We start from the raw sequence: 115343 nt of genomic DNA, 5'->3' as shown, positions 1-115343 counted from the left end.
ATTTTTGCTAACAATAAATAAAGTTATAACTCTAAGAATCCAATTTTTTTATAAAGGTTAATAGCACCAGAATTTTTAGCATGCACATATAAAACCAAATCTTCATATCCTAAAGCTAATAAAACATTTATGCTCTTTTTCAAAAGATTCCTTGCCATACCTAGTTTCAAATATTTCTTAACTGTAAATAATTCTGAAACAAATGGTCTATCTTTATATAAACTCACAAGAATTACAGCAGCAATTTCCCCATTTTGTTTAATTTGGAATGATGCATCTTGAATAAATGCTCCAAAAGTACTTTCAACAACACTATGAATCTCCTTGTTTAACTCTTCTAAAGTTTCACCATTGAAGTCCGCTGTATCTTTAAATGCTTCTAACATCGAAACTGATAATCCATGTATATCATCAGAACTTATCTTATCAAATGTATAAATTCCTTCTAATTCTTGTGGCATAAGTTTGTAAATCATACCCACTCTTTTACTCATATATGCTATTCTCCTATTCTTTTCTTGTTTTAACATGTATTCAAATGATATTAATATCTTCATAATCTTCTACCCTAATGTTTTAATAATTTCCTCGATTGATATAGGCATATAATTATTAGCATCAACTCCTACATCGTATGCCTTTACTTCATTTTTTAGCATTTCAAGATTATATATAATATCTGAATGTATATGTCCATGCAAATGAATAGAACCATGCCCTTTTTTGTTCCATTCCAGTATAGGATAATGAAACAGTACAAATTTATAATTTCTATATTCAATTTCGTGATAATCTTTAATCCATTGAAATAAGTCTTTATTAAAAGCATTGTCCTCAATAAAATTATCATGATTCCCTTTTATTAAATATTTAGTACCACATAATAATTGTAAATAATGATTGGCAATTATGCCGCCTTTCATAGTAAAATCCCCTAATATATAAACTTCATCATTAGGTGTTATAATACTATTCCAATTTTTTATCAGCCTTCCATTCATTTGATCCACTGTATGAAATGGCCTATTTGTGTGCTTGATGATTTTTTCATGATTAAAATGTAAATCTGATGTAAAATAAATCATGTTTCTCTCCTGCTCCGCTAATATACTATTTTAATTTATTACACTAACAATAAGAACATTTTTAATAAGGTTCTCTCATCAGATACATGTAATTTGCTCCATTAAAGCATTATTGCAGCCATTTTACATATATACTTAACTCTTCTTTTGTATTCAGCCTTTTGAAAATTTCGAGCATTCCATCCTCTTGATAGTATTCTCTTACTTCAAAATTAATTAATATATGCTCCTGATATACTGATTTAAAAAATTCCTCTGCTCTTAATTGTTCTATCGATTTTATCAAGGTGTCAAAAAAGTCCTCTCTGAATTGTAAAAATTCATCGGTGTAATTACAGTCTTTATTTGAAATAACATTTTCATTTTCTATAATATACTCCAAAACAATTTTGTTGCATTCTGGAAAGTCATTTTCTGAAATAGAATGATCATTCCATTCATCTGAGCAATACTTGTAATATAGCTCCTCTGAATCTGCAGTAGTATAGCAATAACCTTCAGCTTCAAACTCATCCGTTGTATTTCCGTTAAAAGAAATACAATAAGACTTTGGATGATTTGTGGCTATATAATCTGGAACGATTATTGTGAATATATATGGTTTTTTATCCTTATACTTATCAATAAATTGTGTGAATACAGATTTTATCTCCTTTATAAAAGCCTCTTTAAATTTGTCAAAAGGAAAAGATTTCATCGCTAATTCCTCCTAATATAATATAAATAACTGTTATTACGCATTTTTCAGATTGGTGCAACACCTTTTACAAAGCTCAATAATCCTTTCATAATACTTATTTATATCTGTTTTCTTTTTTAGTTTATTTGATAACTTATCAGTTCCTCCCCATATAAAGAAAACAACATGTTCAATTTCATAAGGTTTTAAAACTTTAAGTTCTTCTATTAAAATTTCTAAGGTTTCACAAGTTTCAATAGTTTCTAATTTTTTAAAAGGCTTTTCATCATAACATGCAAGTAAACATTTTATAAGTACAGGAATAGTTTCAGCATTAACTCCATGCTTTTCTATAAACGCTTCTGCAAAATGACTTTGAACTGACTGATGCTCATTATCAACCTTGTCCATATAATCTATTATCAAGTTATAATACTTTTTGCTTAATAAACCCAAGCCAAATGCTCCATAAGTTCCAGGTCTGCAGCATTTTTCTGCCTCAACATCTGAATACCATTCATAGTCCTTAATTATTGCACACCTAACATATTTCTCTATTTTAGGATAAAGTTCTGGATAAGCTAAGGCGTTAGCAAAAAATATTTGAGTTTTTGATTTACCAATTTTCTTTATTGGAAGTAAATTTTTATTTTGGGATTTTAAAATTATTTTATAACTTGCTGGGAAATCTTTTTGCAACAAATTGATTATTAAATCTAATGATTTTGAATAACTTGACTCTATTTCATTTTTTATTGTAATCCTTATTTCTGCAAAAGCATCATTAGCCGTGAATTTCAAATCATCATCTTCATACATAATATCTTCCTTGGTAAATTTCCCTGTTCCAATTTTTATAATATTAACTGCATTCTTATTGCCTAGTTCTTTTGCTTTTTGTAAAAATTTCAAAGCAGTATCTCTGCAATATGCAGGTTCATATTTTAATATTAAAATTGCTGCATAAATTAACAATTCACTCTTTTCAAAACCATATATTCTTTCTTCTCTAAAAAAATTATTCTTTATCCATTGTTCAAGAGAATAAATTATATGTTGCCTGCTACTCTCCAAGCTATTTGTATTTTTAGCATTTAGCTCAAATATTTTATTAAATATTTTAATGACATACTCTGCTTCTATTTTATTAAATAGCTTAGCATCCAACATGTATCTACATAGAAAAAATATATCACTTTCTTTAGTTGGATAAACGCCATTTACTATATTATTTTCAATATATTTTTCAATTTTATTTGCTAAAGTTTCCTTTTTTTCATTATTAATATACTCTAAAACTGTCAATTCTGTTTTTCCTTCTTGTATTCGAAAAGTTCCTTTTATTATATATTTATAATCAAACCTCTTATCAGCTTTTAAGGTTTCCATTTTATTTTTCAATTTTTCTTGTAAAACTGGTATTACTTTATTTATTAGCTGGTCTTTTGTAATTAATTTTATTGCGTCATTTCCTAAGTACTTTACATCTGCACTAGAATAACTTAATTCATCTAAAAATATTTCAATTCTTCCCATGTTATAATCAAATTCAACTGAATCATAAATACCAACTCTTAAATCACTTTTCTTAAAAGCTCTTTCTATATCCATAGGTGCTATAGTCTTTCCTAAGCCTTCAAACAGTAACTCAAAAGCTTTTAAAATATCAGCACTTATGATTTGTCCTATATCCATTGTACTTCCCCCAATATAACAAATTAAATGTTTTCCTTTAAAACTTTATAGATATTCAACTAAAGAATTACTCAACTTGAATATAAAGATAAATATGTGTTATCAAAATTCTTATTTTTCAAATCTTCCTTCCTAATGAAGAAATGTATTACTCCTGAATCCCACCATGAAAAACCAATTTTATCATTAGAATCTATTTCAAGTAGCATTACCATATCATGTATTTCTTGCTCAGCCTTTTCTTTATTACCACCTAAGGCTTTAATTAAGATTTCTTTTTCACTTTCTCTATAATTATATTGGTGCTTAGCTATTATTTTTAATGCAGCTTCAAGCTCAGCATCATCATGCTGTCTTTCTGGATATCCATAAACTTTTCCAACACAATTATCACCAGTATTTTCAAATCTTATATCCTCTTCTAATGAAAAAAATGCATCCGAATCTTCTAGAATATCATAATCTACATATGCATAATTAGGTATTTCAATTGAATTTCTGCCATTTACTTTATATGGAGTAAATGTTTGCTCATGTTCTTCTTCTAACACTGTTGGCTTTTCTGGTTTCATAAGATTAAGTTTCTCATTTTCCTCAATATAAATAACTTTATGCTCAATATCATATGCTGGTTCATCTATCCCCATGAAGAAATAAATCATTCCCTTTCTAGGTAAAAGAGCATTTTCATCACAAAAACTAATTTCTTTTAGATTTAATTGCGCTATAAAAGTTAAAAGCTTTCCTTCTGCATTTTTAGGCCACTGAAAGTTCTCTGGAACATCTGGATAACCACCTACCCTTGATACTCCTTTAAACTTGTAATTATCTTTTTCAGTGAGATTTAAATAAATAATATTTTTAATGTTTTCACATATGTAATCTTTAACTTCTTCCAATTCATATTTCTTTATTAGTTCTTCTAATTCTTTCAAAACTCTTTCTCCTCACATATAAAACTATATCTATATAAAAATACGTGTCTTTTTAATATAAATACTGCATTAACTAAATCCACATATACATATTTCATAACTTTTACAAGTATCCAAGTCTATTTAATTAAGCTATTTTCTAACATCTACTATTTCTTGCAACTTAGTAGAATCTTTTCTTCCAGAAATAAATTTTAAATTTGAAAAATCAAGCATATTATCAACTCCTAGATTTTAATCATATCAGCTCACTCTTCATTACAATATCTATAATTATACTAATATGTATCTGTTGATACAAAATCCCAATCATCATTATCTGTTCCATTTCCAATAAGCCAATATAATCCGCGATGACGCTCAAATACGATACCTGACTCTAATGTGCTGGTGTATTTTTTCATCATAGCTTTCCTCGGGTTATATGACATAAGAACATTATATTATGCCATTCTATGGGTAAAAAAATATCTTCAAGAATATTAGAATCTTTTCGAAAATCACCTCTAACATCTGAAGATATATAACAATTAAATCAGTAACTGGTATGTTTTACTCAAAGGTCACGTCTTCTACCCTAAGCTTTTCTTTCAGTTTAGGATAAATCTTATAGTAAAGATTATTACGCAATATAGAATGATAAATAGCAAAGATTATGGTAACAGCAATTAAAACAGCAGGTACTATATATAGTGCAGGATTATTTAGAAAGAACCCGAACACGTCAAACTTTTTATCAATCCACTTCGCATATACGTAAACCATCAAAATTATAAGAAGAACAGGAAATGCAAAAACTCCTGACATAATATTTACAATATTCATTTTTTTATGAATAGATTGAAAGTGCTCCTCACCTATATAACGTTCTAATAAAAAGCATTGTTTTTCAAAGGAATCACTTTTTTGAACTTGAAGATTGTTCTTAGTAATATGTCTATGTAAAATATCTAATTCATTACTAAATTCCAAAGCTTCATGCAAAATTTTCCCAAAGCCCACGAATATACCTCCTAGAAATATAATTTACAGTTTTATATTAATTTGTTAATATTAATTATATTATGAAATTCTATGTTTGACAATATTCTAAATATTCATCAAGAATTTTAGGATATTCCTTTCGCAGTTCTTCTATCTGCTTTTTAGAATACAATTCTCTATCTTCTTTATGTGAAATTAATTGAGCATCTAGTTGATCTGTATGTTTTAATGCCTCAAGTTCTTTTTCATATCTCAAAATATCACCCTTCTCTTAGATTTAATTTCTCCAAATGCAAAGTTCCTCAAGGTTCTTTAATTCCTCTACACCATCAATACTTTCTAACGAAACAGTACCTAATTCTAGAATTCTAAGCTTATTTAAATATTTCAAAAAATCAATTTTATGAATCTCAATACAGCAATCCATAAATCTCAAGCCTTCTAATTTTGTAAAATACTTAAAATCATCAGTATTTAATAAGCTCTCATTTTCAGCATCTTCTTCATACTCTTCTTTTATATAACTGCCTTCATAAGGTTCGAACCTTACTATAGATTCTTCAAATTTACTGCTTTCCATTGATATCTTTTCAATTTCTTCATTAAAAATATCTGCTTCTTTTTCAACTATTTCCTCCTTTAGTTCTAAAGAATAGCTGTCGCTCCACTTATTTATTTGAATAAACTCATCTATGGAATTAAATTTCCTTACATTATATATGCAGCAAAATTCATATTCATCACCACGATCACTTGGTATAAATATTTTAGGTGGTGCCTGAAGACTTAATTGAAGCTCATAATCATTGCTAGTCCCAATTCTAATATATTTTATTTTCTTTAGATCTTCTTCTTTTAATATGTTGTCATCCTTATTTAAAAATTTACACACGCATTCTTGTAACCATTTTGATTTCAACTTTATTTCCATTTGTCCCTCCTATTTTTTATAAATAACAATAAGCAAATAGCGTGTAGGTATCTATGTTATTCACTTACAAAATTATCCCCATCCATCTTTATTTTCTTCGTACTCTAATCTCATAGCTTCTAAAAATTCTATAATATCCTTATATATTGCTCCATCTATATCTGCTCCATTCTCATGATCCAAGTATGAAAATGATAAGTTTTCATTATCAGGAGTAAACAAACACAACCAATAAGAAAAATATTCATCTGTTTTAACATTTCTTTTTTAATTCCTCATAGAAAAATTCTGTCGTAGGAATTTTTATTTCACGGCTTGCTGCTAGTTGAAGTAATTTTCCAGAGAATACTTCTAATTCACTTTGTCTGCCTGCTTCCATATCTCTCTGTAAAGAACTTGTTGCTTGGTCAGACTGTTTGTACATTATACGATTAAAATGGATTTCTTCTAAATTATCATCAATGTTAATTTTTAACTCTCGAGCTACCTTACAAGCTTCATTAAGGAGTAATTTCACTTGCATGATTGCAGTTTCATTTTTTCTAAGCTCTCCAATTGTTGCATTATAATAAGCTGTTATAACATTAAACGCACAGTTTAATATGTACTTTTCCCATATAGCAGCTATTATATCCTTTTCTATTATGCAGGTAATCTCTTCACTTTGTAAAAGTTTTTGAACTTCTAATAGGATACTATCTTCAAGGTTCTTCTTTACTTCACAACCTATATGAATATTACAATATGAACTGGTATGATGTATTATAAAATCTTTATCCGATCCTGATATAATATAAACTAAACCATCAATAATAGTGCCTTTCCCTATTAATCTACGGGCTTCCTCTGAAATTCCAACACCATTAAGCAAAGGAATGATTACAGTATTCTCATTAATCATTGGCAATATTTCAGCACATACCTGTTCCAATGAGAAATTTTTCACACAAAGAAAAATATAGTCCATAGCCCCCATTTCTTCAGCATTATCACTTGCCATTTTAGGATGTATCACTGTCTCTCCATGAGCATTACTACATAATTTTAGTCCATTTTGTTTTATTGATTCTAGACGTTTACCTCTTGCAAAGAAGTATACATTGTCAAAATGCTTTGCAAGTATGCAGCCAACATATCCTCCAACTCCGCCCATTCCAACAACGCAAACCTTTTTATTATCCATATTTAATTCCCCCTCTTTTACGCTTATATGCTATTTTTTATTACAAAATATTTATGCTTACTTTCAATTTAAAATGTAATTACTCCTGCTATAGTTGCAATTAAATCTGATACAAGCTCCACAAAATTTTTAATTATTCTTTCTAGAAAGTTCTGTTTTTGGAACTTGTTTAAAAACTTGATTAAGTGATGATATTAAAGAATTGTCCATATATTTATAGCCTGAATTTACTTCATTCATATCAAAAACTGTTTTCAATTCATCAGCTAGTCCTTCATCCAATTTAGTTTTAATCTCATTTAAATCATCAACAACTATTATATTTCTTCCCCTAGCTAAGGCCAAAACCCCTGTAACTATATCCATGTCAGCTGCTTCATCTAGGATTACAAAATCAAAAATGCAATTATCATAAATTGAATTTATAAAGAAATCCCTTGCTGAAGTTAATATAGGATAATTAACTTTTTTCTTTATTGGTTCATTTTCCTCTTCCTGAGAAGTATTAATTCCTTCTATAAACTTAAAATTTTCATACAAACCACACTTTAATACTTCCATTGATTTCTCTTGGATTTTTTCTATTTCACTACCAATTTTATTTTTATCCAAATCATTTTTTAGTGCTTTTATTTCTTCATTTATTTCATCAACTTTCCTGTCATTATAAACTTCTTCCATGGCTTTTTCTAGCAATTCAGGATCAATATCATAAAAACTAAAATCCCAAATACTATACTTGAAGATAAACATTATTTTTGTAAAAAAACCTATATGTCCTTGTTTTTTGATGATTGAAATATATTCTTCCTTAAAGGCTAAAAGCTTTTCTTGGTTAAATTTCAATATAGCAGGATGTATATTAACTTCTTTTGATTGAAGTTCTTTTTCAACTTTAGCATTTTCAGCTAATAAATAAGTTTGCTCTTTTTCTAAACTTTCGATTTTAGCTATATTTTCTAATTTTTCAACCAGCTCATTTTGAATATTTAGACACTCTTCTTTTTTATCAGCTATATTTTGATTGCCAAACATACTGCCAGAATTTCTAAGCCATTGTTCGCAAACATTAATAAAATTATTACCTTCTTCTTTTAAATGATTTACAGTGAAATCAATATCTGATTTTTTTAATATTTCTAAATATTTTAAGGTAGAAAAATTATCCTTAGTTACTATTATTACATTTTTCCCCTCTAAAACAACAGTTGCAGTAATATTTAAAATAGCCTCAGTTCTCTCCTCTATTGATGCACTTTCTATAATACTTATTTTATTAGTGACAGCTTTTTCTACTGCTTCTTGTTGTCTTAAATTAAACCCATATGGATATATTGCAAAATCAAAATCCTCTATGGTCTCAATTTCCTTAGGATTTAAATAATCTACAAGGGCACTATTTGGATTTATCATAGATATTCTTTCAAAAGCTTCACTTACCCCATTATTATAAACATTATATAAATCAAGCTTCTTTGCAACTTCTCTGAAATACATAAAATTATTTTCAACAACAGCTTCATCAAATCCATTATCACTAATATTTAATTGTTCTCTCTCAAATAGCTTATTTTCTCCATTTTTAAAAATAATTTTTACTATGTTAAATTCCTCAAATATTATAGCCATTAAAATATTTGTAATTTTAACTTCATTTTCATAAATCACAACATTCTTAAGTTCAATAAGTTTACCTTCAGTACTAAGCTTAATCTGGTCCTTATTATAAGTATTACTTTCGCCATTTTTAAATCTCACTTCAAGTTTGTCTTCTTCACTTTGATAGCAGTCCACTATCTCTTCCGTTTTATCTTCATCATTAATCAAAATTATACTATTCTCAATATTCAAAATAATTGCTCCTTATGTTATATTCAATATGCCTTAATTATTTTAATATCCCATAAATCATATTTTATTACCCTTTTATTTAAATATAGCATTAAGCTTTCTCAATAAATTTATTATTTATCACTTCATCTAATTCTGGAATTGATGTTGATGCTCCTAAGCGTGTGACTGATATAGCTGCTGCTTTGGATGCTAGTTCCAATGCTTCTTCTACCCCATATTCCTTTGCAATACTTCCAATAAAATAACCTAGAAATGTATCACCAGCTGCAGTAGTATCTGTAACCTCAACACTATAGCTATTATGTTTCAATTGTATATCCTTAAAGCGGTAAAAAGCACCTTTTTCGCCTAAAGTTAAAATAATTTTTGCATTTGGAAATTTATTAGCCACTGCCTTAATTAATTCTTCTCCATCTTCTTCCGACTCAATTATCTCTCTTGCTTCAACTTCATTTAAAATAAAATATTCTACATTATTTAAAGGATATTTTAAAACCTCGGAATTCATTGGTGATGGATTAAATACAATTTTCAAACCTCTTACATAAGCTTCTTCCATAATTTCTTTAATACAGGAAATCTCATTTTGTAATATAATAAAATCCCCATTTTCAAAATTAGATAAAACCTCTTTAATATACTCTACTGATATTTGTTGATTAGCCCCTCCAAATAATAATATACTATTTTGTCCAGTAATATCTTTTTGAATAATTGCATGTCCTGAATTCCCTTTAACCCTTTTAATATATTTGGTATTTACACCAGCTGACTCTAAAGCATTAATAAGCATAGCTGAATCTGATTCTCCAACAGCTCCAGCATGATACACTTGTGCTTTACTTCGGCTTAATGCAATTGACTGATTTAAGCCCTTGCCGCCACAAAATATATCTAAGCTATGTGAGGCTTGTGTTTCTCCTGGTTTCATAAAGTGTTCAACACTGTAAACATAATCTATATTCAAGGATCCAAAACTAAGAACTTTCATCAATTCATACCTTCCCTCTAATACTCTTATAGTTTCATCTGTTAGATTTCTAAGTCTATGTTCTTCTATAGTTTGCCAATTTTAATGTATATTATATCATAAATTTGTATAAAATAATTAAAACTGAGAGTTTCAATAATATTAAAATTTCATCCTAGAAATTTCTTCAATTATAAACTCTTTAAATTTTTCTGCCGATGAAGACATATTCCCATTTTTTCTCCATCCCATATGAATAGTTCTATAACAATGGTTTTCCTTTATTTTTAATATGGCTACTCCATCAGCTTTTAAATTAGGCGTATTGGGAACAACAGAAATACCTAAACCTGCACTTACAAAGCCTGTCCCTATCAGACTATTTTGACTTGGTTTCATTATCACCTTTGGTATGAAACCACAATTTTCAAATAAGGAACAAATTTTACTTTTTGTTCTTTCTGAATAAAACACAAAATTTTCATCCTTCAAATCTTCTAACGATATTTCAGTATTTTTTGCAAGATGATGATTTTTAGGGACTATTAAAACAAGTTCCTCTCTTTTTATAGGAATTGATTCCACTTCTTTGTTATTTGTTATATTAGCCTCAATTTCATCATAAAAACCTAAGTCGAAATTTCCATTTTCTAAACCTTTTAAAATATTCACAGTTGATTCCATGCAATATTCAAATTTTATATTTGGAGATTCATTTAAAAATTCACTTATTATTGTTGGAATAAAATGTGTTCCAATTGTATACAGTGATGCAATTGAAATTGTCCCTGTAGTTGGATTTACCATATCTTTTAATTCTTGAATTCCTTCATTAATTTCACTAATAGCAGTTTCGGCATGTTTAAGAAACATACTACCATAACGAGTTAATCTTATATTGCGTCCATTTTTTTCAAATAGAGATACTTCCAATTCTTCTTCCAATTTAGAAATTGCCTTACTTAACGCTGGTTGCGTTACAGAAAGTAAATTTGCTGCCTCAGTAAAATTTTCTGTTTCAGCTATTTTTTTAAAATATTCTAGCTGCTGCCAGTTCATTAAATTCCCCCTTAGTACTTCTTATATATATTACAGTTATCAATTTTCAATACTCCACGGTCAATGAAGGTTGCTTTCCTCTAGAAATGCTTATGTTATAACATTTTTTGCAATATATATTATTTTAATATTAACTACCATATTTAAAACACATAACTATAAGTTATAGATTCCATGAAAAAATTTAATTGGACTCAATTAAATTTTATTGCTATTATAATAATAATTTATGAATTGTATATAATAATTCATAATGAAATTATAAAAATAATTTATATATTTGTCAAAAAAATATACTTTTAATTTTTTCAAACTGAAAGGAGAAAATTTATGAACGAAGTAATTCAAAATATTTTATCAAGAAGAAGTGTAAGAACTTTTAAGGAAGACCAAATTTCTGATGAGGATTTAAACTTAATCCTTGAAGCTGCAAAGTTTGCTCCAAGTGGAATGGGAAAGCAAGAATGGCATTTCACAGCAATTCAAAATAAAGAAAAGATTGAGCAGTTAGTTAGTGCTGCAAAAGAGGTTATGCAAAATTCTCCAATTGAGCAATTTAAAAAGATGGGAAGCAACCCTAACTTCAATCCCTTCTATAACGCGCCTACTATAATAATAACAGCTTATGAAAAGAACGCACCAACAAAAGTATCAGATTGTGCAGTTGCTCTTGAAAATATATTCTTAGCTGCTAATTCACTTAATATCGGTTCATGTTGGATTCATATATTAGCACTAGCTGGTGATGATCCTAAGGTTAGAAGTATCCTTACAGAATTAGGTATTCCAGCTAATTATGAAGTATCAGGTACAGCTGCTTTAGGTTTCAATAGCAAAGAGGCATCAAATGCAGCTCCTAGAAAAGAAGGAACTGTTAACATAGTAAAATAAAATTATAAAGCGTAAACGAGCAAAGTGCCTGCAGCACGCTAATTGGCTTTGCCAATTAATGAAAAAAAGCCAGCCAAAGCATATATTAATCTGCTTTTGTCTGGCTCTTATAACTTTTACTATTTTCTTTATTAAGTCTGCTGATATCCTGTTGCTGCAATCTTACATTCATTACATACAAATCCATAATAAATACCTTCACCATAGTCTTCAAAATCTTCCATAGATACTTGTCCAACAAATTTCATTTCTTCCTTACATTTCGGACACTTAGGATATTCTGCATCTTGTATCCAAGCTGGCATCCCTCCTATTTTAGTAAAACTTACCTCAAGAAACTGATTAGCAGCATAATTATCAGCCTTTACATTAAGATCTATATAAACCTTTTTATCATAATTACCTTCTTCAAATTCCTCATCATCATGAGTATTCAAATAAGCTGGTTCAACATTATACTTGCTCCAAGTTGCATTTCCTTTTGTATCTATATCTGTATAAACAAAACCATAACAGGTACAATTATTACAAGTAGATATATTTATATTTTCTCCATCTAAGTCTAAGAATTTCATATTCTCATTCTGCAAATCAATCGTAAAAAGACTTTTTAATTTTCTTCCACACCATTCACATTTTCCATCTTGAGTTTCAAAAAATTTTACAGGATTATCCTTTTCTGAAAATCCTTTTTTGATTCCATAAGACTTTTCATAATATAAATTTTTTCGTTTTCCTTGTTCATCAAGCTTCCATCCCCCCTCTAAAGCATATTCATAAGCTTTGATATATAAATCTTTACTAAAATCTGGCTCATTTTTCTTCCATTCATTAAAAGCTTCAACTACTCTATCATTTCCAATCATAGCTAAAGCTAGTAATATATGATTAATACTAAGTCTGTCATCTTTAGATTTTAATTTTTCCATTAACAACTCTGCTATATGATCTGATGCATTATAAAATAAAGATGATTCAAATATTTTAAACTCATCAATTAGTACTTCTAAAATTTCATCTATATTAACCCTATTAATGCATACTAAATGTAATAATATTTGTTCCCATTCATCATTATCATTTTTAAATAACTCTATGGCATATTTCTTTAATCTATGTACATCCTTCGGCAAAAGTGATGCATACACTTCTTCTTTTGTCATTGGATAACTAATGTAATTTATTAATGGATCGTATTTCTTATTCATATGCATTATTTTTATTATTTCTACCAAATCAGTTATCCCTTCATAAAGGTTAACGTCTTTTTTATTTTTTCTTATATATTCTTCTCTTTCTTTTGCTTTTATTGAGTTATAACATGGATAGCAATATCCTTCTGTCTTTACAGCTGTTGCTTCCAAAATTGTTTTGTCACAATCTCTATTTTTACATGGTATTCTCTTTATTTCATTATCCATTTTTATTTTCAACTCTTTCTATAGCTTCTTTAGTAAACTTATCATCTTCTTTTATAGTTATGAATTTATTCCAATTATAACATAATTATGCTTGCTTATATATAATCCTAATCCCAATTTTCCCTATGATTTAGCATTATATACTACTAAAAAGGCATTAAATTGTACTATTATGGAAAATTATCGATATTAATGTTAAAATATTATAGATTAGTATTTAAAATTATAGGGAAAATGTGGAGGGTAAATATGAAAAAATTAAAATTAACAAAATTATTAGCGGGGACTTTACTAATAACATCTTTCTTAGCATTAAGTCCAATAGCTGCAAATGCTGAATGGAAAAATAATAGTAAAGGCTGGTTCTACACTGAGGGAAATTCAGTAGCTACAGGTTGGAGACTCATTAAAGGTAACTTATATTTTTTTGAATCAAATGGATATATGATGAGCAACGATCGTACTAGATTTTTTGATTCAGAATATGGATTAAATAGCGATGGGCAATTTACAAATGTCACAATAAGCGGGAACTGGGCTTTTTGTAAACAAACTGGTAAAATAGTTACATATTTAGGGTCTGAAACCAATATAAATATTCCTGATAAAATTGATAATATACCAGTAACAGGTATAGGTGCTTATGCATTTAGATCTCCTAAAATAACAAATGTGACAATTCCAAATACAGTAACTATTATAAGTTATAGCGCATTTAGTGGTTGTACAAACCTAACAGATATAAAAATACCAAATAGTGTAAAATCCATTTATGATCATGCATTTACTGATTGTTGGAAGTTGAAAAGTATAACAATCCCAGGCAGTGTAGTAACATTAGGTAATAATATATTCAATAGATGTTATAGCTTAACAGATGTAACAATTGAAAATGGTGTACGCTCTTTAGGAAATGGTACATTTACATCTTGTGTTAAATTAACAAACATAACACTACCAGATACTATAAACTTTATAGGCGAAAGTACCTTTGAAGGCTGCATGAGTTTAAAAAGTATAGTTATTCCTAGCGGTGTAACAAATATATATAAGGACACCTTTAATTATTGCTATAGTTTGACAGACATAACTATTCCTAATGGGGTAACAAGTATAGGAATGGGTGCATTCAATCATTGCAAAAATCTAAATACCATAACAATTCCAAATAGTGTTCAAAATATAAAAACACAAGAAAATGGACCTAATTATCAAGTAATTAAAGTCACACCATTTGAAGGCAGCAATAAAGTTAAAATCTATGTAAAGAGTGAGGCTACAAAACAACTTCTAGTTAATTCTGGAGTGAGCGCAGACAAAATCACTGTAACTGCCTAATATATATAATAACATAAGCACATAATATATTTTCACATAAATTAAGAGCCCATTTAGGCTCTTAATTTATGCTTTTAATTTTTGGCTAAATTATACTCTTAGATAATGTCATTTTATATTATTGGTGAATAACTTTCTTCCTATCTCATTCCAATACTTTTAGAATTTCTCTCTCTGTTAAAGGTCTATGACTACCTTTTTCTAGAGTCTCATCTAAGGTTAATCCGCCAATAGAAATCCTTTTTAAATATACAACATAACAACCTACAGCCTTCAACATACGTTTAACTTGATGCTTTCGCCCTTCTGAAATAGTAAGATATCCAGATACAACTGGCTGCTCAGGATGCATTGAAGCTATACTAGTAATATTATCAATTGTAATTTTATGTTTAAGTTCCTTGTACATGCCAAACTTGTCCACTTCTATTTTTGCAGGTTTAGTCATTATTTCTTTATCCTGTCCAATACATATTCCCTGTTCTAATTGATTCTTATCAGCTTCATCTAAGGAACCTAACGCCCAAAAGAAATAAGTTTTTTCAACATGTTTTTTAGGATGCATTATTTTATGTTCAAATTCACCATCATTGGTAAGCAATAATAAGCCTTCTGTATCCTTGTCCAACCTTCCAACATGAAATACACCCTTCATACTGGTATTATCAAAATAATCAAATACTGTTTTATTAACTGCATCAGTTTTCGCAGTAATACACCCAGCAGGTTTATGAAACATATAATACACTTTCCCTGTATACACAACTATTTCGTTGAGATACTCAACAATATCAGAATTCTCATCAATTTCTATTGCAGGTTCAATTATTGCCTCTCCATTTACCTTTACGCTACCTTCTTTAATATAGTCTCTAACTTTTTTCCTGCTTCCAATTGCTGATTCCGCTAAAAATTTATCTAATCTCATTTATCAATGTACCTTTTCCTTTGTAAAAAATTATTTGTTTATCATAATCATCACTATATAAGCTCACCTAGCATCTCATTAATTATATTAAACAACATTATTTAACTATATTAATCGGATTTCCAGTAGTAAATCCTTCAATGTTATCAGCTAATAAATTTAAAAGTCTTTGTCTAGATTCAAGACAACGCCAGCCTATATGTGGAGTAAGAATAACATTCTTCATATTAAATAATGGATTATTTAATTCTGGAGGTTCTTGTTCCTGTACATCAAGTGCTGCTCCAGCAAATTTTTTATTTTTAAGAGCTTCAATTAAATCAAGTTCATTTATAATTGCACCTCTTGAAGTATTTATAATACAAGCTTCTGGTTTCATAAGTTCTAAGGTTGACTTATTAATTAAATGCTTTGTAGCATTAGTTAATGGACAATGTAAAGTCACAAAATCACTATTTTTAAGAAGCTCTTCAAGGTTAACAAATTTAATAGTTGAATCCCCTAAGTCCTTTGGGGTTCTACTATATACAAGTATATTCATTCCTAAAGCTTTAGCTACTTTCATAACCTGCTTACCAATAGCTCCTGCACCAACAACTCCAAGAGTTTTATTTTGAATTTCAAAATGAGGCACTTGAAGATACTTAGTAAAATTGTCATAATTTTTATTTTCAATCATCCTTTGCTGTGCTGCTAATGACGAAGTTAAGTTCAAGATAAATGTAATAACTAATTGAGCTACAGCTTCACTACTATAGCCTGGCACATTGCACACAGCTATATTTTTTTCTTTTGCAGCTTCAATATCAATGTTGTTATAACCAGTACCAGCTTCACAAATTAATTTAACACAAGGAGGAAATTTCTCTATTAAATCTCTTCCTATTGTCATTTCCTTTGTAATTACTATTTCCTGATCCTTGATTCGTTCTAAAATCTCTTCATTACTACTATCTTCATATTTAGTAACTTTGCCTAAGTTATCTAATAATGAAAAATCCAACTTGTTATCAAAATCTATTTTACTTGAATTTAAAAATATAATATTACTCATTGTTCTCCTCCTTGTGCTAGGTAGTCCCCTAGAATAATTTATTTTAATATTAATAAACTTTGAGTTTTTTCCTCAAAAATATCTTGCCAATAATCACATAAACAATTATTTTAAATACATCTTTAATTTTTCTTCCCATAGTTATTTTCCCTTATATGTATTTTAGTGCATTTGTTGCTGAATCAAAATATTTTGTAGCTGCCAAAAGTTTTATTGATCTTTTCATTTGTACTTCCTACCACAATAATATATTATTTCAACATTTTCTATTATACCATATGTAAATGACTGCTGCATTCCAATCAGCTCTTTAGAAACCTTTTTCTACCACAAGTGATATCAAATTAACTTTTGTATTATTTATTTTCTTAGTTTATAAACTTGCGAATTTATGATACAATCAGATGTAAAATTGTAATAAAGAAAAATGTAAGTAATTATATTTTTTTAGCTAAGACATACTAAAATAGATTAACGTAATAATGCATTTATAAAAATGCTTTAAATTGGAGGAATATATGAATAATAAAAATGATAAAAATATAGAAATGATGAAAAAATTAATAGAAGAAAAGAAACAAAAAGGAAATAACACTAAAAATAATGAAAGACCGAAAAAAGTTATAGGCAGAATGTTATTGCATAGTGGAAGAACAACTCAATAAAAAACTCTACTTGTAAGTAAAGAGCTTATTTTATAGGCTCTTTTCAAACGATAAAGCGAGGTAATAATATGATAAAAATTAATAACTTGTCCTACTCCTTCCCTCAAAAAGAACTATATAATGATATTTCTTTTACCTTGGAAGAAGATCAACATTGTGCTTTTATAGGTTCAAGTGGTAGTGGAAAAAGTACACTTATAGATATAATTATGAAGCCTGAAGACTATATGTTTGATGGTACTATTGAAATAACACCCAATTGTAAGATTGGATATGTAAGTCAATTTTCTAAAGTTGACAATGCAAAGGAAACTACAGTTTTAGAATATCTATCTGAAGATTACACTAAGCTTCAAGATGAAATAACTTCTATTTGTGCTGAAATGGAAACTGCAGCTGATATGGACGCTTTACTTGAAAAATATCAAGAAGCTTTAGATACACTAGATGCAACCTTTGGGGATGATTTTGAAAGTGAACTTAATAAAAAATTAAATTTAGCAGATTTAAACAATCTTAAAGATACTATTGTTTCTGAACTTAGTGGTGGAGAGTTTAAGCTTATTCAAGTAATAAAAGAAATGATTAATAAACCAAACGTAATGATAATGGATGAACCTGATGTATTTTTAGATTTTGCAAATCTTAATGCTCTTAGAAATTTAATTAATTCTTACAAAGGGATAATGCTCGTTATCACTCATAACAGATATTTATTAAATCATTGTTTTAATAAAATTATACATCTAGAAAATCATGAACTCCAAGAGTTTGATGGCAGCTATATAGATTATAACTTCTCATTACTTCAAAGTAAAATTGAACTACAAGAACTGTCTATCGCTGATGATGAAGAAATTGAGAGAAATGAACGTATAATCAAAAGACTAAGAGATAGAGCTGAAGTCACAGGTGAAACTGCTGCTGGAAAATATCTAAAAGCTAGAATGAAATTTCAAGAAAGATTAGAAGCCCGTAGAATAAAAATGCCTTTTGTTGAAATTAAGCAGCCATATATTCGCTTAACTACTAATAATCCTGTGGAAGAGAAAATAGCCTTAAAAGTTACTGATTATAGTGTTAGCTTTGATGATATACTTTTAGAAAATGTTAACTTTGAAATTAAATCTAATGATAAAGTAGCTATTATAGGATTAAACGGTACCGGAAAAACAACATTGCTTAAAGACATCGTCAAAAATAATCATCCTTCTATAGAAATAGCTCCCGACATAGAAGTAGCGTATTTATCTCAACTTCAAAGTGAAATATTAAATGAATCTAATACAATACTTGAAGAATTCATGGATGCGGGCTTTAAAACTTATGAAGATGTAGAAGACTATGTTTCAAACTATGATTTTGAAGGTGAAATCCTTAACCAAAAGATTAAATCTTTATCTGGTGGCGAAAAGAATATACTTCAATTAGCTAAAATTTCTGCTACTGGAGCAAATATGCTACTTTTAGATGAACCAACAAGTCATTTAGACATTTATTCACAAATGGCTCTTGAAACAGCAATAGAAAAATACAATGGTGCCATTTTAATGATATCCCATGATTACTATTCTGTAGCAAACTGCGTAGATTATGTTTTGCTTATTGAAGACAAAACCATTAGAAAAATGAAAATCAAAAAATTTAAGCAGATGATTTATAATAAATACTTTGATAAAGATTATTTAGAACTTGAACAAAAGAAAAAGACCTTAGAAATGAACATATCTATAGCCCTTAGAAACACGGATTTTGAACGAGCAAAAGCTTTATCTGAAGAGCTTGAAGCTCTTATTAAGTTATTTTAGATTTATAATAAATAAGAGTAGTTTTGATAACTTTACTTAAGTTATCAAAACCACTCTTCTGCTTAATTCATTTGTTTTTAATCTTAAGAATTTACTATAATCTTACTAACATTTACACCAGATTTAATTAAAAGTTGCTTCACTGCTTCACTCTTTACATTAAATATAGTGTTTTTACACCCGCTAAATGCACCAATATCTATTCTAGTTACGCTATTAGGAATAGTTATGTTGTTTAAGCTAATACAATTTTGAAATACACTATGTTCTATACTTGTAACACTATCTGGAATCTTTATGCTGCTTAAGTTTGTACATCCATAAAACATACCAACTCCCAGGTTTGTAATTCCATCAGGAATAATTAAGCTGCTTAAATTCTTACATCCATCAAAAGCACCAGCTCCTATAATTGTTACACTACTAGGTATTTCTATACTTTTTAAATTTACATTTCCATAGAAGGCATTCCTTCCAATTTCAGTAACAACATTAGAAATTGCATACTTTTCATCAACTTTCCCGCTAGGATAATTTAATAATTTGCTTCCATCTTTGCTATATAATATTCCATCAATACTCTTAAAATTTGTATTGTTGTTATCCACAGATATACTTATTAAGCTACTACAACCTGATAATGCTTGTTCATCTATACTTTTCACACTATCAGGAATATTAATACTTTTTAAGCTAATAGATCCGTAAAATGCTGATCTATCTATGGTTTTTACACTATTAGGAATGCTTACATTTACTATATTTTTATTTTTAAAGAATGCCTGATTACCTATTCTAGTTACTACAACATTATCAATTTTATCTGGAATTACTACATTGCTATCTGTACCTAAATAGGCTACTATTGTGCCTGTTTTTTTGTAAAAAGCCCATGCACCTTCAATTGTAATATTTTGAAATTGACCACTGCTATTAATGGTATAGTCTCTTTGAAAATCATTTGGCCTATTATCTAACATAAAACCTCTTGAATCAAAATAATATAAATTTCCATTAATTACTCTCCAGCCTGTGGCCCATGAACTTCCTTCTGAATACCACCACCAGCCATTCTTATCCTGCTTCCATTCTGCACTTGCACCTATTGGTTTTAGTAATAATACTGAAGCAACTACTAATGCACAAGCTATTACTTTTGTTAATTTTGACTTCTTCATATTTTCTCCCCCTAATTTTTCCTAAAGTGATTTTAAAATACTAATTTATTATATTTTAACATAATTATCGATAGTACTCTATAAAAGCTTTAATTTATCATTTATTCTATTAATAGGTTCATTAAAGTTCCTATCAATTAGGGGGAATGTAGCCTCATCACTTTCTAGAATATATTACCAATCCCTGCCAGAGTCTCCGGCCATTGAATTAACAGTACCTTGTGGGTATAAAACTGAATAATGATCTAGTTTAGGATCTTCCTTACTATCTGCTCCAACCTTAAATACAAATAAAATTTTATAGTCTGCTCCAGCCACATAACCTAGAATTTTTTCATTATTGACTGTAACATTATGATTAGGACTTCCAAAATATTTTTCAACATTTGAAAGAGAAATATTGTTTAAACTGCTGTCAAAAGATCTTACTTCAAAAATTCTTCCTCCCTTGTTGGAGCCAAAAACCACTTTATATTTTGAATAAGTAGAATAGTATCCTTTAGCATCAGTTACCCATTCTGCATTATCTGCTTTTCCCAATTTCTTCTCGACATCTGATATGTTAAAAGACTTATCTGCGAAATCTGAATTAATAATTTTACCTTCTTCTGCTAAAGTTTTAATATTCTTTAATATTGAATCTTGATTGTTTTCTGTTTTGCTACTATCTTCATTCTTATTTTCTAATAATTTATTTTCTTCAGTTTTAGACTGATCAGTTGTATTTGAAGTTTCATTATTAGTTTGTGTAGTATCCTTTGTGTCATTTACAGATTTATTTGAATTTGAACATCCACTTATAATAACTGAGCATAAAGCCATTATAATAAGTAAACTTAACTTTTTATTAAATTTTTTCATTCTCTCCACCTCCAAATTTATTTGAAATAAAGTTCTTTTTAAAACCTCTTGTGTATGTAATTTATAGCCTTTTTATAACTCATTTTCTTTCTTCTATTATATCATAATTCGACTTTTAGTGCTCATATTCCTTATTATGATTATTCCATTAGTAAATGAAATATACGTATGTAAGTTCTTATTTTTAAATTTTCTTAGCTTTTCCATGCAATATATGTCCTATATTAAAAATGTCTCTTTCTCTATATTTATGTCGATAAATTTATAATACTTTTAACCTAAATTTGACTTACTTCGGTATACTCTTTTGCTATAATATATACAAACCGAAACTTCCTATTATAGGGATAAAATTCAATATATTTACAAGCTAACAAGGAGAGATATAATGGGCGCACAGGAGAATGCTGAATTAATAAACAATAGAAAATTCTTCAGAGTATATACTAAAGAACCTATTTGTACAGAGATGTCAATTGTAAATTATAATGGGCAACCAATAAAATCCAACTGTTCTAATGTTTGTATTAAAGATCTAAGCATTGGTGGCTTAAGCTTTTCATCCAAACTAAGATTTCCAACGGGTAAACATATCATTTATCAATTTAAACTTCAAATACTAAACAAGCCTTATTCCATTAAAGGTAATATAGTTTGGCATAAAGTAGAGAAAAATGGAGACATTAATTATGGGGTAAGTTCTCTAATTGATGAAATAATGTATGAAGATTATTTTGCAGCGCTCAATAATCTTGCACTAGTTATAAGACGTAATCAATCAAACCACGGCTGTAGCTTCTGTAACATAAAAAAATGTCCTAATAACTTATAATAAACTAACTATATCCAAATATAAAAAGGCTCGTTATTTATCATATAGCGAGCCTTTTCATGGATAAAATCTTACACCTGAATATTTAAAATGTAACATCCAATATAATATTTTTTTGATACAAATGTTCTTTGTTTTATTTATTGAAAATAAATACTTTGCTCCAATTTTTATCTATAAAAGTTAATTAATTGATTTTATAATTTTCCATTATACTAAGTTTACTTTTTCTCCATCACTTAATAAATTTTGGCCTTCAGTAATGACAGGTAAGCCGTCTTGTACTTTTCCCTTTACTTCTGTAAATTTCTCATTTGAAATACCAGTTTCAACAGCTATCTTTTTAACTTCGTCATTATCAACTGTATAAAGATAATTTACACCATTCTCCATTTTAATTGTTTCATTCGGAACCATCAAAATGTTATCTTTCTGTTCAGCTGGCAAAGAAATTTTAGCAAACATTCCTGCCTTTATATCAGCATTTGAATTATCAACTTTAACCCTCACTACATAGAAATTGTTTTTGGAGCTTGTATTTGGGCTGATACTTTCTATCACTCCAACTATTTTTGCATCTGGTAATGCATTTATAGTAACTGGTACAGATAATCCCTCTTTAATTTTTGTAAGCATCTTATCAGGAACATTTACTTCTGCCTCTAAGCCACTATAATCTATAACTGTAACAGAACCTGATTGTCCACCAGCAATTTGCCCCACTTCTACAGCTTTTTCTGACACAACTCCATCTATTGGCGAAGTAATTGTTGCATTATTTATTTGATTTTGCACTGCACTCACTCCTGCTTGTGCTTGTTCTAATGCTGCAGCGGCTGCCTTTGTAGCTTGAGGGCCAGACTTGCTCTTTAATAATTCTAAACTATCCTTAGCATTTTTCAAATCTATAGTTATAGCATCATATTGAGCTTTTGCATCATCATACTCCTTTTTAGAAACTGCATTTGCAGAATATAAAGTTTGAGTTTTATCATAGCTGTCTTTTACTGTATTATATTGAATTTGTAGCTTTTCAACAAGCTGTTCTGCTTGTAATAATTGCTGAGTAAATCCTGAATCACTGGTTCTTTCTAAGTTAGCACTAGCTGCGCTCACTCCTGCCTGTGCCTGTTCAAGTTGTGCTGCATAATCTGTAGTGTCCAAGGTAAATAAGGTTTGACTAACACTTACTTTATCTCCAACCTTCACATTTACAGTAGCAACTCTTCCTCCTGCCTTTGGTAAAACCACTACTTCCTTTGCAGGTTTTAAGTTACCTGCATATTCAACCCTTGTGGAAATTGTTCCAGTTGTTATTTTTTCAGTTTTAACATTTTTAACCTCTTGTGCTACATCTACAGGTTTACTTTTAGGAAAGCTAAAAATAATTGCAACCACAACAACTGCTAAAATTATCCCTACTATTAGTTTTTTCTTTTTCATTAATTCCTTAAACTTCATAGGTGCTACCCCCTTCTAAGCTATGGCTTTTCTTCTTTTTAAAAGATACTTTATTTTTCAAATCAGCCATTAATGTATAAATAATTGGTAATACAATTGGTGAAAGGATTGTTGATGCAAGCATCCCCCCAATTATTACTATAGCCATACTCTTCTTCATTTCTGTTCCTTCACCCATAGATAAAGCAACTGGTAACATAGAAACAATCATAGTTGCACTTGTCATGATTATTGGCCTTAATCTAGTAACACCCGATTCTATAAGTGCATCTCTTAAATTCATTCCTCTCTTCATTAGAGTATTTGTATAATCTATAAGCAAGGTACCATTTTTAGAAGCAAGTCCTTCTAACATGATTAATCCAATCATAGACATTAAATTCAAAGTTTGTCCAGTTAAAGCTAGTAACCCAAATGCTCCAATAATTGCACAAGGGAGAGCCATCATCCTTATAAATGGAGTTAAGAAGGATTCATAAAGCACTACTAAAATCATATAAACAAGGGCTAAAGATGCACATAAAGCAAGTCCAAGTGAAGAAAAACTATCAGCCATTTGTTTTTGATTTCCGCCAAAACTTATACTGTATCCATCAGGTATTGAAAGAGCTTTTAATTTAGAATTAATATCATCAGTAACTTCTCCAAGAACTCTTCCTTGAATATTAGCCTCTACTGAAACCATATCCTGCTTATCTTCTCTAGAAATAGAAGGTGCACCATCTATTTTTTGAATAGAAGCAACTTGACTAAGTGGAATTTCTTCTCCAGCTGAATTTGTAATCATCAAAGATTTAAGATCTTCAGCACTATTTATTTGTCCATTTTCAAACTTTAAAGTTATATCATTTTCCTCATTGTTTGATCTATACACTCCTACATTAGTTCCTGCTAACGCCATTCTAACAACACTTCCGATATTTGAAGTAGATATTTTGTATTGAGTAGCAGCAAGATTATCTATATTTACCCTAAGTTCACTGCTTCTTGAGCTTGTAGAATTACTAATATCAGTAATTCCTGGAACTGTATTTAATAACTTTTCAACTTCCTTTGATAAATCTCTTATAGTTGCTGAATCATTACCTTTTATTTTAATTGATACAGGTTTACTACTACCACCTGAGGAAGATGATTCTGCTACATTAAGATCTACCCCAGACATTTTTTTACCAAAAGCACGAATTTCACTTGCAAGTTCACTTTGGCTTTTTTTACGTTCACCCTTAGGAACCAAGTTAACGAAAATCTGAGCAATAGATTTATCTGCAGTTGATTCTCCATCATGCCCAATCAAAGAAAAATAATCTTTAACTTCTTTTGTCCCTTGTAAATATTTTTCTACCTCAGAAACCTTAGCATCCGTTTGTTTTAAAGTAGATCCTGGAGCTAGCTTCAAACTAATTGTAAAAGAACTCTGATCTGCTACAGGTATAAACTCTGACTTTATCATTCCCATTGGAATAAGCATCACACTAAGCACAACGCCTGCTATAACAAAAGCTAAAACTTTTTTCCTGTTATCTAAAGACCATATTAGTGTTTTTCTATAAACTTCTACTAGTTTGTCAAAAGCCCCTTTTTTATCAGAACTTTTCCTACTAAATTTAGAATTTATTCTGCTTAAAAAGGTTTCTTTTGGTGCTATCTTCTCATCATTGTTTTGATTTTTTAATAATCTTGAAGAAAGCATTGGCGTAATTGTAAAAGATACAATTAAAGAAAACATTGTAGCTGCAACGATAGTTAATCCAAATTCCCTAAACATTTGTCCAACTAAACCTGATACAAGTGAAACAGGAGCAAATACAACAACATCGCACAAAGTTATAGCTATTGCTGCCATTCCTACTTCTTTACGCCCATCAATAGCTGCTTGTATTGGATTTTTTCCCATGTCCATATGCCGCTGTATATTTTCTATAACAACTATAGAATCATCCACCAGAGTACCTACAACAAGAGATAAGCCCATTAAGGACAGCATATTCAAGGTAAAATGCATCTGATACATCATAAAGAAGGTTGCAACCAAAGAAGTTGGAATAGCAATTAAAACCACTAAAGAAGAACGGAAACTACGGAAAAATAAATAAAGTACAATTGCTGTAGTTATAATTCCCTCTATTAGATTATGTTTTATTTGAGTAAGTGAAGAATTAATAAAAGTAGTAGTATCCATTAAAATATTTACTTCTGTTCCCTTTGGAAGCGACTTTCTTATATCCTCCAATTCCTTTTTCACAGAATCAGCCACTTCTACTACATTCGAATCACTTTGTTTTCCAAGTATCATTGCTATGGTCTTATTGCCGCCATACCTTGTCAATACAGTAGCATCTGGGACTTCTAAATCAATTTTTGCTATATCCCCAAGACGAATGTTTGCTCCATTACCAGCAGGTACTAAAAGATTTTTTACAGCATCAATAGAATTAAATTGACCAATAATTCTAACAGCTTGATCTAAATTTTCTTGTTTAATATCTCCAGCTGGTACATTAACATTTGATGCCTGCAAAGCTCCCATTAAGGCATCAACGTTTACTCCATAATACTCCATAGTAGCTTTATCTATTTTTATCATAAGCTGCTTTTTATCTGCACCCATCAAAGAAATATTCCCTACTCCAGGGATTTTCTCTAATTTTTGTTTTAAAATATCGGATTGATTATATAGTTCTTCATAACTGGAGTTACCATTTATTGAAACTATCATAATAGGTATTGCACTCATATCCATTTTAAACAAAGTAGGTTTATCTGCTGCTTTTGGAAGTCGTGCAGAAACAACCTCAACTGCCTTTTGCACATCTAAATAAGCAGTATTTATGTTAGCACTCATTTTAAAGGTTATTGTAACAGTTCCATAACCTTCTCCTGAAGTTGAATTCAAAACATCTACACCACTTATCCCAGAAACTGCATCTTCAATTGGTTTTACAATATCTTTCTTAACATCTTCTGCACTGGCTCCATTATAAGTTGTCATTATTGATATAACAGGAATATTCATAGATGGCATTAAATCTGCCCCCATGCTTTTATACCCCATAATTCCTAGTCCAATAAATAGAATTACCGCCATCCACATGGCTGCTGGTCTTTTTACTGATATTTCAGTTATCCTCATTACTATCCCCCTTGTCTCATGTTCATAAGTTTTCACTCATTTTATCACTTATTCTCAGTATATCATGATATGGGAATATAAGAATAATTTTTCAATATTTTAAGATAAAATTAAGTTCCGAAAAAAAGCAGCCTATCATTTTAGAGATAGACTGCTTTTGTGTTTTATTTATTGTAGCATTTTACTTTATCTTCATCATTAAATAAACTTATTTTATGATAAATAACTTCTTTCATAGCTTCTATACATGGTGGATAAATAGCATTAGGTTCACGAGCTCCTAAATCTTCTGTCAATATTTCACGGCATTTCTTATAAAATGCATCCTTAATGTCACTAGAAATATTTATTTTAGATATTCCTAATTTTACAGATTCAGCAATTTCATCATCTGAATTAGCCGATCCTCCGTGTAATACTAATGGAATTTGTACTGTTTCTCTTATAATCTTTAATAAATCTAATTTTAATTTTGGTTTCATATCTTTTGGATAGATCCCATGTGATGTTCCAATAGCAATTGCTAATGTATCTACACCTGTTCTGTCAACGAACTCTTTTGCCTTTTCTGGATCTGTATAAATTATTTCATTTGCTCCATATTCTCCTCCGTTACCTGTTGTACCTATAGTTCCAAGCTCTGCTTCAACTGAAACATTAAGTGGATGTGCTGCTTCAACTACTTTCTTTGTAATTGCTATGTTTTCTTCAAAGGACATATGTGAAGCATCAATCATTACTGATGTAAAGCCACATCTTATTGCTCTTAGAATTTGTTCAAAAGTTCCACCGTGATCTAGATGAATAACCACTGGCACCTCTGATTTGAAAGCTTCTTCTTTTACAGTTGCTATAAAACTATCTTCTAAAAATGACAATTCATCTGGATGTATAGCAATAATTACTGGAGCCTGCTTTTCTTTTGCTGCTTCCATGACGCCTCTTAAAATCATATTACTGCTTGTATTAAAGGCTGGTACCGCAAATTTATTTTCCTGTGCTATAGATAATAACTCTTTCATATTCATTAACATAATCATCTTCTCCTTTTTTATCTTATATTTGTCTTTTATCTTAAATACTTATTATATAAGTTCTAATTATTAACATTCATAATTTAGTTAGCTATTTCATTTTCATTTCTAAATGCAGTAGTTCAATTTTTTATTCTTTTGGAAATTATAATAAAATCAAATCTGTAGATAACTTTTGGAAGTAACCGCAAAACACAGTCTGCGAATCAGATTTTTTATGAGCAAAATTTATTAGAACCTATATATTTAAATATTTTTAACATTAATTTCTGTTATTTGATCCTGAAAGCTTAATGTAGTTTCTTACAATATCAATACTGTCCTGTTCAACTTGATGCATTAAAACGTAATAATTAATATCTGGTTTTTCTTTTAATATTACTGTAATAGCTTGAACATTGGCATTCATAAAATCACAGCCAACATTTATTTTATTAATCCCATACTTAACTGCCTTCAAAATATTATCTCTTCCAGACCCTGAACCACCATGAAGTACTAATGGCATTTTAGTTAATTCTTTAATATTCTTTAATCTTTCAAAATCAAATTCTGGAACCATTCCATCCGGATAATTTCCATGTGATGTACCAATTGATATTGCTAGTGCATCTATCCCTGTTTCTTTTGCAAACTTTAATGCTTCGTCTGGATTCGTATACATATGATCATTTGTAAAGGCACCACCTTCTGTTCCTCCTAAACATCCAATTTCACCTTCAACACTAACCCCCTTTGGATGTGCATAATTTACCACTTCTCTTGTCATATCAATGTTTCCTTGCAATCCAAAACGTGATGCATCAACCATTACAGAAGAAAAACCGTCATCTATTGCTTTTTTTATAAACAAGACTTCTTGTCCATGATCAAAATTAAGTGCTACTTTTGCGGATGTCCTGCTAGCTAATGTCTTTACAATTGGAGTTATTAGCTCACTGTCACAATGATCAATTAAATGTTCTTGAACTAAATTAATTATTATAGGAGCATTTTCTAGTTCTGCTGCTTTAATTACACTTCTTGCAGTTTCTAAATTGAAGCAATTAATGGCCATAACTGCATAATTTTCTTCATTTGCTTTCTTTAACATCTCTGTCATTGAAACATACATAAAATCTTCTCCTATCTATTTAAATATTTATTTTATTTGTAAATTTGATAGATCCACTTCTTCTTCTACCTCTTCTTCTTCAATAACTTGTTCTTTTGCATCTTTTTTTAGAATTACAAGTAAAATTGCTGTAATAACAGAGCCAACACCTAAAGCAATTAAAAAGCCAATAGGATTTTGCATAGCAGGTACAATAAACATTCCTCCTGAAGGAACTGGTGAGCCGACATCTAATAACATAATCAACATACCTCCAATGGCTGCACCGAATGAACAAGAGAATATTACACGAAGTGGATCAACAGCTGCAATTGGAATAACACCTTCAGTAATCATACATATTCCCATTGGGAAAGCAATTTTTATATTGTCAGATTCACTCTTAGAATATCTAGCCCTTCTTATTACCCAAGATAATGCAACACCAAAAGGAGGAATCATAGATGCACAAATCTTAATAGCTTCTGGTCCATAAACACCTTGTAATAACAATCCATCAGCAAATAGAGAAGCAACTTTATTAACAGGGCCACCAAAATCAAATGCTGCCATAGCACCCATGATTAGTCCAAATATTGCTTTTGAGCCACCTTGCATATTATTAAGCATAGATGTAAGTGAAGCCGAAACTGATGCTATTGGTCTTCCAACAACGAAGAACATAACTAATCCAATGACAACTGAAGATATTAATGGAATTATCATCATTGGCAACAAGCCTTGAGCCCATTTAGGCACTTTAATATTATTCTTTAAAAAAACTACGAAATAACCTGAAAGATATCCTCCAAGCATTCCTCCAAGGAAGCCCGCTCCCATTGCATTTGCTACCATACCCATTAATAAACCAGGTGCAATACCAGGTCTATCTGCAATAGAATATGCTATAGCAGCACCCATTACTGCTGGCAATAACTGCATTCCAAATACGCCTAAGGTAACCGATGCTTGCCAAATACTGTAGGAAGCTTTGTAATCAGAAATTAAGGATGGATTTCCTCCTGCCAAATTACCAATAGCAATTAGTAACCCAGCAGCCACAACTAGTGGAAGCATGTATGATATTCCTGTCATTGCGTGCTTTTTTAATTCTAATTTTTTTAACATAATAAGTTCCCCCTTGTATATTTAATTTTTTTATAAACCTAGTTCTTGTTGAATCTTATTAATAAGAGCTTTTGGAGATTTAATTACAATATCTGTTGAAACATCAATAACCTTTTTGCCTTTAAATCTTTCTCTGCCACCAACCTTAATATCTGCTGCAATAATTACCACATCTGCTTCGCTAATTTCTTTAGGACTAAGCTCATCCTCTGTTCCAATTGTTCCTTGAGTTTCAATGTGAATTTCATGGTTTAAGGCTTTTGCTGCACGTACTAATTTTTCTTTTGCTATATAAGTATGTGCAATTCCAGATGTACAAGCTGCTATTCCTACAATTTTCATATGTGTCAATCCTTTCTTTTTAATATTTATATAATTATAGAGAGTCAATGAACCCTTTAATAAATGATTAACCTATTGAATTTCGTCTGAACTTGTAAATATTTCATATACTTCTTCTGAGGTTTTAGCGCCTAATAAAGCTTCACATACTTCGTCATCTCCTAATCTTGCTGCTACTTTTGAAAGCAATCGAACATGAACACTGTTTTTATCTGATTCTGTTACAGCAAAAAGAATTATAAAGTTCACTGGTTTACCATCCAAGGTCTCCCACTTAATGTCACTTCTGGTTTTTCCAAAAGCTATTGATGTTTTATTAACAAACTTAGATTTTCCATGAGGTATTGCAATACCATTACCTATGCCTGTTGATCCTAAGGTTTCCCTGTAATATACATCCTCTAAAAATTCTTCTTTGTTTGAAAGTGTACCTGAATCATATAATAGTTCTGTAAGTTCCTTTAAGGCTTCATCTTTTGTAGTCGCTTTCATATCTAGTTTTATTGTTTCTTTTTGTATTACTTTTGCTAAATCTACTTCCATTTTCATACCACCTTCACTATTTAGTTTAAAGTATTGCTTTACATCCTTTTCCTTCTTACATTTCATCAAATAATTAGCATAATCTTCTTTGATATTAAAGTTGAATGCTTCTTTTAAAATAAGCGTCATTATTTCAACATTTTCCATTGCAATATAAAAAGTTAATTGCTTCTCGTTATTTTCTATATCATTTATAGAAAGCCCAAGTATGAATTCATCCTTGCAAAATCCAAGTTGTATCTTTAAATTTCTGTTAATATCTATTGGATTGAATATAATGTTCCTCTTGATGTTTCTATTGATTTGCTTCTTAACTTCATTCTCTTCTTTGTTAAAATATATTAATTCTTCTTGTAGATAGTCTCCAATGAACTTAGTTGAACTTGTTAATCTTAAATGCTTGCTTTTATTATTAAGCAAGAAATCAGATATATTCTTAATATCATGCTCATTCAAAAAAGTTGATACCAATAAATAGCTATTCTTTTCTAACTCCAAAGGAACTGTCGATATTATAAAATCTATCTCCTCAAGATTTATATTCATCATTCTGCTAGCTGAAGCGCTTTCTATAATTTCAAATTCCGGAAAATATCTTTTAAGTCTTGTCATTAAAAGTTTGGAAGTTCCATACCCACTATGACAAACAACTAATACACGTTTTCTTGTAGCATAATTCTCCTCTAATCCCAGCTGATAATATAAAGTTAAATACCCAACTTCATCAATAGGAATATGCTTTAGTTTCATATCGAAGGATACCATCAACGTAGCTGCTTTACACACATTTAACAGAATCGGATACTGATCCTTTATATCATTAATAAGAGGATTTGATATGTGAATATCATGTTTCATACGATTTAACATAGGACGTATATGGAGTAATAATTTATCCATTATATTTTGGTATTTTGAAATATTTACTTGCAAGATCTCTTCCATACATTGTGTAATTCTATTTCTATAGTTTATTGCTAAGCAATCTAATTCACTTAATACTTTATCCTCTTTTTCTGACATATCCTTGATTAGTCCAAAAGAAACAAAATATTGATATAAGTAATAAACTTCACTTTCATCCAGTGTCATTCCAAAATCTCTATTAATTTTATTAATACATAAAGCCGCTTCCTCATAATCTTTTTCTGGCTTAAATTTTCTAATATCACTCTTCTTATATATTTTTCTTCCTTGTGAACCCCTTACCATTGAAATTAAAATATGAGTAAGTAAATTAATATAATATGGATCATTTATTCTACAGTTATATTTTTTTTCTAGATCTAGAAGAAGCCTATTTACATATATTATCTTCTCTTTTTCAAATAACTCTGATAAAGCATTTAAGGTAATTGCATCTAAACGTATTGCTAATTCTTCAATCGTATTTTTATTTTTTCCATCTTTTGAATATTCAAATAGCAAAGATGCAATAGCTCTACGAATATCAACCTCTGATCCATTTATTTGTGTTCCCTCAACTGTCTTTTCTAATTTTAAATTAAATAAAGAAAACCACTCTTCTATATATTTAAAATCATTAACTATACTTGTCTTACTAACGTAATACTTATCAGAAAGCTTTTGAATCGAAGTATTATTATGTGGGCCAGTCAGCATATTTTTAATAATTTCAATTCTTCGATAATTAATCGAAATTTTATTATTTTTACTTTCTTGCGATTGAAGAACTCTATGTAGAATTAATTTGGCATTCATAGCATCCTTTATCATTATTCCAATACTATGTTTCTTATCTAATTCAACATTATGTTCGTTTAAATATTCTTCAATTATAATTAGATCTTTCTTTAGAGTTTTATCAGACACATTCAAGAATTCTGTATAATATTTAATTGGCTTATATTGTTTCTCTTCTAATAACAAATTTATAAATTCAATTTGTCTTACATTTAGGTTATACATCATTTCCCTCCTTTAATTTTTCTTTCTGTGCCCTTCTATATGTATACGATATCATACATTTCAGGGTTGTAAAATAACAAATAAGTTCCTCTTAAAATGGAATTTATGTATCAGTAATCTTACTACACAATGCAAATACTCCTTAAATTAATATTTTTATCAATTCCATAGAACATAATCTGCATTTTTTGTCAATTGCAGTCCATTTTTGTATAAAGTTTTGTGAATTTTGTACGAATAATATAGAATGACATAAAATTAACAATATTTACGACAACTTTCACCATCACTTTCAAATTTAATATATTTTACGAGAGGGGATTTTATTTATGAAAATCAATAATATTCGAAACAAACTTGGAATTAGTTTAGTAGGAATCTGTATGCTTCCTCTAATTATATTAGGCTTAGTTTCATACTTTCAATCAAAAGCAATACTTAATCAAAAGCTCTCTACTACAAGTCAGCAAACACTTATAGAAGTGAATACTGGAATGGATAACTATTTTAGCAGTTTTGGTAATATGGTTTCCATGTTATCACAAAATTATGATGTAATTAATAGTGACAATGATATAAATGTCACATTTATACCAGGCGTATTAAAAAGTGTAAAGGATGTTAATCCTGATATTTTCAGTGCATACCTTGGAACTAAAGATGGTAAATTTAATATTTATCCTAATAGCAAAATGCCAGACGATTTTAATCCTACAGCAAGACCTTGGTATAAACAAGCTATGGAACATAAAGGACAAGTTATTGTGACTTTACCTTTTAAGGATTCGCAAACTGGAAAATCAGTTGTATCTATAGCTAAGACAGTTGAAAGAAATGGAGAAGTAATCGGTGTTTGTGCCATGAATCTTTCATTAGAAACTCTATCAGGTAAAATTACTGAGAAGAAAGTTGGTAACTCTGGATATGTCTTTATTTCTGATTCAGATGGCAATGTAATAGCACATCCTAACAAAGATATTATCAATACTAATGAAGCTTCTAAATTAGCTGTTTGGAATGAAATAAAAACCTCTGACAGCGGTTTTACAACCTACACATATAATGGTCAAAAGAAGTTTGGTGCATTCGATACAAATTCTATGACTGGCTGGAAAGTTGTTGCAATTCTTAATGAAAGTGAATTATCTACTGATACAAAAGCTATATTAATTACTACAATAACTTCTATATTTATTATGTTGATTATATCAATATTAGTCTCCTTATTCTTGAGTAAAGGAATTGCTACTAATATAAAAAATCTAAAAAAGGTTTTTGAAAAGGCTGAAAATGGTGACTTAACTGTATCCATAGAGCCAGTTACAAAAGATGAGTTTTTAGACTTAGCAACTTCTTTTAATTCGATGATGCATAATATTTCAAACCTAATACAAAACGCGGCAAGTTCTTCAAATGAAGTATTAGAAACTTCAACAAATCTTGCTAGTATGTCAGAAGAAGTAACTGCTTCTATATCAGATGTAGCTAAAGCAATTGAAGATGTTGCACATGGTGCAACACAGCAAGCTCAAAATGCTCAAAATGGTGTTACTGAAATGAATGAGCTTTCTAAAAAGTTAGATAAAATCAGTGAAAATTCCACTCAGATAGATATGTTATCCAATAATACCAAAACACTAGGTACAAAAGGATTATCTATAATAAATACTTTGATTGATAAAACAAATAAAACAAAGACCTCTACTTCAGAAGTTAATAGAATTATTCAAGACATGAACGAAAGTACTATAAAAATTTCTTCAATTTCAGAAGCTATTGCAGAAATAACAGAACAAACCAGTCTATTATCACTAAACGCAAGTATAGAATCAGCGCGTGCAGGTGAAGCTGGTAAAGGCTTTGCTGTTGTAGCAGCCGAAATTGGAAAGCTTGCTGAAGAATCTAAAAATTCAACTGAAGAAATAAAATCAATCATCGAAAATATTCAAAAAAAATCAACTATTGCTGTCCAAGCTATTAAAGCTACTGAAGATATAGTAATAGAGCAGGATTTAGAAGTAACTAATACACAAAAAATATTTGATGATATTCTTAATTCAATAAATACAATGATCAATAAGATTGATGAAATAAAATTCTCTATAAAGGATGTGGGTGAAAAGAAAGAAAACACCATGATTGAAATAGAAAATATATCTTCAATTTCTGAAGAAACTGCTTCATCATCAGAAGAAGTAACCGCTTCAACTGAAGAAATAGCTTCTGCTATGGATAGATTCACCAAGTATGCTGAAACTCTTAAATCTTTAGCTGAAAAGTTAGATAATGAATTAGATAACTTTAAAGTTAGATAATGATAATGAATTAGATAATTCTAAAGTTAGCTAATATAAATAAAAGGCATCTTATGCCAAATATACACAAAAGGGTTAATGCAATCTGCTTAACCCTTTTTATCTTTTGAGTAAATCCCCCTTATATCCTAAAGGTTAAATCATGTAAATAATTTTCATAACAAACTTATCCCCATGCATTAATTTTTCTAATTGCATAACTAATGGAAATGTTTGACCTGCATAGCCCTAGCTACGCTCATACCTCCAGCACCTATAGCTATCATTCCCAAGGCACTAGATGCAGGTGTATGTACTACGTTATCTAGTTTTAAATAGAAAAACTTTTTAATATTAAGAAAAGGAAAAAAATCTTAATAAATAACAATTATTGTTTACAAACAATTTTAATTGTAGTAAAATAAATTTAAAGCACATTGTATCAATATTATTGCTTATTTTTTTAAGCATATTAATTGTGCTAAATTAAATTTAAGACAATTATACTGTCTATAAGTTAATTTTATATTTAACAACAATATTAATCTATATAAGTTCCAATTATCAATGTTAAATTAAGATATATAACATTAATCCGAACTTACATATTCATAATTAAAAATTATTTCGAAAAGGGAGAGATTAAAATGGAATTAAAAAACTTAATTGAATCTAAAAATTTAAATACAAAAATTACTTTAAGAAATCCTATTGTTATGGCGCCAATGACTACTTTTTCAGCAAATGAAGACGGAACAGTTTCTGATGCTGAATTAAGTTACTATAAAAAAAGAGCTAAAGAAGTTGGTATGGTAATCACAGCAACAACATATGTAGCCCCTTCTGGCAAAGGCTTTCAAGGAGAATTTGCTGCCTATAACAAGAGTTTTTTACCTAGTTTAAAGAAATTAGCAGAAACTATTAAAGGCGAAGGTGCATTAGCAATCTTACAGATTTTTCATGCTGGTAGAATGGCACTTCCTGATGAAATACCTGGTGGTCAACCTATTAGTGCAAGTGCTGTAGCTGCCGAAAGACCTGGTGCAGTTGTACCAAAGGAAATGACAGAAGCAGAAATTCAAGAACTAATAAAAGCTTTTGGTGAAACAGCAAAACTCGCAATAGAAGCAGGCTTTGATGGTGTAGAAATTCATGGTGCTAACACATACTTATTACAACAATTTATTTCACCTCACTCAAACCGAAGAGAAGATTTTTGGGGTGGCAGCAGAGATAAAAGAAGGAATTTTCCATTAGCTGTCATAGCAGAAGTGAAAAAAGCAGTAAAAGAAAAAGGTGCTGAAAACTTCATAGTAGGCTACCGTTTTTCACCAGAAGAAATTGAAAACCCTGGTATTACATTAGAAGATACTCTTTCTTTTGTAGATATATTGGCTGACCAAGGATTAAGTTATTTACATGCTTCATTAATGAATTTTTGGCAAAGTTCAATACGTGATGCAAAGGAAACTTCTCCTGTTATTAATAAACTAATAGATCAAATTCATGGTAGAGTTCCATTTATAGGGGTTGGAGCAATTAATACACCTGAGGATGCCCTTAAAGCATTAGAAAGTGGTGTTGATTTAGTTGCCCTCGGCAGAGAAATAATTATCGAACCTGATTGGACTAGTAAAATTCAACTTGGTAAAGCTTCAGAAATTCGAACTAAATTAAATAAAAATGATAGAGAAGTTTTATCTGTACCAGTTCCTCTTTGGAATGCAATTGTAAATACACCTGGTTGGTTTCCAATTGAAGAATAATAGTTATATATATTAATTAGTGAAAACTCCATAACACTCCTTATAAAAAAAGGATTGTTATAGAGTTTTCTTTTATTTTCTGCTTTTCTAACTAATAAATATTTTTAATTTTTTACTTCTGAATCAATGAATATCTTTTAATTTTTACATTTAGAAATATATATCTACCTCTTCTAAACTTTCAACATCTAAAATATTCTCAATAATTAAATTTAATTTCTCAATATTTAAATTGTCAATTTTCTTACTATGATCAATACATAAATATCCAAATTTTTTATAAAGTGCTTTTTAGCGGTTTCAAGTGGACCTCTACAAAAACCTTGTTAATCAAATTACTTAAAATAAAGTATTATATTTTGAAATACTGACCTACCTTGATTTATATTCTTATATGAATGAGGACAATTTGCCATAAATCTTATTGAATTACCCTTTTGCAATTTAAATATTTTGTTATTTATATCTATTTCAATTTCCCCTTCTGTTACAATAATATATTCTTCAACCCCCTCATTATGAGGTGTAGATATATGATTACAAGCTGGTTCTAATTCAATTGTAAATATTTCAAAACCCTTGTTTGCATCAAAAGGAAAGATTGGATAAAGCTTCATTCTGTCATTATCTTCAATTATTGGGCTAATATCCTTTTGATTTATTACCTTTAAATCCTCTTGATTTTCATCAATAAATAAGGAAAAAGATATTTTTAATCCTGTTGCAATTTTCCATAAGGTAGAAACTGTTGGATTAGACTTCCCTCTTTCTATTTGACCTAACATTGCCTTGCTAACTCCTGTTAGCTTAGCCACTTCTTCTAAACTTAAATTTCTTTTATTTCGAATATCTTTTAATTTATTACCAATAATTAAATTCAAATCTTTCATTACTCGACTCCTTGTATACATAATGCCTTTGTATGCTATAACGTAAATTATATTATATATTGCACAATATATAATATAACTGTATAATATAACTGTATAATATAACGTATATATACATTATAACATCTTTAATATATTTAGTTTATAATTTTATATTTAATATTTATAAAAATGAGTTTTAAAATGGCAAAAGCATTTATATTAGGAGTCACTGCATCATTCTTTTTTGCATTTACTTTTATATTTAATATTCATAAAAAGGAGTTTTAAAATGGCGAAAGCATTTATATTAGGAGTCACTGCATCATTCTTTTTTGCATTTACTTTTATCCTTAATCAACAAATGAACATTTCTAGTGGTAGTTGGCTTTGGAGTTCCACTCTAAGATATATTTTTATGCTTCCAATTCTGTTTATTATAGTTATTATAAAAAATGAATTATTTGAGGTATTAAAAGATATAGCAAAAAAGCCTATTCAATGGCTTACTTGGAGCACAATAGGCTTTGGTTTATTTTATGCACCTTTGTGTTTTGCATCAGCATATGGTGCTTCATGGTTAGTTGCTGGAACTTGGCAATTGACAATAGTTGCTGGAGGACTTATGTCTCCATTATTTTTTACGAGTATTGAAACTAATAATGGGACATGCAAAATAAGAAACAAGCTTCCTAAAAAATCTATCCTCATGTCTTCCATAATTTTATTAGGAATATTCTTAATGCAGTTTGAAGAAGCAAAGAATACAACTTTTCTTAAAACTCTTTTAGGAATTATTCCTGTTATTGCAGCTGCATTTGCATATCCACTAGGTAATCGTAAAATGATGGAGGTTTGTAATAATAAATTTAGTACCTTTCAAAGGGTATTTGGCATGACACTATGTAGTATGCCCTTTTGGATAATACTAGCTAGCTATGCTTCCATATCTGCTGGTTTACCAAATAAAGGACAAATCCTCCAATCCTTAATAGTTGCTATTTTTTCAGGAATTATAGCTACCATATTATTTTTTAAAGCTACTGATATGGTAAGCAATGATACACATAAATTAGCTGTCATAGAATCAACACAATCTGGTGAGGTAATTTTCACCTTACTTGGAGGTGTATTTATATTTCATGATAAAATTCCAACTTTTATTGGTTTAATAGGAGCATTACTAGTTGTTGTCGGAATGATTTTAAATAGTCTTAACAAATCATAAAAAGTCTTTGCATTGTTTCCAGGATTTTGTATCAAAATTCACTTTTCTAAAAGACTAATCAGTTATCTATGGCCTAATGATTTGAAAATTTAATAGTAAAAAGGTAAATTTTTTTTACCTAACTTTGCTATCAGCTTTTTCAAAAAATTTTTAAAAGTTTTCCATAAATTCGAATGTTCCGATTATTAAATATCCTCAAATAACTCCATAATGTTAAATACTATAAAATAACAAGAAAGAAGAACTTTATATTTTATTTCATATGTAAGAATGTTTAAAATAAATGTTGCTAATTAGAAATTGGAGACTCAAAGTAATACACTATTGCTTTGAGTCTTAAGCCTACCTATATCTAATATTTTAATGAATTTGTTTTCAAAAGATAATTTTTTGAATATTTCCATACAATTTATTTCTTTTTTTGTAATATATAATATAAAAAGTGCAAGATATTTTTCTAAATATTTTGAAGCAACACCATGATATTTTTTCAGCCATTTTTCTAAAATAATTTGGAATGACCAGATTATTTTATCATTCTTGACTTCTTTTATATGCTTTTTATTATGTGCTTTTGCTACTAAAGAAATATATCGATCACCATATGGCACTATATAAGCTTTCTCATCAATTAAATAATAAATTTTTTTATTAAAGCTAGGCAAATGCCAATGACATCTTGAAATTGGTTTAATTATAATAGAATCCTCACAGTCTTTTGCAGCTACAACCCAAATATTGTGACGCACTGTGATAGTAATATTTTTACTTCCTTTAAAATTCTCAGGTATTAATTTTTTAGCAATATGTACATCTCCACTCAGCTTTTCTGGAACACTATCATAATTAAGTCCATGCAACACTTTATGTCTCCAATAAAAAGCTGTTACTAAGCTTAGTCCCAATTTTTCTGCACAAAATCTTAAGGATTTTCTTTCAAGCACATATTCAGTAAACTTGACCCATTGAGTAGGTTTCTTTTTTGAATAACTCCATAAAGAACTGGTTGCCTTAGAGAACGTTTTGCCGCATTCTTTACACTTATATCTTTGAAACCCTTTAAACAATCCATATTTTATGTAGTGTTTTGACTCACAATTAGGACATTTTTCAATAATTCTATTTAAATACATATCTTTTTTTATCAAAGTAGTAATATGAGAATTCAATAAATTAAAATTAGTATCAGTCTTTATCAAGAGAATCACCTCAATTTATCGTTAAAATATAAATTAAATATTCAAATCCTCTTAATAATTGCCTAAATATTAAGTTTCTAAACATTACCAACATTTATTTTAAACATACATATATGTAACATTTCATTTCATATGCATTATGTATTTTAGCAAATTACATATTTGCTAAATAACTAATTTCCTAGTTTTAAAATCTTTAAATTTAGATGAATAATTCATAAAACAAACAGTAAACAGGTGAAGTTTTAACCGAGAATTGCCATCGACTTCTAAAAAAATTTGAAAATATATTCACAGATTTTAATATATTTTTCTCTTTCTAAATACAGTCTCTCAGCTTCCTTTAATGTAATTTGTTTAAATTTAATTTTATCATTAGGTTTAAGTTGAACTATTTTTTGAATATCTACAGATGCTACATGTGCTAGTTTAGGATATCCTCCTGTAGTTTGTCTATCTGCTAATAAAATAATAGGGTCACCATCTGGTGGAATTTGAATTGTACCAACAGAAACTTCTTCTGATATCATTTCCAAACTTTCTTTAAGCTCTATTTTTTCTCCAAATAACCGATATCCCATTCTATCTGATTTATTATCTACATTAAACTCTGAATTAAAAAATTTATTTACACTTTCCTCAGAAATATTGTTAAATTGCCTGTCTTTAAAAACTCTAACAAATGTGCTATTAGAATTTTCTGCAATAGAATCCCCTATATACCAGCTTGGAGCTGTAAATTCACCTTTTGAGGTTATTTGCTGTAGTTTTTCTATTATTTTCTTAGCTTCCACACTTTTAACTCCAAGATTTAAAATATCTCCCTTTTTTAAAGTTCTTCCATTAAAGCCTCCAAATTGTGCTCTTAAATATGTACTTTTACTTTCCATAACTTCTGGAACCTCAAAGCCACCTGCTATTGCTAAATAAGAACGACAACCCGCTATACAAGCTCCAAAATTTAATACACAAGCTTCCTTTAAATAAATAGGTCTTCCCATTGGAATTTTCTTTCCATTAATAGTTGGTGAAATATTTCCACCTGTTATAGAAAATAAAGTTCCCTTTTCTAGCTCTAAGGAAGGACCAATCATCGTAATTTCTAAAACACCTTCCTTTTCAGTATTTCCAACTACAATGTTTGCAAGGCGCATGGAATAAGTATCCATGGCACCACTGACTATAACTCCGTATTTTTGATACCCGTGTCTTCCTAAATCTTGAATAGTTGACTGTAGCCCTGGATTTAAAACAGATATTCTCACTATTCTTCCTCCTTTAACTGAACATATTCTTCATAAGAAATAGGATAAAATTTAACTATATCTCCTGACTTTAAGAGACTTTTAGACTTTCTCTTTAAATCAAACAGTTTTAAGGGTGTCTTTCCTATAAGCTGCCAGCCTCCAGGTGTTTCTATGGGATATACCCCTGTCTGCATTCCTGCGATCCCTACTGAACCAGCTGGTATTGCTGTTCTTGGAGTTTCCCGTCTTGGAGCTGCAATCTTTTCAGACATTCCTCCTAAATACGGAAATCCTGGAGCAAAGCCAAGCATATAAACTAGATATTTCCCTTCAGAATGAATCTTTATAACCTCATCTACAGAAATATTATTTATTTTTGCAACTTCCCCAATATCTTGTCCAAATTCACCACCATAGCATACTGGAATTTCAACTATATTTTCTTCATATACTGATGAAAAATCAAGCTTAGCTATTATATCATCTAAAATACCTTTTACTACTTCATAAGGAGCTTCACTGTTCATATCCAAAGGATTATAAATAACAGAAACACTTGCAAAAGCTGGCACATATTCTATCATTCCGTGAAAAGGATTCTCATCAAGATAAGCACAAAAGGTTCTCACTTTTTTATTTATAGTTTCACTTATTTCCCTTCCAAACTCAACTAAAGCTGCTGTTTCACTTATTTGAGAAATTTCAGTTTTGAATTTGCCTGTTTCCATATAAATATTTCTCCTCTTCTGACTTTTTTTCTTGATTTAATATTAATATTTTAAACTAATAGCTTTTATTTCCTAACTCATTGATTTCCCACTATGACTATTTACTAATTTGTATAAAATAATATCTCCACTTTACAACTTTACTTTTCATAATGTATCCAATAAAACTTTATACAATGGAACAATTTCTATATTTTCTGCTTCAAGGCTAAGCCTAATTTTTTTTACAAATTCCAAAGCCTTAGCTCCATCTCCATGGACACATATAGAATTAACTTTGATAGATATATCTTTACCTGTGATAGCAGTAACATTGTTTTCTTTTATCATCTTAATAACCCTTTTAATAACCACGGCTTCATCTGTGATCATAGCGCCTTCTTTAGCCCTTGCAACCAAAGAGCCATCTTCTTCATAAGCACGATCAGCAAAGGCTTCTCTTGCTACTTTTAATCCAATATTTTCTGCTGCCTTTATCATTTCACTTCCAGCTAAAGCAAGTAAAATCAATTCAGAATTCACTTCATATATCCCTTGACAAATAGCTTCAGCAAGTTTTAAATCTTTGCCAGCCATATTATATAAAGCACCATGAGGTTTTACATGTTGCATTTTAATTCCTTGCGCTCTACAAAAAGCATCTAAAGCGCCAATTTGATATTGCACCATAGCTTTAGCTTCTTTTGGAGAAACATTCATATTTCTTCTTCCAAAGCCCACTAAGTCCGGAAAACCAGGATGTGCTCCAACACTAACACCAGCTGCCTTAGCAAGTTTCACAGTATGGTCCATCACAAGTGGATCAGCTGCATGAAAGCCACAAGCTATATTAGCAGAAGATACATATGAAATTATTTCTTCATCCAAACCAAGTTTATAGGCTCCAAAACTTTCTCCTAAATCACAATTTAAATCTACTTTATACATACTCCACCCCGTTTGATCAGTTTACAGTTAACTGAGCTTAATGTCTATATTTTTCGTATCTGTTATAAGCATATGCCCAGGAGAATGTGTAATCACTATTTTGGGTTTAACATTCATAACTACAGCTTGTGGCGTTACACCGCAAGGCCAAAATACTGGAACTTCTCCTTCTTTTATTTTAACACTATCTCCAAAATCAGGCCTACTAATTTCTGAAATTCCAATAGCAGAAGGATCTCCAATATGAATTGGTGTTCCATGAACCTTTGGCATTGCTCCGGTTACCATTACAGACTTTACAATTTGATCATATGGAATAGGCCTCATGCTCACCACCATTTTTCCATTAAAAATACCTGCTGGTTCACAGTCTATATTAGTAATAAACATAGGGACATTACAATTTTCCTCTATGTGACGTATAGGTACTCCCGCCTCTAAAAGCTCAGATTCAAAGGAAAAACTACACCCTATTAAAAAGCTTACAAAATCATCTCTCCATAAATGCTCAATGCTAGTATATTCACCAGTTAATACTCCTTCTTCATAAACTCTATATTTAGGAATATCTTTAGCAATATCTGCACCTTCTGCTATATATCTTAAACTCCTGCTGCCCACATCACTCACTTCTAATATAGGACAAGATTTAGGATTTCTTTGACTAAATAATAGAAAATCATAGGCTAACTCCTTTGGCAAGATAACCAAATTAGCTTGTGCATATCCAGCACACATGCCTGAAGTTGGTCCTGTAATTTTACCTTCACGTATTAAAGTTCTAACCTCACTTGGTTTCATTTTAGAATAATCCACCACTTACCACTCCTTTATTTCAGTTATGAGTTATGAGTGCTGCGTTATGAGTTTTAGGATGAAATAGCGATGCTATTTCTACACATCTAAACAGAGTGGTTATGCCACAATACGCACCTATAAAAAGAGTTGCTATGCCACAATACTGATCTTATATAAAAAGAGTATCAATACAACAATACGGAACTTTCTCTAAAAGCCTGTAGCTTTTCTTCCTTAACTCTTAATTCATACCTCTTAACTAATAACTGATATAATTTCACACTACCTTTTCATAAAAGCCTAATTCAATAACTTTATCAAACCAAGTTGCGCAGGTATCTTCTAATTTAATAGCATAAGATACACATTCTCTCATCAAATTAACTATTGAAAGATTCATTGATAAACCAAAGCCGTCTATTGCAGGAACAAGCCATCCATACATATCTATCATTCCACTTCTTGAAGCTACCACCATTGCTTCTTCTTGTAACTCTTTTGTGTGTAATATTTCTAAATCCTTCTTTAAATATGCAATTGCAGCAATTAATCCATAACAGCCCCAGTCAGAAACTGTTGCAGTAATAATATTATCGGCCTTTGTAGCTACAGCAATTCCACCATTGCAGCCACAATTACATTTCCCTTCAGCTGCATATGGAACATATTCTTGTAAATGTTCGCTAATAGTCCCCATACCAATTTCATTTCCAAGATCTCCTATTGCTATATTAAGAACACCCTTATCTTGTAATTTAGTAAATAAGATATCCTGTTTTGCCTCTAATTCTGTTACAGCTAGTCCTACCGCATTATGATAAACTCCAATTGAATTAGCACCTGGGCACTCAATACTGATAACAGCACTTGGTAATCCCTTATCAATAATTTCATCAGCTTGCTTCTCCGCTTCATTTATATCCTTTGTAAATGGAATCGCTGCAATGGATATAGGATATTCCTTTAATTCTTGTATAGTATCATATAAATGAACTCCTATTACCTGGGCTAAATTTTTTACAGCCTCCATATTATCTTCTGGACATATTATTACCGGTTTTACATTAAAAGCTTTTATAAGTGCTCTGGCTAATATCATCGAACTAACAATCCCATCCATTTCAGCCTTCTTAAAAGGAAGCAGCACAAAACCCGTCATTATATAAACTAAGTCTCCAGCTTTCAATGTGTTTACTAATTTTTTTGCTGCATTAGTAGTTAAAGGCTCTTTTGTATACTTTCTTGCTGCAGAATATAAAATACGACACACACCGTAGCCTCTAGGATCTAAATTCATTAAATTATCTAAGTTCTCACCTAAATTAAATATTGTTAATTCTTGTTGATTCATATTTTACCTCCTAATCTACATTTGTTTCTTCTAAGAACTCATTTAACAAAGCAGCTTGTAATTTCTTTACAAGCTCTGGTGCTTTTCCGCCAACAGGTTTTCCATCTATTTCACTAGTTGCCATGCAAAATTGTCCCGAACTAGTAACTATAATTTCATCTGCCTCCATTAATTCTTTCAAGGTAAAGGCTGTTTCATCTACAGGAATATTAAAGGCTTTGCACATTTTAATAAGATGAGCTCTTGCAATGCCAGGTAAAATCAAATTATCTGTTGGTGCAGTTTTTAATATACCATCCTTAATAATTGATACATTGCTATGAGCACATTCAGTTACTCTATCACCTCTATGGAATACAGCTTCTTGACAGCCTGCTTCTTCAGTTTTTTGAGCTGCAATTACACTTGGTAATAAATTCAAGGTTTTTATATTACAGTGCAAAAATCTAGTGTCTTCTAAAGTAATTAACTTTAGTTTTTTTGACATATCCTTAATATTTAGAGGCTTTAACATAATCCATAGATTTGCAGGAACTTCATCTCCAGGGAAAGCATGATTACGCATACCAGTACCTCTTGTAATTTGCCAATATACAAATTGTTCTCCTGAATCAACCTTCAATACCATTTCTTTAAGAATTTCTTTTACTTGCTCTTTTGAATAAGGAATTTTTATTCCTAATAAACCTGCACTGTTATAAAATCTTTCAATATGCTCATCCAATGCAAATATTTTATGATTTCTGCTATAAGTAGCATCATAAACTCCATCTCCAAAATAACAAACACGATCAAGCATTGGTACTGTCATTTCTTCTAATAATCCAAACTTTCCATTGTAATAACCTAAATTCTCCATTTAATTTCCCTCCTAAAAATATCCAAATTTAATTTTCATACTAAAATATCTAAAATAAAAAACCAGACATATTTTAGACCTTTGAATTTGACTTCTTCGTCTAAAGTATATCTGGTGCTTCTCTGGAACTAATACTATATTCATATAGTATATCCAACCGAAATATTTATCAATATTTTTTTAAATTCAAGTAAATTTTATTGTTATTTGTTATTTCACCATAATTTTTTCTTATATTTTAACAATTTCAATAAAAAACATGAAATTTTTAATATTCTCAGTTAATCCTCCACCTACTGCACTAAAAATTGCCTCCACTTACGAAATTAACTTTTAATATTCTCAGTTAATCCTCCACTTCTGGTATTACACAAAAGGTATTTTTTATATTTTTTAAAACAAAATGAGTTTTCGTTGCTGATACTCCTTCTATACTTTTTATTGAACGATGGATTTTCTCAAGATGGTCAGATGATTGACAAATTATTTTAATCATAAAATCATAATCTCCAGTTAAATAATAGCAGGAAACAATATTATCATTACCTTTAATAGCCAAAGTAAAAGTGTCGTAGAACTTTGGATGCTCAAGACTAACTTCCATCAAAGCAGTCACATCATTATCTAATTTTTTTTGATCTACTATTATTGTATAATTCTGAATCACTTCATTTTTTTCCATCTTATGTATGCGTTCAAGAACTGCTGAAACTGATAAGTGAATTTGACTGCTTATAGTAGCGGCTTTAATTCTTGCATTTGCTTTTAAACATTTTAATATTTTATAATCCATTTTATCCATATAAAATTTTTATTCCCCTAAATAAGCTTTTCTAACAGAGTCATCATGTAACAGATCCTGTGCTAAACCTTCTAATACAACACTACCTGTTTCTAAAACATAACCTCGATCTGCTATTTGAAGGGCAGCATTTGCATTTTGCTCTACTAAAAGAATTGTTGTTCCAGCTTTACGAATATTTTTTATAATTTCAAAGATTTCTTCAACTACTATTGGAGCAAGCCCCATGGATGGTTCATCAAGTAATAACAATCTAGGTTTCGCCATTAAAGCTCTACCAATTGCAAGCATTTGCTGCTCACCACCTGACATAGTTCCTGCAAGCTGCTTTCTTCTTTCCTTTACTCTTGGAAACAAGTTAAAAACCTCTTCCATTGATGCTTTAATCTCAGCTTTACTCTTTCTTAAATAAGCACCTAATAAAAGATTTTCTTCTATTGTCTGATCACCAAAGACTCTTCTTCCTTCTGGAACTTGGCTAAGGCCATAACCTACTATCTTATGTGCTCCTATATTGCTAATCACCTTGCCTTCATAAGTTATTTCTCCAGACTTAACTGGATTCAAACCACTAATTGCCCTAAGAGTACTAGTTTTTCCAGCTCCATTTGCTCCAATTAATGTCACAATTTCTCCACTCTTTACTTCTAAACTCAAATCATGAATTGCATGAATTGCCCCATATGATATATTAATATTTTCTACCTTTAACATATTATTGTGCCGCCCCCTTTCCTAAATACGCTTCAATTACTTGAGGATTTTTTTGAATTTCCTTTGGAATTCCTTTAGCAATAATTTCACCAAAGGAAAGTACATAAATATATTCACATACATTCATTACAAGTTTCATATCATGTTCAATAAGTAAAATAGATATTTTAAATTGATTTTTTATCCAACGAATAAGTTCAGTAAGTTCTACTGTTTCCTGAGGATTCATACCAGCAGCTGGTTCATCTAAAAGTAAAAGTTTAGGTTTAGCTGCTAAGGCTCTCGCTATTTCTAATCTTCTTTGCTTTCCATAAGGAAGGTTACTTGCAAGCTCCTCTGCCTTATCATCTAACTTAAAAATCTTCAATATTTCTAAAGCTTCCTGCTTCATTTTTTCTTCTTCCAAAATATGAGCTGGAGTCTTAATTATAGATGTAAACAAGCTAGACTTTGCTTGATAGTTGAAGCTTATCATAACATTTTCAAGTACAGTTAAGTCTTTAAAAAGTCTAATATTTTGAAAGGTTCTAGAAATATGTTTTGAGGTAATATTATAAGGTTTAGTTCCATCAATACGTTCACCATTTAATTCTATTTTTCCTTCTGTTGGTTTATAAACACCAGTAAGCATATTAAAAAGAGTTGTTTTACCTGCACCATTTGGTCCTATAAGACCAATTAATTGATGTTCACCAATTTCCATATTTACATCAGAAACAGCAGTAAGACCACCAAATCTTATTGTTAAATTTTCTACTGAAAGCAAAGACATACTACTCACCAGCCTTTTCGTTTTGATCAATATTCTTTACAGGTGTTTTTCCAAATTTCTTAAAGAATTTTACTAGGTTAGCTACCGAAATCTCTCTTGTTCCAAGGATACCTTGTGGGCGGAAGATCATCATAAGCACAAGCATAATAGCATAAATTAAAATACGATAGGTCTTAAATACTTCACTAAGTCCTCTTAAACATTCAGGTAAATAAATAAGAATTGAAGTACCAATTACAGTTCCTGATAAACTTCCCATTCCACCAAGTACTACATAAGTTATTAATTCAATTGATTTTGCAAAAGCAAAGCTTGCTGGATCAATAAAAGAATTAAAATGGGCATATAAGCCACCAGCAAGACCAGCCATACTACTACCAATTATAAATGCAGTCATCTTATATTTAGTAGAATTTATCCCCATGGCCTCTGCTGCTATTTCATCTTCTCTAATAGCCATAATTGCTCTACCTTTTGAAGAATGAATTAAATTTTTTAATATTGCATAACAAAGGGCTACCCCTATAAATACAATTAAAAATGAAGTGTTTGATGGTATCCCTGAAATACCTCTAGCACCACCAACATAATCTACATTTTGAATTACAACCTTTACTATTTCTCCAAAACCCAAAGTACAAATAGCCAAATAATCCCCTTTAAGTCTTAATATTGGGTATCCAATTAAAGCTGCTAAAATTCCAGCTAATATAATTCCTACAAGTAAAGCAATTGGAAAAGGCATATTAAAATTTTTAGTCATTATTGCTGACCCATATGCTCCTATTGACATAAAAGCAGCATGTCCCATAGTAAATTGACCAGTAAAGCCCAAGATAAGATTAAGGCCCAAGGCAGCAATTAAAAATATTCCAATTTGCTTCATAATTCTAAGAATATAATCACCAATTATCCCTTGATTTACTAAAAACATTAGAAAAAAATATATCAAAGCAAGAACTGCTGTTGTAATTAAGTATCTGGTATATATAGGCTTAACTAAGCTTGAACTTAGACTATTTCCCTTTTTACTCATCTTATTTACCATTCTTATCACCTACACCTTCACATTGTTTTTCTTACCAAATAAACCAGTTGGTTTTACAATAAGAATTATAATTAAAATAGAAAAAGCTATTGCATCTGATAAACCAGAACTAATATATACCTTTGATAAGGTTTCAATAAGCCCCATTGCAATTCCACCAAACATTGCCCCTGGTATAATTCCAATTCCACCAAGAACGGCAGCTACAAAGGATTTAAGTCCTGGCATAACTCCCATAGCAGGTTCAAGTCTAGGATATAGCATACCAACAAGTACCCCAGCTGTTGCGGCTAAAGCTGAACCTAATGCAAAGGTTAAAGAAATTACTTTATTAATATTTATTCCCATTAAGGCCGCTGCATCTCTATCATAAGAAGTTGCTCTCATAGCTCTACCTGTTCTGGTTCTGTTTACTAAGTACTGTAATCCAATACATAATATAATAGTGATGGCAAGCGCAATTATTTGAAGATTGCTTATTGTTACTGTTCCAATTTTATAAGAAATTAGAGGAATTACTTCTGGAAAATTTCTTGTATTTGGACCTGCTATAAAATCAGCTTTTACAAAGTTTTGTAATATAAGTTCCATTCCCATTGTAGTTATTAATAAGGTTACATTCGGTGAATTTCTAAGTGGTTTATAAGCGATTCTTTCAATTAACATACCCAAGATTGCGCAAGAAACCATAGAAAAAATCAAACATGGAATAAATCCGAAGCCTAATACTGTTGCTGCAAAGTACCCTAAGAAAGCACCAACCATATAAATATCACAATGAGCAAAATTAATTAATTTAATAATTCCATATACCATGGTATAACCAATAGCTATTAATGCATAAACACTACCAAGACATATACCATTTACAATTTGTTGCAATAAAGTACCCATCTACATCTCTCCTTTAAAAACGACTATATCTTTAGGCCTACTTAAATTACAGCTTACCTAAGTTGATATAGCCGCTAAACAATAAAATTTAATTTTCTTTAGAATTATTTAACCTCAGTTTCAAATTCAAATTGTCCCTTTACAACTTTATTAATAACTACACTCTTAATTGGGTTATGTTTGTCATCAAATTTATAATGTGTAGTTCCACAATCTGCATCTAACTTTGCCATTGCATCTTTAATCGCATTTTCATCTGTGCTTCCCGCTTGTTTTATTGCCTCTGCTACAATGTAAACTGAGTCATAGCTAAGTACAGAGAATGCACTAGGATCACCACTATATTCCTTTTTATAATTATCAACGAACTTTTTAATTGCTGCATTATCTGATTTTAATGATAAGTGATCTGTGAAGTAAGAACCTTCAATAGCATCTCCTCCAACTTTTACAAGACCTGGATCACTCCATGAATCACTACCTAAGAATGGTGCCTTAATACCAATTTCTCTTGCTTGTTTTGCAATTAATCCAACAGTTGAGTAGTTATCTGGAAGATAAAGTACATCTACATTTAATTCTTTAATTTCAGTTAAAAATGCTTTGAAATCACTTTCTCCTGCATTGTAAGTTTTTTCATATGCTACAGTACCACCTGCCGCTTCAAAGTTCTTCTTGAATTCTTTTGAAATACCTACACAATAATCATTACCTACATCATAAAGCATTGCTACTTTTTTAGCTTTTAGGTTTTCTGCTGCGAATTTTGCACCAACTTTACCTTGTAATGGATCTATAAAGCATGCTCTGAATACATAATCTCCACCTTCAGTAGTAACCTTTTCATTTGTTGACCCTGGAGTAATCATAACGGTTTTCATATCTTTTGCAACTGCTGCCATTGGAATTGAACATTTACTTGCATATGTTCCGACTACTGCTGAAACCTTATCTTGTGTAATTAACTTTGTAATAGCATTTGGAGCTGTTGCTGCTTGATTTTGATCATCTTCTGAAACAAGCTCTAATTTTTTACCAAGAACACCACCAGCATCGTTTATTTCTTTTATTGCAAGTTTTGCTCCGTTTTCCATTGCTGAACCTAAAGCTGGAACATCACCTGTTAATGGAAATACTCCTCCGATCTTAATCGTATCTCCACTAGCTGAACTTCCCCCGTTTGAACTTACTTTAGCTGTTTCGCTACACCCCATAACCATTGTTGCTGTCATTGCTATTACTGTTACTACCCCAAATATTCTTTTAAGAAACATCTTTTTTATCATAAAAATCTCCTCCAACTTATAATTTTTAATAATAATCCTTTTTATACAAAAAAGGTGTCTATAAAATCTTCCTTGATTTTATAGACACCTTCGTCATATAATTAATATTTTTATCCCAGCTTATTGTTCACATCATATTATGCATAATAATATTTACTATTATTTCTTTAATATATTCCTAGATAATTTTTTAACGTTAAAATTATTGTAAAAAAAATGACTGGTGTAATTAACACCAGCCATTGTGTATAAATATATTATACGGTAAGAGACAAAATTGTCAATAACAATTTTGAGAAAAATTGTAATCACAGAAATATTTCCTGTTTTTCTTTAATATTCAATAATTTTTTCTGTTTCTATAGTTATCATTATATATTCATTACTAAATTTTACATTCTTATGGGTAAAATATATATGTTTCAATTATCAATTGTCATTAATCCTGAAAACCATTTAGGCTTTCGTGATGTGAGCTATAAAATCTTAATTAGAACTTATAGAAATGTTGCAAAGAGAATTTTTCAAAACTTAATTATATCCTCTCTTACTTCATCCCATTTCAAAGCATCACGAATGCCATCTTCAACAGAATAACTAGTTTCCCAAGCAATAAGCTCTTTAGCCCTAGAAACATTTGCACAAGCCCCTAGTACATCCCCTAATCTAGGTTTAGCATTTTCTTTATTAACTGGTCTTCCAATTACCTTTTCAAATGCAGTAACCAGTTCTTTAACAGTTACTCCAGTACCAGTTCCAAGGTTTATTACTAGATAAGGCTCTTTTTGATTTCCTAATAAATTAAAGGCTTTATCAAAATTTTCAATAGCTTTAACATGAGCAATAGCAAGATCCCACACATGAATATAGTCTCTTATTGCAGAACCATCTCTTGTTGGCCAATCTGTCCCAGTTATTTTAAAAACCTTTCCTTCCTCAGAAGCTGCATTAAGTAATGTACCCAGTACATGGCTTGGAGACTTTACGTAAGCGCCAGATCTAAACTTTGGATCAGCACCTATTAAATTAAAATATCTTAAAGATATTCCCCTCATACCATACGCTACACAAAAATCTTCCAAAACCATTTCCATCATATATTTTGTACGAGCATATGGACTTCTAGGTCTAACAGGTGAAGTTTCTGATACCATAAAATCTTCAACATCATCATATACTGAAGCAGAAGAACTAAATACTATATTCTTACATCCCAAAGCATTTAAATTTTTAAACAGTTCTATGGATTTTACAACATTATTATGATAATATTCATAAGGCTTTTCAACAGATTCTGGCACTATAATCAGTGCAGCCAAATGAATAGTAAACTTAATCTCTGGATTTTCTTTAAATATTTTTTCTAATAAAGCCTTATCAGAAATATCTCCTTTATAGAATATTTTATTTTTAGTAAATTCCTCTCTACCTTGGATAAGAGAGTCTAAAATTATCGGTGTATGTCCATTGTCCTCTAGTGCAGAGCAGACAGTACTGCCTATATAACCTGCACCACCTGTAACTAAAACCTTCATTAATAATCATCCTTTCTAATATATCTAGTGTGCAAGCAAGTACACTAAATTCTTAATATTTAATAATATTTTTAATTTTACTCATACTGGCTTATTTTTTCGAACATGCTTTAAACAAACCTGTTTCCTTTGTAATAAAAACACTTCCAGTTACTTTCATCTTATTCTCAACTAATTTTTTAAATTTTTTTAAATTTTCATTAATTAAAATTTCCTTTGAATTTCCTGTGGTTGAATATAGATAACTAATAAGAGGTTCAACCTCAGTGACTATAAGTGAATCTTCATACATTAATAACTCAATGCAATCAAAACTATTAGAAATTTGTTTTCCTCCATTTTCAAGCCCAAAATCCTCAGAAAAATCTGATTGAGATATAACTAGATTTTCTTTAAACTCTTTAAGTAATTCCCTTAATTCAATAAGATGATTTTTCCCAATAGTAGATAAATACACGTATCCTTTAGGTTTTAAGACTCGTTTAATTTCTGAAAGGGCCTTTTGTTTATCTGATATATGATAGAAAATATGATCTGCAATAACAACATCAAAGCTATTGTCCTCATAAGGTATATTTTGAGCATCAGCTTGTTTAAATTCAAATTTTTTTGAGTGCTCTCCTAAATTTTGCTTTGCATCTTTAAGCATTCCTTCAGATATATCTGTTAAAGTTATTTTACAATTCTTTGGAATTCTATCCTCATTTCTAAGCCATAAACTTGCATTTCCACAGCCAAGCTCTAAAACTGTCATATCCTCACTTAGTCCTAATTGATCAAAAAACCATCTATGCCAACCATATTTATTTGTACTATATAAATCATGAAGATTTATTCGCGCAGATAAATTAGCTGAATTCTTATATTGATTTAACCATACCTTTTCTGTATTAATTATTTTTATTATATTAGTGAATTTAGTCCAATCAAGACTACTCTCACTATCAATCATAAGCTCTGCTTCACTTATAGCCTTTTTCACTAGAACAAGATGATTAATCTTTTCATCAATTATATCCATTTGTAGATTTAAGGATTCTCTTACATCATTCTTAAGCTGATCTGATTTTATAAGTTCCTTAATTTCTTCTAAGGAAAAACCTATGAACTTTAGAGTTAATATCTTTTGAAGTTTCTGAAAATCTTCATCACTATAAAGTCTATAACCTGCTTCATTATAACTACTTGGGCATAAAAGGCCTTCCTTATGATAATGATGAATAGTCTTTAAGGTTATTCCAGCTTTCTTTGCAAATATTCCAGCAGTATAAAATACTTTATCCTTTTCCACGATTTCCCCTCCTCTCAATTACATTATACGGGTTATCCTAAGGTAAAGGTCAATGGGTATTTTTAATTATTTTTCAGGAAATAATTAAAAGATGGAATTTTCAAAATATTCGGAGTATGATATAATACTATTAGGTCGTTTGACCTGATGTAATCTAAAATGAATAAAGGTGGTATGCTTTATGGAAATATATAGAGATCATGAAATAGTCGTAATGCAAAATAACGAAAGTCAATATCCATTTAAGGCAATTGCAAAAATAGGTGATAGTGAAATAAAGCATAAGGGACAAAGCGCGTCCGAGGCGATTAATTTAGTTAAGCAAAGTATTAATAAGTTGAAATCAAAAAATATACTTTAGCTGCAACATATGAAATTCCAATAAATAAAAATTGGTATATTTTAAATATCCTGTATTAAACTACATGAAAACATCTTAAGTTACTTTATTTAATGTAACAAAAAGAGTAGTTTTGATAATTTTACTTATATTATCAAAACTACTCTTAAATTTATTACTCATATTTTCTCTATGCTTTTAAATTCGCATATACGGCTAATCTTTCTTTACTTTAAGTGCTTATTTTAAATTATTATGGAATAGAATTTACGGTTTTATTAATGATGTCACATTTCCTGAGAAATATACGCATAAAACATGAAGTGCTCTAGTACAAGCAGTGTATAGCAAAAGCCTCTCCTCCTCACTACTATAATTTTCCTCTCCAGCATTATATATAAGCACTACATCAAATTCTAATCCTTTAGCAAGGTATGCAGGTATTATCAAGGTATCACTCATATATTCATCGTCATCCTTCATTATTGCTCTAACGTTAACCTTATCTTTTAAGAAATTATATAAATCATTTGCTTCCTTTGCAGTTTTTGTTATAATTCCAATGGATTTGTAATTTTTCTCATTATATATTTTTATATCCTTAAGAAGTTTTTCTTTTATGGCATCTTCATTTGAAAATCCAAGGAGCAAAGGCTCTTTTCCACTTCTTTCTACACATTCAGCCCCAATATCCTTATTAAGCAGCCTTCTTGAAAACTTAGTAATTTCCATTGTGGATCTATAGCTTTTGGTTAAATTTATTATGCAAGTACTATCTTCTGTAAATATATGAGAAATATTTTTATAATCTCCTACATTCATAAATGGATTTATGGATTGATTTAAATCTCCCAATATAGTTAAATTTGCTTGGTTAAAAAGCTGATAAAAAATTTCATATTGTAGTGGTGAATAATCCTGCGCCTCATCAATAATAACGTATTTAATTTCTGAGGTTTTAGGAAGTTCTCCCAGTGCACCCTTTAGATATAAAATAGAAATTTGATCCTCATAATTAAGTCTTCTAACTTTTAGGCTTTCTAAGGTATAGCTTTTTATTTCACCAATTTTCTTTTCATCATACTCGATATTAAAATCTCTTAAGAAAAGCTCTAGATTTTCAAATAACCTTTTATAAATGTCAAATAAATCGAATTCTGTCATTCTATTGATTTCGTAATAAAGCTCCTTCAGTTCATTCTTTACAATAGCTGTACTATTTTCCTTAATTTCAGTTTTATCTAAAGAAGAGTCAGAATTAATAAGTTCATTTGCTACTTCTACTATACGCTGTTCTTCATAAGGCTTTAATAGAAACAACACTCTCTCTTTTATCTTTTGAAGCCTCCTTTTCAGTGGAAGCTGTACATAATCTTTAAAAAACAGCTCTTCTAAATCCTGTGAGGAAATTATTAGATTTCCTCTAAATGTAATATCTATAAAATTTCTATTCGCCTTTTCAAGGAAGGTTACATATTGCTTTAATACATCAATAAACTCAATTGAAGCTTTAAATTTTATATTGTTCTTTCTTATTTTATAGGCTTCCTCCGACTTTGATGCTAAAATATATTCCATCATTTCGCTATAATTTTCTTTATTAAATTCATTTCCTAAAGCTTTGTGCATATATTCCTTAAACGTAGTTTGAAGCATATTATCTTCTCCAAGTTCAGGCAGTACATTAGAAATATACTCATTGAAAATATCATTTGGAGAAAAAATCACTATATTTTGAGGAGTTATTTTCTCTCGATGCTTATACAAAAGATAGGCAATTCTATGCATAGCAACAGAGGTTTTCCCACTTCCTGCAGGCCCCTGAACAATTAGATTTTTATACTCCTCATTACGAATAACTTTATTCTGCTCTCTCTGAATAGTAGTTACAATTGCCTTCATCTTGCTATCAGTGCTTTTACTTAGGATGTCCTGTAATACTTCATCATCTATCTTAAGATTACTGTCAAACATATACTCAATTTTACCATTATTAATTTTATATTGTCTTTTCAGTGTAAGTTTTCCTTCTATGTATCCTTCAGGACATTTGAACTGTGCTTCTCCAATTTCATAATCATAAAACATGCTGGAAATAGGTGCTCTCCAATCATATACTAAGAAGTCAAAATTATCATTAATAAGATTGGATATTCCTATATAGCACTTTTCAGCCTTCTCCTCTCCTTTTTCAACGAAATCCATTCTTGCAAAATAAGGCGACAAAAGTAGCCTTTCATACTTTTTCTCAAGCTTTCTGGTAAACTCATGGTTTCTCTTTTGTATTTTCATGGCATTAATAGACTGCATAAAGTCTACAATCTGTTCTAATCCATTTGCTATAGAAACAGAACCTACCTCCTCCCATAACTCTCTTTGCAGTTCAATTGCATCACTTTTAAATTTTTCTCTAAAATTACGTTTTTCATCAAATTGCTTTTGAGCTTCTTTAAGCACCTCCTGCAGCCATTCATGTTCAAGTTTCACTTCAAAGTCATTATTACTCATAATGTTTCACTCCTTAAAAAATAATTCAGGGAAATTATTTTCAAACACTATTGACATTGCTTTTTCGAAAGTGTATAATATAATTAGGAAAATAGATAATACATTTCATTTAAAGCGATATCAATTTATTGTATCGTTTTTATTTTGTTATGTCAATAGAAAAGATACTTGTCATTTGGCAAGTATCTTTTTTGATGTCCTTCAATATTCACAAAATACGAAGTTATAAATTTTATTTTCCCTAGGATATCTTTAAAGCCATAAATGTTGTTGTTGCTATTTGAAGATGACAAATATTATCTGTACTCTATTTTACCATCAGGATATTGCGCAAATCTTCCTTTTTCTCTTGGATGAACAAAATCATCACGTTCCCATGGCCATCCTCCAAAGCCAGTACTTCTATAATCAGCAAAAGCATCCCTAATTTCTTTATCAGAGTTCATTACAAAAGGACCATAACTTACAACAGGTTCGCCAATTGGTTCTCCCTCTAAAAGTAGCAGACAGCTTTCCTTTGAACCATTTTTTATTTCTATAATTTCATCTCCTGCAAGTTTTACACTATGATAATTCTCAATGCTTGTTCCTTCAATATTTATTCTCTCTCCTTCATAGAAGTAAACAGTTCTATTCAAAGTCGAAGATACTTTAGGGAGTTCTATACTAGCCTCAGGCTCCATACGAATAAGGCAGATTCTTACATGATTCTTCTCTTCACTTGCCCATGAATTAGGCGAAGAATCTAAGCTCTTAATACCATTATAAGAGCCAAAAATCAGTCTTATTGTACTTGTTCTGCCGCTATCATCTTGAGCTTGTATTACTGGAATGTCTTCTGCCCAAAGCATTTTATAATGTGGTTCTACGAATTTATCTTTTTTAGGTAGATTCATCCAAATTTGAAACAATTCCAACGGATTATCTTTTTCTGTATTAACTAAAGGAAACATTTCTGTATGATTGCAACCTTTCCCTGCAGTAAGCCACTGTACATCACCAGCTCCATATCTGCCTGTAGCACCTGCTGAATCTGCATGATCAACATACCCATCCAACACTATAGTAACTGTTTCAAAACCTCTATGTGGATGCTGTGGAAACCCTGGAATAACGTCTCCATGATACATATTCCAACCATCTATTCCCTGAAAGTCACTTCCAATATTTCTGCCTTTTAGGGAAGCATTTGGTCCCATCTCATTATTCCCTTTTGGGTAAGCATCCTTATGGTGTGCCAAAAATAGAAAAGGATCACTTGTCCCCCATTGAGAACTTAATTTATTTATTTTCAATATGTTATTATTCATAATTTTTACCTCCTCTAATAAGTATTACTTATACTTAACCTATTAAATATATCAAAATCATTCACTAAAATAGTTATTAATTGATAATAATTATCTTATAATTTGATTGTAGCATAACTTTTATTACTTGTATATTCTTTTAGAGTAATCTAGAATTCATAACAAATTACTATCTCAATTTATGATGTAGTTAAGTTTAAAATTTCATAAGAGGCAATATAAATGATAGCAAAATTTATTTTAGCGTAACATAATTTTTAAATAAAATGAATTAGAAATAGGCAGTCTATTTTTTAGCAATAGACTGCCTATTAATTCAAAAATCTATTTGTTATTGCTCACTTCCTTACCAACATATGTATCATAAGGAAATGGAATTATAATCTGTCCGTCAACAATTTGATAATCTGTATTTTCTATAGGATTTAATTTATTTACAAGATTAACTCCAACAGTATATAGCAATTTACTTTGAACCTTTGGATCTTGAATAACAGTACCTGTCATAATCCCCTTGTCAATTAGATCTTTTGCTTCTGGCAATCCATCAATACCTACAACTGCTATATTTTTAAGTTTATCACCTTTATTATATCCATAATTTTGTAAGGCTTCAATGGCACCTATGGCCATGGCATCATTATTTGAAATTATTGCCTCTATATTTCCACCATATCTTAGAAATAAGTTATTAATAGAAGTTTTAGCCAGTTCTTTATTCCAATCTTCATTTCCTTTAGCAAGCTCTTGTGTCTTTATTCCTGCATCATTAATTGTTGAAATAGCATATTTAGATCTATCAACTACCTGAGGATCATTAATAGGTCCTTCCAGTAAGATATATTCTAGTACGTCATTGTTATTCTTGTCTAAAGCTTCTTTATTCTTCTTCCATAAATCAACAATAATATTTCCTTGAGCAATCCCTGCCTTCTTAGAATCTGGTGTTACAAATGCAACTTTATCATAGATTTTAGAAGATTTCAATGCTATTTCTGTTGGAATATTCATTAGTATTAATGCTTTACCTCTCTGTCTAACTCTATCAATAACATTGTTTACAGAACCTTCCGTTCTATCTGGTAAATATAGTATATATAAATCATAGTTACTTCTCAATGCATTATCTAACATTTCATTATTTATAGCTATATTATTCTGAGGATTTAGAAAAGTAAATTTCACATTATTCTCCTTTACGCTCTCTATCTCCTTAAAACTTTCTATAACTTTCATAGTGTACGGATCTTCAGTTTCGAAGAATATTACTGCAATATTAATTACTGCACGGTTATTATTATTTAAGCTAGAAGTTGGTTTAACTTGAATTGTACTTCCTAAAGTAAACATAGTTAATGAAACCAAAAATAATATTATTATTTTTCTCAATATATTCATAGCAACACCTACCATCATATATAATTTTTAAATTATATGTCGAGAATATAGAATAACTTGTGTAAATTAAATATTTGATAGGTTATATAACTGAAAATTTCTTTTCTAGTTATATTTTTATACTTCTTTTCAAATACTAAAATTATGTAATGTTATATTTTTAGTCTGTGCAAAAAAAGATAATATATACTTGATTTTATAAAATAGACAAACTATACTGCTAACATTTCATTGATTTCATCTTTAAACATTATTTCAAATCCATCATCTTCATGTTTTAGTTCTTATCATATTTTTCATCTAATAAAGGATTTAATATTTGCAATTCTAAAACAAAATTTATGAAAGCCTCTGTAGAAAAGTATTTCACGTTACTAATCTTTAATTCTATATGCCCTTCTGGATCTAAACTTTCTAAAAATGGTTCAATATTATATTTATCTAATAGATTAATTATTGTTTTCTCTGTTTTATCATTTCTAAAAATATTTAGTCCAAAAGAAAATTCTAATCCGCCAAATGGATACGTATAACATTTCGTAGCTATTTTTTGAATAGCCATTAATTCCTCTTTTGTATAATTTCTATGTAAACTATTTATAACTATGTTGGACTTATCTTCTTTTCCTTTAAATTCAACCCCATTTATATTTACTTCCAAATCATATTTTGACTCACCTGATGTTGTATATGGAATAGCTTTTATACTATTTTCTGGAAGAAATTTATATAATTTCTTCAAAGAATTTCCACACATAGTTAATTTTTTAATTACCGAATTATTATCCACCTTAAGTTCCCCTTCCACTATATTATTCATTGGTTTTTTGATTACGATTACAGTTTATATTTATTATATCATTACTTGAATTATTTTTGAAATTAAGATATAATCTTCACTTCCCTGTACTTCAAAGGTATAAGTATTATCTCTTACATTACAAGAATCAAGTATATTTCCATCATTATAATAGTCATAACCTCTTTTTAAAATTGTTTTATCTATATATTCCTCAAAATTATTAATATTCATAATTGCTCCTTTAACAATTTGCTTTTATGCAAAAAATCATACTATTTTTTTATATGTGAAAAAGCCACCCATTTAGGACAGCTTTCATAAATTCTAACATTATAACTTTCAAATCTTAATTTTTAATATTTCTTCCTTACTAAGCTTTGAATATTTAATTATTTTTTCTATTGGTTCATTATCTTTTAGCATCTCTAATGCGATCTCTAATGCCTTCTTTTTTTCTCCTTCTTCAATTTTCTCTCTATCTCTTTCCAATAAAGTCATGAACTCTACCTCCATTAAAACATCATTTTTAACCTCTTGTACTCTTTTATGTACATTTTTAACAAAACTTCCTTTTACACTCTTTACTCTATCATCTGTTGAATCCTCTACATATTCAAGAAATTCCAGTAACTCATCACTTAAATCTTTCATAATTCCCTTTGTATTTAATATTATTTTTTGCGCTTCATCATTTAATATCATACTATTATCTTCTAAACATACATTTTGAAACGTATATTTATGCCTTCCTTTATTAAACAAATCAAAAGTACAAATAAATATTATATAACTTTTAGCAAGCTTTCTGTAATCTTCCCCTCTGCTTATTAGATCCAAATCAATACTTCCTTGATAGTACCTTAACCTTTTAGGTAAATTCTTATGTTTTCCTCTTTGCATCTCTACGTTGTAAATTGTATTATTTTCATCTTTTACATAGACATCAAGCCTAATACCTTTACTTTCAAGCAATAAATCTATAGTCTTTTGTTCTTGGATCATTTCTACTTTTTCTATTTCAACTTCTAAAATCTTTTCTAATAATTCCTTGCAAATTCCTTTATCACTCATAACCTTTGCAAATAGAAAATCATCTTCAAGGTTTAAATCTTTTAAAGTTTTATTCATAGAAGATTTTATTATTTCGCTAGAACTTATTATCTCACTATCAGCTGTCACTCTTCTCACTACTTTCTTTTAATTTTAAGCTATTTCAAGATATCTTTCAATATAGAATAAATCAACTTTGAGTACTCATTTGCCTATACTATAATTATTTCCAATCCTGCAAATTATATGCGCACATAAGTTCTTATTCCAAGCAAAAAATAACCGAGTACATCATAACTTACTAGGAATATACTCGGTAAATTTATTTCTATTTTCTAAGAAGTTCTTTTATACTTTTTATAGGCTTCTTTATAAAAGCCTATTTAGAAACCTTTATTACAGTTTCATCAACAATACTCATTATACCTTCATCATTAATAACAATTCTGATGTCTAGCCATTGTAACACTCAATCTTTTTCAAAACTTGAGCTAACAATGGCACGACCCTAGATAAGTTCAACTAACCTTCAGTGGAAGATAAACTTCCCCTGAATCTTTATTTCCCCTGAGGGATCTTCTGAAACACGTAGTGTTGAAGTTGCTAATAATTCCTTGTAAATTTATTATGTAATCATTATTATTATAAACTTTATTCTAGGATCATTTCTTTGTACAATTCTTCTCTTTCATCAATATCAAGCCAACCTTCATCTTCTGAATAATCAAATATTTTTTCCAGAAGTATATTGTAGTCTTTAGCAAAAACTGCTGGATTTCTTTTATACTTATTAACAATTTTATTTGTGAAATTATTGTTTCTAATTTTTTCTTCATGTATCAGTGCTTTTAAATATGCACTTCCTATGAGCTCTCTAATCAAGTTATATCTATAACTTCTTGAAATGCAGATATAAAGTCTGCATATTATTGGCCTATCCTCATAGATAGTGCATAGATTGGTTTCTGTTATAAAATTACAGTCCATTTTCTTATTTAATACATACTGATCAAAATCTCTATAATAATTTTTCTTTTTAACCAACTTTTCCTGAATAAAATCTAAAACTGCCTCATCGTTCCAACTGCTCAATCTATTCACACAGATATTATCCATTTCTACTGACCAAGATCTTTTGCAGCAACTCTCCTCACATTCATTACAATTAAGAGGATTATTATTTAAAAATATATCAACTGCATCTAACACATCTTTAACTGTTGTATTTTTATTAATTTTGTCATAATTCACTTTACCTTCGACATCATATAGTAATTTCATCATATAGTTCCTCAACTTTAAATTATTTTTTCTTACATATTCCATATTTTCGGATTTCGTTAATATTTCATATTTTCCAGTATAATAAGCTACCTCACTAAAATACTCACTAACATTATTGCTTTCTCTAATTTCATTAATCTAATTATATTTGTTCCTCTTAAACTCCTAGCTTATACAAATAATTATGTCTTCCCTTAGGATACTTCTGAAGAACTATATATTGAAGTTCCTTAAAATAATAAAAATAACCTAAAGTAGAAATTTATTAAAAATACTTTCCACTTTAGGCTAATACTTTAATTCTTTTAATATTCAGATAAACTTAGCAATTTTATCTGCAAATTCTTATCTTCCCCAAAAATGCTTCCGAGACACAAAACGCTTATATTACTTTTTAAAATAAGTAATATCGTTTTTTATTATAATCATTAATATTATTGATAAAACTATAATTTATAATCTACTACTTAAATTTTCTTTTTCTAGCTTCCTCAGACTTTTTCTTTCTTTTTACACTTGGCTTTTCATAGTGTTGTCTCTTTTTTGCTTCTGAAAGAATTCCAGATGCTGAACATTTTCTTTTAAATCTTCTTAATGCTTGCTCAAGAGATTCATTCTCTCCAACTTTAATTTCTGACATGCTTTATCCCTCCCTTGGCACTGGACTGTAAACCATAAAATAATTTACAAATATAAACTCATAATATACTATACAACATTTACTAAAATGCTGTCAATTTATATTCTAGTGAATAATTCTGAGCTCTAAATGGAGAATGGAAAAGTTACAGTTGAAGTGATTCCAGAAGATTTCCTTGAAGTTGCCTTTAAATCATTAGCCCATGGTGCTTTAAGCATTTCTTTTACTAAATCTAAAAACACTATTTTATTAGAATAAAGATCTTTGTAAGACCTGCTCGACTCACATTCGTTCGCTGAGAAAGTTCGAGAATCCAAATATAAAATTTGGACTCTCACTTTTCATGTATATTATTTATAGCTTTTTTATGACTCATTTACTCCCTCCATTATAGCATAATTTTAAGCTTGAGCACTCATTTACCTATACTATAATTATTTCTAATTCCATAAATAATATACGCACATTAGTTCTTACTCCCACAAAAAAATAACCGAGTATATCCTATCTCACTAAGAATATCCTAGGTTAATTTATTTATATTTTACTAAGTTCGTCTAAAAATGCTTGTTTTTTTCTATACAAAGCTATTAATTTATATTGTATTCAGTCAAAATAAAGCGTTCATTTCCATCTTGACTAATTTTTTCTATTGTTGCAGTAACTTTATTGCTTAATTTTGGTATTTCTCCTCCACTAGCTTTCCACTCCTCAATAGTACCATGAGAATCTCCAGTATAACCGCTTGAAGCTACATAAACGCTGACTTCTGCTTTATATTTATTATTTCCCAAATCATATAACTTATTAATTTGTGAGAAAGTATATTCATCTCCCGAAGCCATTCTAATCTTATACAAACCATTTTCAAAAATGTATTCACCTGTATTTTTATGCTGATTTACCTTTCTCCCAAAATAAAACAAAGCCTTTGCATCAACATCTTCAGCTTTAATATAACCTGTATTCCCTTTTAACTGAATAATCTTAAAATTATTAAGCATAATATGTCTTATTCCAAAGGCTATGAGACTACTATCATCAAGTTTATCTTTTTCAAATTTGCATCTATATTAATTTCTTTTAAATCTTGCTTTGGAGTCTCAACAGCTTTAATTTCTTCTTTCTTATCTGTATTAGAACTAGACTTATCCTCACTAGCTGTGTTTTGATTAGAAGGACTTGTTTCTACTTGTTGAGTTTTTTCCCCACAGCCTGCTAATAAAGCTACTATCACAGTAATAATAGCTATCTTATTAAAATATATTATTTTATTCATTATTTAAAGCTCCTTTTAGTTCTAATTAATTTTTATTCTATTTAATTACTTTTGATCAATTTCTTAAAAAGAGTGAAATTTCTCTCACTCTCTTAATAGGTACATATATTCTCCTTCAATTTCCTTAACTACAATTTGCCTCATAAAAGAATTCAGCCTATCCTTAAAATAATTAGCTAGCGACTTATCCTCGCACCATATGTAGCAGCCTTTAAGACCTCTAGTCATAAGTATTCTATAAGTGTTTTTTATTAATTCATCACTTATTTTTAGGGCCTTTTCTTTATCTTCTTTGTATAACTTCTTTACTCCATTTAAGCTTTTATCTGTTTTGGCTCTTTTGAAGAAATCTGTTACAAGTTTTCCGTTTTCAAAGCGTAAGTCTTGTCCAATTATCACTCCAACATAGTCAAATTCAAGACCTTGGCAGGTATGAATACAGCCACATTCATTTACGGATTCTTTATCAATTGCCCAAGTTTGGCTATTACTTAAATTCCATTTCATTTTAAAGTCGTATTCTGGGAATTCTATATCATACTTATTGTAATTTTCTTTCTTTTTAGTTGCCCACTCATAACAATAACCTGCAACTAACCTTGATTTATTGTTAACTTCATTTTTTTCTTCAATAGCTTTCTTCATTTCACTCGGATCATCAAATACTCTAAAATCAAAGTCAAATTCGAAGCCATCAAAATTTCCTGTTTCAGCTATTTCTAATACATCATCAAGCCAAGATACGTATCCATCAGAGCCATTACAGCGGAATTGTGAAGTTAATTTTAGTTTTCTAGTTTTTACTTCTAAAGCTCTTGCATATTTCTCTATTTCTTCAATACTTCCTATGTCATCCATAGTGACTCTTTGATTATTATCAACAAAAAATATAGATACCTTTGCAGTATTTATTATTTCTTTAATTTGATTTTCTCCAAGATTTTTAAACATACCTGACTTAGCATTAAGTCTATGTGCTTCATCTACTATTAAAACATCTATTTCATTTTGAGATGTATCAGTATAAACACCTGAACCTTTAAATAAATTATTGATATATTTTTGAGTATAATTACCCTTAAGCTTTTCACAATATACATTTCTTGGTGCTGCATTTTTAGTTACATACTGGCAGTTAAGATTCCTATTGCAAATTTTAACGAGAAGATTTATAGCAAGAACAGACTTACCTGTCCCTGGCCCGCCTTCAACTATTATGGTTTTCTTCTTTTCATTTTTAATGCAATCACGAACAGTTCGCATAATACTCTCAAAAGCAACCTTTTGGTCCTCAATCATAATAAATTCTTCATTACCATCAATCATAACCTTAAGAGCATCTTGAAGAGATTTTGAAGGTCTTATCTTTCCACCTTCAATAAAATAAATACCTTTACCTTGGTCTGACTTTTTAACATATCTACATATAAATTCTCTTAATTTTAGTGCATCACCTCGTGTATATGCAGGTGCTAAATTTAAAGAATTATTATATATTTCACTTAAAAGAGGATCATTTTCTTTTTTCTTTATGTAATTATGTAAATATGCACATGGATGTAACTTGATTAATTTCGTCTCCACTGCATCATTATAATCTTCGATTAAATTAGCATATGTCCAAGCTTGATACGATGGATGTGTTTTTGGAATTTTACTATTATTCAAATATGTTAATACAATATCATTTTCTTCCTTAACCTCTTCTAAATATGTCCATTGTTTAAGCTCAACTATTATAATATTTTCTTTATCGTATTCATCAAGTCCTGTTAAAATAAAATCAACTCTCATAGAAGTTCCTGGAATTTTATATTCAATAGCAACTCCACACTCATCTGGTATTTCCTTAGTATTGAGAGCCTTAAACATATAAAGCATAGAATTATCCCATGCTTGAAATTCTTTTTCTCTAGATTTTCCTATTTTGCTCTTATATTCTCTATCAATCAAAATACTAATTTCATCATTAGTAACATGCTTCATAAAATCTTTCTTACTAGCTTGATATACAATCACCTTTCATACACTCCTCTTTATAGCTATGAGATAATGTTGGTTGCGCTTCTCGCTTATAATTTTTAATGATCTTGGTTACAAATAGTTCCGTATTGCAGTAAAGTTCCTTATTGTGGCATAGCCACTCTTTTTATAAGTGCATAGCTGCTTTTTATAAATTAACTGATCTTAATTGCAGCATAGCTGCTTTTTATAAATGTGTATACTTTTTACTATTACCCTTTGCTTTCTCAACTGGATACTTCTCTTCATTTTTATTCATTTTACTATTAATTATTTCTTCTAAATCGACTCCTAAAGCATCAGCCATATGTATACAATAAACCATAACATCAGCTAGTTCTTCTAGAACATGCTCCTTATTATAGTTTTCCTCATCCCATAAAAATTCTTCTAAAAGTTCTCCTGCTTCAATTGATATTGCTTTAGAAAGATTAGCAGGTGTATGAAATTGACTCCAATCCCTGTCATCTCTAAATTTTCTTATTCTATTTATTGTTTCCTTCATTTCCATCACTCTTTCTAGTGTTTACCAGTTTTTATGTATATTATAACATAAATTTACATAAAATATATTTTATTAATATGTCCGAGTCTCATGATATCTACCATATTTGAAGATAAATAGACTAATTTTTTTCTATATGCAAAAAAGCCATCCTTTTCTGGATAGCTTTTTGTGAATTTTAGCATTAAAATTAAGACTTTCAAACCTTAATTTTCAATATTTCTTCTCTGCTAAGTTTTGAATACTTAATTATTTTTTCAATTGGTTCATTGTCTTTTAGCATTTCCAATGCTATCTCTAATGCCTTCTTTTTTTCACCTTGCTCTATTCCTTGTTCTATTCCTTCTTCAATCTTCTCTCTATCTCTTTCTAACAAAGTCATGTATTCTACCTCCATCAAAACATCATTTTTAACTTCTTGCACTCTCTTATGTATACTTTTAACAAGGTTTCCTTTAACACTCTTTACTTTATCATCTGTTGAATCTTCTACATAACCTAGAAATTCTAACAATTCTTCGTTTAAATCATTCAAGATTCCTTTTGTATTTAATATTATTTTTTGCGCTTCATCATTTAATATTATACTATTGTCTTCTAAACATACATTTTGAAACGTATATTTATGCCTTCCTTTATTAAACAAATCAAAAGTACAGATAAATATTATATAACTTTTAGCAAGCCTTCTGTAATCTTCCCCTTTGCTTATTAGATCTAAATCAATATTACCTTGATAATATCTTAATCTTTTAGGTAAATTTTTGTCTGATGTCTAGCCACTGTAACCTTCAGCTTTTTCAAAGCTGGAGCTAACATTGGCACAACCCTAGATAAGTTCAACTAAAGCTTTAGAGGGAGATTAAGACTCCCTCTAAAACTAAGTTTCACTTTATGTTTCCCTCGTTGCATCTCTACATTATAAATTGTATTATTTTCATCTTTTACGTATACATCGAGCCTAATGCCTTTACTCTCTAGCAATAAATCTATAGTTTTTTGTTCTTCAACCATTTCAACTTTTTCTATTTCAACTTCTAAAATCTTTTCTAATAATTCCTTGCAGATTTCTTTATCACTCATAACCTTTGCAAATAGGAAATCATCTTCAAGGTTTAATTCTTTTAAAGTTTTATTCATAGAAGATTTTATTATTTGGCCAGAACTTATTGTCTTACTATCCGCTGTCACTATTCTCACTACTTTCTTTTAATTTTAAGCTATTTCTAGATATCTTTCAATATAGAATAAATCAGCTTTGAGTACTCATTTGCCTATACTATAATTATTTCCAATCCCACAAATAATATACGCACATAAGTTCCTATTCCAAGCAAAAAATAACCTAGTATATTCTATCTCACAATATACTAGGTTATTTTATTTCTATTTTCTAAGGAGTTCTTTAATACTTTTATAGGCTTCTTTATAAAAACCTCTTTAGAAACCTTTATAGTATCAAATATTTAAAAAGAAAAAGCAGATAAGATTTTGTTAATTCATCTTATCTGACTCTTTATCTATATATTAATTTTAGTTTGTACCTGGTAATTTTATACAAGGTTCTGACCACAAAGAACAATGATTTTATATGGAGTAGTTTGGGCAGGTATGCTCTTGGTTGTAGGTCCATAGACAACAATTAGATTTTTATTTCTAGGGGATCTATTAAAAATCTGATCGTTTGTCAGAATTACCTCAGTAGATATGTCAATATTTAGTTTTAAATTTCCATCGCTGCTTATAAGTTGATTGTTAAAATAGTCTACAGTAACATTTTGATATACTGTGTCTTTTGCCATAACAATTGCAGGATATTGTGGAGGATAAATAAGAAGAGCAGGTGCATTTGCATCGTAAAATCCAGTTACCTCGTCTCCTACCTCCACCACTTCATGATCTACAAAGTAAGTTTTCGGTGATATCACAAAATTCACCAGTCCCCTGTCTATGTTTTCGAGTGATATTAATTTATAGCAGCCTACTGATGCATCATCTTGACCTGTGTAAAAATCTTCACTCCCTGTAACTGTACCACTAAAGGCTGCAAATTTTGGTGCTGGATTTCTCCGCATTACATTATAATATGGATAAGCAGCTTGATTCATGTAGTAAGGACAACAGGGAAATTGGTTATTATACATATAATACTCCTTTATATTAATACAGTTATAAGCCTAGTCATTAATATTATATTAGCTATTCTAAGAAGTGTTACTCAGTGCCAAGTAGATTTAGCTATTTCTCTTAGCATAAAAAATGAATTTATAGACTTTTTCTTTCCTGTAAGTTATCATATAAAAATAGTATTCTCCTTAAATGAGAATACTATTTTTTATACGAAGAAAGAAGGAATAAATGTGGATTTAAAAGAAAAAATAAGAGCTCTCCCATCAGTTCCTGGAGTGTATCTTATGAAAGATTCCCTTGGTGGCATCATCTATGTAGGAAAATCAAAGAACTTAAAAAATAGAGTTGGTTCTTATTTTCAAAATATAAAATCTCGTACTCCAAAGGTTGAAAAGCTCATTAAAAATTTAAAGGATTTTGACTATATTATTACTGACACAGAATTTGAAGCTTTTATGCTAGAATGCACGCTAATAATGGAGTTAAAGCCAAGATACAACAGATTAATGAAAAATCCATTATCTTATACATATATAAAGATTGATTTAGGAGAAAAATATCCTAGTATAGAAACTTCTAGCACTAATAATCAAAATGAACATACTCTTTATTTTGGTCCATATACAAATAAGAATGCTGCAGAAAAAGCTATTCAAAGCATAAAGGATTTTTATAAAATAAATTGCAACTATAATTATAAAAATGGTACTTCATGTCTGAACTACTCCTTAAACTTGTGTATTGGTATGTGCTTAGATATAGCAGCTACAACTAAGCAATATGAAAATATCATCTTCAAAGTTATAGCCTCACTTAATGATACTGATAATACTTTACTCAAAGAAATAGAAGAAAAGATGCTAATAGCCTCTGAAAAATTTGACTTTGAAACTGCCACAAAATATAGAGACTACATGGCCTCAGTAACCTATCTTACAAATAATAGAAAGACTATAAAATTTGCAGAAGAAAATAACAATATAGTTATGATTGAAGCTTTAAATGAGCATTTAATAAAGCTTTTTCTTATTAAGAAAAGTAACGTTCTTTTTTCTAAGACTTATAATATGAAAGATATTAATGTTAAACAATTAAATGAAATTATGAAAATAAATATTATTCACTACTTTAAAACTATTACTAGCTATCCTATAGAAGTTAATAAAGATGAAATAGATAAAACTCAAATAATACATAGTTATTTACAAAATAGCAAATGTAATTATATTACAATTCCTGAAAATTTGCTTAATCTGGAATGTAATTCAGAATTAGACGCATTAATAACCAAATTGCTGATTATTTAAGGCATTCTTTGTAATACTTTTCTTAACTTAAAATGAATGAATAACATAAACTTTTTCTACAAATAATAAAAAGTAAAGAAGGTGGTGATATTAATGGGTAATTCTGAACATAGCAATGATAATATGGGTAAGAGTAAAACTGCTCAAAAAAAGAATAGTAATAAAAATAGTAATAAAAATGATTTTAAATAATATATACTTTAAAAAATAGCATGTTGATTTTAATGAAATTCTAGAGATTCAAAAATAGTCCGTGTTAGGCACAATCAAAAAAACTACGTAAATAACGTAGTTTTTTATATACCTATTTAATGAACATCATTTAGTATTTAATATAATTTTACTTGGGGATATACCATACTTGATTAAATATTGTTTTGTTTTTTCACTATTAACATAAAACACAGCCTCATCACAAGCGTAAAATGCATCACGTCCTATACTTTCCACACTATCTGGAATTATTATCCTTTTTAAACTAACACACCTTTCAAATGCACTATCTCCAATACTCGTTACACTATCTGGAATTGTTACATCTGTTAAAAACTCACAATTATAAAATCCTCTATTTCCTATGCTTTTTATCTCAATATCTCCTATTTTTCCTGGTATAACTAATGGAATACCAGTTTCTCCTGGACCCCAAGGGACATTTCTATTAAATTTTACAATTCCGCTAGTTGACTTAAGAATATCAAACTCCCCAGCTTTAATACATTTTATCCCAACTTCATTATCATCTAAATACCAGCCATCTACATCTTTATTCTTTTCCATATATCCAAAAGTACCGAAATAATACCAGTTTCCAAAAATATATCTCCAACCTTTAGCCCATGAATCGCCTTCTGAATACCACCAGCCATTATAATCTTGTTTCCATTCTGCACTTGCACCTATTGGATTTAATAATAATACTGAAGCTAATACTAATACACTAGCTATTACTTTTGTTAATTTTAACTTTTTCATATTCTCCCCCACTTTTTACCCCTTCATTTTAAATTAATATTTTATTATATTTTAACATAATTACCAATAATATTCGACAGAATAATAAAATAGGCATTTAATCTAACTACATTTTCTTCATAGTATGCCAGGTCACTTTATTTCTATTTTTCTTTCAAGTATGCACCATTTATCAATTTCCAGTCTATAATATAAACTATCACTATCCTTTGGCAGCTCAATTATCTTATTTCTTTTCACCAAATGAATATCCTTAATCTTGCCATACCACACTATTCCACCATCACTACCAAATGAGTTTTGAGATTGTGCCAGCGCAACATATTTAACATTATTTTTAGCCAAGTTAATTTTCTTAGCAGGTATATGATAAAAATTGTGTTTAAGATTTACTTCAAGCTGCTCTTTGTTTTTCAACGATCCAACTAATACTTCTCTATTACTGAAGTATTCATCCTTCAAATAATCATCTTTTCCAACGGGCTCTATTGCTCTTTCATGACTTGAATAAGAAGATTTCCAAATAATTTAATCCCAAAATTCAATTATTAATAATCTCACTAAATCTTTTCATTTTATAACTCTATATCAATACTCTTTCCATATTCTTTAATTAAATAATCATTAGATCCAAATCCTACTTCAACATTATCAACCAAAATATCATATTCTAAACTTATCTTATATAATTTTAACTTCTTAGCAGCTTCTTCATCTTCAATCCAAAATGGGCTATCTACTTCTTCAAACAAGAAAAAATCTCCCTGCAATACATCACAACTTTGGCAACAATTAGCATAATAAGAACTTCCAACTGTTTTAGAATATCTAAGCTTATAATTATAATTTTCTTGTACATACTTTAAAATATTATTAGGCATTGGATTTATGTGTGATGCAATATGTATTTCTTCACTATAATACTCAAATCCATCTTTTATATCTTCATAATCTCCAAATTCATAATAATTTTCTAATCCAAATCCTATAACCCTAGTTTCATTTCCACATTTAAAACAATTATGTATACCTTCAATTATATATACATAGTCACATAAAATGACTACCTCCGATTTATCCTTCAAAATCCACTTTTTAAATTTAGGATAGTCTTCTCTGTTTTGAACATACCATTTTTTAAGTTCTGCATTCCATCTAGCTCCAAGTTTTTTTGCTTCTTCTTTTTCTGCATATGGGACATTAAGTAATAATGCCATTTTAATTCCTCCATTTCATATTAATATTTAATCTTTTTGCAATAAAATGATTTTATTTAATTCTAAAACTACTTGTTGGTCTTATTATTTCGATTATTATCTATATTAAATAAATTAAGAATTCCTTCTCCATATTTCTCAACTTTAATTTCACCAAACCCTTTTACTTGTAATAACTGATCTTTTGTTTGAGGCTTAGCCTTAATTAATTCTTCTATTTGTTCATCTTTAAAAATCATGAATGGTTTTATCTTCTCAATTTTAGCTGTTTCTATTCTGAATTTCTTTAATTGAGTTCTTATTTCGTTCTCATGGCCAATATTAAATTCATCACGACTTATCTCATTCTTATCATTTCCGTTTGAAGCATGCTCTTGGATAAGCTTTAAAATATAATTCCCATACTTATTAATCTTTACTTCACCAAGTCCTTTTATTTCAAATAATTGTTCAATTGTTTGTGGCTTCTTTTCCACAAGATTACTAATTGTACTACCTGAAAAAACATAATGATATTTCAATCCGCTATACCCTTCTTCTTTAGCCTTTTCATTTCTATAAAGTTTTAATTTTTGTGCAAGCTCCTTATCACTTTCACTTAGTTCAATTTCTACATCAATTACTTCACTTGATCTATCTGTAGCATTTAAATCAGTAGGCTCAATTTCTTTTTCTTCAACAATATCTTTTTGCACAATAATACTTTCCTCACAAAAATCTTGCTCTGTAATTCCAAACTTTGCTTTATAATCAATATTTATAGGCGTGTGTTTTTCTTTAAAGTACTCTGCTATTTTAAAGGCTGACTCTTCTTTAAAAACTGCTTTCTTTAATTCATTCTCTAGCTTCTCAATATAGTTTCCTAAATTTTCAGCTCTTATTATTTGATTTTGTATTTCTTCTGGTGCATATTTTTTTCTTATTATTGCTTTTGGATTAGCCATTATAACGAGAGATTTAACAGGTACATTATCACATTCAAAAACTTCCTTAAGTATTCTCTTGATTAAATTTACATGTTTCCTATTTTGTTCAATTGGACTAAGCATTCCTTCTTTATTCTCATATCCATTTTTATTTTTATAAACTCTTATAAATTCTCCATCACTATTTATATTTACATCTCCTAAAAGCTGCTTTGTTTCAATAACACAAATATATTTCTTTGTTATAACCAAATAATCAATTTGAGAAGATCGTTCATCATATTCAATTCTTACATCATGCAAGTATAAGAATGGTAAAACACAATTTTTCAACTCAAAGTCAACTGTTTTTTCACCTTGTAATCCTCTCTTCATTGCTTTTATTTCTTTATTAACCAATTCTTTTTTCTCATCACTCTTCAACTTTGATAATAATTCATCTAGGACTTTTATATTATCATTTTCTGCTCCAAATTCTTTAATTGCTGTTGGCTTTATTATAGTTTTAAATTGTGCTTTTTCTATATTTAATAAATTCGAGATTAATCCCATATTACACCAAACCCTGCTTTCAATAATTTAATTTTTATTATCACTTATTTAATTGTTTCTAGATTTTATAATAAAATGATTATTATAGAAAATTATAACATAATCGCCCTTATTTTCCCATCTTTTGTAATTATCCATTTTGAATTTTTGTCATAAAAAATAAATCTAACACTAGAACTTCTTCTAAGTTAGATTTATTAAACTATCTTTCTAATATGATATTAATATCAAGTATTTGAATTAATTTATTCTTGAGCTTCTCTTCTTCTCCACTACCATTAGTAGGTAACCTCAATATTGGTATATTATATTTCCCCAAAATTTCATCCTTCATTCTATCCCTCTCATCTGTATCTGTAGATATTATTATGCCCTTCTTTTCTCTTCCTTGATATTAATGAACTTTATCAACCTCAATATTTTCACTATTTATTTCAAATTTTAATTCATTAACATTACTCTCATGGCTTTTAATATAATGCATTTATTAGTTTTTCTGACTCTATTTTTATTCCAGACTCATTTAGCCTCTGAAGAATTTTATTTCTAACTTCATTTATGCTATTTACATATGGTATATATAATAGTCCATCGGCATCAGATGGAACTTCCAAATCACCTTTTTTCAGAATAGCAACCTTTTTTCTTCCTAATGCAGATATAAGCATTCCCATTTCAAGAACAGCATTTTGTCTTGCACGTTTACGTTTGGCAACATCACCTTCTTTAATGCTATATCCTTCATCATCTGGTGTTAAAAGAACTATACCGAATTGTTGATATGTTGATTGTTTTCCTATTTCAGATTCTAAAACCTCAATTATTGTTTGTCCACCGCCACTAGAATTTTGGAGAACAAATGATTCTAATCCTAGTTTTGTAAGAAAAAGTTCTAATTCAGTCCTAGAATTGGTATCATGCCCATGAACAATAAAAATTCTAGTTTGTTTTTCAATCTCATGTGGAACAATATGTTCAGAATTTTTTATATTTATAGGATTAGTAGATATTTGAATCTTGGATGAAAAACTTGAAGGCTTAACTTTACTTAGTTCATTAATCAATATTTCTTTAGGTATAGCTTTACCTTGATAATTAATAGTTCCAGTAGTGTTATACCAATTAAGAATAGCACCATCATCAGATGTAAATTTGTATCCAAAGTTTGCAGAATCCCATTGACCATTAATACCTGTAGATTCAACAATTTGTTTTAGTTGTTCAAAACTACCTTTATATTTCTTCATAAACTCACTCCAATATGATATAATAATAATACAATTATAACATAATAATCCAATTAATTCTACAGAAAGACAGGATGTGATGTAAAGAGATGAAAGATGTAACTATATATACTGATGGTGGATGTAGAGGGAACGGAGTAGATAATAATGTTGGAGGGTATGGCATAATATTAATATATAAAAATATGTGCAAAGAAGTTAAGTACTCATGCTTCAATACTACTAATAATGAAATGGAATTGAAGTCAGTTGTAGATGCTTTATCAATGTTGAAAGAACCATGCAATGTGAATTTATATTCAGATTCTGCTTATGTCATAAATTCAATAAATGAGAAATGGATATATGGTTGGATAAAAAATGGCTGGAAAAATAGCAAAAAACAAGCAGTTAAGAATAAAGAATTATGGGAAAAATTATTAAGGTTATTGTCAATTCATGCGGTAACATTTAATAAAGTAAAAGGGCATAGTGATAATGAATATAACAATAGGTGCGATGAATTAGCTAATATGGCTATGGATGAAATTATTGGCTTTTAAATACGCATGATTATTTATAAAAAGCGATATAGTTATTGCAACTTAGAAAGTACTGACATAAATAATCACGTAGCCTACGATCATTTTATAAAATAGTGGCAAAACTACTGAGAAAATTTTATGGTTACAAATGAGCAAAATTATTTAGTATGTCAATTTATTCCAGAGGTTAGTTTTATGTTAATTCAATAAAAAAGCATTCTTTTGCAGATAGTTTTTTCATTTTAGATTTTAGCATTAAGTTCTTATTACCATTTTAATTCATCAATATCATATGTATCTCCATTAATTTTCAATGTAATGCCAAAAAAGACTTAAGACACACGAGTCTTAAGTCTTTTTTTATTTACTTCATATCAATTATTTATATCAATAATACTTTTAGATGTATCATAATTATTTATATTCTCTTTATAGCGAACTTTCTTTTTTAGTGAATAGAGTTAAATTAAAATTGTTATCCTATAGATTCTGTAATCTCTCTTTTGGATCTTTTTCTCATCATAAAATCCTCATAATAATCTCTCATCATTCTATAAAGCCTATCAAATATATAATTATAATACTCATCATCAGAGCCTAGTATCATAAATTTACGGGTAATATCTAATGTCTTTTGAAAATTCATAAATCCATCCTCTATCCTAGATGATGAATTGCTTCTAGAAATATTTAAAGCTTCAATACCTATTTCATATATCCAAGGGAAATCGTTTCTACATAAACCTAGAATCATTTTTATGCCAGTATCTATATTGAAACGTGAACTGTACTCAATCATTTCATCTAATACTCTCATTGGTATTACCTTTCTACTTCTTTTATTGATATCATTATTTGAGCTTAAGTTACTTTGAATTCTTGCTGGCAAATCTTTTAACATTATTTTCATTTCTTCATATAGACCTGCAATTGCAAGTTCTTTTCCTATATTGTCATCTACAGATTTATCTATATTCTTAATTTTACCTTTGTTTATATCAGTTTTTAATATTGAATTTATTTTTTCTTTAAATAAATTCACTTGTCCTTTTATAACTTGTTCATCTGGTTCAGAATTTGGTATCGTCTTAACTAACTGTAACACTAATTTAGTTAATGAATCTTCATCATCTCCACAATTTTGGAACTGAGCAAATGGACCACTATTAGCTTTACTTAAAGGAATTCCTATGCAGATACCTAAAATTGATGTATCTAATTTTCCCTTAGCAACACCAGCCTCGAACAATATCCAAGGTCTATTAATACTATTATCCGTCAGTAAGCATACAACACTTGTTGCTTCTTGCAACTTTTTCATTATTTCTGGATACCATTCTACACCATATTCAATACCCTGGTTTCCTTTTTTATCTGATGTTCTAAATGACTTTAACACACCTGCACTAACACTACTTAACAATTTGCTAAATGCTTCTGATATTTCAGCATCTCTTGTGTCATGACTTATAAAAACTAATGGCCTTTTTGGTGTTAAATCTTGTTTTTCACTATTACTACTTTCTTGCATTTTAATCCTCCATTGTAAATTATACTATCTTCATATTAAGTAACTTTCATTATATATTACTATTTTATTGATATTTAAATGTTGTGTAAAACCATAATATATATAGATGAAAAAATATCAAAATAATTGTTTTCCTTATTTTTATTTGATTTAATTATTTTTCTTGACACTTATTCCAGCGAAACTTAAAATTTCAGGAATATTTGATATTTGTTTTAGATCTTCAAGCTGAAAATCTTTAATATTGGGATACATTTCTTTTAAATCTATGTCCAAATTTCCCTTATAACTAAAAATATGTGAAATATCAGCTAACTCTTCCCAAGGAACCAAACAAGCATGTTTTCTTTTCTTATAATTTTTTCTATCGTTATATCCTAATTTAACATCCTTTGTTTTTTTCATTTGTTCAATTTCTTCATATGTAAATTGTGTCCACCCATTCACAAAATGGAACGCATTCCAACGTAAATGTTCTAAGCGTGAAAGATTTTCAAGCTGCTCATAATTTGCATAATCATTAAGTTTTGAATCTTTCCTAAAATGACTAATTGTATTACTTTTGTTTATTTTGTATCCTAATAATGCTAATTTAGTACTTAAATGTGCAGCCACTGCGCGATTTGTATTTTTATTGAATAGACTAAGTTCTTTCCAATTATCAAATTCCATCGCAGAATCCGATTCCAATTGTTGTTTAATCCTATAATTATAGTATTCATTTACTTTCTTTGCTAATTTATCTATTAATTCATCTATTATTATTTCTTCAGTGAATATACTTTCATACTCACCGAAAAACTTTATATACTTAAAAACTGCATTCTCATCTTTATTCGTAAAAAGATTGGATTGATTGCGCATATGCACAGCCATAATTTTTTTACCCCAATCAATATTATTATTTATAGCAAAGGTTTGTATACTCTGTGCAAGTTCTAGATTGTTATAATCATTTTCTGTTGCTATAACTATGTAATTAATATCATCTATTCTTGCTTTAAGTAATTCAAAAAATTCAACACTTTGTGATGAATAATTTTTAAATGTTATACCAGGATATTGTTTTTCTATATATTTATGTTCATTCCTAAACTGCCATGATTTATTTTCCCATTGGTTATCAACTACTATTGCATTAAATTGCACTGCTTTTTTATCCTTAGATATGAATTGCCCATTGCATATGCTTTTAAATAAAACATCTCTACCTATTTTACCAAACCCTATAATTAGGATTGTAAACTCTTTGTCCTTTACTGTTGACGTACTTGTATCAATATCAAGTCTTTCAAATATAGGATAATCCCTCATAAGTTTTCGTGTTGCTATATCAGCTTCACTAACTATATTAATATCGTAGTTTATATCACTCTTTAATGTTTCTTCAATATCTCTTGATATAATATTATTATTTAATTCTATAAATATCCTTAATTTGTTCCTAGGTACTTTATTTTCATTGGCAACATTTATGACTGCCCTAGCTATACTAATATTATATATTTCATCATCTTCCAATAATAAAAGTTCTATATTTGCTCTTAAATATTTGTTAAAAAAGCCTATTTTTTTTAATAATTTATTATTAATAGCACCTCTATTCAAAATCCGTTCTTTTATCAGTATCGCCCCTAAATCACAGATATTTTTACTAATAGTTTCATTTGCATTAATATCTATAATAACAACTACTCTATTTTTTTTTGAAATTAGACTATTAGCTAAACATAAAGATTTTGAATTTGCTCCACATATAACATATTGGGTTTTGCGAACATTAAAAAACAATATCATTTTTTCTATAATTCGACGCCCAAATAATGCTAATATGCCAAAAATAGATGATATCAATGCTAAAACATGCACTGCCCAATAAATTGGTAAAAACCAAACTGAATTCATAATCGATACACTATTAGAAGTATTTTTTATTTCTGAATAGTCATAATCTAAAAAAAACATGCGTGCAGTGCTAATTATAGCTCTAAAACCAGATATAAACCTTCCATTACTTTCCTTATACCCAATAAAATACAATAAAACGCCCATGATAGCTGTTATAATAAATATAATAGCAGAATATATCTTTCTATTATGTTCTGTTTTACATTTGCAAACTCCTAGACCAAGTAAGCAGAATATTGCTATAATTAAAGTATATATAAATACTTTAGATGAACTTAAATAATTAATTAGTTCCATAATATTAATTTGAGAATCTTGATTCAAAACACTTATTCCTCTTTTCATAGATTTACTTTTATAAATTACTTGCTACTTTATAATTTCTCTAATTACATCATATATCTTCTTGAACTTGCTAATATCTATATAATACTATAAATCTTTCATTCTGTTATTTATCTATGCATTATTAGATAAAGCAACATTATTATTGTTGATAGCAAATCATTATTGTCTATTATCTTAAATATTTTATAATTAAATTAAATCTTCCTTATTTTTTATTCCCTCTTAAAATAACAATTCATTCAAGTGATACCGTATAATATTCATCTACCTATTGAAAATACTATTATTCATAGTACATTTTTGTCTGTATTATTTGTTCCCAAAAATCTAAATTATTTATATTAATATCTATTTTGTATTCTTCTTCAAGTTCTAGGCATAATACTTCATTTTCTTTCAATAACTGAGATAATTCTAAAAGGTACTTCTCTAATTCTACAAGTTTATAACTACTCCAATTTACATCATATTCTTCATCTATATATCCTCTTGCTATTGCTTGATCTATTTCTTCCTTATTATATTGATAAGTAAAATGTAAATTTTTATTACAATAATTATTATATATTATAGTTACTATAACTGGTTTAAATTGCTTAGTTGCTTCTCTTATATTTTTAATAATTTCTTCAAATTTATCTTCAACTTTAATAGCATCATCATCTTTTAGCACTGCTTTAACCTGTTCTTTATCTTTTAATTCTTTTAAGCTCTCTATTATGTCATTTAATTTTTCATTTTCCTTTAATAATTTCTTATTCAAATTTTTCAAGTTTGAGCATTGCTTCTCCATAGAATCATAAGTTTCATTTGAAACTATTGGTAAGAAAGGGTTTTCCTCAAAGTAATTCTCTAATTTCAGTAGAAATTCTTGCTTTTTATTCGTCCATCTATCGCTTTTTATGTCAAATTCTCTACCTTTGAATATTTCCTGTATTGTGTCTCTCACTCTATCTAAACTAGTCTCATCATTTAGTTTTTCTATTTGTGAAACATCCATTATAACTCCGATATTATTATAAGTAATTGGATATACTATTAATTGTAATACTTTTTTGCCACTTGCCCATGCTGCTCCCATTTCATTTAAACATACTTCACTTTGCTTATAATTAGGTGTAATAAATAATATTATTACTTCACACTGTGCTATATTTTCTTTTATAGAATCTCTCCAATTTTCTCCTGATTCGATCTTTGTACCATCTCCTGATGTATAAAATATATCAGTATGACTAAAACTTAACACACCTATTAATATATCATCCATAAAATATGACACTATTTTTTTGTCCTTACTTGAATGGCTTAAGAATATTTTTTTTAATTTCTTATCCATTGTTACGCCCCTTTCTATATCTCTAAATAAATCGTACTATATAATGCGGTATTTTTCATAATATTATAACTTCTTATAAAAATACAATACGATCGATTTATTTATAGTTGTATTTTTTTTAATATAACTACAAATCATTAATTTTCATATATACTTGGACTTGTTTGGTTACTACAAAAATATATTTTCAAAATATTAATTCAAAAAGACTTCACCTATTTAAGCAAAGTCTTAAAGCAAACAAGTTAAGTATTAATACCTATTTATCCCCCTCATCCCATGAATTGGTACCTCGGATAGCATTAACTATGCTATCGGTATTCCATCTAACAAGTGCTAATTCTTTATATTCATTATCTTTTAATGTACGTAAACTCGAAGGTATTTTTGAAGATGACTGACCATACAAATAAACACCAACAATTCTTTTATTTTTCTCTGCTGCATAATCAATTTCATAATTAACCCAAGATCTAGTATATGTTCCTGGTCCAATAATAACTACTACTGTACCTGCCCAATCTATCTTTGCATTAATATCATTCTTAATTTGAGATGTTGTTTGGGCTGGATTCTCTTCATTCAACGATCCATTTTTGAAATCAAAATAACCTCTATCCTTAAGCTTCTGGATTATATCACCATATTCATTACTATTTTTGAAATAATAACTAAAAAAAAGATTCTTTGTATTCATTTATTTACTCCTCCTATTTTTCATAAATTTACATTAATATTATTTATAAATTTTCTTTGCATTTTATTAAAAAATTTATAATTTCATTATAACAATTTGGTTTATTTTGAACTTCCTCAATTAATTTAAATGAGTCCATGAATGTTTTAATTTCCCACCAATCACTACAATAGTTTACTCCTTGTTTTATATATGTAATTAAACTACTTTCATCTTGACCAATAAAAAGAGATGTCTCAAACAAATCAAAATAACTCCATGGCGTATTATATGGAGGAGTATTTTTGATTTGATTTTCTAAATACATTTTACTGCGTTCTAAATAAAATTTAGTTTTCTCATCGATACTTAAATATCCTTCAATTTTTGCTTTAATCTTAATAGCATTTAATAGCGGATATGAATTTCCTCGAGATAGTTCAACTGATTTATTATACATTTCTAGAGCTTCTTTATACTTTTCTTTTCTTTTTAAAATCCCTCCTAAACTTGCGTAAACATCAAAATCAATATCATTTAAATTTATTGCTTTTCTCAAACTTTCTTCTCCAGTTACTTGAAATAATGAAGGATTTCTATAATATAATTTATTTTCTGCGATCCCTTTTTCCTTATGAGCTTCATAAAAATTGGGCTCAATGTAACATATTTGAGTAAATTGTTCTAAAGCCTTTTCCCATTCACCAATATTTTTGTATATTATACCCATTCTCATTTTGAGTAATATATTGTTCTTTTCAATGTTTAAAGCTTTTTTATATAATTCTAAAGCTATACTATTATCATTATTACGCAATGCATTTTCAGCATCTTTTAGTAACGTCTCAAATACATAATTATTCTGCTGAGATTTTAACGCAACCTGAACAGGACTATCTAATTTATTATATTTTAATGTATCTAGTAAAACGTTTTTGACTAATTCTATTGATTCTTTTATCTGTTCTTGAGGATCATAACAATAAGGAAATGCCTTAATATGATTAATATCAAATGGTATTGGTGCCTCTAATAATCTAAAAATAGCAGTCCCTGTTGGTCTAGAATGATGCCTAATGCCCAGTTCATAAAAAACGTTTGGGTTTAATCCTGTTATATCAGTTAGAACTAACCTTGAGTATTCCAAATATTCAAACATTTCCTGACTAATATCACCCGAAAAGAAATCCTTATCTGTTCGTTTTGCTGTAAGAAATCCACCTTCAGGTAATTTTACACTTTGTATTGCAGGAACAAAAATGTTATTGTATATATAATCAAAATCCATACTTATTGCATAATCATTTTTTAAGTGTATAAATCCAAACAAACTGCTTTTTTGCTTTTTAGTTTTTATTGTTTTCGTACCAAATGGCATTACTACAAAACATATTTTCGAATAGTCCACCTTTTTATCCTCCATCCCTTATATTTTTTATTATCATTGATAAATTGATCCACTATGAAAATTTGTATAGCTTACTTTTTATCCAAATTTTCTTTAATTTTCTTAATTATCGAAGGTGTATTGAACCCTACTGGTCCACCTTCAGTATCAGCATTTTGAATATATGTTGGTATGTTTCCTTTATAAGCAAATGGCTTTACTGATAATATAGTTTTGTTAAACTCCGTTGCAACTTCAACCTCATATTTGCACCAATGACTATCATTCATTGCCATTTTAGCAAAAACAATAAAGTAATTACATTGACGAACTTGCTCTCTAAGTTCACTTTCTATCTCTTTTACACGTTCTACATCTAATGGATTATGTTTTGGAACAGAATAATCTAAAAACTCAAATCCATTTTCTTTAAGTTTTGTTGTTAAATTAGTATAATCATCATCATCTGCCCACCGATGAGATATAAAAATATTTGCTTTCCATATTTTAGCCTCCTAAATTTGATTATTCTATTTTTTACATAAATTATAACTTTAAGTATTGGTTACATTATACTACATTTTATTCTATGATTAGCCGTTTTTATTAGCTTGCAACTAATATTTTTGCAACTATTTAAAAACTTAACAGGATTATCCTTATCAAGTTTCACATACTTCTTGTTATCCCAACTTTCAAAATCTTCCGTCCTATTACATCTAATCATATCCACCATATTAGACCCCTCCCGATTAAATTCATAAAAAATCCAACAAACACCCTCTTCATCAATTTCCATCTTAACCTTTCTCCCGTTATAAAAAGCAATGACAATATGACTCTTATACCCCTTACTCATGCTTGTATTTTCAAGCTTTCTAATAAAGTCATGTCATCTGCTACCAAATAAAGCTTCTTCATTTTCAAATAGTTCATCATTTTCTTTTAAAAAATCACAAATAATCATTAAAAGGATTCAAAGAACTTTTGTCTTCTTTATTACCGTCTAAACCTCATCATCAATATTATAAAAAACTCAACCCTTCTTGGTCTATGATCTAGTATCTCTTTAACTCTTAAAAATTCTTCTCTTACGCAATCATTAACATTCATTTCTTTATCTGCTAATTTCCTAAATACATCTATAATCCAAAAATCAAAATCCATTCTACAATCTTCCGGATATTCTTCTTTAAATATCCCTTTCTTAGCTTCCATCCTTGACTAAGTTTTTTCTTCGATTTCATTTATAAACTTAAAATCTATTTCCTGTTTAACATTTGAAAATGCAGTTATATTATTATAGTAAGTTTTCTTAAATTTTTTTACCAATTTATTCTAGTACTTTGTACTATGTGGACTAATATCTCCCTCGTTGAATCCTAGGGATTAGAACCTTCTTTTGTAATATTTCCAACATAATCAGAAAATGTTTTTAATGCTTTAATTTTAAGTAATTACACTTCTTTTTACTATCTGATTCATATTCTTTGTTATGAATAATTTGAAATTCAGCTTATTACAAAATTCGTATATCCCTTTATATAGTTAAACTTACTGAACATCTAGACTTAATGCATTTAGAAACTTAATTATATCTAATCTTGCATTATTTTTGCTTTTATGCGTTTCTATATAATATCTTTCTATTTGAATTGGTGAAAAGAATTTACTACCACTTATATGTTTATTTTCTTTATTAATTAGATACCTTTTATTACCTGTTTTAAAAGGTACGATACTATCAAAATCAATCTGTTTCATAATTAAATACTCAAATATTTTTCTGTAAAATGATTTAACAGAATCAGCTTCTATTTTACTATCGCCTAAAATTATAGATAAATCTTCATCTGTTTTATTCTGAATATTATCTAAATCTTCTTCTGATTTTTCAATCTTCTTTCTTATATTAACTTTTACATCGTTAGAAAAATTATTGTCTTTCTCATTAGTAGTTAGATTTATGTATGTACTCTCATTAACTTTTGTTTTAAAACATTGAGTAGTTATAGTGTTAATAAATAAATCTCTTTTTTGTTCCCAGCGTATATCTGGAATAGAAGACAATCCAAATTCATTCAACAAACAATCTTTTAACTGACCAAGTTTTTCTTTAACCTCGGTTACTTCGTTATCAAGTTTTAATCCAATTTGTCGTGGGTTTATAGCTCCTTCAACTTCTGTAAATTCAAATCCAGGCAACAAAATAGTTGTATATCTATTTTGTAATATCCAGGCAGCACCCATTTCATTCATACATGCAACACTTTTATAATAATTATCTGATAACACAAGAATAACATGAAGATTGTGAGTTTCAAATTGAAGTTTTAGGTAGCTATAAATATCATTATCCAATGGAATGCCATAACCTGGAATAGATGAACAGAAAATAAGTTCTTGATTTAATCCTACACCTTCTAATAAATCAATTAATTTTGAAACATACTCCTTATCAGAACTAGAATGACTAATAAATATTTTAGGACTTTTTTGTTGCATAGTAATTTCTCCTTTTATTCGTGCTATTTCTAAAGGATAATATTTATCAATATTTTTTTTGATTGCATTTAAACTTCCCGAAACTTCATTAAATGTTCTTTCATCCTTCCAACCATTAAATCCTTGTTTTAATTTTATCAAGGTATCCCATATAAAATTATCTTTCGTCTGGTCGTAAATATCTTGTAATTCAAGTTGAACTTCTTGCTTCCAGTCAGCAAATGTAAAAGTATCATAAATAATATTTACACCTGTGCCACTTGAAATGTGGAAATTCATTTTTATGTCATCAATTTGATTAATTAAACTTAATAAATTGTTTTTCATCATTTTTCACCTCATAAAAGTATATAATATAATTAATTTAACTTGTCCTTAAAATATAACTGTAGTTATAGAAAAATTATATACAAATTAGGTCTATGTTATTGTAATTTGTATAAAATCCAAATATGCAGGATAGATATTATTAGTATGTGAATTTTCAAGTATTTGTTAATAACATAATTAGGATATATTATTAATGTATACCAAAACTTCTTTCCTCATAATACCTAATGCTTCTATAATCAATAACATCCTTCATATGTTTTGTAAATTCATAATTACCAACAGTATCTTGCATATCTACATTCAACTCCATCAAAACACTCTCACTACTCATAAAAAAATCCCCTTCACTCCTAACCAAAGCCCTAACCGGATTCTCCCTAGCCAACCTCACCCACTTCTTCTTGTCCCACGCTTCAAAATCTGCCGTCCCCTTATCCCTAAGCATATCCACCTTATTACTACCCTTCCAATAAAACTCATAAAAGCTCCTATAGACATCCTCTTCATCAATTTCCATCTTCACATTCCCCCCATTATAAAATGCAAGAAAAACAGGAATTTTATAGCTCTTACTCATCTTTGTAGTTTCAATCATTCTAATAAAGTCATGTCCTATGCTATTAAATAAAGCTTCTTCACTTTCAAATAATTCTCCGTTTTCTTTTAAGAAGCTCAAATAATCATTAAAAGGATTTAGTTTTCTATCATTTCTTTTTATTTCTGAATATATTTCATCATCTATATTATTGAAAAATTCAACTCTGCTTGGTCTATGTCCTACAACTTCTTTTACTCTTAAGAATTCTTCTAAAATCCTATCTTTGATATTCATTTCTTTAGCAGCTAATTTCTTAAATACATCAATAATTCTAAAATCAAAATCTACTCTACAGTCTTCTGGATACTCTTCTTCGTTGAATATTCCTTTTTTAACTTCAATTCTAGAATAAGCTTTTCCACTTAATAAGAATGGTAAAAGATCAGCTTTTTTATAATTTCCTATGAAATCTAAAACATTTAAATACTTCTTATCTTTATGCTTTCTAAGACCTCTCCCCAATTGCTGCAAAAATACAGTTGGTGACTGTGTTGGTCTTAAAAACATAACCAAATCAATTGATGGTATATCCAGACCTTCATTAAACATATCAACTGAAAAAATCACTTTGATTTCTCCCTTAGTTAGTTTATTCAATGCATCTGTTCTATCCCTTGAATATTCTCCATTTTCTCCACTATATACTGCTACAGCATCTATACCATTTTCACAAAAGTATTTAGCCATATATTCTGCGTGCTTTTTTGATGTACAAAAACCTAATGCTCTATTTGAATTATATTTTTTATAGTGATTTAAAATTAAATCGCCTCTTCTATTAAGCATCAATGCATCTTATAATTCTTTATCACTATATTTCCCGTTCTTAAATTCAATATTTTCATAATTAACAGTTTCATCATAGATTCCATAATACCTAAAAGGTACAAGATATCCTTTATTAATTGCATCACTAAGCCTTATTTCATAAACTGTATTATAATCACAAATAGAAAATACATCTTTTGAATCAAGTCTTTCAGGTGTTGCAGTTAATCCAAGCAAGAATTTTGGTGTAAAATAATCTATAATTTTTCTATAATTATTTGATACTGCATGATGAAATTCATCAATTACAATATAATCAAAGTAATCTCTTTTAAAATACTCTTCATTCAAATATTCATCCTTGCCCAAGGTTTGTACCAATGCAAAAATCATTGATTTATCTTTATCCTTAATATTGTTATAAAAATAGCCAATATCCTCTGATTTTCTGACATTTTTAAAGCTTGTAGCTGCCTGTTTAATTATTTCTTCTCTATGTGCTACAAATAAAACTCTTTCAGCCTTAATAGAATCAAATGCTGCTAAATATGTTTTTCCCACTCCTGTAGCTGCTACTACTAAACCTTTATCAAATCCTTCTTTCCTTGAGTTTTCCAATTCATATAAAGCTTCAATCTGCGCTCCCTTTGGTTCAAAAAATTCTATAATCTTATTTCCATCAATTTCTTTTGGTTCTATTTCAGCAACCTTTTCTTTAGCTTTTTCAAGATCCTTATAAACCTGTGGTCTTTTCCAGTTTTTTGAGTAATTCTTCATTACAGCATCATCAATAATTTCAGAATAATTCAGAAATAAATTTTCAAATTCATTATAAAAAACATTAAAATCTTCAGGATTTTGTGAACGCAAGAATCTATAATTCCATTCAATAGAATCAGTTAAGGCTCCTTTTGAAAGATTGGATGATCCAATATAAATTTCACTATCTTTTTCAGTATGAAAAATATAAGATTTAGGGTGGAATGACTTGTTATGCACATTATAAAATCGTAGATCAACTTTATCCTTAAGTTCTCGCTTAAGCATATAGAGCGCAGAGGGAGATGTGATATTTAAATAACTTCCTGTCAAAATTCTTATTTTTACATTTCTATCTATGGCTTCTTTCAAATCCTCTAAAATCATTTTCACTCCAGAATCCATAAGAAAAGAAACTATTATATCAATAGCTTTTGCATTTTTAATGCTTTCTCTAAGTTTAATGTATAAGTGATTTTCATTTCCTGTACTTACATTTCTAAACTTATTTATATCTGTGCCTTCATCAGTTAAAACTGCTTCCTTTGCATTTATATTTATCTTTTCATCTTCAAGCATTTTAGAACTTCTCATAATTTTCCCCTCAATAATCCCATTTTCTGCTTTTTATATGAGTATTTTACCATAATAACAATATTATTTCTATTGCCATATATGATAAATTTCCAAATTTAATAAAAATATGTGAATATTCTAAGGATTATGAGTTTTATCACATCTCTTTTATGTTATTTAAATAAAAAAATTAGTTAGCCTTATTTCTATTTAAAGCTAACTAATTTAAAATGATATATATACGATAGCAATTCAAGAACTACTTCACAATTTTAAGTACAATCCCTTCCTTAAAGCCCCCACGTTCCTCTTTCTTCTTATCTCTAGCCTTCAAAAGATCTCCTTCACTATATCCTAAGCTATCAGCAAGTCCAAACAATACTTCCATTACATCAGCTAATTCCTCTAAATTCTTATCCTCTAAAAACTCATTAACTTCTTCCTGTAATTTAGCTTCCAAAAGCTTGTACTTTTCATCTCCAGTTACAATTGCAGTATCACATTCTCTTCCATCTGCTTTTATTATTTCTGGGATTTTGTCTCTAACTAACTTATTATATGTTTTCATGGCTTCTCACTCTTTTCGTAATTATTTATTTAAATTTAGATTACTTCCAATGCTTCCTTACCATAAATTCAATTGCCTTTTTTTCATTTCCATACTTCAAAACACTATTCTCTTCACAAACCTCAATTACAAAATCACTAAAGTAAACCTGTATATCTTCTTTAGTAAAAAACCTCTTATATCCAGCTTCTGTCAAATAGAAATTCTTTTCTATTTCTTCTCCACATCCTGCCCCAAAATTAAAATCCTTTATAGAATTTACTCTTCCAATTAAATATCCATTAGGTTTTAATACTCTTCTTATTTCATTAACTATATTTTTGGTTGTTTTATCATCAAAATAATGAAGAGATAAATCTGCTATTATTAGGCCTATGCTTACATCCTCAAAAGGCAAAGTTTTTGAAATGTCCATTTGAATTGTTTTTGATTTTGGTATAGCTTCCTCTAATTTCTTTAAAGCTTCTTCTGAATAATCACACGAAACCACTTTATACCCTTTTTCACTTAAGTATAAAGTATCTGCTCCTATCCCACATCCTAAATCAATTATTTCTTCATTCTTGTATTTTTCCAAAATATTTGTGTATCTATTTAACCATAAATCATAGGATGGTTTATTTACTATTTTACTTTTATAAATATTATCCCAAAACTTTTTATTATACATTGACTTTCTCCTAATTGCATTAATTTCTTTCTTAACAAATAAACTAATCTCTACAATAACTTTTCATTGCATCTACAACTCTTTCTGCAATAACAGAATTTGAAACTTGAAGATTAATGTTTAATCCTTCCACAGAGGATATATATATATCATAATATAAGCATATAGGCAACTGTCTATTATTGCTAAATCTTCTATCAAGGGAGGCATTTTTATTTACATATTGCCATGTATAATCTATGACTTCTGAATCTCTTGGTATATGTCCATTTTCAATAAAGCGAGAAGGCTCAAGTTTAATAGAAATGCTATTATAATTAATTACGCCTATATCATTATCCTTAAATATTAGAATTTTATCTGGAAGAAATATAAGTTTTTCTTGATTTAAGCATACTTGTATAATATCAATATCCGTATCAAAAAATGATGGTGCTTCATTTTTAATTACAATAGGGATTCTCTTTAGAAGGTGAGATGCACCTGCTTCATATTTTCTTCGAGGTTAAGAAACATTTGAATATTGATTTACCTGCCACTTCCCATCAGCATTATTTAATTGTTTCAATTTTTCAACTACATTTTTATAGTTTTTCATAATTAAATCATCACTAATATATTCTAATTTTATCTTTGTTTTAGGATGAATTGAATATTTAAATATTAATGCCATAAAAAATAATATAGCTATAGCTAGCTGCCCAAAAACTAATGTCATTGTACCACTTAATCCTATACCTATCATTATATACTTATGATTTTGCTCTGATTTTTCAATATGTTTTATACCTTCAATAAATTGTGAATACTCTACACTTTGAAAATTCTTTATTGAAGCAGACTTAATCGAAATATATTCCATATCATTTTGTTCATTTATTAGCTGTCTTTTATCCGAAATTTTTTTCGATTTACTTTCTTCTACATGGCTAAACCCAGTTCCATGTATTGATACTGTTTGTCTAACCTTTCCATTTGCAGTTTTAGTTATTCTATATCCTGGAATCCCCCAGCTATAGCCAATTCCTGATTGACTTAAATTAACTCTAAATCCTCCACCTAAATTAATACTTTTTCTAAACCTAACCCCCATATAAATCCCCCTCTATTTTATAATATTAAAAATTCCATGCTTCTCATCTGAATAATAAAGTATTTTCTTTACTCAATAATTATATTAACAAAATAAATTTTTCTATAATCCTAATATTACTTAATCCACTCATTAAAAATTTCTATAACCTCTCCATCATTATCTTCAATCTTCTCAAACAAAATTTCAAGCATCCCTTTAAAAATTCTACACCTATAAGAATTAACATTCGGAGCAAACAAATTGCCATACTGAGCATAATTACAAACTGGACATACTCCACAATATGGGCTATATGCACATTGCTCGCAGCCTGGAATTGCTTCAAGGCATGAGGATACAGCTACTGTTTTGCATACCGGATTTTTTATTAAATCTTTTAGGGTATTTTTATATACATCACCAAGTTTAAAACTTTCATCTCCCATTTCTGAAAGCATTCTTCCTTCATCACAGGTATATATATTTCCATCATAATTATACGCAAGCTGTCCTATAGATCCTCCACAAGGTGATCTTAATTCCATATAGTTTATTGGATCATTGTTTAGGATTTTCTTTAATAAGATTACTGCATTTGCTTCCTTTATATTTACGCCTTTAACTGCCAGCTCTATTATGTAATTTAAGGTTTTCTTATAAAAGTTTAAATACTCTTCTGCTGTATATCCAATTTCTCCCCAATGTTTTGCTGCATATCCCATTGGAGTTAGTGGGCGGACAAAAATTAAATTCATTCCAAGTGACACATATTCATCAACAATTTCTTTTGGATAATCAAGACTAAATTTACTTGTTGTTTGTATAGCTTGTACTGATCTTGAAAAATTGGATGCTTTATTAAGTAGCTCTAGTTTGCTTTTTGTTATTTCTAAGCTATTTCCCTTATTATATTTTCTATTTCTATTATGTAGTGTTTCTGGTCCATCAATAGATGTAGATACCCCTATGTTATTTTCAATAATAAAGTTTATCATTTCGTCATTTATTAATGTTAAATTAGAAACCATTGAATAGGATATATCTTTTCCTAATTCTTTGTTTCTTTCTTTTGAATAGCTTACAATATATTTTATAACTTCAAAATTTGCAAGTGGTTCCCCTCCTTGAAATTCAAAGGTCAAATTCATAGATGGAGATTGAAGGGCAATATCAACTGCTCTTTTAGCTATTCCTTTTGTCATAAATTTATGATTATCTCCACAGTTTTCTGCCTTATTGTACGCAGATGCCTGACAGTATATACAGCTTAAATTACAAAAAGTCGTTAAAACAAATATATACAATTGCGTCCCATCATTAAGGTAATTCTTCATTTTTCTCAGTTTACTTGAAGCTTTTTCAATAAATACCTCTTTATCCTTATAGATAAAATAATTATCTTCTAAAGATTTAAGCTGAGCTTTAGGAATATTAAAATCCTGTTTAAGTATGCTCTTCATATGATTTTTATCAATAAATAAATATCTTCCTAAATCATTAGTAATTAAGAACTTATCCTTCATTTCTTCAAAATTAAAGTAATTTATCTTATAATCTGCATTAGTCAAATTATCCATTATACTATACCTATTCCCTTTAAGTTTTTAAATTTCTTAGTGGAATAAAAGAAGCCTCCACATTTTTCTTTTACTGTACACCCTTCGCACTCTTCTCCATATTTAACTTTGTAGCCTGTTATACTTTTTTTAGTAATACTCCAAAACTTTTTATCGATATAGCATAATGGAATATTATAGATATAGGCACGAATTCCGCTAGATAACAAAGTCAAACATGCCATTTCTAATTGTTCTTTAAAATCAATAAAATCAACCCAGACTTCTTCACGATTTGCATATGCATTACCCAGTATTTCCATAGCAATAAAGTTTACTCTATAACAATCAGAAAATTCTCTAGTAATCATCTTTGCTATATTGTTCAAATCTAAATAATTTAGTTTATTTATTACAATTCTTATTTCAACAAGTTGTTTGTATCTCAATAAATTTTTCATTCCATTAACTGTTTGTACATAACTCCCTTTAACCCTTGTAATTTCATCATGTACATCTTCCTTATGAGAATGAAGTGGAATTCCTATAATAATGTTACTTGGGCAATGCTTTATAAATTCCTTAGTATAATTTTCATAATAAAAAGTTCTTCCATTGGTTAACATTACAAATTCAGTATTATGGAATCTATCTCTGCATATATCTAAAATATGAAATAACTCTTCTCTTAAAAAGGTAGGCTCTCCACCAGTTATACATATATATCTAGTATTATCATCCATCAATTTAATAGCTAATTTTATAATATTTACATCAGCATTATGACGTATACTCCTTATTCCATCTGAATCCGGACACATTATACAATTATTATTGCATTGATTAGTTGTTAAAATAATTTGCTCTGAAGCGTTAGCTTTATATAAAACCTTCAAAGAATTTTTCGTTACGTTTATTTTCACTACATCTCCAGAAACTAGTTTGCTTATATTAATCCCACTAACAAATTTAACACTCTTTCTTAAAAGATCTGCTTCTAGTTCCTTAGGTAGTATATTACTTTCTAATATGTAAGCTAAAAATCCAGGTTTAAACTCCTCATAATCCTTATCTTTTATAACTAATATGCAATTATCTTCTATTTCTAAATTATCATATGTGATTTTTCCTACTAACTCCATTTAATATACTCCTTATTTATATTATGAAATGCAAAATACTTAGAGTCGCCCCAAGTGATATAAATGCTGCAAAAGGAATCTGTCTTACAATATAAATGTGTTCCTGTCCGTATTTACTTTTTGCCCATCTTTTAACACTTTCTGCTTCTTCTACAGTTATCCTTGAATGGATTGATTCTGATTTAAATGCAGGCAGGCCCTTAACTCTAGAATTTATAAATCCAATAAAGGTGCCAGCTGAAAGTACCATCCCTTCTTCTACTGAAATTGTTTTTATTTTTTTATAATTGTATCTTGAGCATAAATTTCTAATAATTATAATAATTAAAACCAAAAATAATATCTTATAATCTATAATAATTCCGCTACTATATCCTTTTATGAAATAATCAACTAAAGTTGCTACTACAGCTAAAATAACAGTAATAACAACTACTCCTTTTTTCTTCATCTTATCTAAAAAGTAGAACATTAGAATAACAACTAAAAACCTAATAATTAAAACATTATTGTTTAAAAATCCTCTTGATACTAAATCAATTATTTTATAAATAATTGTTATAATTGAAAAGGAGTATAACCACTTTAATAAAAATTCTTTTATATTAATGGTCCTAAAAAAATTTTCACGTTCTAAAGTTGGAACTTCCTTATAAAAGAAATATAAACTCTCACCGCATAAATATATAAGAGCCATAGTAAATGTGAAAATATAAAGCATTAATCCTTGAAAAGCAATAACTCCATTATTTTGAAAAATATTTATTGGTTCTACTAAAAGTATTAAAATTACATACTTTGAATCTCCAGCTCCCCAAATATCAAAATAATATAGGCAAATTGAAATCAATGTGCCTATTAATAAATTTATTATATATCCGCTAAAATTAAAAATTTGCTTTTCATATAATATCAAATACATACTATATAAAAGTTGGATTATAAGCCCTATTTTCATGAACAATCCTAAATGCTTGTTTAGAATTTTTCCATAATTAAAGTCAGTAATAAATGTTATTACACTAATGCTTATAAGAAATAATATTATTAAAGTTAAATATATGTTGTTTATCATTTTCTGCTATACCTCTGCAGCACTTAGTGCTATTACATAATTTGAAAATTCTTTCATAACATACTCATCATCCGCCTCAAATGTAACTATGGCTCTATCTTCTTTAAATTCTATGTTACTTTTAACTATTTTTTTAAATTCCTCGAAGCCTTCTAGTATTATGCCCCTACTATATATGACTAAACTCATTTCAATTTGCTGCATAACACTACCCCTCATTTTTATCAAACCAATTTACTAATATATCAAACTCATCCTTTAACCTTGAACTATTTTCTTCAATTTCTTCTTTTGGCTCATCATACTCAATACATGTATCATATAAGGCTCTTCCCATAACTAATTCCCTAATATTTTTTGTATCCTTCGCAACAATGAACCTAACATTCTGCCTTAATAATTCATTATGAAATTCACCTTTGTATTTTTTCATTTCTTCGCTGCTCTTTTGCTCTTTACTTTCTAAAACAACCTCAATATTGCTATCTACATAATTCAAAAAAATATAAAAATCTTCTATAAAACTATATGCTGCCTTCATTATAGTTTTAACATTATATATATCTTTGTTAATATAAAAAACTATAGAATTATAATTTTCCTTTGTTAATTTATCACTCATATATTTTCTCTACTTTCTACTAAAAATCAGGTGTTGCATCTGGTGCTTTAGGTGTTCCTGGTGCTTTTGCTAGTGTTTCAGCAGGTGCTTTTGAAGCTGCATTCGTATTTGCTGATGATTCAGTATTTGTACTAGCATTATTTGAAGAACTGGATACTGCTGAATTTGAATTACTTTGAGTTGCACCTGAATTACTTGACCCTGATGTACTTGAGTTAGTGCCATAATCATTAGTTCCTGTAGATGATGATACATGCGATGCATGTGATTCGTGAGATGCATGTCCACTTGGTGCTGCTGATGATGTGTGTGAAGCATGTGATGCATGAGATCTGTGCGCTGCAAATGCCTTTGACGGTATCATTGCTGCTAGAATAACTAACATTGATCCAATAAACAGTACTTTATCTCTACTTATATTACCTTCCTCTTCATATATGAAATCTTGAATTTTTTTATTTATTTTAGGATAATTAATTTTCGCCATATGTATCACCTCCTATCTACTTTCAGAAATGCATTTATTATCTTTCCATGTTCCAGCTAAAGTTTTTGCATCTTTAAAAGTATATGTACCCTTTCCTTCCATTTTGTTGTTATTCCATTCACCATTATACTTATCTCCTACATTTTCACCTGAACCAAATTCATAAACGCCTTGCCCACTCATTGTATCGGCTTTCCAGTCTCCATTATATGTATCTTTACTCTCTTTCCAGGTAAATGTTCCTTTTCCTGATCTTAATCCTTTTTCATAATTTCCTGAATAAACATCCCCATTTGCATAATTTAAAATTCCTTGTCCATTCATTTTATCATCTTTCCACTCACCTTTATAAGTATCTCCATTTGAAGCTGTAAATGTTCCATCACCTTCTCTTTTCCCATTCTTAAGTGTTCCAGTATATTTTCCACTATTAATTGCTTTGTCTTTTACATTTCCATCATTTTGTTCTTGCTGAGCTTGTGCTTGTACTGCTTTAGTGTCATTATTATGACCTCCTACCATGCCTCCAAGAACTAATGATACTACAAAAACAATCGCTAATCCCTTTATTATCTTTAATAACTTTTTAGGTTCAAACTTATTATCTCTCTTAAATTTTGAGTATATAAAAATTAACGTTGTACCTATCAATCCTAAAAAGCTAAAAAAGAAAATTATTCCTAGTAAAACATCCATTATTTTTCCCCTTTCTACTTAAAATATCATAATTAACCATAATATACATTATAATACTAAAAACAGAATATTAAAACTCCATTTTTTCTCAAATTTATAAAATATAAGATTATATCATAGATCAATCTAGTAATTATTAATTCTATTTATGTTTCTATACTTATTGAAATTTATAATTAAATTAATTCTTAACCCTAATTTTTTGTTCATCATTTTAATATCAATAATAATATACTTTCATCCTCATAAGGTAAAGTTTTAGTAATATCCATAGTGATTTATTTTTTCCCATATGCTACTATTATTTAGAGGTGATTATAAATGAAAAAGACAGTAAAGGTTGTCGGCGCAATAATTGAAAATGAAAATAACGAAATACTATGTGCTTTACGCTCAAAGGATATGTCACTAGGAAAGTTTTGGGAGTTTCCTGGTGGGAAAATTGAACAAGGTGAAAGTATTGGTGATGCTATAGTTCGAGAAATAAAAGAAGAGCTTGATTGCACAATTGAATTTATAGATGTATTTTATGATAACACTCATGAATATGACAATGTTATAGTTAACTTGATAACTGTAAAATGTAAATTAGTTGCTGGTACTCCTAAGGCTAATGAACATGCCAAGCTACTTTGGCTTGCTAAGGATTATCTAGAGAGCTTAACTTGGGCTCCTGCTGATATTCCAACCATAAATAAATTATTGGATAAATAATTTCAGTTTAAATGTAACTTTTAAGCTTTACAAAAAAGACAATTGACCTCTTTTGGTGTCAATTGTCTTTTTTTTATACCTTTTTAGTAAATTCAATATATAATCTATCTGGCATTTTATGTTCAAGTTCCAATTTAACTGTAATTGGTTTTTCCCCTTCAAATTCTATTGCATTTCCCTTCCCAATATATATAAACGGTTGAGTTACTCCATCTATCTCTTTATATTTTCTAATAAATAAATGAAGATTTACATTTCTATCTGCATTATAAATAATGTCTTTACCTCTATCTGTATGTTGAGGAGTTTGGTTTGGTGTCTGCCATTGAAAAATTCTATCGTTTATAAATTTGTCTTTGTAATTAATACTTTCCTTAATATCCGCATCTTTATGCAACTCAATAAATAAAAAGTATTCTTTACCATTCACTGCAAGACCACCATCCCTATATGAAGAATGTTTCTTTTCAGAATTTGATAATAATGCTAAATCAACCATCCTATATTGTTCATATAACTTTAAAAATGGATTCCCAAAGTTTTCACTTCCGAATTTCTTTTCATAAGTGATAAGAGCAAAATTCACTATATCTTTTATTATATTTTTATAAGCTTCAGCTTTTAATATTCTCATAAACGGTAATAATCTCACTAATATATTGTCTTCATAATTGAAGCATTTAATATTTCTTTCTATTTCACGTTTATCATAAAAACTTTGATTTAAGGTCTTAAAGCTATGAATTATGGTTTTGTCCTCTACATTATCCATATACTTTAGCATTTCATTTTTTGCTTCCTCTAGAGTTATTTTTTCATGCTCTAGCAGATATTTTATTACTATGAATTCATGTGGTCTCTTTATTGGCAATTTACTAGATAATTCTTTCATAACTTTAACAAAAGCCTCATCTTCTAATAAATCCTTAATATAAGAACTTTTTTCTACCTTATTTAAAAATTCAAGATAAGTATTTGCATATTTAATATACTTTAATGGATCTGGAGCTCCATCGTATTTAACATAGTCCATTAACTTATAAGGAATCTTACCACCTATTAAGCCTTTAAATTCATTATATTCTTCTTTTAAATATTTTAAGCTATTGAAATTTTCAGTATTTAATTGTTCTAAAATTCTTTCTTGTGCGATTCTATCCATTTGAATATTTGAACAACCAGGTATATCTGAAAAATCAGTGGCTACAGATACCTTCAAGCTATCTTTATCATAATATCTGCCACCTTTTAAAGCTATTGACATTAAAAAGGCTTTATTATGATTCCCAATGAAATCAAGTACTGTTAAGAAACGCTTGTCCCTATGTTTTCTCAAACCTCTTCCTAATTGTTGAATAAAAATTATAGGCGAATTAGTTGGTCTTAGCATTAATACTTGGTTAACTGATGGAATATCTACACCTTCATTAAAAATATTTACTGTGAATATTACTGTTAAAGAATCAGCATTATCTTCTAATTTCTTTATATAGGTTTGTCTTTTATCAACAGAATCATCTCCTGTTAATGCGATACTGTCTATCCCACGCTTGCAAAATTCCTTTGCCATATAAATAGCATGCTCTTTATTTACACAAAAGCCTATGCATTTTTGATAATCTCCATCATAATTGTAAAAGTTCATCTTTTCTATAATGAACTCCACCCTAGAATTAATCATTAACCTTTTAGATATCTCAGCATAATCATCAAGCTTTACCCCTTCTAAATCTACGCTGTCAATATCAGTTATTCCAAAGTAATGAAAAGGTACAATAAGTTCATTTTCCAAAGCTTCATATAATCTTATTTCAATTGCTACATTATTATCAAACCTATCAAAAATGTTTCCTGTATCGCATCTCTCAGGAGTTGCTGTCATTCCAAGTAAAAACTTTGGTTTAAAATAATCTAAGACCTTTTTATATGTAGGACTTGTACTGTGATGTGCTTCATCAATAACTATGTATTCAAATTCATCTTTAGCAAAATTGTCTAAATTTCTTTCCATGGCTTGTATTGTTGCAAAAAGATAATTTACATTATTATCCTTCATATTACCTGTGTAAAAACCTGTTTTTATGTATTTATTTTTACATATGTTCTTATAGGTCTCTTCAGCATCTCTTAAAATCTCTTCCCTGTGAACTAAGAATAATAGTTTTTTAGGAGTAAAATTCATAACATCAAAGGCTGACATATAGGTCTTTCCTGTACCAGTTGCTGCTATAACTAAAGCTTTATTTTCTCCTGTTTTTCTAAGTCTATCTAAATTTTCCATAGCTCTTTTTTGCATTACATTAGGCTGAATAATTTCATATTCGGAAAAATCTACTATATTCTTATGTTCTGCTTTGCGTAGATTAATTATAAAATTTTTATATTTATTCAAGAAAGCTTCATCTACAAAGCCTGTCTCATTGTATATTGAATTGTATTCTTCTAAAACTTCATTAACAAAATCTGTTTCCTTCTTAGAAATAACCATAACATTCCACTCAATATTACTTTTTAATGCTCTTTGAGTAATATTAGCAGAACCTATGATTATTTTGTAATTGTCCTCATTTTCAAAGATATAAGCTTTAGTGTGAAAGCCTTTTTCTTTATCTGCTATAAATATTTTCAAATCAATATTATTAAACTGTTTTATTTTCTCCAAAGCTTTTGGTTCAGTAAAATTCAAATAAGTCGAAGTAATAATTCTTCCCCTTACCCCTTTTTCTTCTAATTCCTTAAAAGAATCCAATAATAGCTGCAACCCACTAAAATTTATAAAAGCTACACTAAAATAGAATTTCTCACATTCCTCTAAACTAATTTTTAGCTCCTTTAATAAATTACCTCTTTGAGAATTTACAATTAATTTATTATGTACAAGATACTTTTCTTCTATTATCGTTTTGGGCTCTAGTTCCTCTATACCCTTAATATTGAGTTTTTCTGATAATTCATTTAAAAGGTTATCCATTCTTTTACTCCCACAATCATGTTTTATTAATCCTAATATGATTAATTTATCTAATATATCTATATATTACCATGAAATTAAAATTATTAAAATGGACCTATGAATTAACTAATTTCTTTAACTTTTTCATCTTCCTTACTTTTATCTAGTTGATTTACCTAAATTGTCCAATATAGTTTTGCCAACATTTGCTACTACATACTACTAGATAATTGTGGTACAATATCCAATGTAAATATATCAACCACAGAAGGATGGCTGTGGAGGTTTTGAACGTTTTTTCCTCCTTGGGTTATTAGTGAGTTATTTCACTTTAGCTTAGGAGGTGGTATTGGATATGATAGTTACTTTTATATTATGTGCATCAATTATATATGTTATTAGATTAATTTTGAGACATAATCTTTTTGTGCATCATTTAAAAATCAAGAGTAAATTTCTTGGTATTGATATAGAAATTAAAAGTAAAGAAAAAAGCACTCCTCCATCCGACAAAGATCTGTAGTGCTTTTTCTACAATTTATAAATGATATAAATTAATTCAATAGCCCTAAAACAAAATAAATGTTCTAAGGATTGCTTAGTGTTACAGCACTAAGCATTTCTTATTTATATTATATCAAATATTTTTAAAATTAAAACATATTTTTTGTATTTGTTACTTTAAAATAAATGTAGACAATATATCACACTTCTATTCCCAATCCATAAATTTTAGATTTTAGAGCAATGTATTCTAATTTTTTATATTAATTTCATAATTTATAAATAAAACCAACTACTAATTATGCTTATTAACTTTAGTCATTGCATCTTCTCATCCAAGCAATTCCAGAGATCAATGGATTCTTTCTTCGACACCTTAACTGATTATCGGCGTACTATAATCATAAACAATGAGATACTATTGATTCCTTATTCCTTGGAGGGTGTGGCCAATATTACCAACAAAAACCATCCTATAGTAAAAGGTGGTGAAAAGTAGCTATCTTGCCCACTTTAAGCTATTTTATTCAATTGACTTCATCAACTCAAAGAAATATTTTGACTCTTGGGTTTTATAAAGATTATACCAGGAATCTAGGGTTTGCGGTGAGAATACATCTAGAATTTTCAATATATGCAAAGCAAATTCAAGAGGAGCTATTCCAGAAGCAGTAATCAAACTTCCATCAGTAACTACACATTCCTGCTTATAATACATTTCTCCAGCATAACTAGGACAGACCATTTTAAGATAACCAAGGTCGTTACTTGTATGAGCTCGCTTATCCAATACTCCCCCCATAGTAAGTCCTATTGTAGCACCACAAATTGCCCCTACAACAATACCTTTCTCTAAATATTTTTCAGCCATTTCTATAATTGGAGCATGTATTCCTTCTGTCCATGTATTCCCGCCAGGTAGAATCAAAGCAACAGCATCTTTAAAACTACACTCCTTAAGTTCAATTTCTGGCAATATTTTAAGACCTCCCATTGTAGTAATAGGGGTCTTAGTAATTCCTACAGTTACTATTTTTAGCGGCATTAATCCCTTTTTGAAGTACCTTCCCGAATTGATTTCAGCGCTTAAATAACCTATTTCCCAGTCTGCCATTGTATCAAATACATAAAGATATACTGTATTCTTCATTTTCTATTCCTCCAAATTCATTTAATTGTTGCTATTTATTACAAGATGGTCTCAAACTCCATCTTGATCTATTATAAATTATCTTCACTGACAAATTCGGTCAGTTAAGATAATGGGCCATCAAATCTTTAAGAATTGCTGCCATAGCATCTTTAAAACTATTTGGTTCAAGAACCTTTATTGATTTACCATATTGGAGTAGAATGTGAGGAACATAAGTATGGATTGAGTATTCATCCATTAAAAAATTAGCTCTGCATTCAGTTCGCTCTATCAGATGATATCCTAAAAACCAATGTGCACAAAGGTCATTCAATGCTTCTGATTTACCCTCAATTACTAAATTGCAAAGTCCTTCCTTACTTTCCACATCGGATAATAAGTTTTTTGTAAAAAACTCACGAGCCGAAAAATCTTCAGGACGCTTAAACGTATTTTGAGTGCTTATAATATTTGCTACTCTATCTACCCTAAAGCTGCGAATTTCATTCCTAAGATGGCAAAATCCAACAACATACCATTTATCGTTCCAATAAAGCATCCCATATGGGTCAACAACCCTATGCTTAGGATTCCCTTCATAACCTGTACAGTATTCAATTTCCATAGAGCATTCATTAGCAACAGCTTGTTCAATCTCCCTTAATATAGGTTTGACAGCTGGATTGCAAATACGACTCACTACTTCAAATCCAACTAAATGACGATTAAGATTTTTTTCTTGTTCTTGATTCGAGAACCTCTTTAACTTTGATGTTGCACTATTTAGTGCTTCTATAAAAGGATAGCCTGCTTCCATTGCAAAAGTTGCAGCATGCAAAAGTGATTTTTTCTCTTCAATATCAAAAAACAAAGGTGTTCGAATAAAATTGTTAAGCAGACTATATCCGCCATTATGACCAGGCTCCGATATTATTGGCACTCCACTAACGCACAATGCATCCATGTAACGATAAACTGACCTTATGTTTATTTCTAACCTTTCAGATATTTCCTTCGCAGTTATTTTTGCACGTGAATTCAGCATCCATAAGATTGCTAGCATATTATCATTTTTGGGCATAATGCTCCTCACTTCCCTAGGTTTATAATAAACCATGTTTAAATATGTACAATTTACAATACAGAATTAAGTACAATTCCTTCCTTAAAGCCCCCACGTTCCTCTCTCTTCTTATCTCTAGCATTTAAAAGGTCCTCTTCACTATAACCTAAGCTATCAGCAAGTCCAAACAAAACCTCCATTATATCAGCTAATTCCTCTAAATTCTTATCTTCTAAAAATTCATTAACTTCTTCTTGTAATTTAGCTTCTAAAAGCTCGTACTTTTCATCTCCAGCTACAATTACAGTATCACATGCTCTTCCATCTGCTTTTATTATTTCTGGAATTTTATCTCTAACTAATTTATTATATGTCTTCATTACTTTTCACTCTTTTCGTAATTATTCATTTAAATATAAATTACTTCCAATGTTCCATTGTCATTATACTGAAAGTTATCCCTTCCTTACCATAAACTCAATTGCTTTTTTCTCATTTCCATACTTCATTTAATCTCTTCATCTGAACTTATTATAGTACCTTCACTCATCTATATTGTCATCATTGTAGTATCAAGTATTAAATCGCATTGATTCCTAATATCTAATTCTGCAAAATAATGTTCTTCCATAGGAATCCATTTATTTAGAAAATCTTCTAGTTTTTCTTTTCCGTTACGTTTTAGTATTCTCTCATATTGTACCTTTGAATTAACATTTATAAAAATTTTATAATCATAGTAATTTCTTAATTTAGGATGAAGACTATAACTTCCTTCAACTATAGTTAAGTTCTTTGATTCAACTTTGATGGGCTGACTAAATTCCCATATATTACACAGATATTTCCTATATGTAACAGACTTTCCGTTTTGAATAGGCTTTAATATTTCCTCCTCAAACCTTTCATAGTGAACATTCTCGCCAGCCTTTTTTAACCTTTCTTCAGTTTTCATCTCAAGAGGTAAGAAAAAATCATCCATATGGAAAATGTTACAATCAAACTGCTCTTTAAGCAGTAATCCCAAAGTACTCTTACCTCCACCACATCTTCCATCAATTGCAATTAATAACTTTTTATTATCTTTTAATAAATTTTCAATTACATCAAATACATCTTTGTATTCATTATAAATTAATGGCTTAAGTTCCTTTCCCATGGTTCCCTCCAACATTTAAAATCCGGCTGCCTAAAAGCAGATTTCCTATAATGAATTTATTGAAATACACTCCTGCGGGAGGTATTTCTACAGTAATAATGTGCATAATCTTTTCATATATCATTTAAAATATAAAGCTAAGTTTATTGGCCTTGATATAGAAGTTAAAAGTAAAGAAAAAAGTGCCCCATCCCAACAAGATAAGCACTTTTTTCTAAGATTATTTAAAAAATCTAATCTAATAGCCCTAAAATAAAATAAGCACTTTGTGAAAGTGACCAGCATCAAATATAAAATTTTGGCTATCTACTTTTGTTCTAAGGATTGCTTAGTGTTACCAGCACTAAGCTTTTCTTATTTATATTATATCAAAATTTATAAAAATCAAAACATATTTTTTATAAGATTTACACATCTTCATTACATACACCATTAAACAGATTTTAATTTAGAAATTGTGTAGTTTATTATAATTCTCACTTTTTTACCTCTACTTGTTCCCATTCCATCAAGGATATGTATCTATTTACACCTTTTCCAAACGGAATACCTTCCAAATTATATACGATATTGCCCATGATAAAATAAATAGAACTACAAGTACATATCCAATTCCAGCAAAATTAAGATTTTGTATCCATTCCCAAATTCCGTAATTCAATCCCAATTTAGGCGTTAATATCTGTGCTAATTCAATAAATCCTATACCTAAGGCTGCTATTATAGACAATCCTGTTACTGATAAATTATAATAAATCTTGCGTAAAGGAGTTGAAAATGCCCAATTATATGCAGTAGTCATAAATATTCCATCCACGGTATCCATTAAACTCATTCCAGCAGCAAAAAGAATTGGCAAAGATATTATCATAGAAAATGGAACAGCTTGGGTTGCAGCATTTGCAGAAATAGCTAAAAGCGCTACTTCTGATGCAGTATCAAATCCTAAGCCAAATAAAAAAATCGCAGGCGACTGTGGAGCCGTAGATTTTTTTTACGCATCTGCCTTTTCGAACGCATGTGAGAAAAATCTGGCAGGCGAATATGATTTATTTTTTTATTCTTTTAAAATATTAAGCCTAGTTGATTAGTCTGTTTCAAAAGTTATCCACAGATTGTCTAACAATATAATTTCCTAAAGAATAAAAAACCAAGTGGATACACATGCCAGCTCTTATTGATGAAACGATACAAAAATCCAAAAACGCGTGAAACAAATCCTCGTTGTAATAAAATCTGATTCATATGCTCTTCATCAAATTTCCCCTTGCGTACTCCAACAAATAGTTTGTAAATATCAAACCATATATATAAATTTAATAATCCTATAAGCATAAGGAAACTGCCTGATACAGTTGTACCAATTACACTGCCTATAGTTTTTATATAAGGGATATTCTCTTGAGCCCATTTCATTGAAAACACAGTTAATATTGACATGATAAATACTACCGAGGAATGTCCAATAGAAAAGAAAAAACCAACACCTAAAGGATTTTCTTTTTGTTGTATTAATTTACGAACAGTGTTATCAATTGACGCTATATGATCTGCATCAAAAGCATGTCTTAAACCTAGTGTATAAGCTAAAAAGCCAAGTCCAACTATCTGTGGATATTTAGTTATATTGGGTAATAAAAGTAGTATTCCTATAACATGCAATAGTAGTACTATAATACCATAAGGTATCCATTTATGATGTTTTTTTAATGGGAAGTTCATATCAACCTCTCCTCTCTCACTAGTTTATGAAAAAATAAAATTACATTCAACATATTTGCAGGCTAGACCTGAGATAAAGTATGAAAAATAATTACATATACTTATCCTATTTCTTATTTAATATTTCATTTGCTATGACAATTTGTCCTAATGCCACACCACCATCATTTGCTGGTATAAGTTTATTTGTATACACAGTAAATTTTTCATTTTCCAATTCATTTATTAAATTTTTTAACAAATAAGAATTTTGAAATACCCCTCCGCTTAATGCTACTTCATTAACACCTGTATCTTTTCTAATTAGATTACACATATCTTTTGAGCATTTAATTATTGTATTATGAAACTTATCTGAAATAATAGATGCTTCTTCACCAATTAATTTATCTTTTATAATACCTACAATAATTTTTTCTGGTTTCAAAATATAACCCTCACTTAAAGGTATATCATAATCATAAAAATCCAAACTCTTCTTAGAAGCAGCTGCTTCAAGTTCAATAGCAGCTTGACCTTCATATGTAATATGGTTTCTGATTCCAATTAAGCTTGATACAGCATCAAAAAAGCGTCCCATACTTGAGGTTTCAGGGCAATTAATATCTGCTTCAATCATAGCTATTATATTAATTGCTTTATTTCCATAGAGTCTATTTAATATTTCTCTCATTTGTGTATCTGAGCTGCATTCCTTCCATATCTTTGACTTAAAAATCTTATATATATATGCTACAGCCATTCTCCATGGCTCCTTAACAGCCTTGTCACCACCAGGCATTTTTATATAGTCTAAATGTCCTAATCTGGTAAATTCTTTGTTATTACAAAGTAAAAACTCCCCTCCCCAGATCCTTCCATCAATTCCATAACCTGTTCCATCATAAGCAATTCCAATAACTTTTTTATTTATGTTATTTTCAACTAAGCAGCTTACAATATGTGCGTGATGATGCTGAACTTGAATTTTAGGTAAGGGTGAATTATATGCATATTCACTAGAAGCATAATTTGGATGCATGTCACAAGCAATATACTTGGGAGTGAAATGAAATATATTTTTAAAATGTTCTATATTATTCTTATAATGTTCAATTGTTTCTATATTTTCTAAATTCCCATTGTATTGACTTAAAAATAAATAATTTTCTTTTCCAATGCAAAAAGTGTTTTTCATATTTGAACCACAAGCTAAGATTTCTTTTGGATTCTCTATTTTTATAGGCTCAGGCACATATCCTCTTGCTCTTCTTACTATGCGAACTTCATTATCTACTACCCTTACTACTGAATCATCTATTGGCATATAAATGTCTCTATTATGTAATAAAAAATAATCTGCAATATCCTTTAAATTATCAATTGCACTTTCATTATTATATTCTAAAGGTAATCCGTTAACATTTGCACTTGTCATAATTAAAATTTCAACCTTATCTTCAAATAGTAAATAATGTAGCGGGGTGTAAGGCAGCATAACTCCTAATGTCTTTTGCTTTGGTGCTATTGATTCTAATAAATTGTAACTATCAATCTGATCCAGTATTGCTATTGGTTTCTTTGTGCCTATAAGTACTTTTTCCTCTTCCTCATTTACATAACAATATTTTTTAACCTTGTCTATATCTTTCATCATAACAGCAAAAGATTTGTGTGGTCTTTTTTTTCTAGTTCTTAATATATTTATTGCTTCTTCATTTTCAGCATCACAAACTAAATGAAATCCCCCAAGGCCTTTAATAGCAAAAATTTTGCCTTCCTTAAGTTTTTTTCTTGTCCATCCTAATACATCCTTAGTTTCTATCTTTATTCCTTTGAAATCCTGAATCCAAAGCTCAGGACCACATTCCTTACAAACATTAGGCTGTGCATGGAATCTTCTGTTAACTGGATCAGTATATTCTTCATTGCATTCTCTGCACATTTTAAATTTCTTCATGGTTGTGTTATCTCTATCATATGGAATAGATTTTATTATTGAAAATCTTGGACCACAATTTGTACAATTTGTAAATGGATATCTATATCTTTTGTTTGATGGATTTGTAATATCTTCAATACAATCTTTACAAGTAGCCACATCGGGAGAAATTAAAGTAATCTTTTCATCTTTTCTTTCACTTTCTCTAATGTCAAAGCTTTTATAATTTATAAGCTCTTTTTCCTGTATGATTATATTTTCTATTTTAGCTAATGAAGGTTTTTTAAGTTTTAAATTATTAATAAAGTCATTTAACTTCTTTTCTTCTCCCTCTACATCAATATATACACCCTCTGAATTGTTATTAATCCACCCTTTTAAATCAAGTGCTAGAGCTTCATTATAAACAAAAGGTCTAAAACCTACCCCTTGAACAATCCCCTCTACTTTCAAAAATAATCTCTTCATAACATAACACCTTCCTATAGCTTAAAATATCCTAGATAGCTGCTAGACTAACCCAAATGATTTTTATCTAACTCATTCCTAAGACATTATCAAAAAATTAACAAGTCAATCCTCTGTCTATTTTCTTTCATATACCTAATTTAGCATATTCTAGGCAGCTGCTGACCTGAAGGCATGTCTACTATTCGCTTTCCACCTATGATTGTTTTTAAATATACTTTTTGTGGAACCTGCTCTATAACTCTGCCAATAATCGCTGCATTAACCCCAAGTGAATGTTTTTTCATGGCCTCTAATACTTGATTTGCATAAGCTTCTGGTACAAAGCAGCATAATTTACCTTCATTGGCAATATATAACGGATCTAATCCTAAAAGTTCGCAGCTTCCTTTTACTTCTTCGCTTATAGGAATTGAACTTTCCTCTAGTTCAATGGATACTTTGCTCATTTCTGCAATTTCATTTAAAACAGCTGCAACTCCACCTCTTGTAGCATCCCTTAGGACATGAATATCAGAACATACTTCGAGCATTGAATCCACAAGGGAATTTAAAGGTGCACAATCACTTTTTAACTCGCCTTCTATATCTATTCCGCTTCTTTGGCACATGATAGTCATTCCATGATCACCTAAAGTTCCATTAACAATAACCACATCTCCAGCCATGGCATTATATGCTTTAATATTTGTATTCTCATAAATTGTGCCTATCCCAGATGTATTTATAAATACTCCATCCACTCCACCTTTTTCAACTACTTTAGTATCACCAGCTACTATTTGAATCTTAGCTTCTTCTGCTGCATCTGCCATAGATTTTACAATCATCTCTAGTTTTTCTATTTCAAATCCTTCTTCTATAATAAATGCACTGGTTAAATATAAAGGTTTAGCTCCACTCACGGCTAAATCATTTACCGTACCACAAACTGCAAGCTTTCCAATATCTCCCCCATTAAAAAATATGGGATTAACTACAAAGGAATCTGTGGTGACAGCAATTCTCTTGCTGCCATCTAGACTAATTTGCGCTGAATCATTCATTTCACTTATAATTTCATTATTAAAATACTTTATAAATAAATCATTAATTAGGTTATTAGTTTGTTTTCCACCACTACCATGACTTAATGAAATTCTCTCTTCCATATTTGTTCCTCCTATTATATATCTATAATTATTTCCCTTAATCAAGTGAAACTTTATTAAGATTGGATTTGGTCTCCATGTGAATCTTAGTTGAACTTATACCCTTAAGGGGTACTCTGTCTATGGTCATGTCGCTGTTAGCTCTCACTTAAGCAGATAAGTGAAAGTTCAAATCTATGATTTGATGATGGTCGTATGCTCTGTGAGTACTCATCTAACTTCAAGAAAAGGAGTTTCATATATAGTGGGAGTGTTACAACAGCTAAACATCACATAAATCTTATTAAAATAACTTAAGATATTTCCAAGAAATATCCCCTAAAACTGTAAATTGCCCATAGGGTACCCTAAGTGGTACAAACTGTACCCTGCAAATTATATACTGTATCTATAATAAGCAGCACAAGTACCTTCTGAAGATACCATGCAAGAGCCCACAGGATTTTCAGGTGTGCAGGCCTTCTTAAATAGTGGACATTCAAAAGGAGTTATTTTTCCTTTAAGTATATCACCACACCTACAGCCTGGACTTCCATCATAATCCTTATAATCTATATTAAAATGCTTTATCGCATCAAAATCTTCATATTCTTTATTGAATTTATATCCGCTACTTTGAATAATACCAATTCCTCTCCAAGCACTTTCAGTAACTTCAAAAACTTTATGTAAATACCCTAAAGCCTCTGGATTCCCACAATCCCTGACTATTCTTTTATAATCATTTATTACGTCATAATCTTTTTCATTTATCATATTAATAAGTTTATTTAAGCCGCCAAGTATATCTAAGGGTTCAAATCCAGCTATAACTCCTGGAATTTTATATTCCTTGCCTAAAAATTCATATGGCTTTTTACCTATAACAGCACTAACATGCCCTGGAAGTAAAAATCCATCTATATTAATTTCCTTATCCTCTACAAGAGTCTTCATGGCAGGTGGAACTATTTTATGAGCAGTTAAAAAAAATAAATTTTTTACTCCTTTCTTTCTTGCTTCTACTGCTGTTATTGCAGTCATTGGCGTTGTTGTTTCAAATCCAACTGAAAGAAAAACTATTTTTTTTGATGAATTGTTTTCTGCAAGTGTGAGTGCATCCATTGGTGAGTATACAATTCTAATATCTGCTCCTTCTCCTTTTCTTTTCATTAAGGAAGTTGTCTTACCTGGCACTCTCATCATATCTCCAAAAGTTGCAATTATAACGTCTTTATTTAAACTTAACTCTAAAGCTGTATCAATATAACTTTGAGGAGTAACACATACAGGACACCCTGGTCCTGAAATTATCTTTATATTTTCAGGAAGTATGTACCTTATTCCATATCTAAATATTGACATAGTATGAGTTCCACACACTTCCATTATATTTATTTTTTCATTAGTAATATTTTGTATTAATTTCACAAGGCCTTTAGCATAGTCTCCATTTCTAAATTCATCAACAAATTTCATTATCTGATAGCTCCTTTATCAGTTCTAAAGTTTTTGCTGCTTCTTCTTCATCAATTTTTTCTATGGCACAACCTGCGTGGACTAATACATATTCTCCAACTTTTGCATCTGGAATTAGCTGCATAAAAACTTCTCTTTTCATATTACCTATTTCTATAATTCCTCTAAATTCATGTAAGCTTAAAATCTTTCCTGGAACTGCTAAGCACATAATACTTCCTCCTAAACATCAGATTAAATTTTAACTTTATCTCTTTTAATGTAGAGTAGAGTTTCAAATACGAAACTCTACTCTTTCTTCTTTCTTTTTTCTATAAAATAAACAATCCATATACTTGTTTCATATAGTATTATTATGGGTAAAATTGTTAATATGCAAGTAAATAATCCTGCATTCGACAAGAACAAACCTTCTAAAGTTAAAGCAAAGAAAATGATATATTTTCTCCACTTTTTAAGAATTTTAGAACTTAACAATGACATTTTTCCTAAAATTACAATTGCATAAGGCATCAAAAATACTACGCCTATGAAAAAACAAAAAATGCCTATGAAACTGAAATATGTTCTTCCTGAAAGTAGTGGATTCATATACTCTTGCCCATACGATATAAGAAAATTTAAGATTAGTGGTATTAATAATATGTATCCAAAAAACATACCAAAAAGAAATAAGATAACTATAAAATATAAATTTATATATAATAATTTTTTTTCTTTCTTAGTGAGCCCTGGATTAACAAATGCTGCAATTTCATATATTATAATTGGACTTACAGCTATAGTACCAGTGAATATTGCTAACTCCATTCTAGTTACAAATCCCTCTGTTATTGAAAAATAGACAAGATTTAAATCAAACTTCTTTATAGGATACATCAATATTTCTATTAAGTAATAAACCTTATCATATATTACTCCTGCTGCTATAGCCACAAATATAATGCTTATTATTAATCTCTTTCTTAACTCTCTAAGGTGATCCACCACAGACATATCTTTTATATTTTCATCAGCCATATAATCACCTCTAAAATCAGTATTTATGCGCCCTATCTCTTTTTTCTAATAAGTAAATACACCAAATGCTAATTTCATATAAAGCTATTATAGGCATAGTTACTAAAATAAAAGTTACAGCATCTAATGAAGGGGAAACAATTGCTACAGTAATTAGTGATAACATTACAGCAAACTTTCTCTTGGTTTTTAACATTTTACTATTAACTATTCTGAGTCTTGACAAAGCAATGAGTATGAGTGGAAGTTCAAACAGTATACCTATAGTCAATAGCAATGTTCCTATAAAAGAAAAATAGTCGCTGCCTGATAAAGTTGCTTTCATAAAATCATTTCCACAATCTAATAAGAAACCTATAGTTGATGGCAGTAAAAATTTGTATCCAAATAAAATGCCGCCTATAAATAGTGCTACAGCAAGTGGAATTATAACAAAATAAAGCAACCTTCTAACTTTCTTATCAATTTTTGAAGCTCCGATAGATATTAATAAATAAGTTATTATAGGAGAAGAAACTATAACTCCGCCTAAAAATGCGACCTTCATTTTTGCCATAAAGCCTTCAACAGGAGTCATAAAATATAAATCAATCCCATTAAGTGGTTTAATTAAAATCTTTATAATATAATCCACCTGAAAATACATTGCTGCTGTGGCAATAATAACAATAGCAAATATTCCTATTATTACTTTTCTGAATTTCTCTAGAACATGTGCTATATGAACAATCTGTTCACTCTTTACCATACCTTCACTCCTACTTTTCTTCTTTTTTCTCGTCTTTCTTTTCTTCTTTTATCTCTTCAGTTTTTGCTTCAGTAGCAGCAATATCATCATCATTCTTTGTTAAATCATTTGATGCTTTCTTAAACTCTTTAATTGCTTCTCCAATAGATTTACCTACTGATGGAAGTTTTCCTGGTCCAAAAATTACTAAAGCAATTACTAATATAACTATTAATTCTGGAAATCCTATTCTTGGCATATTACTCTTCCTCCTAAAATCCTATTTATTATTTTCTTTTTTCAATAACCTTGTCCTTTAACCATGAACAAAATTCATCTATTCCTTCATCTTTTATACAATTTGTTTCAAAGGTTACAGCATTAGCATTTAAAGACTTTATATCTTTATAAAATTCTTCTTTGTTAAAATTAGTAAATGGCAACAAGTCTATTTTATTTAAAATAACTGCTCCACTTTTTTCAAACATTAAAGGATACTTAAGTGGCTTATCATTTCCTTCTGTGGTGCTTAAAACACTAACTTTGATATCTTCACCAATCTCAAATTCAGCAGGACACACAAGGTTTCCTACATTTTCTATTACAAGAAGCTCCATGCTATCTAAATTTAATGAATCCAGTGAATTTTTGATCATATCTCCATCTAAATGACATGCTCCACCTGTATTTATTTGTACAACTGGTATGCCTTGTGCTTCAATTCTTTCTGCATCCTTAGTTGTATAAATATCACCTTCTATTACAGCAATTTTTATTTCATTCTTTAATTTAGCAATAACTTTTTCAAGTATTGAAGTTTTACCTGAACCTGGTGAACTCATTAAATTAACAACATAAATTCTTTTTTCATCTAATATTTTTTTGTTTTTGGCAGTTATTTCATCATTTGTTTGAAGTATATTGGTTACTACTTTAATTTCACTCATCTCTATTCTCCTTCAATTGTACTAACATAAAGCTCATATCCACTTAAGATATTAGTGGAGAACTTATTACAGTTTGGACATAATTTATTAAAATGATCTATTTCAAATGTAATATTACAATCATCACACAAGGCTTTGGCATCAACTTTTTCTATTAATAACTTTGCATCTTCAACTATAGTTCCTTTTGACATACCTTGAAATGCAAATTCCAAAGATTCTGACATTACGCCAGAAAGCTCTCCAATTTTTATAGTTATTTTAGATACATTCTTTAAGTTATTTTCCTTTGCCTTTTCTTGAACAATTTTTATGGTATTTTCTATAATTGATACTTCATGCATAAGCATTCACCTATCCTATATTTAGTTCATCTTCTTTCCTATTAAGCTCAGCTTTAATATGTTTTATGATTTCAGGAATTTTATTTTTCATGGTTTCAGTTATTTCAGTATCTAAACATATTTCTTCAGGTTCTATCCCAAATATTACAACTTTAGGGAATTTACCAAGCATATTTGCCATTTGAACTACATCTAATATCTGAACATCATGTATTGATAAATTTTCCTTTTTATAACCGTTAATATCCTCTGGATTAATTTTATAAATAGTTCCTGGCTTATATCCTGCTTTTAAGCAATCTATAATTATCACCTTGTTATATTCTAAAAAATAACTTAATGTATCTAATGTAGAAGTACCTCCATCTACTAATTCAATAGCAGATGGAAGATTTTCCTTTTCTAATTGATTTATAACACAAACTCCTACACCGTCATCTTTTAAAAGTATATTTCCTATTCCAATAATGACAGTACTATTCATAATTAAATTCCTAAAGGTTGTATTATGAACTTAGACATTTCCACTCCATCTGGTGACATTACATGCACTGAACATCCTGTACATGGGTCAAAAGAGTGAACAATTCTTAATAATTCAACTGGCTGGGTTATATCTGCTATGGTTGTTCCTATTAAAGCTTTTTCAATTGGGCCAACATTACCACTATCATCCATTGGTGATGCATTCCAACAAGTTGGAGTGATAATTTGATATTTTGATATCTTTGAACTTGCTACTGATACCCAATGTCCTAGTGCTCCTCTTGGTGCTTCTGTTAATCCAATTCCACTTCCTGAAG

Annotated in this window: 109 protein-coding genes and 5 pseudogenes (1 of these 114 only partly in view); 14 read left to right on the top strand and 100 right to left on the bottom strand. The window is 29.2% G+C overall.

Annotated features, from left to right (window positions below; genetic code table 11):
• Window positions 1–23: 23 nt before the first annotated feature.
• From L3B98_RS12625 to L3B98_RS12565, 13 genes are all read right to left on the bottom strand, one after another.
• A complete protein-coding gene (locus L3B98_RS12625) occupies window positions 24–494 on the bottom strand; it encodes a GNAT family N-acetyltransferase (RefSeq protein ID WP_238916890.1) in 471 nt (156 codons plus the stop codon).
• A 69-nt stretch (window positions 495–563) separates the two neighbouring features.
• Complete coding sequence (locus L3B98_RS12620; protein WP_238916889.1) at window positions 564–1085, bottom strand: metallophosphoesterase family protein; 522 nt, start codon at window positions 1083–1085, stop codon at window positions 564–566.
• Between the two features lie 109 nt (window positions 1086–1194).
• Window positions 1195–1782, bottom strand: coding sequence for a DUF4303 domain-containing protein (locus L3B98_RS12615; RefSeq protein WP_238916888.1), 588 nt, complete (start codon window positions 1780–1782; stop codon window positions 1195–1197).
• 36 nt (window positions 1783–1818) lie between these two features.
• Window positions 1819–3459, bottom strand: coding sequence for a DUF6138 family protein (locus L3B98_RS12610; protein WP_238916887.1), 1641 nt, complete (start codon window positions 3457–3459; stop codon window positions 1819–1821).
• Window positions 3460–3530: 71 nt separating this feature from the next.
• A complete protein-coding gene (locus L3B98_RS12605; protein ID WP_238916886.1) occupies window positions 3531–4394 on the bottom strand; it encodes a YwqG family protein in 864 nt (287 codons plus the stop codon).
• A 278-nt stretch (window positions 4395–4672) separates the two neighbouring features.
• On the bottom strand, window positions 4673–4801 hold the full coding sequence (locus L3B98_RS12600; RefSeq protein WP_238916885.1) for a DUF4272 domain-containing protein: 129 nt from the start codon (window positions 4799–4801) through the stop codon (window positions 4673–4675).
• Window positions 4802–4946: 145 nt separating this feature from the next.
• Complete coding sequence (locus L3B98_RS12595) at window positions 4947–5396, bottom strand: DUF6097 family protein (protein WP_238916884.1); 450 nt, start codon at window positions 5394–5396, stop codon at window positions 4947–4949.
• A gap of 70 nt (window positions 5397–5466) precedes the next feature.
• On the bottom strand, window positions 5467–5634 hold the full coding sequence (locus L3B98_RS12590; protein ID WP_238916883.1) for a hypothetical protein: 168 nt from the start codon (window positions 5632–5634) through the stop codon (window positions 5467–5469).
• 21 nt (window positions 5635–5655) lie between these two features.
• A complete protein-coding gene (locus L3B98_RS12585) occupies window positions 5656–6309 on the bottom strand; it encodes a hypothetical protein (RefSeq protein ID WP_238916881.1) in 654 nt (217 codons plus the stop codon).
• 253 nt (window positions 6310–6562) lie between these two features.
• Window positions 6563–7492: a 2-dehydropantoate 2-reductase gene (locus tag L3B98_RS12580; RefSeq protein ID WP_238916880.1), complete on the bottom strand. Its 930-nt coding sequence runs from the start codon at window positions 7490–7492 to the stop codon at window positions 6563–6565.
• Window positions 7493–7621: 129 nt separating this feature from the next.
• On the bottom strand, window positions 7622–9343 hold the full coding sequence (locus tag L3B98_RS12575) for a hypothetical protein (protein ID WP_238916879.1): 1722 nt from the start codon (window positions 9341–9343) through the stop codon (window positions 7622–7624).
• Window positions 9344–9434: 91 nt separating this feature from the next.
• Window positions 9435–10337, bottom strand: coding sequence for a ribokinase (locus L3B98_RS12570; RefSeq protein WP_015394041.1), 903 nt, complete (start codon window positions 10335–10337; stop codon window positions 9435–9437).
• A 141-nt stretch (window positions 10338–10478) separates the two neighbouring features.
• Window positions 10479–11375, bottom strand: a complete 897-nt coding sequence (locus tag L3B98_RS12565; protein ID WP_238916878.1) for a LysR family transcriptional regulator — start codon at window positions 11373–11375, stop codon at window positions 10479–10481.
• 330 nt (window positions 11376–11705) lie between these two features.
• Here L3B98_RS12565 and L3B98_RS12560 point away from each other — a divergent pair, with 330 nt between their 5' ends.
• Window positions 11706–12266: a nitroreductase gene (locus tag L3B98_RS12560; RefSeq protein ID WP_238916877.1), complete on the top strand. Its 561-nt coding sequence runs from the start codon at window positions 11706–11708 to the stop codon at window positions 12264–12266.
• Between the two features lie 131 nt (window positions 12267–12397).
• Here the strand turns inward: L3B98_RS12560 and L3B98_RS12555 are convergent, their stop codons facing one another.
• The gene (locus tag L3B98_RS12555; RefSeq protein ID WP_238916876.1) at window positions 12398–13687 is read right to left on the bottom strand and encodes a hypothetical protein; all 1290 of its coding nucleotides are present in this window, start codon (window positions 13685–13687) and stop codon (window positions 12398–12400) included.
• Window positions 13688–13936: 249 nt separating this feature from the next.
• Between L3B98_RS12555 and L3B98_RS12550 the strand changes: the two genes are divergently transcribed.
• Window positions 13937–15025 carry a leucine-rich repeat domain-containing protein gene (locus L3B98_RS12550; RefSeq protein WP_238916875.1) on the top strand — a complete coding sequence of 363 codons (1089 nt, stop codon included), beginning with the start codon at window positions 13937–13939 and terminating at the stop codon, window positions 15023–15025.
• Window positions 15026–15170: 145 nt separating this feature from the next.
• On the opposite strand, the gene L3B98_RS12545 is transcribed toward L3B98_RS12550, so the two are convergent.
• Together L3B98_RS12545 and L3B98_RS12540 are read right to left on the bottom strand one after the other, a co-directional pair.
• Window positions 15171–15953, bottom strand: a complete 783-nt coding sequence (locus tag L3B98_RS12545) for a pseudouridine synthase (protein ID WP_238916873.1) — start codon at window positions 15951–15953, stop codon at window positions 15171–15173.
• Between the two features lie 97 nt (window positions 15954–16050).
• Window positions 16051–17007 carry an NAD(P)-dependent oxidoreductase gene (locus tag L3B98_RS12540; RefSeq protein WP_238916872.1) on the bottom strand — a complete coding sequence of 319 codons (957 nt, stop codon included), beginning with the start codon at window positions 17005–17007 and terminating at the stop codon, window positions 16051–16053.
• 518 nt (window positions 17008–17525) lie between these two features.
• Here L3B98_RS12540 and L3B98_RS12535 point away from each other — a divergent pair.
• Together L3B98_RS12535 and L3B98_RS12530 are read left to right on the top strand one after the other, a co-directional pair.
• Window positions 17526–17672 (top strand): hypothetical protein, encoded by a 147-nt coding sequence (locus tag L3B98_RS12535; RefSeq protein WP_173696432.1) that lies wholly within the window; start codon window positions 17526–17528, stop codon window positions 17670–17672.
• 68 nt (window positions 17673–17740) lie between these two features.
• Complete coding sequence (locus L3B98_RS12530) at window positions 17741–19480, top strand: ABC-F family ATP-binding cassette domain-containing protein (RefSeq protein ID WP_238916871.1); 1740 nt, start codon at window positions 17741–17743, stop codon at window positions 19478–19480.
• A gap of 83 nt (window positions 19481–19563) precedes the next feature.
• Here the strand turns inward: L3B98_RS12530 and L3B98_RS12525 are convergent, their stop codons facing one another.
• On the bottom strand, window positions 19564–20658 hold the full coding sequence (locus L3B98_RS12525; protein WP_238916869.1) for a leucine-rich repeat domain-containing protein: 1095 nt from the start codon (window positions 20656–20658) through the stop codon (window positions 19564–19566).
• A 174-nt stretch (window positions 20659–20832) separates the two neighbouring features.
• Entirely contained in the window at window positions 20833–21519 is a 687-nt protein-coding gene (locus L3B98_RS12520; RefSeq protein ID WP_077364677.1) for a YjgB family protein, read from the bottom strand.
• Window positions 21520–21907: 388 nt separating this feature from the next.
• On the opposite strand from L3B98_RS12520, the gene L3B98_RS12515 reads away from it, so the two are divergent.
• Complete coding sequence (locus L3B98_RS12515) at window positions 21908–22351, top strand: PilZ domain-containing protein (RefSeq protein ID WP_238916867.1); 444 nt, start codon at window positions 21908–21910, stop codon at window positions 22349–22351.
• 210 nt (window positions 22352–22561) lie between these two features.
• Here L3B98_RS12515 and L3B98_RS12510 read toward each other — a convergent pair whose 3' ends face one another.
• From L3B98_RS12510 to L3B98_RS12480, 7 genes are all read right to left on the bottom strand, one after another.
• Entirely contained in the window at window positions 22562–23812 is a 1251-nt protein-coding gene (locus L3B98_RS12510) for an efflux RND transporter periplasmic adaptor subunit (protein ID WP_238916866.1), read from the bottom strand.
• Window positions 23802–26945, bottom strand: coding sequence for an efflux RND transporter permease subunit (locus L3B98_RS12505; RefSeq protein ID WP_238916865.1), 3144 nt, complete (start codon window positions 26943–26945; stop codon window positions 23802–23804). Before L3B98_RS12505 ends, L3B98_RS12510 begins: the two co-directional genes overlap by 11 nt.
• Window positions 26946–27109: 164 nt before the next feature.
• The gene (locus L3B98_RS12500; protein ID WP_015394065.1) at window positions 27110–27979 is read right to left on the bottom strand and encodes a ketose-bisphosphate aldolase; all 870 of its coding nucleotides are present in this window, start codon (window positions 27977–27979) and stop codon (window positions 27110–27112) included.
• Between the two features lie 262 nt (window positions 27980–28241).
• Window positions 28242–29093, bottom strand: coding sequence for a class II fructose-bisphosphate aldolase (locus L3B98_RS12495; protein WP_238916863.1), 852 nt, complete (start codon window positions 29091–29093; stop codon window positions 28242–28244).
• A 27-nt stretch (window positions 29094–29120) separates the two neighbouring features.
• Window positions 29121–30200, bottom strand: coding sequence for a PTS fructose transporter subunit IIC (locus L3B98_RS12490; RefSeq protein WP_238916862.1), 1080 nt, complete (start codon window positions 30198–30200; stop codon window positions 29121–29123).
• A gap of 30 nt (window positions 30201–30230) precedes the next feature.
• Window positions 30231–30542, bottom strand: coding sequence for a PTS fructose transporter subunit IIB (locus tag L3B98_RS12485; RefSeq protein WP_015394068.1), 312 nt, complete (start codon window positions 30540–30542; stop codon window positions 30231–30233).
• Window positions 30543–30614: 72 nt separating this feature from the next.
• The gene (locus L3B98_RS12480) at window positions 30615–33014 is read right to left on the bottom strand and encodes a BglG family transcription antiterminator (RefSeq protein ID WP_238916861.1); all 2400 of its coding nucleotides are present in this window, start codon (window positions 33012–33014) and stop codon (window positions 30615–30617) included.
• A 329-nt stretch (window positions 33015–33343) separates the two neighbouring features.
• Between L3B98_RS12480 and L3B98_RS12475 the strand changes: the two genes are divergently transcribed.
• Entirely contained in the window at window positions 33344–35329 is a 1986-nt protein-coding gene (locus L3B98_RS12475; RefSeq protein ID WP_238916860.1) for a methyl-accepting chemotaxis protein, read from the top strand.
• A 626-nt stretch (window positions 35330–35955) separates the two neighbouring features.
• The gene (locus L3B98_RS12470; protein ID WP_238916859.1) at window positions 35956–37074 is read left to right on the top strand and encodes an NADH-dependent flavin oxidoreductase; all 1119 of its coding nucleotides are present in this window, start codon (window positions 35956–35958) and stop codon (window positions 37072–37074) included.
• 335 nt (window positions 37075–37409) lie between these two features.
• Here L3B98_RS12470 and L3B98_RS12465 read toward each other — a convergent pair whose 3' ends face one another.
• The gene (locus L3B98_RS12465) at window positions 37410–37964 is read right to left on the bottom strand and encodes a helix-turn-helix domain-containing protein (RefSeq protein ID WP_015394072.1); all 555 of its coding nucleotides are present in this window, start codon (window positions 37962–37964) and stop codon (window positions 37410–37412) included.
• A 271-nt stretch (window positions 37965–38235) separates the two neighbouring features.
• Here L3B98_RS12465 and L3B98_RS12460 point away from each other — a divergent pair, with 271 nt between their 5' ends.
• A complete protein-coding gene (locus tag L3B98_RS12460) occupies window positions 38236–39171 on the top strand; it encodes a multidrug resistance efflux transporter family protein (protein WP_238916858.1) in 936 nt (311 codons plus the stop codon).
• A gap of 308 nt (window positions 39172–39479) precedes the next feature.
• Here L3B98_RS12460 and L3B98_RS12455 read toward each other — a convergent pair whose 3' ends face one another.
• The 15 genes from L3B98_RS12455 to L3B98_RS12385 form a co-directional block, all read right to left on the bottom strand.
• Window positions 39480–40370, bottom strand: a complete 891-nt coding sequence (locus L3B98_RS12455) for a hypothetical protein (protein ID WP_238916857.1) — start codon at window positions 40368–40370, stop codon at window positions 39480–39482.
• Window positions 40371–40639: 269 nt separating this feature from the next.
• A complete protein-coding gene (locus L3B98_RS12450; RefSeq protein ID WP_343073685.1) occupies window positions 40640–41635 on the bottom strand; it encodes a biotin-dependent carboxyltransferase family protein in 996 nt (331 codons plus the stop codon).
• On the bottom strand, window positions 41635–42345 hold the full coding sequence (gene pxpB / locus L3B98_RS12445; RefSeq protein WP_015394076.1) for a 5-oxoprolinase subunit PxpB: 711 nt from the start codon (window positions 42343–42345) through the stop codon (window positions 41635–41637). The genes L3B98_RS12450 and pxpB overlap by 1 nt, the downstream gene beginning before the upstream one ends.
• 147 nt (window positions 42346–42492) lie before the next feature.
• Window positions 42493–43272: a 5-oxoprolinase subunit PxpA gene (locus L3B98_RS12440; protein WP_238916856.1), complete on the bottom strand. Its 780-nt coding sequence runs from the start codon at window positions 43270–43272 to the stop codon at window positions 42493–42495.
• A gap of 27 nt (window positions 43273–43299) precedes the next feature.
• Window positions 43300–44088, bottom strand: coding sequence for a putative hydro-lyase (locus L3B98_RS12435; RefSeq protein WP_238916855.1), 789 nt, complete (start codon window positions 44086–44088; stop codon window positions 43300–43302).
• Window positions 44089–44347: 259 nt separating this feature from the next.
• Window positions 44348–45421, bottom strand: a complete 1074-nt coding sequence (locus tag L3B98_RS12430; RefSeq protein WP_238916854.1) for a DUF4392 domain-containing protein — start codon at window positions 45419–45421, stop codon at window positions 44348–44350.
• Window positions 45422–45431: 10 nt separating this feature from the next.
• Window positions 45432–46280: a D-amino acid aminotransferase gene (locus tag L3B98_RS12425; protein WP_238916853.1), complete on the bottom strand. Its 849-nt coding sequence runs from the start codon at window positions 46278–46280 to the stop codon at window positions 45432–45434.
• A 346-nt stretch (window positions 46281–46626) separates the two neighbouring features.
• A complete protein-coding gene (locus tag L3B98_RS12420) occupies window positions 46627–47082 on the bottom strand; it encodes an Lrp/AsnC family transcriptional regulator (protein ID WP_238916852.1) in 456 nt (151 codons plus the stop codon).
• A 9-nt stretch (window positions 47083–47091) separates the two neighbouring features.
• Complete coding sequence (locus tag L3B98_RS12415; RefSeq protein WP_015394082.1) at window positions 47092–47796, bottom strand: ABC transporter ATP-binding protein; 705 nt, start codon at window positions 47794–47796, stop codon at window positions 47092–47094.
• A 1-nt stretch (window position 47797) separates the two neighbouring features.
• Complete coding sequence (locus tag L3B98_RS12410) at window positions 47798–48568, bottom strand: ABC transporter ATP-binding protein (RefSeq protein ID WP_238916851.1); 771 nt, start codon at window positions 48566–48568, stop codon at window positions 47798–47800.
• A 1-nt stretch (window position 48569) separates the two neighbouring features.
• Window positions 48570–49616: a branched-chain amino acid ABC transporter permease gene (locus L3B98_RS12405; RefSeq protein WP_238916850.1), complete on the bottom strand. Its 1047-nt coding sequence runs from the start codon at window positions 49614–49616 to the stop codon at window positions 48570–48572.
• 9 nt (window positions 49617–49625) lie between these two features.
• On the bottom strand, window positions 49626–50510 hold the full coding sequence (locus L3B98_RS12400) for a branched-chain amino acid ABC transporter permease (RefSeq protein ID WP_015394085.1): 885 nt from the start codon (window positions 50508–50510) through the stop codon (window positions 49626–49628).
• Window positions 50511–50614: 104 nt separating this feature from the next.
• Window positions 50615–51796, bottom strand: a complete 1182-nt coding sequence (locus L3B98_RS12395) for an ABC transporter substrate-binding protein (RefSeq protein ID WP_015394086.1) — start codon at window positions 51794–51796, stop codon at window positions 50615–50617.
• Between the two features lie 524 nt (window positions 51797–52320).
• Window positions 52321–53331 carry a UDP-glucose 4-epimerase GalE gene (gene galE, locus L3B98_RS12390; RefSeq protein ID WP_238916849.1) on the bottom strand — a complete coding sequence of 337 codons (1011 nt, stop codon included), beginning with the start codon at window positions 53329–53331 and terminating at the stop codon, window positions 52321–52323.
• A gap of 91 nt (window positions 53332–53422) precedes the next feature.
• Window positions 53423–54622, bottom strand: a complete 1200-nt coding sequence (locus tag L3B98_RS12385) for a methyltransferase domain-containing protein (RefSeq protein WP_238916848.1) — start codon at window positions 54620–54622, stop codon at window positions 53423–53425.
• Window positions 54623–54803: 181 nt separating this feature from the next.
• Between L3B98_RS12385 and L3B98_RS12380 the strand changes: the two genes are divergently transcribed.
• Entirely contained in the window at window positions 54804–54983 is a 180-nt protein-coding gene (locus L3B98_RS12380) for a hypothetical protein (RefSeq protein WP_015394089.1), read from the top strand.
• A 246-nt stretch (window positions 54984–55229) separates the two neighbouring features.
• Here the strand turns inward: L3B98_RS12380 and helD are convergent, their stop codons facing one another.
• From helD to rpsU, 8 genes are all read right to left on the bottom strand, one after another.
• Window positions 55230–57470, bottom strand: coding sequence for an RNA polymerase recycling motor HelD (helD, locus tag L3B98_RS12375; RefSeq protein ID WP_238916847.1), 2241 nt, complete (start codon window positions 57468–57470; stop codon window positions 55230–55232).
• A 296-nt stretch (window positions 57471–57766) separates the two neighbouring features.
• On the bottom strand, window positions 57767–58780 hold the full coding sequence (locus tag L3B98_RS12370) for a pirin family protein (protein WP_238916846.1): 1014 nt from the start codon (window positions 58778–58780) through the stop codon (window positions 57767–57769).
• Between the two features lie 324 nt (window positions 58781–59104).
• On the bottom strand, window positions 59105–60178 hold the full coding sequence (locus tag L3B98_RS12365) for a galactose ABC transporter substrate-binding protein (protein ID WP_238916845.1): 1074 nt from the start codon (window positions 60176–60178) through the stop codon (window positions 59105–59107).
• A 277-nt stretch (window positions 60179–60455) separates the two neighbouring features.
• Window positions 60456–60968: a hypothetical protein gene (locus tag L3B98_RS12360; protein ID WP_238916844.1), complete on the bottom strand. Its 513-nt coding sequence runs from the start codon at window positions 60966–60968 to the stop codon at window positions 60456–60458.
• 63 nt (window positions 60969–61031) lie between these two features.
• On the bottom strand, window positions 61032–61211 hold the full coding sequence (locus L3B98_RS12355; protein ID WP_238916843.1) for a hypothetical protein: 180 nt from the start codon (window positions 61209–61211) through the stop codon (window positions 61032–61034).
• A gap of 108 nt (window positions 61212–61319) precedes the next feature.
• Window positions 61320–62108, bottom strand: coding sequence for an Rpn family recombination-promoting nuclease/putative transposase (locus L3B98_RS12350; RefSeq protein WP_238916920.1), 789 nt, complete (start codon window positions 62106–62108; stop codon window positions 61320–61322).
• Window positions 62109–62681: 573 nt separating this feature from the next.
• Entirely contained in the window at window positions 62682–63314 is a 633-nt protein-coding gene (locus L3B98_RS12345) for a YkgJ family cysteine cluster protein (protein ID WP_238916842.1), read from the bottom strand.
• Window positions 63315–63777: 463 nt separating this feature from the next.
• Window positions 63778–63954, bottom strand: coding sequence for a 30S ribosomal protein S21 (gene rpsU / locus L3B98_RS12340; protein WP_008418503.1), 177 nt, complete (start codon window positions 63952–63954; stop codon window positions 63778–63780).
• A gap of 129 nt (window positions 63955–64083) precedes the next feature.
• Between rpsU and L3B98_RS28925 the strand changes: the two genes are divergently transcribed.
• The gene (locus L3B98_RS28925) at window positions 64084–64212 is read left to right on the top strand and encodes a hypothetical protein (protein ID WP_015394100.1); all 129 of its coding nucleotides are present in this window, start codon (window positions 64084–64086) and stop codon (window positions 64210–64212) included.
• Window positions 64213–64544: 332 nt separating this feature from the next.
• On the opposite strand, the gene L3B98_RS12335 is transcribed toward L3B98_RS28925, so the two are convergent.
• From L3B98_RS12335 to L3B98_RS12305, 7 genes and pseudogenes are all read right to left on the bottom strand, one after another.
• The gene (locus L3B98_RS12335; RefSeq protein ID WP_238916841.1) at window positions 64545–64958 is read right to left on the bottom strand and encodes a hypothetical protein; all 414 of its coding nucleotides are present in this window, start codon (window positions 64956–64958) and stop codon (window positions 64545–64547) included.
• Between the two features lie 20 nt (window positions 64959–64978).
• Window positions 64979–65233, bottom strand: coding sequence for a hypothetical protein (locus L3B98_RS12330; RefSeq protein WP_238916840.1), 255 nt, complete (start codon window positions 65231–65233; stop codon window positions 64979–64981).
• A gap of 84 nt (window positions 65234–65317) precedes the next feature.
• The gene (locus L3B98_RS12325) at window positions 65318–67252 is read right to left on the bottom strand and encodes a DUF2075 domain-containing protein (RefSeq protein WP_238916839.1); all 1935 of its coding nucleotides are present in this window, start codon (window positions 67250–67252) and stop codon (window positions 65318–65320) included.
• A 190-nt stretch (window positions 67253–67442) separates the two neighbouring features.
• Window positions 67443–67760 carry a nucleotide pyrophosphohydrolase gene (locus L3B98_RS12320; RefSeq protein ID WP_015394103.1) on the bottom strand — a complete coding sequence of 106 codons (318 nt, stop codon included), beginning with the start codon at window positions 67758–67760 and terminating at the stop codon, window positions 67443–67445.
• Window positions 67761–67959: 199 nt separating this feature from the next.
• Window positions 67960–68526: pseudogene (locus L3B98_RS12315) on the bottom strand (Rpn family recombination-promoting nuclease/putative transposase); the annotation flags it as partial.
• Window positions 68527–68651: 125 nt separating this feature from the next.
• Window positions 68652–68900 (bottom strand): annotated as a pseudogene (locus L3B98_RS12310) (PD-(D/E)XK nuclease family transposase); the annotation flags it as partial.
• Window positions 68901–69313: 413 nt separating this feature from the next.
• Window positions 69314–69904 carry a hypothetical protein gene (locus L3B98_RS12305; RefSeq protein WP_238916838.1) on the bottom strand — a complete coding sequence of 197 codons (591 nt, stop codon included), beginning with the start codon at window positions 69902–69904 and terminating at the stop codon, window positions 69314–69316.
• A gap of 216 nt (window positions 69905–70120) precedes the next feature.
• Between L3B98_RS12305 and L3B98_RS12300 the strand changes: the two genes are divergently transcribed.
• On the top strand, window positions 70121–71197 hold the full coding sequence (locus L3B98_RS12300; protein WP_238916837.1) for a GIY-YIG nuclease family protein: 1077 nt from the start codon (window positions 70121–70123) through the stop codon (window positions 71195–71197).
• A 318-nt stretch (window positions 71198–71515) separates the two neighbouring features.
• On the opposite strand, the gene L3B98_RS12295 is transcribed toward L3B98_RS12300, so the two are convergent.
• The 6 genes from L3B98_RS12295 to L3B98_RS12275 form a co-directional block, all read right to left on the bottom strand.
• On the bottom strand, window positions 71516–72172 hold the full coding sequence (locus tag L3B98_RS12295) for a leucine-rich repeat domain-containing protein (RefSeq protein WP_238916836.1): 657 nt from the start codon (window positions 72170–72172) through the stop codon (window positions 71516–71518).
• 132 nt (window positions 72173–72304) lie between these two features.
• Complete coding sequence (locus tag L3B98_RS12290) at window positions 72305–72634, bottom strand: hypothetical protein (RefSeq protein WP_238916835.1); 330 nt, start codon at window positions 72632–72634, stop codon at window positions 72305–72307.
• A 113-nt stretch (window positions 72635–72747) separates the two neighbouring features.
• Complete coding sequence (locus L3B98_RS12285; RefSeq protein WP_238916834.1) at window positions 72748–73389, bottom strand: DUF5710 domain-containing protein; 642 nt, start codon at window positions 73387–73389, stop codon at window positions 72748–72750.
• Between the two features lie 68 nt (window positions 73390–73457).
• On the bottom strand, window positions 73458–74867 hold the full coding sequence (locus tag L3B98_RS12280) for an HRDC domain-containing protein (RefSeq protein WP_238916833.1): 1410 nt from the start codon (window positions 74865–74867) through the stop codon (window positions 73458–73460).
• 202 nt (window positions 74868–75069) lie between these two features.
• The gene (locus L3B98_RS28920; RefSeq protein ID WP_275298408.1) at window positions 75070–75201 is read right to left on the bottom strand and encodes a hypothetical protein; all 132 of its coding nucleotides are present in this window, start codon (window positions 75199–75201) and stop codon (window positions 75070–75072) included.
• 136 nt (window positions 75202–75337) lie between these two features.
• The gene (locus tag L3B98_RS12275; RefSeq protein WP_238916832.1) at window positions 75338–76114 is read right to left on the bottom strand and encodes a nucleotide-binding protein; all 777 of its coding nucleotides are present in this window, start codon (window positions 76112–76114) and stop codon (window positions 75338–75340) included.
• Window positions 76115–76203: 89 nt separating this feature from the next.
• On the opposite strand from L3B98_RS12275, the gene rnhA reads away from it, so the two are divergent.
• Window positions 76204–76656 (top strand): ribonuclease HI, encoded by a 453-nt coding sequence (rnhA, locus tag L3B98_RS12270; RefSeq protein ID WP_238916831.1) that lies wholly within the window; start codon window positions 76204–76206, stop codon window positions 76654–76656.
• 457 nt (window positions 76657–77113) lie between these two features.
• Here the strand turns inward: rnhA and L3B98_RS12265 are convergent, their stop codons facing one another.
• The 20 genes and pseudogenes from L3B98_RS12265 to L3B98_RS12170 form a co-directional block, all read right to left on the bottom strand.
• A complete protein-coding gene (locus L3B98_RS12265) occupies window positions 77114–78169 on the bottom strand; it encodes a TIR domain-containing protein (RefSeq protein ID WP_238916830.1) in 1056 nt (351 codons plus the stop codon).
• A gap of 150 nt (window positions 78170–78319) precedes the next feature.
• On the bottom strand, window positions 78320–80422 hold the full coding sequence (locus L3B98_RS12260; RefSeq protein ID WP_238916829.1) for a hypothetical protein: 2103 nt from the start codon (window positions 80420–80422) through the stop codon (window positions 78320–78322).
• Window positions 80423–80708: 286 nt separating this feature from the next.
• Window positions 80709–81764, bottom strand: coding sequence for a toll/interleukin-1 receptor domain-containing protein (locus tag L3B98_RS12255; protein ID WP_238916828.1), 1056 nt, complete (start codon window positions 81762–81764; stop codon window positions 80709–80711).
• A 259-nt stretch (window positions 81765–82023) separates the two neighbouring features.
• Complete coding sequence (locus tag L3B98_RS12250) at window positions 82024–82461, bottom strand: TIR domain-containing protein (protein WP_238916827.1); 438 nt, start codon at window positions 82459–82461, stop codon at window positions 82024–82026.
• Between the two features lie 43 nt (window positions 82462–82504).
• Window positions 82505–83848 carry a hypothetical protein gene (locus L3B98_RS29110; protein ID WP_238916826.1) on the bottom strand — a complete coding sequence of 448 codons (1344 nt, stop codon included), beginning with the start codon at window positions 83846–83848 and terminating at the stop codon, window positions 82505–82507.
• Between the two features lie 71 nt (window positions 83849–83919).
• Window positions 83920–84312: a TIR domain-containing protein gene (locus tag L3B98_RS12240; protein WP_238916919.1), complete on the bottom strand. Its 393-nt coding sequence runs from the start codon at window positions 84310–84312 to the stop codon at window positions 83920–83922.
• 80 nt (window positions 84313–84392) lie between these two features.
• Complete coding sequence (locus L3B98_RS12235) at window positions 84393–84563, bottom strand: hypothetical protein (RefSeq protein ID WP_238916825.1); 171 nt, start codon at window positions 84561–84563, stop codon at window positions 84393–84395.
• A gap of 263 nt (window positions 84564–84826) precedes the next feature.
• On the bottom strand, window positions 84827–85045 hold the full coding sequence (locus L3B98_RS12230; protein ID WP_238916824.1) for a hypothetical protein: 219 nt from the start codon (window positions 85043–85045) through the stop codon (window positions 84827–84829).
• A 336-nt stretch (window positions 85046–85381) separates the two neighbouring features.
• Window positions 85382–86662: a toll/interleukin-1 receptor domain-containing protein gene (locus tag L3B98_RS12225; RefSeq protein WP_238916823.1), complete on the bottom strand. Its 1281-nt coding sequence runs from the start codon at window positions 86660–86662 to the stop codon at window positions 85382–85384.
• 190 nt (window positions 86663–86852) lie between these two features.
• Window positions 86853–89384 (bottom strand): annotated as a pseudogene (locus L3B98_RS12220) (DEAD/DEAH box helicase family protein).
• Window positions 89385–89625: 241 nt separating this feature from the next.
• On the bottom strand, window positions 89626–89934 hold the full coding sequence (locus tag L3B98_RS12215) for a nucleoside triphosphate pyrophosphohydrolase (RefSeq protein ID WP_238916822.1): 309 nt from the start codon (window positions 89932–89934) through the stop codon (window positions 89626–89628).
• A gap of 40 nt (window positions 89935–89974) precedes the next feature.
• Window positions 89975–90604: a class I SAM-dependent methyltransferase gene (locus L3B98_RS12210; protein WP_238916821.1), complete on the bottom strand. Its 630-nt coding sequence runs from the start codon at window positions 90602–90604 to the stop codon at window positions 89975–89977.
• 505 nt (window positions 90605–91109) lie between these two features.
• On the bottom strand, window positions 91110–91697 hold the full coding sequence (locus L3B98_RS12205; RefSeq protein ID WP_238916820.1) for a DUF4236 domain-containing protein: 588 nt from the start codon (window positions 91695–91697) through the stop codon (window positions 91110–91112).
• Between the two features lie 116 nt (window positions 91698–91813).
• The gene (gene hxsB / locus L3B98_RS12200) at window positions 91814–93256 is read right to left on the bottom strand and encodes a His-Xaa-Ser system radical SAM maturase HxsB (protein ID WP_238916819.1); all 1443 of its coding nucleotides are present in this window, start codon (window positions 93254–93256) and stop codon (window positions 91814–91816) included.
• The gene (hxsC, locus tag L3B98_RS12195) at window positions 93256–94377 is read right to left on the bottom strand and encodes a His-Xaa-Ser system radical SAM maturase HxsC (RefSeq protein WP_238916818.1); all 1122 of its coding nucleotides are present in this window, start codon (window positions 94375–94377) and stop codon (window positions 93256–93258) included. The genes hxsB and hxsC overlap by 1 nt, the downstream gene beginning before the upstream one ends.
• 16 nt (window positions 94378–94393) lie before the next feature.
• Complete coding sequence (locus L3B98_RS12190; protein ID WP_238916817.1) at window positions 94394–95452, bottom strand: hypothetical protein; 1059 nt, start codon at window positions 95450–95452, stop codon at window positions 94394–94396.
• Between the two features lie 6 nt (window positions 95453–95458).
• The gene (locus tag L3B98_RS12185) at window positions 95459–95656 is read right to left on the bottom strand and encodes a hypothetical protein (protein ID WP_238916816.1); all 198 of its coding nucleotides are present in this window, start codon (window positions 95654–95656) and stop codon (window positions 95459–95461) included.
• A 4-nt stretch (window positions 95657–95660) separates the two neighbouring features.
• On the bottom strand, window positions 95661–96074 hold the full coding sequence (gene hxsD, locus L3B98_RS12180; RefSeq protein WP_238916815.1) for a His-Xaa-Ser system protein HxsD: 414 nt from the start codon (window positions 96072–96074) through the stop codon (window positions 95661–95663).
• A 19-nt stretch (window positions 96075–96093) separates the two neighbouring features.
• Window positions 96094–96561, bottom strand: a complete 468-nt coding sequence (gene hxsA3 / locus L3B98_RS12175) for a His-Xaa-Ser repeat protein HxsA3 (protein WP_238916814.1) — start codon at window positions 96559–96561, stop codon at window positions 96094–96096.
• Between the two features lie 12 nt (window positions 96562–96573).
• Window positions 96574–97257, bottom strand: coding sequence for a hypothetical protein (locus L3B98_RS12170; protein WP_238916813.1), 684 nt, complete (start codon window positions 97255–97257; stop codon window positions 96574–96576).
• Window positions 97258–97578: 321 nt separating this feature from the next.
• Here L3B98_RS12170 and L3B98_RS12165 point away from each other — a divergent pair, with 321 nt between their 5' ends.
• Entirely contained in the window at window positions 97579–97971 is a 393-nt protein-coding gene (locus L3B98_RS12165) for a (deoxy)nucleoside triphosphate pyrophosphohydrolase (RefSeq protein ID WP_238916812.1), read from the top strand.
• A gap of 73 nt (window positions 97972–98044) precedes the next feature.
• Here L3B98_RS12165 and L3B98_RS12160 read toward each other — a convergent pair whose 3' ends face one another.
• Complete coding sequence (locus L3B98_RS12160) at window positions 98045–100942, bottom strand: DEAD/DEAH box helicase (protein WP_238916811.1); 2898 nt, start codon at window positions 100940–100942, stop codon at window positions 98045–98047.
• Between the two features lie 337 nt (window positions 100943–101279).
• Between L3B98_RS12160 and L3B98_RS12155 the strand changes: the two genes are divergently transcribed.
• A complete protein-coding gene (locus L3B98_RS12155; RefSeq protein WP_238916810.1) occupies window positions 101280–101447 on the top strand; it encodes a hypothetical protein in 168 nt (55 codons plus the stop codon).
• Between the two features lie 504 nt (window positions 101448–101951).
• On the opposite strand, the gene L3B98_RS12150 is transcribed toward L3B98_RS12155, so the two are convergent.
• The 17 genes and pseudogenes from L3B98_RS12150 to L3B98_RS12070 all read right to left on the bottom strand — a co-directional run.
• Entirely contained in the window at window positions 101952–102578 is a 627-nt protein-coding gene (locus tag L3B98_RS12150) for a type 1 glutamine amidotransferase family protein (RefSeq protein ID WP_238916809.1), read from the bottom strand.
• Window positions 102579–102678: 100 nt separating this feature from the next.
• On the bottom strand, window positions 102679–103641 hold the full coding sequence (locus L3B98_RS12145) for a YafY family protein (protein ID WP_238916808.1): 963 nt from the start codon (window positions 103639–103641) through the stop codon (window positions 102679–102681).
• A gap of 53 nt (window positions 103642–103694) precedes the next feature.
• Window positions 103695–104003, bottom strand: coding sequence for a nucleoside triphosphate pyrophosphohydrolase (locus tag L3B98_RS12140; protein WP_238916807.1), 309 nt, complete (start codon window positions 104001–104003; stop codon window positions 103695–103697).
• 170 nt (window positions 104004–104173) lie between these two features.
• The gene (locus L3B98_RS12135; RefSeq protein ID WP_238916806.1) at window positions 104174–104782 is read right to left on the bottom strand and encodes a uridine kinase; all 609 of its coding nucleotides are present in this window, start codon (window positions 104780–104782) and stop codon (window positions 104174–104176) included.
• Between the two features lie 526 nt (window positions 104783–105308).
• Window positions 105309–105743, bottom strand: a pseudogene (locus tag L3B98_RS12130) (HoxN/HupN/NixA family nickel/cobalt transporter); the annotation flags it as partial.
• Between the two features lie 179 nt (window positions 105744–105922).
• Window positions 105923–106504, bottom strand: a pseudogene (locus L3B98_RS12125) (HoxN/HupN/NixA family nickel/cobalt transporter); the annotation flags it as partial.
• 106 nt (window positions 106505–106610) lie between these two features.
• Window positions 106611–108893 (bottom strand): carbamoyltransferase HypF, encoded by a 2283-nt coding sequence (gene hypF, locus L3B98_RS12120; protein ID WP_238916805.1) that lies wholly within the window; start codon window positions 108891–108893, stop codon window positions 106611–106613.
• A gap of 140 nt (window positions 108894–109033) precedes the next feature.
• Complete coding sequence (hypE, locus tag L3B98_RS12115) at window positions 109034–110044, bottom strand: hydrogenase expression/formation protein HypE (protein ID WP_238916804.1); 1011 nt, start codon at window positions 110042–110044, stop codon at window positions 109034–109036.
• Between the two features lie 375 nt (window positions 110045–110419).
• Window positions 110420–111502 carry a hydrogenase formation protein HypD gene (gene hypD, locus L3B98_RS12110; RefSeq protein WP_238916803.1) on the bottom strand — a complete coding sequence of 361 codons (1083 nt, stop codon included), beginning with the start codon at window positions 111500–111502 and terminating at the stop codon, window positions 110420–110422.
• Entirely contained in the window at window positions 111489–111713 is a 225-nt protein-coding gene (locus L3B98_RS12105) for a HypC/HybG/HupF family hydrogenase formation chaperone (protein ID WP_015394135.1), read from the bottom strand. Before L3B98_RS12105 ends, hypD begins: the two co-directional genes overlap by 14 nt.
• 77 nt (window positions 111714–111790) lie before the next feature.
• Complete coding sequence (tatC, locus tag L3B98_RS12100) at window positions 111791–112522, bottom strand: twin-arginine translocase subunit TatC (RefSeq protein WP_015394136.1); 732 nt, start codon at window positions 112520–112522, stop codon at window positions 111791–111793.
• A 16-nt stretch (window positions 112523–112538) separates the two neighbouring features.
• Window positions 112539–113270, bottom strand: a complete 732-nt coding sequence (locus L3B98_RS12095) for a twin-arginine translocase subunit TatC (protein WP_238916802.1) — start codon at window positions 113268–113270, stop codon at window positions 112539–112541.
• 10 nt (window positions 113271–113280) lie between these two features.
• On the bottom strand, window positions 113281–113508 hold the full coding sequence (locus L3B98_RS12090; RefSeq protein ID WP_015394138.1) for a twin-arginine translocase TatA/TatE family subunit: 228 nt from the start codon (window positions 113506–113508) through the stop codon (window positions 113281–113283).
• A gap of 28 nt (window positions 113509–113536) precedes the next feature.
• Window positions 113537–114196 carry a hydrogenase nickel incorporation protein HypB gene (hypB, locus tag L3B98_RS12085; protein WP_238916801.1) on the bottom strand — a complete coding sequence of 220 codons (660 nt, stop codon included), beginning with the start codon at window positions 114194–114196 and terminating at the stop codon, window positions 113537–113539.
• Window positions 114197–114198: 2 nt separating this feature from the next.
• The gene (gene hypA, locus L3B98_RS12080) at window positions 114199–114540 is read right to left on the bottom strand and encodes a hydrogenase maturation nickel metallochaperone HypA (RefSeq protein ID WP_017810450.1); all 342 of its coding nucleotides are present in this window, start codon (window positions 114538–114540) and stop codon (window positions 114199–114201) included.
• Between the two features lie 10 nt (window positions 114541–114550).
• Entirely contained in the window at window positions 114551–115024 is a 474-nt protein-coding gene (locus L3B98_RS12075) for a HyaD/HybD family hydrogenase maturation endopeptidase (protein ID WP_238916800.1), read from the bottom strand.
• Between the two features lie 2 nt (window positions 115025–115026).
• A protein-coding gene (locus tag L3B98_RS12070; protein WP_238916799.1) for a nickel-dependent hydrogenase large subunit crosses the window boundary here: on the bottom strand, window positions 115027–115343 show its 3' portion. It continues 1102 nt past the right edge of the window; the window shows 317 of its 1419 coding nt (coding positions 1103–1419); its start codon lies beyond the right edge, outside the window — the gene reads right to left on this strand; the stop codon is at window positions 115027–115029.

Source organism: Clostridium sp. YIM B02555, assembly GCF_022320955.1.
Classification (GTDB): Bacteria; Bacillota; Clostridia; order Clostridiales; family Clostridiaceae; genus Clostridium; species Clostridium saccharoperbutylacetonicum.
This window is presented reverse-complemented; position numbering and strand designations above follow the sequence as displayed.

Coding starts and splice junctions, on each gene's coding strand:
- L3B98_RS12185 (WP_238916816.1), bottom strand. CDS start 95,656: ATGCAGCAAATTGAAATGAGTTTAGTCATATATAGTAGGGGCATAATA.
- rnhA (WP_238916831.1), top strand. CDS start 76,204: ATGAAAGATGTAACTATATATACTGATGGTGGATGTAGAGGGAACGGA.
- L3B98_RS12505 (WP_238916865.1), bottom strand. CDS start 26,945: ATGAGGATAACTGAAATATCAGTAAAAAGACCAGCAGCCATGTGGATG.
- L3B98_RS12405 (WP_238916850.1), bottom strand. CDS start 49,616: ATGGTAAATAAGATGAGTAAAAAGGGAAATAGTCTAAGTTCAAGCTTA.
- L3B98_RS12555 (WP_238916876.1), bottom strand. CDS start 13,687: ATGGATAATGAAATAAAGAGAATACCATGTAAAAATAGAGATTGTGAC.
- L3B98_RS12165 (WP_238916812.1), top strand. CDS start 97,579: ATGAAAAAGACAGTAAAGGTTGTCGGCGCAATAATTGAAAATGAAAAT.
- L3B98_RS12485 (WP_015394068.1), bottom strand. CDS start 30,542: ATGAAAATTGTAGGAATAGCAGCTTGTACATCTGGAATTGCACATACT.
- L3B98_RS12210 (WP_238916821.1), bottom strand. CDS start 90,604: ATGTATAATAAAAAGTTTTGGGATAATATTTATAAAAGTAAAATAGTA.
- hxsC (WP_238916818.1), bottom strand. CDS start 94,377: ATGGAGTTAGTAGGAAAAATCACATATGATAATTTAGAAATAGAAGAT.
- L3B98_RS12600 (WP_238916885.1), bottom strand. CDS start 4,801: ATGATGAAAAAATACACCAGCACATTAGAGTCAGGTATCGTATTTGAG.
- L3B98_RS12280 (WP_238916833.1), bottom strand. CDS start 74,867: ATGGGATTAATCTCGAATTTATTAAATATAGAAAAAGCACAATTTAAA.
- hxsA3 (WP_238916814.1), bottom strand. CDS start 96,561: ATGGCGAAAATTAATTATCCTAAAATAAATAAAAAAATTCAAGATTTC.
- L3B98_RS12295 (WP_238916836.1), bottom strand. CDS start 72,172: ATGAAAAAGTTAAAATTAACAAAAGTAATAGCTAGTGTATTAGTATTA.
- L3B98_RS12620 (WP_238916889.1), bottom strand. CDS start 1,085: ATGATTTATTTTACATCAGATTTACATTTTAATCATGAAAAAATCATC.
- L3B98_RS12190 (WP_238916817.1), bottom strand. CDS start 95,452: ATGATAAACAACATATATTTAACTTTAATAATATTATTTCTTATAAGC.
- hxsB (WP_238916819.1), bottom strand. CDS start 93,256: ATGGATAATTTGACTAATGCAGATTATAAGATAAATTACTTTAATTTT.
- L3B98_RS12355 (WP_238916843.1), bottom strand. CDS start 61,211: ATGAATATTAATAATTTTGAGGAATATATAGATAAAACAATTTTAAAA.
- L3B98_RS12255 (WP_238916828.1), bottom strand. CDS start 81,764: ATGGATAAGAAATTAAAAAAAATATTCTTAAGCCATTCAAGTAAGGAC.
- L3B98_RS12215 (WP_238916822.1), bottom strand. CDS start 89,934: ATGAAAACATATAATAAGTTAGTTAGAGACAAAATCCCAGAAATAATA.
- L3B98_RS12250 (WP_238916827.1), bottom strand. CDS start 82,461: ATGAATACAAAGAATCTTTTTTTTAGTTATTATTTCAAAAATAGTAAT.
- L3B98_RS12400 (WP_015394085.1), bottom strand. CDS start 50,510: ATGGGTACTTTATTGCAACAAATTGTAAATGGTATATGTCTTGGTAGT.
- L3B98_RS12540 (WP_238916872.1), bottom strand. CDS start 17,007: ATGAGTAATATTATATTTTTAAATTCAAGTAAAATAGATTTTGATAAC.
- L3B98_RS12410 (WP_238916851.1), bottom strand. CDS start 48,568: ATGTCTTTGCTTTCAGTAGAAAATTTAACAATAAGATTTGGTGGTCTT.
- L3B98_RS12370 (WP_238916846.1), bottom strand. CDS start 58,780: ATGAATAATAACATATTGAAAATAAATAAATTAAGTTCTCAATGGGGG.
- pxpB (WP_015394076.1), bottom strand. CDS start 42,345: ATGGAAACAGGCAAATTCAAAACTGAAATTTCTCAAATAAGTGAAACA.
- L3B98_RS12530 (WP_238916871.1), top strand. CDS start 17,741: ATGATAAAAATTAATAACTTGTCCTACTCCTTCCCTCAAAAAGAACTA.
- L3B98_RS12495 (WP_238916863.1), bottom strand. CDS start 29,093: ATGTATGTTTCAATGACAGAGATGTTAAAGAAAGCAAATGAAGAAAAT.
- L3B98_RS12510 (WP_238916866.1), bottom strand. CDS start 23,812: ATGAAGTTTAAGGAATTAATGAAAAAGAAAAAACTAATAGTAGGGATA.
- hxsD (WP_238916815.1), bottom strand. CDS start 96,074: ATGAGTGATAAATTAACAAAGGAAAATTATAATTCTATAGTTTTTTAT.
- L3B98_RS12475 (WP_238916860.1), top strand. CDS start 33,344: ATGAAAATCAATAATATTCGAAACAAACTTGGAATTAGTTTAGTAGGA.
- L3B98_RS12170 (WP_238916813.1), bottom strand. CDS start 97,257: ATGGATGTTTTACTAGGAATAATTTTCTTTTTTAGCTTTTTAGGATTG.
- L3B98_RS12490 (WP_238916862.1), bottom strand. CDS start 30,200: ATGTTAAAAAAATTAGAATTAAAAAAGCACGCAATGACAGGAATATCA.
- L3B98_RS12330 (WP_238916840.1), bottom strand. CDS start 65,233: ATGAATAAAATAATATATTTTAATAAGATAGCTATTATTACTGTGATA.
- L3B98_RS12230 (WP_238916824.1), bottom strand. CDS start 85,045: ATGGAAGCTAAGAAAGGGATATTTAAAGAAGAATATCCGGAAGATTGT.
- L3B98_RS12585 (WP_238916881.1), bottom strand. CDS start 6,309: ATGGAAATAAAGTTGAAATCAAAATGGTTACAAGAATGCGTGTGTAAA.
- L3B98_RS12415 (WP_015394082.1), bottom strand. CDS start 47,796: ATGTTAAAGGTAGAAAATATTAATATATCATATGGGGCAATTCATGCA.
- L3B98_RS12500 (WP_015394065.1), bottom strand. CDS start 27,979: ATGTTAATGAATATGAAAGAGTTATTATCTATAGCACAGGAAAATAAA.
- galE (WP_238916849.1), bottom strand. CDS start 53,331: ATGAAGGTTTTAGTTACAGGTGGTGCAGGTTATATAGGCAGTACTGTC.
- L3B98_RS12520 (WP_077364677.1), bottom strand. CDS start 21,519: ATGAAAAAATTTAATAAAAAGTTAAGTTTACTTATTATAATGGCTTTA.
- L3B98_RS12135 (WP_238916806.1), bottom strand. CDS start 104,782: ATGGGAAAGGAACTTAAGCCATTAATTTATAATGAATACAAAGATGTA.
- L3B98_RS12430 (WP_238916854.1), bottom strand. CDS start 45,421: ATGAATCAACAAGAATTAACAATATTTAATTTAGGTGAGAACTTAGAT.
- L3B98_RS12535 (WP_173696432.1), top strand. CDS start 17,526: ATGAATAATAAAAATGATAAAAATATAGAAATGATGAAAAAATTAATA.
- hypF (WP_238916805.1), bottom strand. CDS start 108,893: ATGAAGAGATTATTTTTGAAAGTAGAGGGGATTGTTCAAGGGGTAGGT.
- L3B98_RS12150 (WP_238916809.1), bottom strand. CDS start 102,578: ATGAAGAATACAGTATATCTTTATGTATTTGATACAATGGCAGACTGG.
- L3B98_RS12305 (WP_238916838.1), bottom strand. CDS start 69,904: ATGTATAATAACCAATTTCCCTGTTGTCCTTACTACATGAATCAAGCT.
- L3B98_RS12155 (WP_238916810.1), top strand. CDS start 101,280: ATGATAGTTACTTTTATATTATGTGCATCAATTATATATGTTATTAGA.
- L3B98_RS28920 (WP_275298408.1), bottom strand. CDS start 75,201: ATGAAGGATGAAATTTTGGGGAAATATAATATACCAATATTGAGGTTA.
- L3B98_RS12225 (WP_238916823.1), bottom strand. CDS start 86,662: ATGATGAAAAACAATTTATTAAGTTTAATTAATCAAATTGATGACATA.
- L3B98_RS28925 (WP_015394100.1), top strand. CDS start 64,084: ATGGAGAATGGAAAAGTTACAGTTGAAGTGATTCCAGAAGATTTCCTT.
- L3B98_RS12350 (WP_238916920.1), bottom strand. CDS start 62,108: ATGAATAAAACTTTAAAAGATTTAAACCTTGAAGATGATTTTCTATTT.
- L3B98_RS12260 (WP_238916829.1), bottom strand. CDS start 80,422: ATGAAAAGAGGAATAAGTGTTTTGAATCAAGATTCTCAAATTAATATT.
- L3B98_RS12420 (WP_238916852.1), bottom strand. CDS start 47,082: ATGGATAAAATGGATTATAAAATATTAAAATGTTTAAAAGCAAATGCA.
- hypE (WP_238916804.1), bottom strand. CDS start 110,044: ATGGAAGAGAGAATTTCATTAAGTCATGGTAGTGGTGGAAAACAAACT.
- L3B98_RS12560 (WP_238916877.1), top strand. CDS start 11,706: ATGAACGAAGTAATTCAAAATATTTTATCAAGAAGAAGTGTAAGAACT.
- L3B98_RS12140 (WP_238916807.1), bottom strand. CDS start 104,003: ATGAAGACATATAATAAATTAGTTAGAGATAAAATTCCAGAAATAATA.
- L3B98_RS12425 (WP_238916853.1), bottom strand. CDS start 46,280: ATGGAGAATTTAGGTTATTACAATGGAAAGTTTGGATTATTAGAAGAA.
- L3B98_RS12075 (WP_238916800.1), bottom strand. CDS start 115,024: ATGAATAGTACTGTCATTATTGGAATAGGAAATATACTTTTAAAAGAT.
- L3B98_RS12160 (WP_238916811.1), bottom strand. CDS start 100,942: ATGGATAACCTTTTAAATGAATTATCAGAAAAACTCAATATTAAGGGT.
- L3B98_RS12460 (WP_238916858.1), top strand. CDS start 38,236: ATGGCGAAAGCATTTATATTAGGAGTCACTGCATCATTCTTTTTTGCA.
- L3B98_RS12525 (WP_238916869.1), bottom strand. CDS start 20,658: ATGAAGAAGTCAAAATTAACAAAAGTAATAGCTTGTGCATTAGTAGTT.
- L3B98_RS12320 (WP_015394103.1), bottom strand. CDS start 67,760: ATGAAGGAAACAATAAATAGAATAAGAAAATTTAGAGATGACAGGGAT.
- hypD (WP_238916803.1), bottom strand. CDS start 111,502: ATGAAATTTGTTGATGAATTTAGAAATGGAGACTATGCTAAAGGCCTT.
- hypA (WP_017810450.1), bottom strand. CDS start 114,540: ATGCATGAAGTATCAATTATAGAAAATACCATAAAAATTGTTCAAGAA.
- L3B98_RS12380 (WP_015394089.1), top strand. CDS start 54,804: ATGGAAATATATAGAGATCATGAAATAGTCGTAATGCAAAATAACGAA.
- L3B98_RS12395 (WP_015394086.1), bottom strand. CDS start 51,796: ATGATAAAAAAGATGTTTCTTAAAAGAATATTTGGGGTAGTAACAGTA.
- hypB (WP_238916801.1), bottom strand. CDS start 114,196: ATGAGTGAAATTAAAGTAGTAACCAATATACTTCAAACAAATGATGAA.
- L3B98_RS12580 (WP_238916880.1), bottom strand. CDS start 7,492: ATGGATAATAAAAAGGTTTGCGTTGTTGGAATGGGCGGAGTTGGAGGA.
- L3B98_RS12265 (WP_238916830.1), bottom strand. CDS start 78,169: ATGCAAGAAAGTAGTAATAGTGAAAAACAAGATTTAACACCAAAAAGG.
- L3B98_RS12615 (WP_238916888.1), bottom strand. CDS start 1,782: ATGAAATCTTTTCCTTTTGACAAATTTAAAGAGGCTTTTATAAAGGAG.
- L3B98_RS12625 (WP_238916890.1), bottom strand. CDS start 494: ATGAGTAAAAGAGTGGGTATGATTTACAAACTTATGCCACAAGAATTA.
- L3B98_RS12090 (WP_015394138.1), bottom strand. CDS start 113,508: ATGCCAAGAATAGGATTTCCAGAATTAATAGTTATATTAGTAATTGCT.
- L3B98_RS12465 (WP_015394072.1), bottom strand. CDS start 37,964: ATGAAAGATTTGAATTTAATTATTGGTAATAAATTAAAAGATATTCGA.
- rpsU (WP_008418503.1), bottom strand. CDS start 63,954: ATGTCAGAAATTAAAGTTGGAGAGAATGAATCTCTTGAGCAAGCATTA.
- L3B98_RS12565 (WP_238916878.1), bottom strand. CDS start 11,375: ATGAACTGGCAGCAGCTAGAATATTTTAAAAAAATAGCTGAAACAGAA.
- L3B98_RS12105 (WP_015394135.1), bottom strand. CDS start 111,713: ATGTGCTTAGCAGTTCCAGGAAAGATTTTAAGCTTACATGAATTTAGA.
- L3B98_RS12095 (WP_238916802.1), bottom strand. CDS start 113,270: ATGGTAAAGAGTGAACAGATTGTTCATATAGCACATGTTCTAGAGAAA.
- tatC (WP_015394136.1), bottom strand. CDS start 112,522: ATGGCTGATGAAAATATAAAAGATATGTCTGTGGTGGATCACCTTAGA.
- L3B98_RS12550 (WP_238916875.1), top strand. CDS start 13,937: ATGAAAAAATTAAAATTAACAAAATTATTAGCGGGGACTTTACTAATA.
- L3B98_RS12335 (WP_238916841.1), bottom strand. CDS start 64,958: ATGCTTAATAATTTTAAGATTATTCAGTTAAAAGGGAATACAGGTTAT.
- L3B98_RS12480 (WP_238916861.1), bottom strand. CDS start 33,014: ATGTATAACCTAAATGTAAGACAAATTGAATTTATAAATTTGTTATTA.
- L3B98_RS12515 (WP_238916867.1), top strand. CDS start 21,908: ATGGGCGCACAGGAGAATGCTGAATTAATAAACAATAGAAAATTCTTC.
- L3B98_RS12345 (WP_238916842.1), bottom strand. CDS start 63,314: ATGATGAAATTACTATATGATGTCGAAGGTAAAGTGAATTATGACAAA.
- L3B98_RS12285 (WP_238916834.1), bottom strand. CDS start 73,389: ATGGCATTATTACTTAATGTCCCATATGCAGAAAAAGAAGAAGCAAAA.
- L3B98_RS12145 (WP_238916808.1), bottom strand. CDS start 103,641: ATGCCCAAAAATGATAATATGCTAGCAATCTTATGGATGCTGAATTCA.
- L3B98_RS12365 (WP_238916845.1), bottom strand. CDS start 60,178: ATGAATATATTGAGAAAAATAATAATATTATTTTTGGTTTCATTAACT.
- L3B98_RS12440 (WP_238916856.1), bottom strand. CDS start 43,272: ATGTATAAAGTAGATTTAAATTGTGATTTAGGAGAAAGTTTTGGAGCC.
- helD (WP_238916847.1), bottom strand. CDS start 57,470: ATGAGTAATAATGACTTTGAAGTGAAACTTGAACATGAATGGCTGCAG.
- L3B98_RS12470 (WP_238916859.1), top strand. CDS start 35,956: ATGGAATTAAAAAACTTAATTGAATCTAAAAATTTAAATACAAAAATT.
- L3B98_RS12570 (WP_015394041.1), bottom strand. CDS start 10,337: ATGAAAGTTCTTAGTTTTGGATCCTTGAATATAGATTATGTTTACAGT.
- L3B98_RS12275 (WP_238916832.1), bottom strand. CDS start 76,114: ATGAAGAAATATAAAGGTAGTTTTGAACAACTAAAACAAATTGTTGAA.
- L3B98_RS12545 (WP_238916873.1), bottom strand. CDS start 15,953: ATGAGATTAGATAAATTTTTAGCGGAATCAGCAATTGGAAGCAGGAAA.
- L3B98_RS12235 (WP_238916825.1), bottom strand. CDS start 84,563: ATGGTGGATATGATTAGATGTAATAGGACGGAAGATTTTGAAAGTTGG.
- L3B98_RS12610 (WP_238916887.1), bottom strand. CDS start 3,459: ATGGATATAGGACAAATCATAAGTGCTGATATTTTAAAAGCTTTTGAG.
- L3B98_RS12205 (WP_238916820.1), bottom strand. CDS start 91,697: ATGGGGGTTAGGTTTAGAAAAAGTATTAATTTAGGTGGAGGATTTAGA.